The sequence below is a fragment of the Streptomyces sp. CG4 genome (genome assembly GCF_041080655.1).
GTDB lineage: Bacteria > Actinomycetota > Actinomycetes > Streptomycetales > Streptomycetaceae > Streptomyces.
Genome location: NZ_CP163525.1, coordinates 9,380,679 through 9,496,021, shown reverse-complemented (window position 1 = coordinate 9,496,021; position 115,343 = coordinate 9,380,679). Strand labels below are relative to the sequence as shown.

Annotated in this window: 88 protein-coding genes and 6 pseudogenes (2 of these 94 cut by a window edge); 55 read left to right on the top strand and 39 right to left on the bottom strand. The window is 69.5% G+C overall.

Going from position 1 to position 115,343, the window contains the following annotated elements:
* The 5 genes and pseudogenes from AB5L52_RS43795 to AB5L52_RS43775 all read left to right on the top strand — a co-directional run.
* Window positions 1-227, top strand: a pseudogene (locus AB5L52_RS43795) (SDR family NAD(P)-dependent oxidoreductase) (its annotated part extends 539 nt beyond the left edge of the window); the annotation flags it as partial.
* 193 nt (window positions 228-420) lie between these two features.
* Window positions 421-549 (top strand): annotated as a pseudogene (locus tag AB5L52_RS43790) (leucine zipper domain-containing protein); the annotation flags it as partial.
* Window positions 550-839: 290 nt separating this feature from the next.
* Window positions 840-1,880, top strand: a complete 1,041-nt coding sequence (locus AB5L52_RS43785; RefSeq protein WP_351575124.1) for a vWA domain-containing protein — start codon at window positions 840-842, stop codon at window positions 1,878-1,880.
* Window positions 1,881-2,347: 467 nt separating this feature from the next.
* Window positions 2,348-2,578: pseudogene (locus AB5L52_RS43780) on the top strand (transposase); the annotation flags it as partial.
* A gap of 298 nt (window positions 2,579-2,876) precedes the next feature.
* Window positions 2,877-3,209, top strand: coding sequence for a helix-turn-helix transcriptional regulator (locus AB5L52_RS43775; protein ID WP_351575121.1), 333 nt, complete (start codon window positions 2,877-2,879; stop codon window positions 3,207-3,209).
* A 64-nt stretch (window positions 3,210-3,273) separates the two neighbouring features.
* On the opposite strand, the gene AB5L52_RS43770 is transcribed toward AB5L52_RS43775, so the two are convergent.
* Together AB5L52_RS43770 and AB5L52_RS43765 are read right to left on the bottom strand one after the other, a co-directional pair.
* A complete protein-coding gene (locus AB5L52_RS43770; RefSeq protein WP_351575118.1) occupies window positions 3,274-4,038 on the bottom strand; it encodes a hypothetical protein in 765 nt (254 codons plus the stop codon).
* 1,209 nt (window positions 4,039-5,247) lie between these two features.
* On the bottom strand, window positions 5,248-5,688 hold the full coding sequence (locus AB5L52_RS43765; protein WP_351575115.1) for a VOC family protein: 441 nt from the start codon (window positions 5,686-5,688) through the stop codon (window positions 5,248-5,250).
* A 50-nt stretch (window positions 5,689-5,738) separates the two neighbouring features.
* On the opposite strand from AB5L52_RS43765, the pseudogene AB5L52_RS43760 reads away from it, so the two are divergent.
* A pseudogene (locus AB5L52_RS43760) lies at window positions 5,739-6,035 on the top strand (hypothetical protein); the annotation flags it as partial.
* 447 nt (window positions 6,036-6,482) lie between these two features.
* Here the strand turns inward: AB5L52_RS43760 and AB5L52_RS43755 are convergent.
* From AB5L52_RS43755 to AB5L52_RS43740, 4 genes and pseudogenes are all read right to left on the bottom strand, one after another.
* Window positions 6,483-6,809 carry a GNAT family N-acetyltransferase gene (locus AB5L52_RS43755; protein WP_351575133.1) on the bottom strand — a complete coding sequence of 109 codons (327 nt, stop codon included), beginning with the start codon at window positions 6,807-6,809 and terminating at the stop codon, window positions 6,483-6,485.
* A 722-nt stretch (window positions 6,810-7,531) separates the two neighbouring features.
* Entirely contained in the window at window positions 7,532-9,205 is a 1,674-nt protein-coding gene (locus AB5L52_RS43750) for a hypothetical protein (protein WP_369368601.1), read from the bottom strand.
* A 597-nt stretch (window positions 9,206-9,802) separates the two neighbouring features.
* Window positions 9,803-10,189, bottom strand: a complete 387-nt coding sequence (locus tag AB5L52_RS43745) for a VOC family protein (protein ID WP_369369073.1) — start codon at window positions 10,187-10,189, stop codon at window positions 9,803-9,805.
* 601 nt (window positions 10,190-10,790) lie between these two features.
* Window positions 10,791-11,275: pseudogene (locus AB5L52_RS43740) on the bottom strand (hypothetical protein).
* A 450-nt stretch (window positions 11,276-11,725) separates the two neighbouring features.
* Here AB5L52_RS43740 and AB5L52_RS43735 point away from each other — a divergent pair.
* The 3 genes from AB5L52_RS43735 (at window position 11,726) to AB5L52_RS43725 (ending at window position 13,845) form a co-directional block, all read left to right on the top strand.
* On the top strand, window positions 11,726-12,673 hold the full coding sequence (locus AB5L52_RS43735) for a phosphotransferase family protein (protein WP_369368600.1): 948 nt from the start codon (window positions 11,726-11,728) through the stop codon (window positions 12,671-12,673).
* A 316-nt stretch (window positions 12,674-12,989) separates the two neighbouring features.
* Complete coding sequence (locus AB5L52_RS43730; RefSeq protein ID WP_351033821.1) at window positions 12,990-13,232, top strand: DUF3761 domain-containing protein; 243 nt, start codon at window positions 12,990-12,992, stop codon at window positions 13,230-13,232.
* 304 nt (window positions 13,233-13,536) lie between these two features.
* Window positions 13,537-13,845 (top strand): alpha/beta hydrolase, encoded by a 309-nt coding sequence (locus AB5L52_RS43725; protein ID WP_369369072.1) that lies wholly within the window; start codon window positions 13,537-13,539, stop codon window positions 13,843-13,845.
* Between the two features lie 81 nt (window positions 13,846-13,926).
* On the opposite strand, the gene AB5L52_RS43720 is transcribed toward AB5L52_RS43725, so the two are convergent.
* The 3 genes from AB5L52_RS43720 to AB5L52_RS43710 form a co-directional block, all read right to left on the bottom strand.
* Window positions 13,927-14,580 (bottom strand): response regulator transcription factor, encoded by a 654-nt coding sequence (locus tag AB5L52_RS43720; protein WP_351033825.1) that lies wholly within the window; start codon window positions 14,578-14,580, stop codon window positions 13,927-13,929.
* A gap of 430 nt (window positions 14,581-15,010) precedes the next feature.
* On the bottom strand, window positions 15,011-16,564 hold the full coding sequence (locus AB5L52_RS43715; RefSeq protein ID WP_369368599.1) for a sensor histidine kinase: 1,554 nt from the start codon (window positions 16,562-16,564) through the stop codon (window positions 15,011-15,013).
* Window positions 16,565-17,108: 544 nt separating this feature from the next.
* Entirely contained in the window at window positions 17,109-18,395 is a 1,287-nt protein-coding gene (locus AB5L52_RS43710) for an erythromycin esterase family protein (protein WP_369368598.1), read from the bottom strand.
* 989 nt (window positions 18,396-19,384) lie between these two features.
* Between AB5L52_RS43710 and AB5L52_RS43705 the strand changes: the two genes are divergently transcribed.
* Entirely contained in the window at window positions 19,385-20,323 is a 939-nt protein-coding gene (locus tag AB5L52_RS43705) for an Ig-like domain-containing protein (RefSeq protein ID WP_369369071.1), read from the top strand.
* 672 nt (window positions 20,324-20,995) lie between these two features.
* Here the strand turns inward: AB5L52_RS43705 and AB5L52_RS43700 are convergent.
* Complete coding sequence (locus AB5L52_RS43700; RefSeq protein WP_351029595.1) at window positions 20,996-21,790, bottom strand: SAM-dependent methyltransferase; 795 nt, start codon at window positions 21,788-21,790, stop codon at window positions 20,996-20,998.
* A 517-nt stretch (window positions 21,791-22,307) separates the two neighbouring features.
* Between AB5L52_RS43700 and AB5L52_RS43695 the strand changes: the two genes are divergently transcribed.
* Window positions 22,308-23,015: an AAA family ATPase gene (locus tag AB5L52_RS43695; RefSeq protein WP_369368597.1), complete on the top strand. Its 708-nt coding sequence runs from the start codon at window positions 22,308-22,310 to the stop codon at window positions 23,013-23,015.
* Between the two features lie 276 nt (window positions 23,016-23,291).
* Here AB5L52_RS43695 and AB5L52_RS43690 read toward each other — a convergent pair whose 3' ends face one another.
* Together AB5L52_RS43690 and AB5L52_RS43685 are read right to left on the bottom strand one after the other, a co-directional pair.
* The gene (locus AB5L52_RS43690; RefSeq protein ID WP_369368596.1) at window positions 23,292-24,056 is read right to left on the bottom strand and encodes an NAD(P)-binding domain-containing protein; all 765 of its coding nucleotides are present in this window, start codon (window positions 24,054-24,056) and stop codon (window positions 23,292-23,294) included.
* 198 nt (window positions 24,057-24,254) lie between these two features.
* Window positions 24,255-24,689 carry a VOC family protein gene (locus tag AB5L52_RS43685; RefSeq protein WP_351575086.1) on the bottom strand — a complete coding sequence of 145 codons (435 nt, stop codon included), beginning with the start codon at window positions 24,687-24,689 and terminating at the stop codon, window positions 24,255-24,257.
* A 935-nt stretch (window positions 24,690-25,624) separates the two neighbouring features.
* On the opposite strand from AB5L52_RS43685, the gene AB5L52_RS43680 reads away from it, so the two are divergent.
* Together AB5L52_RS43680 and AB5L52_RS43675 are read left to right on the top strand one after the other, a co-directional pair.
* Window positions 25,625-25,843 (top strand): hypothetical protein, encoded by a 219-nt coding sequence (locus tag AB5L52_RS43680; protein ID WP_369368595.1) that lies wholly within the window; start codon window positions 25,625-25,627, stop codon window positions 25,841-25,843.
* Between the two features lie 122 nt (window positions 25,844-25,965).
* Entirely contained in the window at window positions 25,966-26,481 is a 516-nt protein-coding gene (locus tag AB5L52_RS43675; protein WP_369368594.1) for a lamin tail domain-containing protein, read from the top strand.
* A 180-nt stretch (window positions 26,482-26,661) separates the two neighbouring features.
* On the opposite strand, the gene AB5L52_RS43670 is transcribed toward AB5L52_RS43675, so the two are convergent.
* A complete protein-coding gene (locus tag AB5L52_RS43670; protein WP_351029605.1) occupies window positions 26,662-27,252 on the bottom strand; it encodes a hypothetical protein in 591 nt (196 codons plus the stop codon).
* A gap of 639 nt (window positions 27,253-27,891) precedes the next feature.
* Here AB5L52_RS43670 and AB5L52_RS43665 point away from each other — a divergent pair.
* Window positions 27,892-28,143: pseudogene (locus AB5L52_RS43665) on the top strand (transposase family protein); the annotation flags it as partial.
* 286 nt (window positions 28,144-28,429) lie between these two features.
* Here AB5L52_RS43665 and infA read toward each other — a convergent pair.
* Together infA and AB5L52_RS43655 are read right to left on the bottom strand one after the other, a co-directional pair.
* Window positions 28,430-28,654, bottom strand: coding sequence for a translation initiation factor IF-1 (gene infA / locus AB5L52_RS43660; protein WP_225824102.1), 225 nt, complete (start codon window positions 28,652-28,654; stop codon window positions 28,430-28,432).
* Window positions 28,651-29,445: a GNAT family N-acetyltransferase gene (locus tag AB5L52_RS43655; protein ID WP_369368593.1), complete on the bottom strand. Its 795-nt coding sequence runs from the start codon at window positions 29,443-29,445 to the stop codon at window positions 28,651-28,653. Before AB5L52_RS43655 ends, infA begins: the two co-directional genes overlap by 4 nt.
* A 773-nt stretch (window positions 29,446-30,218) precedes the next feature.
* Here AB5L52_RS43655 and AB5L52_RS43650 point away from each other — a divergent pair.
* Window positions 30,219-32,504, top strand: coding sequence for a choice-of-anchor P family protein (locus tag AB5L52_RS43650; protein WP_369368592.1), 2,286 nt, complete (start codon window positions 30,219-30,221; stop codon window positions 32,502-32,504).
* 179 nt (window positions 32,505-32,683) lie between these two features.
* Here AB5L52_RS43650 and AB5L52_RS43645 read toward each other — a convergent pair whose 3' ends face one another.
* Entirely contained in the window at window positions 32,684-34,039 is a 1,356-nt protein-coding gene (locus AB5L52_RS43645) for a SufS family cysteine desulfurase (RefSeq protein WP_369368591.1), read from the bottom strand.
* A complete protein-coding gene (locus AB5L52_RS43640) occupies window positions 34,026-35,405 on the bottom strand; it encodes a family 2B encapsulin nanocompartment shell protein (RefSeq protein ID WP_351029614.1) in 1,380 nt (459 codons plus the stop codon). The genes AB5L52_RS43645 and AB5L52_RS43640 overlap by 14 nt, the downstream gene beginning before the upstream one ends.
* Before the next feature lie 437 nt (window positions 35,406-35,842).
* Here AB5L52_RS43640 and AB5L52_RS43635 point away from each other — a divergent pair, with 437 nt between their 5' ends.
* A complete protein-coding gene (locus AB5L52_RS43635; protein ID WP_351029616.1) occupies window positions 35,843-36,508 on the top strand; it encodes a pyridoxamine 5'-phosphate oxidase family protein in 666 nt (221 codons plus the stop codon).
* 58 nt (window positions 36,509-36,566) lie between these two features.
* Here AB5L52_RS43635 and AB5L52_RS43630 read toward each other — a convergent pair whose 3' ends face one another.
* The 4 genes from AB5L52_RS43630 to AB5L52_RS43615 form a co-directional block, all read right to left on the bottom strand.
* Window positions 36,567-37,418 carry a geranyl diphosphate 2-C-methyltransferase gene (locus AB5L52_RS43630; protein WP_369368590.1) on the bottom strand — a complete coding sequence of 284 codons (852 nt, stop codon included), beginning with the start codon at window positions 37,416-37,418 and terminating at the stop codon, window positions 36,567-36,569.
* A gap of 30 nt (window positions 37,419-37,448) precedes the next feature.
* On the bottom strand, window positions 37,449-38,615 hold the full coding sequence (locus AB5L52_RS43625) for a family 2 encapsulin nanocompartment cargo protein terpene cyclase (protein WP_369368588.1): 1,167 nt from the start codon (window positions 38,613-38,615) through the stop codon (window positions 37,449-37,451).
* Window positions 38,616-38,625: 10 nt separating this feature from the next.
* Window positions 38,626-40,035 carry a family 2B encapsulin nanocompartment shell protein gene (locus AB5L52_RS43620; protein WP_369368587.1) on the bottom strand — a complete coding sequence of 470 codons (1,410 nt, stop codon included), beginning with the start codon at window positions 40,033-40,035 and terminating at the stop codon, window positions 38,626-38,628.
* A 427-nt stretch (window positions 40,036-40,462) separates the two neighbouring features.
* A complete protein-coding gene (locus tag AB5L52_RS43615; RefSeq protein ID WP_351029624.1) occupies window positions 40,463-41,833 on the bottom strand; it encodes a hypothetical protein in 1,371 nt (456 codons plus the stop codon).
* Window positions 41,834-42,238: 405 nt separating this feature from the next.
* Between AB5L52_RS43615 and AB5L52_RS43610 the strand changes: the two genes are divergently transcribed.
* The 3 genes from AB5L52_RS43610 (at window position 42,239) to AB5L52_RS43600 (ending at window position 45,762) form a co-directional block, all read left to right on the top strand.
* Entirely contained in the window at window positions 42,239-42,889 is a 651-nt protein-coding gene (locus tag AB5L52_RS43610) for a winged helix-turn-helix domain-containing protein (protein WP_351029626.1), read from the top strand.
* Between the two features lie 391 nt (window positions 42,890-43,280).
* Window positions 43,281-43,763 carry an ATP-binding protein gene (locus tag AB5L52_RS43605; protein WP_351029628.1) on the top strand — a complete coding sequence of 161 codons (483 nt, stop codon included), beginning with the start codon at window positions 43,281-43,283 and terminating at the stop codon, window positions 43,761-43,763.
* Between the two features lie 94 nt (window positions 43,764-43,857).
* Window positions 43,858-45,762: a long-chain fatty acid--CoA ligase gene (locus tag AB5L52_RS43600; protein ID WP_369368586.1), complete on the top strand. Its 1,905-nt coding sequence runs from the start codon at window positions 43,858-43,860 to the stop codon at window positions 45,760-45,762.
* A 95-nt stretch (window positions 45,763-45,857) separates the two neighbouring features.
* On the opposite strand, the gene asnB is transcribed toward AB5L52_RS43600, so the two are convergent.
* From asnB to AB5L52_RS43565, 7 genes are all read right to left on the bottom strand, one after another.
* A complete protein-coding gene (gene asnB / locus AB5L52_RS43595) occupies window positions 45,858-47,705 on the bottom strand; it encodes an asparagine synthase (glutamine-hydrolyzing) (RefSeq protein WP_369368585.1) in 1,848 nt (615 codons plus the stop codon).
* Between the two features lie 44 nt (window positions 47,706-47,749).
* Window positions 47,750-48,169, bottom strand: coding sequence for an aspartate 1-decarboxylase (gene panD, locus AB5L52_RS43590; RefSeq protein WP_351575041.1), 420 nt, complete (start codon window positions 48,167-48,169; stop codon window positions 47,750-47,752).
* Between the two features lie 60 nt (window positions 48,170-48,229).
* Entirely contained in the window at window positions 48,230-49,663 is a 1,434-nt protein-coding gene (locus AB5L52_RS43585; RefSeq protein ID WP_351029633.1) for an aldehyde dehydrogenase family protein, read from the bottom strand.
* Between the two features lie 62 nt (window positions 49,664-49,725).
* The gene (locus tag AB5L52_RS43580; RefSeq protein ID WP_351029634.1) at window positions 49,726-50,679 is read right to left on the bottom strand and encodes an alpha/beta hydrolase; all 954 of its coding nucleotides are present in this window, start codon (window positions 50,677-50,679) and stop codon (window positions 49,726-49,728) included.
* A 25-nt stretch (window positions 50,680-50,704) separates the two neighbouring features.
* Complete coding sequence (locus tag AB5L52_RS43575; protein WP_369368584.1) at window positions 50,705-52,177, bottom strand: flavin-containing monooxygenase; 1,473 nt, start codon at window positions 52,175-52,177, stop codon at window positions 50,705-50,707.
* Window positions 52,174-53,574: an FAD-binding oxidoreductase gene (locus tag AB5L52_RS43570; protein WP_351029637.1), complete on the bottom strand. Its 1,401-nt coding sequence runs from the start codon at window positions 53,572-53,574 to the stop codon at window positions 52,174-52,176. Before AB5L52_RS43570 ends, AB5L52_RS43575 begins: the two co-directional genes overlap by 4 nt.
* 80 nt (window positions 53,575-53,654) lie before the next feature.
* The gene (locus tag AB5L52_RS43565; RefSeq protein WP_351029639.1) at window positions 53,655-54,119 is read right to left on the bottom strand and encodes a thioesterase family protein; all 465 of its coding nucleotides are present in this window, start codon (window positions 54,117-54,119) and stop codon (window positions 53,655-53,657) included.
* A 418-nt stretch (window positions 54,120-54,537) separates the two neighbouring features.
* Here AB5L52_RS43565 and AB5L52_RS43560 point away from each other — a divergent pair, with 418 nt between their 5' ends.
* From AB5L52_RS43560 to AB5L52_RS43505, 12 genes are all read left to right on the top strand, one after another.
* Entirely contained in the window at window positions 54,538-54,999 is a 462-nt protein-coding gene (locus tag AB5L52_RS43560) for a 4'-phosphopantetheinyl transferase superfamily protein (protein ID WP_369368583.1), read from the top strand.
* Window positions 54,996-56,024 (top strand): ACP S-malonyltransferase, encoded by a 1,029-nt coding sequence (locus AB5L52_RS43555; RefSeq protein WP_369368582.1) that lies wholly within the window; start codon window positions 54,996-54,998, stop codon window positions 56,022-56,024. Before AB5L52_RS43560 ends, AB5L52_RS43555 begins: the two co-directional genes overlap by 4 nt.
* Window positions 56,021-56,767 (top strand): 3-oxoacyl-ACP reductase FabG, encoded by a 747-nt coding sequence (locus AB5L52_RS43550; protein WP_351029644.1) that lies wholly within the window; start codon window positions 56,021-56,023, stop codon window positions 56,765-56,767. Before AB5L52_RS43555 ends, AB5L52_RS43550 begins: the two co-directional genes overlap by 4 nt.
* A gap of 79 nt (window positions 56,768-56,846) precedes the next feature.
* Window positions 56,847-57,134, top strand: a complete 288-nt coding sequence (locus tag AB5L52_RS43545) for a phosphopantetheine-binding protein (RefSeq protein WP_351029646.1) — start codon at window positions 56,847-56,849, stop codon at window positions 57,132-57,134.
* Window positions 57,131-57,625, top strand: coding sequence for a 3-hydroxyacyl-ACP dehydratase FabZ (gene fabZ, locus AB5L52_RS43540; protein ID WP_369368581.1), 495 nt, complete (start codon window positions 57,131-57,133; stop codon window positions 57,623-57,625). The genes AB5L52_RS43545 and fabZ overlap by 4 nt, the downstream gene beginning before the upstream one ends.
* 78 nt (window positions 57,626-57,703) lie before the next feature.
* The gene (locus tag AB5L52_RS43535; protein ID WP_369368580.1) at window positions 57,704-58,717 is read left to right on the top strand and encodes a glycine cleavage T C-terminal barrel domain-containing protein; all 1,014 of its coding nucleotides are present in this window, start codon (window positions 57,704-57,706) and stop codon (window positions 58,715-58,717) included.
* Between the two features lie 61 nt (window positions 58,718-58,778).
* Complete coding sequence (locus AB5L52_RS43530) at window positions 58,779-61,289, top strand: beta-ketoacyl synthase (protein WP_369368579.1); 2,511 nt, start codon at window positions 58,779-58,781, stop codon at window positions 61,287-61,289.
* Window positions 61,286-61,693, top strand: a complete 408-nt coding sequence (locus AB5L52_RS43525; RefSeq protein ID WP_369368578.1) for a hypothetical protein — start codon at window positions 61,286-61,288, stop codon at window positions 61,691-61,693. The genes AB5L52_RS43530 and AB5L52_RS43525 overlap by 4 nt, the downstream gene beginning before the upstream one ends.
* Before the next feature lie 73 nt (window positions 61,694-61,766).
* Complete coding sequence (locus AB5L52_RS43520; protein WP_351029655.1) at window positions 61,767-62,522, top strand: glucose 1-dehydrogenase; 756 nt, start codon at window positions 61,767-61,769, stop codon at window positions 62,520-62,522.
* 79 nt (window positions 62,523-62,601) lie between these two features.
* Entirely contained in the window at window positions 62,602-64,269 is a 1,668-nt protein-coding gene (locus AB5L52_RS43515) for a DHA2 family efflux MFS transporter permease subunit (protein WP_369368577.1), read from the top strand.
* Window positions 64,270-64,435: 166 nt separating this feature from the next.
* On the top strand, window positions 64,436-64,768 hold the full coding sequence (locus AB5L52_RS43510) for a hypothetical protein (protein ID WP_351029659.1): 333 nt from the start codon (window positions 64,436-64,438) through the stop codon (window positions 64,766-64,768).
* Window positions 64,769-64,991: 223 nt separating this feature from the next.
* The gene (locus AB5L52_RS43505) at window positions 64,992-65,318 is read left to right on the top strand and encodes a hypothetical protein (RefSeq protein ID WP_351029661.1); all 327 of its coding nucleotides are present in this window, start codon (window positions 64,992-64,994) and stop codon (window positions 65,316-65,318) included.
* Window positions 65,319-65,401: 83 nt separating this feature from the next.
* On the opposite strand, the gene AB5L52_RS43500 is transcribed toward AB5L52_RS43505, so the two are convergent.
* Entirely contained in the window at window positions 65,402-67,660 is a 2,259-nt protein-coding gene (locus AB5L52_RS43500) for an MMPL family transporter (protein ID WP_369368576.1), read from the bottom strand.
* Between the two features lie 128 nt (window positions 67,661-67,788).
* Between AB5L52_RS43500 and AB5L52_RS43495 the strand changes: the two genes are divergently transcribed.
* The 6 genes from AB5L52_RS43495 to AB5L52_RS43470 all read left to right on the top strand — a co-directional run bounded on the left by AB5L52_RS43495 (window position 67,789) and on the right by AB5L52_RS43470 (window position 73,765).
* Window positions 67,789-68,472 carry a TetR/AcrR family transcriptional regulator gene (locus tag AB5L52_RS43495; RefSeq protein WP_351574992.1) on the top strand — a complete coding sequence of 228 codons (684 nt, stop codon included), beginning with the start codon at window positions 67,789-67,791 and terminating at the stop codon, window positions 68,470-68,472.
* 163 nt (window positions 68,473-68,635) lie between these two features.
* Complete coding sequence (locus AB5L52_RS43490) at window positions 68,636-69,022, top strand: nuclear transport factor 2 family protein (RefSeq protein ID WP_351029666.1); 387 nt, start codon at window positions 68,636-68,638, stop codon at window positions 69,020-69,022.
* Between the two features lie 195 nt (window positions 69,023-69,217).
* Window positions 69,218-69,538, top strand: coding sequence for a hypothetical protein (locus AB5L52_RS43485; protein ID WP_351029668.1), 321 nt, complete (start codon window positions 69,218-69,220; stop codon window positions 69,536-69,538).
* Window positions 69,531-70,577 carry a polyprenyl synthetase family protein gene (locus tag AB5L52_RS43480; RefSeq protein WP_369368575.1) on the top strand — a complete coding sequence of 349 codons (1,047 nt, stop codon included), beginning with the start codon at window positions 69,531-69,533 and terminating at the stop codon, window positions 70,575-70,577. Before AB5L52_RS43485 ends, AB5L52_RS43480 begins: the two co-directional genes overlap by 8 nt.
* 21 nt (window positions 70,578-70,598) lie before the next feature.
* On the top strand, window positions 70,599-71,777 hold the full coding sequence (locus AB5L52_RS43475) for an oxygenase MpaB family protein (protein ID WP_369368574.1): 1,179 nt from the start codon (window positions 70,599-70,601) through the stop codon (window positions 71,775-71,777).
* A 584-nt stretch (window positions 71,778-72,361) separates the two neighbouring features.
* Window positions 72,362-73,765: a hypothetical protein gene (locus AB5L52_RS43470; protein ID WP_351029673.1), complete on the top strand. Its 1,404-nt coding sequence runs from the start codon at window positions 72,362-72,364 to the stop codon at window positions 73,763-73,765.
* Between the two features lie 410 nt (window positions 73,766-74,175).
* On the opposite strand, the gene AB5L52_RS43465 is transcribed toward AB5L52_RS43470, so the two are convergent.
* A complete protein-coding gene (locus AB5L52_RS43465; RefSeq protein WP_351029675.1) occupies window positions 74,176-74,973 on the bottom strand; it encodes a DeoR/GlpR family DNA-binding transcription regulator in 798 nt (265 codons plus the stop codon).
* Between the two features lie 265 nt (window positions 74,974-75,238).
* On the opposite strand from AB5L52_RS43465, the gene AB5L52_RS43460 reads away from it, so the two are divergent.
* From AB5L52_RS43460 to AB5L52_RS43440, 5 genes are all read left to right on the top strand, one after another.
* A complete protein-coding gene (locus AB5L52_RS43460) occupies window positions 75,239-75,427 on the top strand; it encodes a hypothetical protein (protein ID WP_351029677.1) in 189 nt (62 codons plus the stop codon).
* Window positions 75,428-75,710: 283 nt separating this feature from the next.
* Window positions 75,711-78,527, top strand: a complete 2,817-nt coding sequence (locus tag AB5L52_RS43455; protein ID WP_369368573.1) for a LuxR C-terminal-related transcriptional regulator — start codon at window positions 75,711-75,713, stop codon at window positions 78,525-78,527.
* Between the two features lie 504 nt (window positions 78,528-79,031).
* Window positions 79,032-80,498, top strand: a complete 1,467-nt coding sequence (locus AB5L52_RS43450; protein WP_369368572.1) for a hypothetical protein — start codon at window positions 79,032-79,034, stop codon at window positions 80,496-80,498.
* Window positions 80,499-80,764: 266 nt separating this feature from the next.
* Window positions 80,765-81,256, top strand: a complete 492-nt coding sequence (locus tag AB5L52_RS43445; RefSeq protein WP_351574965.1) for a hypothetical protein — start codon at window positions 80,765-80,767, stop codon at window positions 81,254-81,256.
* Between the two features lie 122 nt (window positions 81,257-81,378).
* The gene (locus AB5L52_RS43440) at window positions 81,379-82,212 is read left to right on the top strand and encodes a lysostaphin resistance A-like protein (protein WP_369368571.1); all 834 of its coding nucleotides are present in this window, start codon (window positions 81,379-81,381) and stop codon (window positions 82,210-82,212) included.
* 66 nt (window positions 82,213-82,278) lie between these two features.
* Here AB5L52_RS43440 and AB5L52_RS43435 read toward each other — a convergent pair whose 3' ends face one another.
* Window positions 82,279-83,799 (bottom strand): serine/threonine-protein kinase, encoded by a 1,521-nt coding sequence (locus tag AB5L52_RS43435; RefSeq protein ID WP_369368570.1) that lies wholly within the window; start codon window positions 83,797-83,799, stop codon window positions 82,279-82,281.
* A 175-nt stretch (window positions 83,800-83,974) separates the two neighbouring features.
* Window positions 83,975-84,154 carry a hypothetical protein gene (locus AB5L52_RS43430; RefSeq protein WP_369368569.1) on the bottom strand — a complete coding sequence of 60 codons (180 nt, stop codon included), beginning with the start codon at window positions 84,152-84,154 and terminating at the stop codon, window positions 83,975-83,977.
* Between the two features lie 397 nt (window positions 84,155-84,551).
* Between AB5L52_RS43430 and AB5L52_RS43425 the strand changes: the two genes are divergently transcribed.
* The 3 genes from AB5L52_RS43425 to AB5L52_RS43415 all read left to right on the top strand — a co-directional run bounded on the left by AB5L52_RS43425 (window position 84,552) and on the right by AB5L52_RS43415 (window position 89,528).
* A complete protein-coding gene (locus AB5L52_RS43425) occupies window positions 84,552-87,008 on the top strand; it encodes a SpoIIE family protein phosphatase (protein WP_369368568.1) in 2,457 nt (818 codons plus the stop codon).
* A 118-nt stretch (window positions 87,009-87,126) separates the two neighbouring features.
* Window positions 87,127-87,888, top strand: a complete 762-nt coding sequence (locus AB5L52_RS43420) for a GntR family transcriptional regulator (protein WP_369368567.1) — start codon at window positions 87,127-87,129, stop codon at window positions 87,886-87,888.
* Entirely contained in the window at window positions 87,885-89,528 is a 1,644-nt protein-coding gene (locus tag AB5L52_RS43415; protein WP_369368566.1) for a phosphonate degradation HD-domain oxygenase, read from the top strand. The genes AB5L52_RS43420 and AB5L52_RS43415 overlap by 4 nt, the downstream gene beginning before the upstream one ends.
* Window positions 89,529-89,797: 269 nt before the next feature.
* Here the strand turns inward: AB5L52_RS43415 and AB5L52_RS43410 are convergent, their stop codons facing one another.
* Window positions 89,798-90,559, bottom strand: a complete 762-nt coding sequence (locus tag AB5L52_RS43410; protein WP_369368565.1) for a G1 family glutamic endopeptidase — start codon at window positions 90,557-90,559, stop codon at window positions 89,798-89,800.
* Between the two features lie 219 nt (window positions 90,560-90,778).
* On the opposite strand from AB5L52_RS43410, the gene AB5L52_RS43405 reads away from it, so the two are divergent.
* From AB5L52_RS43405 to AB5L52_RS43390, 4 genes are all read left to right on the top strand, one after another.
* Window positions 90,779-91,777, top strand: coding sequence for a helix-turn-helix domain-containing protein (locus tag AB5L52_RS43405; protein WP_351029693.1), 999 nt, complete (start codon window positions 90,779-90,781; stop codon window positions 91,775-91,777).
* 341 nt (window positions 91,778-92,118) lie between these two features.
* Window positions 92,119-92,946, top strand: coding sequence for an FAD binding domain-containing protein (locus AB5L52_RS43400; RefSeq protein ID WP_369368564.1), 828 nt, complete (start codon window positions 92,119-92,121; stop codon window positions 92,944-92,946).
* Window positions 92,943-95,660: a molybdopterin-dependent oxidoreductase gene (locus tag AB5L52_RS43395; protein WP_369368563.1), complete on the top strand. Its 2,718-nt coding sequence runs from the start codon at window positions 92,943-92,945 to the stop codon at window positions 95,658-95,660. Before AB5L52_RS43400 ends, AB5L52_RS43395 begins: the two co-directional genes overlap by 4 nt.
* A 6-nt stretch (window positions 95,661-95,666) precedes the next feature.
* A complete protein-coding gene (locus tag AB5L52_RS43390) occupies window positions 95,667-96,641 on the top strand; it encodes an antibiotic biosynthesis monooxygenase (RefSeq protein WP_369368562.1) in 975 nt (324 codons plus the stop codon).
* Between the two features lie 191 nt (window positions 96,642-96,832).
* Here AB5L52_RS43390 and AB5L52_RS43385 read toward each other — a convergent pair whose 3' ends face one another.
* From AB5L52_RS43385 to AB5L52_RS43365, 5 genes are all read right to left on the bottom strand, one after another.
* Window positions 96,833-97,480, bottom strand: a complete 648-nt coding sequence (locus tag AB5L52_RS43385) for a GPP34 family phosphoprotein (RefSeq protein WP_369368561.1) — start codon at window positions 97,478-97,480, stop codon at window positions 96,833-96,835.
* Window positions 97,481-97,737: 257 nt separating this feature from the next.
* On the bottom strand, window positions 97,738-100,296 hold the full coding sequence (locus AB5L52_RS43380) for an alpha-N-acetylglucosaminidase TIM-barrel domain-containing protein (RefSeq protein ID WP_369368560.1): 2,559 nt from the start codon (window positions 100,294-100,296) through the stop codon (window positions 97,738-97,740).
* Window positions 100,297-100,357: 61 nt separating this feature from the next.
* A complete protein-coding gene (locus AB5L52_RS43375; RefSeq protein WP_369369070.1) occupies window positions 100,358-102,592 on the bottom strand; it encodes a glycoside hydrolase family 31 protein in 2,235 nt (744 codons plus the stop codon).
* Between the two features lie 348 nt (window positions 102,593-102,940).
* On the bottom strand, window positions 102,941-103,636 hold the full coding sequence (locus AB5L52_RS43370) for an alpha/beta fold hydrolase (protein ID WP_369368559.1): 696 nt from the start codon (window positions 103,634-103,636) through the stop codon (window positions 102,941-102,943).
* A gap of 248 nt (window positions 103,637-103,884) precedes the next feature.
* Entirely contained in the window at window positions 103,885-105,411 is a 1,527-nt protein-coding gene (locus tag AB5L52_RS43365) for a helix-turn-helix domain-containing protein (RefSeq protein WP_369368558.1), read from the bottom strand.
* A gap of 318 nt (window positions 105,412-105,729) precedes the next feature.
* Between AB5L52_RS43365 and AB5L52_RS43360 the strand changes: the two genes are divergently transcribed.
* Complete coding sequence (locus AB5L52_RS43360; protein WP_369368557.1) at window positions 105,730-106,068, top strand: hypothetical protein; 339 nt, start codon at window positions 105,730-105,732, stop codon at window positions 106,066-106,068.
* A 148-nt stretch (window positions 106,069-106,216) separates the two neighbouring features.
* Here the strand turns inward: AB5L52_RS43360 and AB5L52_RS43355 are convergent, their stop codons facing one another.
* The gene (locus AB5L52_RS43355) at window positions 106,217-107,845 is read right to left on the bottom strand and encodes a sigma-70 family RNA polymerase sigma factor (RefSeq protein ID WP_369368556.1); all 1,629 of its coding nucleotides are present in this window, start codon (window positions 107,843-107,845) and stop codon (window positions 106,217-106,219) included.
* A 567-nt stretch (window positions 107,846-108,412) separates the two neighbouring features.
* Here AB5L52_RS43355 and AB5L52_RS43350 point away from each other — a divergent pair.
* The 5 genes in view from AB5L52_RS43350 to AB5L52_RS43330 are tightly spaced (each overlapping or abutting the next) and all read left to right on the top strand, a layout consistent with a single transcriptional unit that may run on beyond the window.
* Entirely contained in the window at window positions 108,413-109,675 is a 1,263-nt protein-coding gene (locus AB5L52_RS43350; RefSeq protein ID WP_369368555.1) for a phenylacetate--CoA ligase family protein, read from the top strand.
* Window positions 109,672-110,943, top strand: a complete 1,272-nt coding sequence (locus AB5L52_RS43345; protein ID WP_369368553.1) for an MFS transporter — start codon at window positions 109,672-109,674, stop codon at window positions 110,941-110,943. Before AB5L52_RS43350 ends, AB5L52_RS43345 begins: the two co-directional genes overlap by 4 nt.
* Window positions 110,940-112,073: a GNAT family N-acetyltransferase gene (locus AB5L52_RS43340; RefSeq protein ID WP_351576484.1), complete on the top strand. Its 1,134-nt coding sequence runs from the start codon at window positions 110,940-110,942 to the stop codon at window positions 112,071-112,073. Before AB5L52_RS43345 ends, AB5L52_RS43340 begins: the two co-directional genes overlap by 4 nt.
* On the top strand, window positions 112,070-113,236 hold the full coding sequence (locus AB5L52_RS43335) for an acyl-protein synthase (RefSeq protein WP_351029721.1): 1,167 nt from the start codon (window positions 112,070-112,072) through the stop codon (window positions 113,234-113,236). The genes AB5L52_RS43340 and AB5L52_RS43335 overlap by 4 nt, the downstream gene beginning before the upstream one ends.
* Window positions 113,233-115,343, top strand: the 5' portion of a protein-coding gene (locus tag AB5L52_RS43330; RefSeq protein ID WP_369368552.1) for an acyl-CoA reductase. The gene runs 415 nt beyond the window's last position; 2,111 of the gene's 2,526 nt are visible here — the first part of the coding sequence; its start codon is at window positions 113,233-113,235; its stop codon lies off the right edge, out of view. The genes AB5L52_RS43335 and AB5L52_RS43330 overlap by 4 nt, the downstream gene beginning before the upstream one ends.

Below are 115,343 nucleotides of genomic sequence, written 5' to 3'. Positions count from 1 at the left end.
GACGCCCTTCCAGGGCGCCGCCACAGGCCTGTGGGCAGCCACCTCCCCACTCCTCGACGAGCGCGGCGGTCTCTAACCTGGAGGACTGCGACGTCGCACGTATCTCCGCTCCTGACGCGCCCATGGATGACGGCGGCGTCCGCGCGTACGCCATCAACCCCGGCGCGGCCAAACGGCGGTGGGACCTGTCCATCACCGCGACTGGCGCCACCCCGCTCACCCGCTGACCCCACGCCCTGCACGCGCCGATGCAACACTCGACACGGCACGAGAAGCCCTTGCCCTCAAGACGGCCGACCCGGGCCAGTTCACCCGCCGATCGACTGCCGCCGGAGGCAGCGGGATCTAGGCATGCCACACCGCAATGCACCTTCTTACAGTCGAAGGCCGGCGCGGGGTCTGATCCGACGTGCGCACACCCGCCCGAGCGCGCACGTCGCAGCCGAGCTGGGAATCTCGCGGGCGTGCGCCTCGCAGTGGGGCAACCGCTGGCGCCGTCACGGTGACTTCGGCCTGCTCGACCGCCCCTCGGCCCCGCACCACAGCCCACGTGCGACTCCGACGTGAGTGATGGAGATGATCGAGTCCTGACGGCGGCAGAAGAAGTAGTCCGCGCAGCGGATCACTCACGAGCTGGCCGCGCTCGGTTACACGGTTGGCCGCCGCGCCATCAGGCGACAGGTGACCAATGACTCATTGCTCCTGATGAACCCACCACAGTCCCCAGCCACGCACGGCACGAATGGACGAGGGATCCTCATCCAGAATGGCAGCCAAGATCGATTGTCAGTGGTGCGTGAGACGGTAGGAGCATCGAGTCGGAACGAGGGGGAGCGGTCATGTCCGGAAGCCAGAACTACATCAATCACGTTGCTCTTGTGCTGGACGCCAGTTCTTCCATGTCACACCTGAGCGGCAAGGTTGTCGAGGTCGCCGACCAGCAGATCGCATATCTTGCCCGCCGCTCAAGGGAACTGGACCAGGAAACCCGCGTCACGGTCTACGTCTTCGCGGACAAGGTGGAGTGCGTCATCTACGACAAGGACGTGCTGCGGATGCCGTCGCTGAAGCAATTGTATCGGGTCGGTGGAATGACGGCTCTGCTGGCGGCCGCACTGAAGTCACAGAGGGAGCTGGCGCAGACAGCTCAACTGTACGGTGACCACAGCTTCCTGACGTTCGTCCTCACCGATGGGCAGGAGAACGCAAGTCATCGCTGCCCGGATGCCCCTGCCAGGGATCCGCGTGAACTGGTTGAGGCGGTGGCCCAGATGATCGAGACACAGGACGACAACTGGACGCTGGCCGTGCTCGTGCCGGACCAGATGGGCAAGCGCGAGGCCATGCAGTGCGGTTTCCCGAAGGACAACATCGCCATATGGGACGCCACGAGCACACAGGGTCTGGAGGAGGCCGGGCAGGTCATCCGCCAAGCCACCGAGAAGTTCATGGTGGGCCGCACCCAGGGCATCCGGGGATCGCGGGCGGTGTTCTCCACGGGTGCGGAGGCGGTCAACAAGGACACCATCAAGGCGGCCGGCCTCGCGCCGGTGAATCAGTCGGAGTACGAACTGATACCGGTGACTCGCGCCGCGGCGATCCGGGACTGGGTCATTGAATGCGGGCACACCTACCGTACCGGCGGTGCGTTCTACCAGCTGAGCAAGTCGGAGAAAATCCAGGCGCAGAAGCAGATCGCTGTACTGGAGAAGAAGACGGACCGGGTGTACACGGGGCCCGAGGCCCGAGCCCTGCTCGGCCTCCCGAACACGGAAGTTCGCGTCAAGCCGGACCACAACGACGACTTCACGATCTTCGTACAGAGCACCAGCGTGAACCGGAAACTCGTACCGAACACGCGGCTCCTGCTCATGCTCTGACCCCCCGGAAACCAGGTTGGGTCCTGGAGTCCTCGTCGTCCCGGCACTCCACCAGCAACAGAGTCGGCGGCTGCGGGCGCGGCGCAGGCGTACGTGTTGCCGAGATCGCCACCGCCTTCACGCCGATCGCCCCAGCGTGGTCAACAGCGCCGACCAGACCCACACCACCATCCCCTACCGGGCCGAGCCCCGGCCCCGTACAGCCGCGACCTGCCGGTGCGCGGGTATCGCCAGCCCATCCGGCGTACTCCCGCACATACCCCCGGCGCACCGTTCTACGGGCTGTGCTCCACCAAGGGCAGGCCGCCGTAGTGACCGATCGAGCACGGCGATACGAGCGCGGCAGCACAGGGCGGCGAGCCCCGACGAGGCGGACCCGCCGCTGCTGGCGCTCGACGGCCCAGGACACACAAGGAGGCCGTCGAGTGTCCAGACCGGCCAACGGCTCGCCTGGGGCCACGAGTTCCAAGGAGCCGGTCGGGCTCAAGGACGGCTACCGCGAGTCGGGCGAGTCCTGGGCGGACCTGCTGCGCGACTGCGCCCGCCGGGGGATGTGTGCGCCGGTCCTGGCAGTCGGCGACGGGGGCTTCTGGAGAGCTCTGGCCGAGGTCTTCCCCGCCTCCCGGCATCAGAGGCGCTGGGTTCACAAAAGGGCCAACGTGCTCAGCGCTCTGCCGAAGGCGGCCCAGTCCGGCGCCCGCCACACTGCCGCAACGTTCTCGGCTCCATGCTCTCCGCTGTCAGAACCCTCGCCCGCGCTCTCACATGACCTGGGCGCCGGTCACCCGTGAGGTGCAGCCAGGCGGCCGCAGCGCCACTCGCTAACCCAAACGGGTGACTTTGCGTCCGTTTCACAGTAGACCACTGCAGGTCAGCACCTTAAACGGGGAGTGTTGGGCATAGGCTTTTCACCAACCGAGTTTTTAGTCATAGCTAAAGGTGGCATGCTGATGGAGTGGCAACGAGGGTTGTCTCTCCATGAGTTGGGGGTGAATCATGGGCATTTTTGCCCGTGACGAGAGCCGGACCACCCTAGCGGCTTCCCGCATAGCGAGGCAGGCGACAGCCTCCCTGGCCGGCCTGTTGGCAGGGCAGGGCAAGACCCGCTCTGATCTCGCGGCGGCAATGGGCGTCAGCCCGGGCCGCGTCAGCCAGATCATGTCCGGCGACGCGAACCTGACAGTCAGGACACTCGCCGCCGTGGCGGAGGCGCTGGATGCCGACGTCCAGATCACATTCTGTGTCCGAGGACAGTCGACGGACGCCAAAGCCTGCGGCAGTACGGACCCGTTGCCGCTCAGGAACAGCGGGCTCCCGGCCCATCGGTGAACCTCCAGACCGGCTGGCACCCCGTGTCACAAAGTCATCATGCTCACGGCTGACCCGGCTTGTTTCAGCGGGTGAGCCAGCGGGCGAACCATCGACGCTGCGGTGGGAGTGCCGGACTGTGGAACGCGTCGTCGAACATCGCCTTCGCACGCAGGATCTGGAGTTCTTCGTTCTCGCTGCGGCGGCCGTGCACGTATGCGAAGCGCAGCAGGTGTCCGCAGTGCGCAAGGGCCGTGCCGAACGCCTGGCGCCGAGCGATGAGTTCATCACCCGTCGGTTCACGCTCTGTCTGACGACACACCTCGTCGATCCCTGTCTGCACGTCCAGCGCCACGTCAATCGCCGTCTCCACATCCGCGTAGATTGCGTTGATCGTCTTGGCCTCGGCGGCGAGCGGATGCCGTTCCAGCAGATACAGCTTGAGATCGTGGACGAACACCCTGAGCTGGGCGGACGTTTCAATGCCGCCGAGAAAGCGGTCCGACCAGGTACAGGCATCGAGGTGCACACGCTGCACCAGCCGTTCCCTGACCAGGGCGATACCCAGTGTCATGAACTTGACGTACGGCTGCGTGGCCTCGTCCTGTTTGCGTCGGGGCAGCGCGGTGGCCCCTGTCGCGGCGCCCGCAATCACCGGTGGAATCGACGCCGCGTGCGGCAGCAGTACCACCGCGCCGGCCGCCACCGCACCCATCAGCGCCAGCACGAGCATCATCAGACCAGACGACGCCCAGCTGCCCAGCAGCCGCCCCTTACCGGAGAACTCGCGCGCCAGCCCCACCCACGCAATGGCCGCGCTCACAGCAGCGGGCAACGCGTAATCAGCCAACCAGGCGTGGTGAAGCCAACTCATCGACGGCGCCCCCAGGACATTCCACGGATAGGTCGGACAGCCGTCAGCAAGCGGATGCCAAAAGGCTTCCCTCTCGGCACATGCCACACCAGCGCACAGCCCTCTCGCCGCCTACCTGTCTCGAGAGGTGACGCGAGTGGAGTTGATGATGTCAGCCAACGTGATACCACACCGTTACTTTGAGCGACAATTGGCCAGCGTGTCCGACCAGTCCAAGGGGTCGCGCAGATAGGGGGTCGGTCGTGGTCGGTGTTTGGGTCGTGCATCCCAACGGTGGGTGGTCCGCGCTCGGCGAAATGAGGCTAGGGACAGCGATGATCGCGCCGGCGAACTCGCAGCATCAACCGTTCGCCGGGATGAATGACTGCCCGTTCACTCGTTCAGGCGAGGAGCCTTTCCGAGGTTGCTTGTCGGTAAGTCTCTCTGCGGTTCTGGCTACTGTATGAAGGGAGAGAATCGGCGAAGCGAGTGGCTACCGCGTTGGCTGTAATCGCCACAGGAATGCTGTTGCCCGCAGGTCCCGTTGACGACAAAGAGATCCTTGTCGAAGACGTGTTCGCGACCCTGGAGGAACGCATTCTGTTTTAGCTCTGCTTTTACGACTCGGTGCGCGGTAGCGCGGGGTCGGCCGTGACATGACGACGGCCGCGCAGGTTGCGTGGATTGGGACGTCCTCCTCGCACAGCGGGGCTCTCGGGTTGAGAAGGCCGGCCGTCAGGGCCGGCGCCTCGACGCCCGAGCCCGTACGACGCGACGAGCGGCACCCAGCGGCTGCGGTGCTGGCCGACGTCCTGGGCCCCGACCGTGCGCCTGCGTTGTCGGGCACCCTCGTCGAAGCCGGGGCTGGGCCCACGCTTTGGAGAGCCGGATCGGCGGAAGGACGATGTGCTACCGACCGGGCCCACGGCGGGGGAGGTCATCGGCGGCCGGCGCCGTGGTGTGCAACGCAGTCGCTTGCCACGCGAGCCGCTCGTCCAGCTCGCACGGCCGCCGCCGAACCGCGGAACGCCGACTTTCCCCTCCGCACCAGCGGCTGGCCGGCCGTGCGGGCCCGCGAAGTCCTCCCCGCGCCCGACATCGTCCGTCGGCGGAATCCCCGGGCTCGTACAGCAGCTTGCACCGCCCCTTTCGCGGATGCGTCATAGCGGTGCTGACCGTAGGCATGCTCCGCGCGGCAGGCTCGCGTCAGCCAATCTGTTCGGCTAGGGCGACGATGATGCCTGCGGGGCCGCGGAGGTAGCAGAGCCGGAAGATGTTCTCATACTGCGCTACCTCGCCGAGGAGTTCTGCGCCGTGGGCGCGGAGGCGGGCGATGGTGTCGTCGATGTCGTCGACCGCGAACATGACGCGATGCAGGCCCAGCGTGTTGGGCGAAGGGTTCCGCGGCTCGGCGTCGGATACCGCGGGGGTGTGGTATTTGGTCAGCTCCAGCTTGCTGTGGCCGTCCGGGGTCCGCATCACCGCGATGTCGCTCCGGACACCGTCGAGTCCGACGGTGCGGTCCGCATAAAGGCCTTCGATCTGCGCCTTGCCTTCCAGCTCCATGCCGAGCTCGGTGAAGAAGGCGACAGCCGCGTCCAGATCGTCGACGACGATGGCGACGTTGTCCATCCGCTGAATAGTCATGTCTTTGAGCCTAACGACTCGATACGCGGTAGCGCCGGGTCGGCCGTGACATGACGACGGCCGCGCAGGTTGCGTGGATTGTGAGGTCCTCCTCGGCCCGCGCGGCCTTGTCCCATGCCGCCTTCTGCGGCCTTGATTGTGCACATCTCGGCGACTTGATCGAGGAAGTGGCTCGCCCGTGGGCGGCACAGCGCGAGTGTGCGCTCCGGGAACGGCGCGGCCACGACCGTCAGCGTGCGGCTCGTGCCGGGCCCAATCACCAGCTGGTCTTCGTCGACCGGGTGCTGATCACCCTGGTCTACCTGCGGCTGCAGCTGCCGCACGCGGCGCTGGCCGAGCTGTACGGAGTGACCCGGCCTACCGCTACCCGTATCCACGAGATCCATCCTCTGTTGGCCCGGCGTGGCTTTGCCGTCCCGCAGCAGCCCGGCGCGCGGCTGCATACGCTGGCCGACGTCTTCGCCTATGCCGCGGCCGAGAGAGTCGACCCGCGCGTCGACGGAATCGAAGGGCAAGTCCGCCGTCCCCGGCCGGACGAGCAGGCCGCAAGGCGTTCGTGTCCGGCAAGAAGAGGCAGAATTCGCTTGTCGCGTCGGAGAACTGCACCCTACGATCGCCCAACGATGAGTTGTTCCGTAACTGTTGGTTGTCACAGGATGGCGGGGCGCAGGTCCCGGATGTACCGGTCGAAGCGTGTGCCGTCCTTGCTGTGTGTCTGCCGGCTGGGTATGAATCCTGCCCGCTGCGCCACTGCGGCAGATGCGGGATTTCCCGTCTCCACCTGGATTACGGCTTCAGTCCCGCCCTCGCCAAGACGGATAGAGGCCGTACGCGACATTCACCCGGTCGGGTGCCAACCCTTCTCCCACGAACCGCAGATCGATCGTGCCCGCGAGCGCCTCGTCGGGGCCCACCCGGATACCGAAAGCACCGAGTGGCCCGGCAGCTTCCCATTGCTCTCGGCAGTGCTGGAAGTACGCTTCGACGCCCTCGCGCGTGCCGGGACCGCCGTTGAGCCAGTCAACGAGTAGCTCGTCCTCCCCTGCGAGGTGCGCCTCCACATCGTCCAGGCGCAGGGGGGACAGAGTGATGATCCCGTCTGACAGCTTCACTTCATGCATCCCGTAATTCTTGATGCCAGAACCCTGTCGCACCATCGGATTGGATCCCAGTCCGCTGGCTGGAGCCGAAGTGGTCGACGGCCTCTCCCAAGGTCCGCAGCCGCACACCCGGGCTGACAGTGCGCCCCCACTCAGCGAGCAGCGGCCGCGGCTCGCTCATGGCGCGGGTGTTGGTGGAGCGGCCCACGCCGAACCAGCAGGCCAGCACGTCGTTCGTTGTCCCATGGCGGAAGATGCACGAGCGTGGCCAGGAGCCGGTCGCCAAACACCAGCCGATGCTTCGCGCCAGCGGCCACAGCCCGGGGCCTGCTGCCGTTCCGGCCACAACGGGCCTACCTCGGCGCACGAGCGAGGCACAGCGGGTCGGTGGCCGCGGTCGGGAGGGCGAAGCGTGAGCGCTGCTCGGCGATGCGTCAGCATCCATCCAAGGGGCGCAATCTGTCCGGCCGTACGGCGGTGACGGCGTCGACGTACGTGCGGCAGCCCAAGGCGACGAGGCCGCGGGGCGGCGAGAGCGAGGATCCGAGCTCGGCGGCCTGGCCGCACAGCTCCTCGACACTGACACGCCCTGGGGGGGCTATCCGCGCAGCAGAACTCCAGCGGGATCGCAGCATGGTTTGAGCGGCTGACACGAGTGTTGCGCGGTGGCTTGTGCGTGGATGATGAGTACGGCCCCACGCTCTGCAGCACACTGTTTACGGCCAATCAATACACAGCGGCCGTCATTTGCCGAGGCGCCTCGACAAACGCGCCATCCGTTCGTCCCAAGGAAGCTCCCAGAGCCCCTGGTGATGCTGCCGCCTGGCCAAGACAGGGGGATGCTGTGCGCTGCCCTCTTCAGGAGCGTTGCGGAGGTCCACCACATACGGGAATCCGGTGAGGGCCGGGGACTCGGGTGTGAGTTGCTCGCGTGATGGTGCCAGGTGCGGCGTCATGGCATCGGCTATTGACCGCCATGCATCATCGCCGTAGCCGCCTTCCTCAGCGATCTCGGTCGCCAGAATCGCAGCGACACCGGCTCCTTGAACGAGGTCGTGGTTCACCTCTTCGATCAGCACGACCGTGTCCTGCGTGCGTCCTTGATGCCGTACGGCAGCCATCTCCTGGGCGAGTGCCGGTGTCATGCCTTCGGCCCAGATGATGATGGTTTCCGCGAGCGTGATCAGGTGAGTGACTGTGTCGAGCCAACTGTCGTCTGTGAGGTACAGCTGAGCCTGAGAGAGCGGCTCGCCGTGGAATCGCCAGGGGTCGAGCTCGAGGTTTGCCGATTGCGAGGTAGCCACCTGCACGATGTCAACCTCGCGTCCCAGCTCTCGCACCACATGATCGCCGCGACGTGCATAGGTGTACGTCTGAGCCTGGTGGAAGCCCTGTCCGCCCCCGTGATCTGCCCTCGGCAGGCGAATCGTGGACTCCAGGAGACCGAAGTTGCGTAGAAGCAGTGCAAAGGGGGCTCCGCAGCAGCACCACGTCTTTACGTCGCCGACTGATCGCCTGTGCCGGAGCTGTGCAGCGCGGACGAGCGCTTTCGCCTGATGCCGCTCACGCCCTCTCTCCTGCCGGTTCGCGGCAGGAGATAAGAGCAACTCGGGCGTGAGGTGTGCCGCACGGCCCGGGAGCTCGACGGCGCGAAGAATGCGGCGCGCGTACTCGCCGCGGGCGAAGTATTCCGTGTCGAGCCCTTCGCCCGCGGCGACGTTGATGGCCAATCCGTTCGACTGCATGGCCGCACGGGCGAACCTGTCGTCGGCTGACGCATCTTCCCCCAACAGCAGGTGAACCAGACCAATATGGAAGTGGGCTTGCGCGAGCCGCCAGCGCAGAACTGCATCCCCGTTCCCCGACCAGCGGTCGATGATCATGCGCCACGGCTCGGCCTGCCGCCTGATGCCGCGAACTCCGTCGGCCATCGGAACCGTGCTGGTGAGGATGGCCCCATAGGCGAGCGCTCGGCACGCCGCTCGCTCAATCGCCGGCGAAACATCTGAGGCGACCTGGTCCACCGCCCGATTCAAGATCGCTACGACACGGTCCGGGTCCACATAGCGCGGCGCCAGTTCCATGGCCACGTCCGCCAGCGTCATGAGCACGGCCACGGCCACATCACCGTCGGTCTGGCCGGCGTACAACTCCGCAATCCACTCAAGGACAGTAAGGTCGTCAGCAAATCGCCCCAGTTCGGCGAATCGCCATGCGAGCATGAACAGGAACGCTGCTTCGTCCTCAGGAGAGTCAGCGTGGGGAAATACGAAGTCCACGAGATACTCGCGCACTGTCTGCTGGGCCGCCTTCTCGTCGGAGATTCGTGCCACCGCGTCGTCCCAGCGCCCGATCACCGCCTCCACGCCGGCATGGACGTTCTCCCATGAGGGACCGCTCCGGTCTTCCATGGCCACTGGACAACCTCCGGCAACTACCGCGTGCCCGCCCCTCTGCTGCCCCTCACTCTGCACGTATTACGGCACACGGGGCAGCTGAGTCCTCTGACGATAACCAGGCGCAGACGCGTCTGGAAGTGTGCATGGACTCTGTTCTTCGGCAGGAGAGTTGAGGTGGTTCGTCTGCTCGTCTCGCCGGTGTAGGGGGTGCCGTCAGTGTTCGGCCTGCTGGAGAGTCACAATGAGTAACTCGGCGAAAGTGAGGTAGCGAGGCGAGGCGCCAGCGAACTGAACCGTCCGAGGCTGGCGTGGGCTAAGGCCTCACGGTGGCCCTGCGCCGGTCGTCGATGCGGTCGCAGACCGTGTTGGCGCACGGGATCGTGTCTGTATCGGCGTCGAGCGGGGGCGTTGAGTAGTACGTGGCCGAGCACTGGACGGGCCGCGCACAATGTTCTGCGGGGTCGCTCCGGCTGCCCTCCCGCGTCATAGCGACGGGGACAGCGCCCGATGGACGACCAGTTCACGAGCGAGGCGCAGCAGTGACACGCTTGCCGTGATCACACCAGCCACGCGGAGATCATTCCGGATCTGAGCCGCCGACCAGCCATCAGCCCGTCAGCCCGTCAGCGAAAGACAGAACTCATTGCCTTCGGGATCGGTAAAGACGATGTTGTCCGTGTGGCGAGCCTGAACGGTCGCGCCGAGAGCCGTCAGGCGTCGGATCTCCGCCTCTGGGTCCGTAGCGAGCAGGTCCAGGTGCAGACGATTTTTCACGCTCTTGGCCTCTGGCACGAGTTGGAACCACAGCCGAGGTCCTCCGTGTGCCGTCTCGACGAGCACGGTGGGGTCGTCTTCGGTGCTGGTGATCCCAAGGGAGCGCAGGCGTGCGAGTTCCGCAGCGTCGTAGGGTGCGACGGCATAGCCGTCCAGAGCCGCAGCCCAGAAGCGGGCCGTGGCTGCGGGGTGAGCGCAGTCGAAGACGATGTCATGGAGTCGCGCCATCCGCTCATGATCCACGCGCGTGACGGACGGTGCCACGCGGTTTTCAGTACACAAATGACGGGGGCGCGGGGCCTCGAAGAGTTCTTATGGGACAGGGTTGAGACCTTGTTCGCCCGGCGCCCGAACACCGGTCGCAACGCCTCAAGGCGGACCGGAAAACACCAACGCCGGGAGGGGCAGTTACCGAGTTGGGAGACGTTCGGTGGCCTGGCCCGCGTTGCCGGTGACAGCGTCCGGTGATTCACATGGGTCCGACGGGCACCCGCGAGCCGGCTCTGGAATGCCTGCTCCTGATCCTTCACGGCCCCGGCGGCCGGACTACGAGCGTGGACGGCTGATGATCCCCCGCGGCCGCAAGGTGTGAGGATCGGCGTATGAAGTCATCCGACTGCGACACATCAGGCGAGGCGTACGCCGAGCACGGCGCCACCAGCCGTTCAACGCCCTCTCCGGCAGGCCCGCGATCCTGGACCTGGTCGGGGACGTGGCCGGGCTGCGGATCCTGGACTTCGGCTGTGCGACGGGGCTGCTGTCCCGACCCGGTAACTGGCCGAACGCGGCGCGACCCTTGAGGTACTACTGCCCATAGCGGCGGTACAAGTCAGTTGGCCTGTGGGTCCGCCAACAGCACCACGCGGTCGGCCTCGACATCGAACGCGAGCACCGGATGCCTTGGTCAGACTCCGGATCCATCAGCACAGGTTTGCCCAGCCGGCGACCGATCGCCCGAAGGAAGCCGCAAAAGACATCAAGCCGCTCCTGGCCCTGCAACTCCCGCAGGTCCACGTCGAAGTCGATCTCGTCTGCGGCATAGAAATGGAAGATCACCCTCACGTCAGGGATCGGCCGGACTAGCAAATACGCACATTCCGCATCCGCCGGACGGGACAACACCTCCTCGGCCCGGGGCAGCGGCATCACGACCTCACCCACGGAGTACTGGAACTGCCAGCCACTCGCGCTCACAAGGTCCAGCACCGCGGACCAGTCCTCCACAGACGCATCCGGCACACGCACGTCCGGCAACGACCCCATCACATCCGGATCGAAGAAGCTCCTGACGTCATCCCACAGCAGATCAGACACCCTGCCATGCTGCCTGCTACCACCTCGCAAAGCAGCCGAATGCTGCGACGAAACCCCTACGCGGGTCCCCGCGGGGCCGTCCGTGCGGACAGTCGCCAGTTGGATCAGGTCGTCATCGCCGGGTGGGGTTTGCCCTCCTTCGCAAGATGCCCCTGCTCGCCCGACCCGCGATGGTCGCTCTCCGCGGCACGCTCGCAGGGACTCTGGTGGCTCTGCCGACGAGTCGCATGTCCGTTGCTGTTGAGCCCTGGCTGACCGTCGTGACGGCGAAAGCGAAGTAGCGGAGTTTCAACGGCACGTGTGGGTTTGTGGTGGGAGGATGGCTGGTCTCTCCTGCCGTGGGCACCGAGTTGTGCTCCGGGCCGTGACCGGGCGCGAGGAACAGAACAGCGTTGATCGCCTCCAAGGAAAGCTTTTGCGCGGTCGCCGTCCGGATGATGGGGTGGCGCGGTGACAAACCACGATGAGGCGGCGGCTGTCAGGCCGTTGACCCTGGATTGGGTGAGCCGGCACCTGGAGGTCGGCGAACGGGTCGTCAAAACAGAGGCGCTGCACGGCGGCATCACCGCTGAAATGCGGCGGCTGACCATCACGAGGCGGGATGGAGGCACCCGTGACCTGGTACTGCGGACCTTCGTCAACGTGGAGCACGCCGAGGACTGGCTGAACAGGGAGGCCGGCGCCCTGACCCTGCTGACGGGGACCGGCGTACCGGCTCCTGGACTGGTCGCGGTGGATCCGACCGCCGCGCATTGCGAGTATCCGTCGCTCCTGATGACACATCTGGCGGGCCGCACGGTCCTCGACGATGAGGGGTTGGGGACGCGCGTCCCTCTGCTGGCCCGTCAGCTCGTGGCGATCCACGCGTTGCGACCCGCCGAGCGGCCCCGGGAGTATGTGGCGTCGACGACAGCCGACACTGTCGTGACTCCGAAGGGCGCTGACGTGGCGGTATGGGCCGCGGCGATCGACGTGATCCGACAGCCCGCGCCGCCCTATGAAGGGCGATTCCTGCACCGGGACTTCCAACCCGGCAACGTACTGTTCGACGTGCCGCCAACAAGCCCGGCAAGTCCCCGCATCACCGGCGTCGTCGACTGGGCACAGACCTCCTGGGGCCCGGCAGACCTCGACGTCGCGCACTGCTCCACCAACCTCGCTCTGCTGCACGCCCCGGCGTGGGGCCTGCGGTTCGCTGAGGCGTATGAGAAGGCCGGCGGGGCACTGGCCGCGACCGCGGGCGAGCGGCTGTATTGGCAGGTGCGGGACGCGCTGGCGATATCAGAAGAAGTGCAACAGGTGGCCCTGCCATGGCGGGAGGCAGGGAGGAGAGAGCTGACGACGCGCGCTGTGGAGGAGCGGCTGGATGCCTATGTCACCGCTCTGATGGACAGCTGAGCCAAAGCGGTCCGGCGCGCGGGCACGGCGGCGCATTGCCATTGCCCTACCTCTGTTCGAACAGCAGCATCACCCGCCGTCCCCCTACTGCCATGGCTTCAGGATGCTCCTCTGCCCAATCTCCCGGTGCCGCGCGCTTGCCAGCTGATGTTGTTCGCGCCCGTGGAGCACGCGCCGTCGCCTTCTCGCTCGGGATTGCGAGCCGACTTTCCGGCCAGAACGGGGCAACCGGTCGTTGAATCCCCTATAAACTTCCGCTGCACTTGTTCCACTCAAAGGGGGGATTCCTTTGCGCGTACGTCTTGCTGCCTCAGCCATGGCTGTCGCTCTTGCCGGCGTCCTGTTCAGTGCACCGGCCGCGGCCGCGGCGACCCTGCCGTCCACCAACAGCGCCCATCGCTGCATCAACCACACCACCGGTGTGTGCGGCTGGACGCATCACCAAAAGCCGAAGGACAAGTACGAGACTGCGAAGTGCTACGACGCTTCCCTGTCGTACTCGCGGCACTCGCAGGGCACCTGCTCCCACCACCACGGCGTCCGCTACTGGTTCAAGTAGTCCGCCACCACACAGTTCGCCTCCTCCGCGTCCGGAGGAGGCGAACTCTACGCTTCGGCACCGGCGTCTCGAGCCGGCGTCACCAGCAGGTCGGTGTGATGTCCGCCCAGGACCACGCTTCTCACTGCCCTAAAGCTGGTCCTGGCCGCAGCCGGGTGCATGCCGCTGCACCGACTTCGCGTGGCCAGACACCGCGACTGCCATCGCCGACGCCTTCCACAAAGCCGACAAGGACTCATCCTTCGCCGCGGCCCAGTACCTGCCCTGCGCCTTCTGACCAGGCAGAGGCGCGCCCCTCGGCGGGATCAAGGTCCCGCCGTCCACGCCGCAACCACTGGTCATTAACAGCACGAACGGTCCTCGGAAGGGGTTCGTGGGTGCCCGGACGGTATCCCAGCGCCTCGGCGCGAAGCTGGTGGCCTTCAAGGGACGCACCCATGTCGCGCCCCAGGGCGGAGTGGAATGCGCGCAGCGGGCGGCGGCTCGCTACCTGGTGACCGGAGGGCACGTGGCGCATCTCCGGGTGCTCGTAGATGTACTGCCGGCCGTCCGGAGCACCGTCACCACGCGTCTGCGACGGCGTCGATCGCCGCGGGACCGAGCCACGGGTTGAGGGTTGGGGATTGAGGGTTGGGGGGACGGCCGCAGGTGGCTGGGCCTGCCGGAATCGTGTTGTTCCCGCTCGTGGAGTCGGTCAGCGGTTCAGGCCCGCGTCGCGTGCCAGCAGGGCCGCCTGTACGCGGTTCTCGCAGTCCAACTTGGACAAGATCCGGCTCACGTACGTTTTGACGGTCCCCTCGCTCATGTGGAGCCGGTGGCCGGTGTCGGCGTTGGACAGGCCCTCGCCGAGCAGGGCCAGTACCTCCTTCTCGCGGGTGGTGAGTGTCTCCAGTCGTCGTCGGGCCCGCTCGGAGCGCAGGGCGGACGTGCCGGAGGCGAGGGAGTCCACGACGTGGCGGGTCGCGCCCGGTGACAGATACGCCTGCCCGGCGGCCGCGGCGCGCACCGCGCCGATGAGCTCTGCAGGCGCCGAGTCCTTCAGCAGAAAGCCCGCGCTGCCTTCGGTCAGGGCGCGCAGCACGTTCTCCTGGGTGCCGAAGGTGGTGAGGATCAGGACGCGGGTGTCGGGGGCGGTGCGCCGCAGTTCGGCCAAGGCCTCCAGCCCGTCCATGACCGGCATCTGGATATCGAGCAGGACGACGTCCACACGCCGGGCCCGGACCGCCTCGACGGCCTCGCGGCCGTCGGCCGCCTCAGCGACCAGATCGATGTCCTCAGCGGAGGTGAGGATCATCCTGATGCCTGCCCGGATGAGCGGCTCGTCGTCTGCGACGATAACCCTGATCACGACTCTCCTGCGCTGTTTCGAGCGGCCGGTCTCGAAGGCCGTCTGCGCGCCATCATGCCCGCAAGAGCCATCCACCCGCGAGTCAGGCACCCCAGTCTCCCCGCACCCCATCCCTTTTGGCCGCGGCTCGCGGTCTCGAAGACTCCGGCTGCTGCGGCGGGCGACGCGCCGTGACAGGGGGCACCTCCCGGTCATGGCGGGGTGCCCCTCTTCGAGCGGCGTCGAAAGGTCAGCAGGAGCCGAGAGCGTTACGAGGATGGAGAGCGGCGACCACACGGCCCAGGTGCGTGCCGGACACCGCCTGGCTCAAGCCGCCGAAGGTGCCCCAGCAAGCCGGGCACGAGCCTTCTCCGGGCGCCCGTTCACGCACCTGTACGTCCCTCCGGGCCGCCTTCACCGCATGGCTATACGGCTTGGTCATCGCCCTTTCCTACCTGCCGACGGACAGGAAGGCCAAAGCGGCCAGGCCGATCATCAGCGCCAGCAGGATCAGCGCCGCCAGCGCGCAGCCGGCCGCCAGGCCCTTGGTCTTGTTGTTCTCACTCATTGCTTCCGCCAGCTCCTTCGGCAGGCCGATCCCGTCCATGACCGGACCACCCTCGCCCGGCGAGACGGCCGAGAACTGCTCCCGAAAGTCGTCGGCCGGATCAACGAACGTCGTCCCCGGCTCCCCCGACAGGCCGGAGGAGCCGATCTCCGGCACCGTGTACGGCAGCATGCCCGCCAGCCGGAAGCCTCCGTCCGCCGTCGTCCCCGCATGGACCATTCCGCCGATGAGCCGGGTCCGCTCCCCCAGCCCTGTCAGCCCTTGCCCGCCGCTCACCACGATCCGGTCGGCCGCGGGTGTGGATACGGATGCGGATGCGGATGCGGGACCGTTGGCGACCTCGATGACCAGGGCGTCCGGCTCGTAGCGCAGCTCGATGGCGACCGGTACACCCGGGGCATGCTTGTGGGCGTTGGTCAGCCCCTCCTGGACCACGCGGTACGCCGCATGGTCGGCGGCCGGCGGGAGCGGGCGCGGATCACCGCAGCGGCGCAGCGCCACGCACGCGCCCGCGTTGCGCGACGCCTGGACCAGGCTCTCGATCCCGGCCACCCCGCGCGTGGGCTCCTCGGCCTCCCCCGCGTGGCCGGGCCGTCGCGTGGCATCTTTGAGCAGCCCCACCACCTCGCGCAGCTCGTGCATCGCTGCCACCGACGCCTCCCGCAGCACGCCCACCGCCTCCCGCTGCCGTCCGGTCAGCCCGCGGTCCACCTCCAGCGCGCCGACGTGCACCGAGATCAGCGTGAGGTGATGGCCGAGGCTGTCGTGCATGTCCTGCGCGATGCGCTGGCGCTCTCGCATCCGGGCCTGCCCGGCGACCATCGCCCGTTCGCGCAGCAGCTGGGCGTTGTACCGCCGAAGGGTGTCGGTCAGGGTGCGGTACTGCGACCAGTAACGACCGGCGAGGCCGGGGACGACCACAGTCGCCAGCGGCAGCAGGGCGGTGAAAGCGTCGACCACCAGGGAGCGGGGCTGCCCCCACAGGGTGACCTGGGTGAGGCCGACGTTGAGCAGATACGCGACGGCGAAGGCACCGGCCGCCCTGCCGGCACTGCCGATCCGGCGCCCGGCCGACCAGGCGGTGACCGCGAGCAGCGGGGTGAGCCCGAAGAAGCAGTACGGCACCGAGCCGGCGGCGGCCGCCAACAACACGATCGCGGGAACCACTCGGCGCAGCAGGCACAACAGCACGGCGACCAGCCCAGCACCGACGACGCGTACCGTGCCGCTCCCCTGCATGGCCTCGGCTCCCGCGGCCACCAGCCCGAACACCACCATCAGCAGCGACTCGCCCACGACGCGCCCGGCAGGCCACATCCCGGGCGCGAAGAGACCCCTGCACACAGCGCGCAGCGCACGGGGAAGCGAGCGCAGGCGGGTCACCAGCGCCCGGCAAGCCGACATCACGAGGCCGTTCCCAAGCTCCACACCACTCACGCGGCAACGGTAAGCACCCTCCGTCGCCCACCGCACCCGCCATTGGTTGCAACCAGGAACAACGAAAGTCAACCAGGACACCGCCGGACACCCCGATGGACGAACCACCCCCTGCGACCCGCGCCCTACAGATACTCGACCATGACACCCCGGATCACTCAACCGTGCCCGAAATCCCCGGGCCCGCGACCGGCGCCAGACCTCAGCCAGGGGATTACCGACCGCGCTCCCCGCTCCCCTCTCCTCGCTCCCGACACCAGCCGGAGGATGAAGCAAGCGGGTCGCTGTGGGGCCGTTGCGCGTCCCTGCCGGACGGGAAGTGGGTGCCAACGTGTGCCGGCGTGCTCGCCGGACTTCGCACCGACTTGTTGAACCACTCGCCGTCACCGGTAGCGATTGACGTCCAAGCGGACGGCCCGATCACCGAAGCAATCGTCCCGGGCGATGGTGATCGAGGGCGGGGGCGAGGGCGGGGAGATCCTTGCCCCAGGTTCAGGGTCCTGCAGCCTGCACCGCACGCGGGATGTGCAGAGGCCGGCAGCCGTCATCGGCCATCCGACGCGGGGAGGTCGAGCGGGCGGGAACAACTGGACCGCGCCACATAGGCCAGGCCGTCGTACTCCTCCGCCAGGACGGTTGGCATGAACTGGAAACGGTACGTGAAGCGAGGCACCCCGGCACCGAAGCATCGCATGTAGTGGCCGGCGGTCAGCCAGCGGTTGACCTCTGGCACCTTCTTGCCCGGGCGCAGGTCGACCAAGTGGTCCACCCGGCAGGCGGCAGCCAGCTGGCTCTCCACCAACCTCAGTCCCCCACCACTGATGCGGTGCCGGGCAGGCGGCCCCACGGCGTCGTCCCCCCGCCGGGCCCGGAAAGCACCCCTGCCGAAGAGCAGACCGAGGGCGTAATAGGCGTCCCCGTACCGCATCGCGAGATGGCTGCCTAGCGCGGGCACACCGGACGCATAACGCCCCTTCAGAACGTGGCCGTTGTGCGCCCACACCACAACGCCGCCGGGCCCCTCGCCGAGAGCCTCGGCCACGGCGTCCGCCATGTGCCGGTCACGCGCGGCGAGACCGCTGTCCTTCCTGTCCTCGCACAGCAGCGGGCGGCTCGCCATATCGGCGGCGCGAAGCAGCATCCGCGCGTCCTCGACGGCGCGAGTCGCCTCACCGGCTTCGCCGGCGCCGGTACCGGCGGCCGGACGGACCCCGTCAGCCGTGATCCACTCCACCAGTTCCCGGACCGCCCCCACGAGCCGACCGCCGGAGTCGGGGTGACTGCCAGGCTGAGCCGCGGCGAGGAGGTCGAAGACATCCCGCAATGCAACAGCCCGTTCCGGTGCGACGCGCCGCAGGAAAGCGTCGAGCCGCCCGATCGCGGGCGCAGGCGGCTGCGGGTCGATGCCGACGAACCGTACCCGGCGATCCCCGGCCACAGACGCGTTGTACCCCCGCATCCACTCCACCAGCGCAAGCACCTCCTCGGTCTTCCACGTCCAGAAGCCGAGCCGGGCAACAGCGGACCGAGCGTCCCCCGTCCCGTGCAGCACATAGGCGTTCACCGAACACGTCGCAGCCGCGGGTGCCTCCATTGCCAGCGTACGGAAGCCCAGGTCACGGACGAGGAACTCGACAAGCCGATGTTTGAGGAGAAAGAACTCCCGGGTACCGTGGGTGGCTTCCCCCAGGCCCACTATCCGCACATCCTTCAGGACCCCGGCCCACGGCTGAAGGTCGGCGGCCGGACCGCCCGCCTCCAGCGTCCGCAGGCGCAACGCCCGGGCCGATAACCACTCCTTGACGTCCTTCGTCATCATGTTCTCCGGCACGGCTTCCTCCTCATCACGGCTTACACAGGCGCCCAGCTCACCGAAGGGCGCCGCAGTGATCCGGCTACACCTGCACCGCTGAACACCGCCAACACCCCCATCCCCCATCCCGACCAACAACACATCATCGGCCGCACCTACACCAGACGGCGTGCCTCACAGCCGTCCGGTCTCGGTCGTCTCCGGGCGGGGCGTCATCGTCCACGCAAAGGATGGCGTCGGTGGCGCCCATGCGGCTGAGGGTCTCCGGGCTGGTGCCGAGGAGGGTACGGCCGAGTACTCGCCCGCGTGCGCCGGGGTCGACTCCGATCCACCACAGAACTCCGCTTCCCTGCACGGGCGTTCCGATGGTGGCGTCCGCAAGGGCGCTGCCGTCCTCGGTGACGAGCAGCCGAGAGACGCCGGGCGTGGCGGACTCGACGGCGAAGCGATCGAGCCGGGGCAGCTCCGGGGCGGGGAGAGAGAGCGGTGCAAGTAGCCCCACAGATCGGTTCCGGAAAGCCCGGCGGGGGGCAGCGCGGCGTGGGTGGCCGGGCGGTGGCCTAGAGGGAGGGCTTCCAGGCCAAGAGTCAGGGCGGTGATGAAGTGGAAGGCGTCCAGGGGGCAAGGGCCCATCTCGGTGGCGGCTTGGTCGAGCAGGGCGCGGGCTACGGCTCGGTCGGGCGATGCAGGGGTAGGGACGATGGGGCCGAGGTGTCGGTGCATGCACCGGCCGGTACCTCCGACCGTCAGCCCACAGCGGCGCGGCCGATTCCTCGTACCCTGACGCGTTCTGAAGGCGGGAGACGACAATGGCGCGCCCCTGATCGTGCCCGATCCGGCGATGCGCACCGAGTTTTTAGACATGCTTTACGCAACGCACGCAACTTCACCCCATGTCTTCGCTGTCCGACAGGGAGTCGGGCCCATCAGGGCCGAAGAGCGAGAGAACGGGGCAGGTCGTGGGACGGCGCAAGGGCGGCATAGGTATCGCACTCGTCACGACTGCAATGCTGGTGGGTACGAGTGCCTGCGGCGGGGGCAGCAGTGACAAGGCGCGTGGGGACGACGCGAAGGCGTCGGGCAAGCCGAGCGCGAGCGCCTCTCCGTCACCGACCAAGCCCGCCGGTCCGCCGATGCTGCTCGATACGATCACCCCGCAGGCGGGAACCACGGTCGGCGTGGCCATGCCGATCTCGGTGGTCTTCACGAACCCGGTGTCGGCAAAGGCTCGGGCGTCGGTGGAGAAGCACCTGAAGGTGAGCGCTTCGCAGCCGGTGGTCGGCGCCTGGCACTGGTTCGGCGACAATCGCGCCGACTGGCGGCCGAAGACGTACTGGCCCTCCGGCACGAAGGTGAAGATCGACGCTGACCTGAACGGCGTCAGCAACGGCAACGGACGCTACGGCGTGCGCAGCTACACGCACACCTTCACGCTCGGCGACGACGTGCGCGCGGATGTCTCGGTGACCGGCCACACGATGAAGGTGACCCGGAACGGCAAGCTGGAGCGCACCCTGTCGATCAATGCGGGCAGCGCCCAGTATCCGACGTGGAACGGCACGATGGCTGTCATCGACAAGGAGGAGAAGGTTCATATGACCTCCTGCAGCGTCGGCATCAGCTGCGACAAGGGCAGCCCCAACTACTACGACCTGACGCTGCCTTGGGACATCCACCTGACCCAGTCCGGCACATACGTGCACTACTCGACCGGAGACCCCACTCCGGGCAGCGGCAGCGCCCGTGGTTCGCACGGCTGCGTCCACCTGTCCCTGCCGGACGCCAAGTGGTTCTACGGCCAGGTCGAGCAGGGCGACCCCGTCACCATCACCGGCTCGCCCCGCGCCAAGGCCGAGGCCGACAACGGCTACGCCGACTTCAACCTTGGGTGGGACGAGTGGCTCGCGGGCAGCGCGGCCGGGCAGGGGACGACCGGGACGCTGTGATGCGCTGCGGTGGCCTCGCGGTCAGCTCCCCGATGACGCCGAACGCGAGGCCACCGTCGTACCCACCCTTCCGGCTGACCGGCAGCATCCGGCCTTCCGGCACGCTGCTACGTCAGCGGCGCCGGGCGATGGCGAGGCCGTGGCGCACCGGCAGCATCACCGATACCACCCGCCCATCGACTGTGCTCCGCGCCATGGCAGTCGGCTCGAAGCATCACCTTGCGCACGGCCTTGACCAACCCGCTGTGGTGATCGGCGGTGACCAGACCGACATGGACGGTCCGGAGAACGGCCGACCGCGCGGGATGGTCGCCCCGGGATTCACCGCGTGCCGGATACGTGCACTGCGGCCCGGATCCAGGAGCCGGCCCACCAGGCGGCCGACACGCCGGCGGCCGGCCCGCAACCTGCAGACCTGCGATCTGGCGCAGGGACTCGCCGCCAAGGTGTGGGCGCTGGTCTTCGCTCTGCCGCTGGGATCCCGGACGTGTGCACCGCGTTCGTCCTGGGACAGGCCGAGGTCCTGCTCAGGGACGGCGACCCGGCCGGCGCTGTCTCTGGTAGCACACCACCGGTTCTCGGCCTTCCTCGACGACACCGCCGCGCCAAGGAGGTAGCTGGGCTCGTTGGAGGTACCACTCGCCCTCGCCCCCCCTCTTCGCCAGACTGCTCCTAGCGCTTCAGCGCCACGCCGCCGAAGTTGTCGACCTCAGCGGGTTCTTCGGAGCCGTTCGCCTGCGAGCGCCATCGAGACGTCGAAACCAGGCCGGGTTCCAGCAGCTCCAGGCCGTTGAAGAAGCGGGCGAGTTGGTCGGGGCTGCGGTTGACACGGGGGTTGTCGCTCGCCTCGTTCCACTGCTCGACCATGGCTCGCTGCTGCTCGGGGTGGATGACGTCGGTGCTGTCGCAGAACACGAGGTAGCTGCCGGACGGCAGGGCATCGACCAGGCGGTCCACGATGCCGTAAACGGAGTCGTCGGTGACGTGCGCGGCGATGCCCAGCAGGATCAACGCCACCGGCTCGGTGAAGTCCAGTGTCCTGGTGGCCTGGTCGAGGATCCCCTCCGGGTTCCGCAGGTCGGCGTCGATGTAGTCCGTCGCGCCCTCGGGCGTGCTGGTGAGCAGCGCCGCGGCGTGTACCAGGACGACCGGGTCGTGGTCAACGTAGACGATCCGCGCCTCGGGCAGCAGACGCTGGGCCACCTCGTGGGTGTTGTCGGCGGTGGGCAGGCCCGTGCCCACGTCCAGGAACTGGCGGATGCCGGCCTCGCGGACGAGGTACTCGACCGCTCGGACGAGGAACCCCCGCTGTGCCCGGGCGGTTTCGAGAATCCCCGGGTTGGCCGCGGCGATCTGGTCACCGACCTGCCGGTCGATCTCGTAGCAGTCTTTGCCACCCAGCCAGTAGTTCCAGATGCGGGCGGAGTGCGGCACGCTGCTGTTGATGGACGGGCGTTCAATTGACATAGGGACTCCCCGAGTTAGCCAGAGTTAGCCACTTACCAGCCCAAACTTAGAGGCATGAGGTGTTCTCCGCGCTGCAAGGCTGGATCTTCAGTCGTGATGTGGCGCCATGCTTGCCGCTGCCACCGTGGCATGGACGCTCGCCCGATCTTCCCCGCCATCGGGGCCTGGTCCGAGGAGCGTCGAACAATGACGTCCAGGTTCCCCTCGCCCAGAAGCAATCATCCGGGTGTCGTCACTGCCGGATTTTGAACCTCGTCGAGGATGCGATCGCCGTGCACCGTGCCGAAGGCGGCTGGAAGCGGGCTGGTGCCGGTACAGGGGGGGCGGGACGGCTGACCGGTTGGGTGAACCACGCGGTTCGGCTTGTGAGGGAGACATACCCGTTGGGCATGAGGGCGGGCGCGTCCTCAATCTCCTGCTTGGACGCATCCTGCCGACGGCGACAGCACCTGGCCGAGCACCAGGCCCTCGGAGCGGCGCCACGCTTCCTTGGCGCGCCTTGTGGGAGACTCGACACGTGATCATCGAACATGCGTACGCACATGTGGCCTCGTACAAACAGGATGAGTGGCCCTGGTCCGTCCCTTGTGTGCGCGCCCTGCTGGAGGACGGACTACGGTTCACAGCGCCGGTGACCTTTCTCGTCGGTGAGAACGGCTCGGGCAAGTCCACTCTGGTCGAGGCCCTCGCGGAGGGATTCGGTCTCGACCCCTGGGGCGGCTCACACGACTGGCGTTACGCCAGCCACCGCACCAAGTCGGTGCTGGGTGAGCGAATCCGGTTCGACGCAGCTCCGCGCGGACGGCGCATGCTGGGGAGCTGGTCCGCCCGCAAGGGATTCTTCCTGCGCGCGGAGACGGCGCTGGACGCTCTTGACCGGGAAGGGTTCGTGCCGAATTCGGTCAGTCATGGGGAGGGCTTCCTCGCCGCGTTCAGGGAGAAGTTCCTCCAGCCAGGGCTGTATGTGATGGACGAGCCCGAAGCCGCGCTGTCGTTCGCCTCCTGCTTGGAACTGCTCGGCCATATCGACCAGCTGGTGAAGAGCGGCGGCCAGGTCATCTGTGCCACCCACTCTCCCCTGCTGACCGCGCTGCCCGGTGCGGACATCGTCGAGGTCGGCGAGCACGGCATGCGCCGGGTCGCCTGGCGCGAACTCGCCCTGGTCGACCACTGGCGCCGCTATCTCGCCGATCCGCAGACCTACCTGCGCCACGTCCTCGACTGAGAGGACGCCTCAGGGGCCGGATGCGCGACCGCCACGGCAGGAACCGCATGCCCCGGGGTGCGGGACATGATCCGGCCGGGTTCACGGGCCCCATCAGCCATTTTCCGCGGACGTTCCGAGCGCCCGAAGACCTCCCGCTTCGGCTGCGAGTTGATCGTTGCAGTGCCGCAACAGCGTGAGCCCGCGCCACACCTTTGCTGAGCAGATGCAGCGGGAACGCGTGACAAGTAGTTCTATGCAGCGGAAGTGATCGGGTCAGCGGTTGAGCTGCTTCGGCTACTTCAGGTCGTCGAGGAGGCCGTCCAGAGCCTTCTTGAGGGCTTCGGCGTTGGCCGGGTCGAACCAGGTGGTGCGGATACGTTCGTTGTTGCCGCCCGGGGTCTCGTGGTCGGCGGCGAGTTGGTGCAGGGAGCGGGTCTCGTCACTCAGGGCGCGGCCGACCCCCTGGAAGAGACTGCGGACATAGCGGTCGGCGTCGTCGGAGGCGATGCCCTGGCCGGCGGCCCACGAGGTGAGCGTGGCGAGATATGTGTAGTGGGCGGTCAGCGTCCCCGTCAGCGCGGAGAAGACGTTGAAGGCGGCCTCGTCCGCGACGGGGAGCGCTCCGCCCAGCTCCTCGAAGAGGGAGTTCACCTCCGGGTGCGAGGGATGGGTCACCGTGACGGAGCGACGTTCGCGTATGGCGGGCAGGGGGATGGCCCGGACCACCGGGGCGCCGGTGGCGAGTGTCTGGCGCAGGTCGTCGGTGGCGACGCCGGCCATCACGTGGATCACGATTTTGTCGTCGTCCACCTTCAGCCCGGCGAGTGCTTCGTGCCGGTCTTGGCGACGTACGGCAATGACCACCAGCTCGGAGCGGTCCACCACCTCCTGGTTGTCGGCGCACACCTGGACGCCCTCGTAGCGTTCGGACAGCTCGGCGGCGGTGCGGGCTCCCCGTGGGGAGAGGAAGACCTCCGGCGACGTACCGCCTCCGTGGCGCAGGCCCATCACGATGGCCCTACCGATCTCGCCTACTCCGATGATGCCGATGCGCTTCACTGGGTCTGCCTCCCTGGTGGGTGGTGGTCGTGACCTGGTGTGGTCCGGGTCTGGGGCAAGTCTCCTCGATCAGGTGGTTCGTCGTGCTGGTCATACACGCCCCTCCCGCGCGCCGAGCGGCTCACTCGGCCGGCCTGAGCCAGGAAGTTCGGAGCCGCTCGGCGGGGAGGTTACGACGGACCGCTGTCGGCCGGTCGGTCAGGGGCGAACGTAAGGCCGCGTCATGATCTCCATATTGTGGCCGTCCGGGTCGTCGAAGTACGCGCCGCGACCGCCGAAGAGACGGTTGATCTGGCCAGGTTCGGTGTGGCTGGGATCGGCGTAGTAGGTGACCTCGACCGCCTCCAGACGGGCGATCATGGCGTCGAACTGCTCGTCCGGCACGAGGAAGGCGTAGTGCTGCGACTGGATCGGCTCGTCCCGCTTCTCGTAGTAGTCGAGCGTCACGCCGTTGCCGAGGTCGACGGGCAGGAACGGCCCGAACGGGGCGCCGACCTTCAGACCCAGGATCGCGGCGATGAACTCGGCAGACAGGTGCCGGTCGCTTGCATAGACGGCGGTGTGGTTCAGCTGGACGCCGGCACCGGCCGACGGCAGTTCGGATTCATGCGGGTACTGCTGGTCATAGGACATGAGTGATGTGTCTCCGGTCTTGAGATCCACTGGAATGGGGGGCCGCGCACGGGCGCCGGGAACAAAGACGTGGAGATGGGGGGGCGGGCCTCTTGCCCGCCTCGCGCTCACGGCGAGGCCGGGAACCTCACTCGTGCATGGCCCATGGCCGACCCGGCAGTCACGCGAGTGAGGTTAGTGATCATCACGGACTCGGGCAACGCCATTCCTCGGCTGCACTCCGACCGGCGGTCGAGACACCGTCGGAATCCCTTGTTCGGTCACGAGCGGGGTAAGGGGGTGACTTCGGCGGGTGCCGCGCGTGAGAACAAGGTCACCGCGTCATCCGAGGGCGCGCGACCCGTGCCCGCGCCGCGCGTCCACCGCGTCAGCTCCGACGTCGCTGTCGGCACCGGGTTGGCTGCGCGCCGAGGTCCTCGAGTATCCGCGGTGGAGTGCCGCTGTGGCTGTGACCGCTGCGGCGGGGGCGTTTGCCGGAGGCTGGCTGGCTGCGTCGCCCGATCTCACGCACTCACCGGCTGTCCCGGCCTCGCAGCCGGTCGTCGACACCGGGGCGCACGCCCAGGGCTGAAAGAACGATGGCTGGCCGACACTGGGTAGCCAGGCCGGCGACCGCGGCCCGGACCATGCCGCCATCGAGATATGGCTCTCCGGCGGCTACGGCTCGCACTCCAAGCTCACCGCGACCGGTCTGGGCAGCCGCAGCGCTCCGTTCTACGGCTTGGACAAGCCCTCGGGCCAGGTCATGTTCTCGGGTACGGTTCCGGGCCTGCCACGCGTCACTCTTGTCAGCAGCGGGGCCGGCTCCTGCGCTACGCCGAGGGGAGCGTGCCCGTCAAGGCCGTCTGCGGTGCGCCCGAGCCCTGGGAGGGAAGGCACCGCCCTCGCGAGCCCGCCGCCGGCAGCTCAGAAATGGTCAGGAGCACATCCGCCGGATGGCCAGGGCGCTGCTGTGCGAGGGCCCTGGCGTCGACAAGTGCAATCCCCCCTCGCCGGTCATCTGGCGGCTGCTGTGGCGCGGCACCCCGGCTCCCGGCGGGAACGAGATGGCCGTACTCGACCAGGTGGTGGCCTACCCCAGCGGACAGGGCCATGAGGCAAACACCCCCGGCAAGGCTGGCGAAACCGACACGGGTACCTGCACCTGTCCGTGACTGACCCCTGCCGGCACCCAGGCTCGGGGCATGCACACCCCGTTCCCGGGCTCTGGCCCGGCATCTGTGGCGCCCAACTCTCCGATGTCCTGGCGAGGAGAGTTGCCCTCGTCGGCTCGGTCGTGCTGCCGGCCGCAGCCGCCCAGCAGCCGGGCCGTCCGCGCCACCCGCCGGTGTCCATCAGCAAGGTGCCGGCCGACTCCCCGGGACGGGACGACCGCTCGAATCGCTCGAACCGCTCGCTCAACAACGAGTGGGGCGACGTCACCAACAGCACCCGCCAGCCGCCGCACCTGGACCGCTGGACGCTGAGGTACGACGCCGAGTACACCTACACCTTCCACCACGTGAGCCGCGCACCGCATGCCACCGTCCGCGTCCGCACCGGCATCGGCATCGGCATCGGCATCGGCATGGACACCCGCAAGGACGTGTACCAGGGCAAGCGGAACTACGTGGGGAACGACAGCGGTGACACCGCAACCCTGCGCAACGACCGCGGCCGCGCCGTCGAGGCGGTCTCCTGCAGGCGCGGCTCGTACGGCTCCGATCTCACCCGTTCGGCGGTTGGGAAACGCAGGGAAGGGAGCCGCCGGCGAGGGCGCGGGCAGGCGTCCGCGGGAAGCCCTCGGGGCTGAAACCCCCAGGTGGGTCGGCCGGTGAGTGAACAGACACCGCCCGGGCACCAGGGTGTGACGCCTGGTGTCCGGGCCTTGTGGTGCGTGCATGGCGCGTGGGTTGTCAGACAATGGTGGGGAATGGGGTCCCCGGCCCGATTGCGGCAGGCCGGGGACCCCTATCGCGCGGTCGGTTTCGGATCAGTCGTCCCAGCCGCCGTCGTCCCCGCCACCGTCGTGGTCGCGGTCACGGTCGCGCTCGTGGTCGCAGACCACGCGGAAGCTGGCCACGACGCCGTCCTTGACGTGGATTCCCTTGGTGTGGAGGTCGTCGACGCCGAAGCTGGTGCTGTGCGGGCCGACGGTCGCGATGGGGGCTCCGTTGTCGCAGACCGCCCCGCGGAAGACCTCCACGCGCTTGTGGCTGTCGTTGCGGATGTTCAGGGTCTTGGCGCCCAGGCCGCTGACCACAGTGATGCAGTCACCCGGGTGAGCGGAGTAGGACCGCTCGTTGACCAGGATCCGGCCTTCCTCTCTGCGCTCCTCGTGGCGGCCTTCGTTGCCCTTGCCTTCGTTGCCCTTGCTCTGCCCTTCGTTGTTGTTGCTGTTGCTCTTGCCCTGTCCGGAGTCGCCGCCGAGGGGTGCCGCCGGGGCGGCAGCCGGGGCGACGGCGACCGGGGCCGCCTGGGGCGCCGGGGCGGAGGCCGCCGAGGCGTAGGTGATGCCGGTCACAGCGAGTGCCGTGGCGGCTCCGACAGAGGCGGTCACCATGGTGGTACGAGTGAGCTTCATGTCGCTTCTCCCGTCTTGTATCTCGAAGATGCCGGCTCGTCAGCCGACTGCGATCAAACGTACTCACGGCTGTCATATCGGTCATATCGGAAGAGGCGAGGTAGGGAGCCGATCGGGGTATATGTGGCCTTGCCTGCCGCTCCGCCGGGATGTGAAGTGACCGAAGAAAAAAGCAGATTGAATGACTATTAGCCCTTCCGGATGATCTAATGACGGGTGCTCACCCCACACCGACCGCGTGTCGCTGCGAAACCCACGAGTGGACGCGTGTTATGTGACCCGCTGTGCCGAAGGCGACCCGGCTGGATCCCACAGTGGCGGTGAGTCAGCTGCCCCGGGGGCCGGTGTCGCCGCGGTGAATGTGTGCAGTGGCACGCTTCCTGACCTGGCTTTTCGTCGGTTGACTGGACGGGATCGCCATCGGTGTCGTTCAGTCAACCGAGAGTCGCAGCGTGCCGTTGGCGTGGGTGGCGTGCGGTTCCTCGCGACGTGCGGGCGGATGCGCGGTGATGTCCGCTGTCGCGGTTTCAGCAGGTCGAGGCTTCCCTACAGCATTCACTACCCGGCGAACCGGGAGCCTCCTGCCCTGGTTACGGGCGTCGCCGGCCTGGAGAGGGCCGGTGGGACTCTCCTCTGGTGATTCCCACCGGCCGCATCCGAGGGGACGAGCCGTACCACTCGTAGAAGCACAAGAGGCACGGCAGGAACATCCAGGTCATCACCGCGCCGGACGGAACTCCGCCATCGTTCTCACGGGCCGTGCCGGGACGCCGCACCCACGACCTGACCGCAGCTCGCACCCACGGCATCGTCCAGGCCTGCCTGACCCGGCAGATCCTGATCCTGGCCGACCGCGCCTATCAGCGCGCCGGCGCCACCGTCCGCGCCCCCTAACCTGTGGGCGCTGATCGCGCCGCTGCGGACGCCCTGGCCCGAGAAGCCTCCTGGCCCGCGGCCGGTGCCGGACCGGCTGTGCCTGCAGGGCATCCTGTGCGTGCTGCACATCGGACAACGCCTGGCAACTGCTGCCTCTGGAGCGGGAGTTGGGCTTGGGCCAGACCTGCTGGCGGTGGCTGAAGCGGTGGCCGCCGCCGTGCGAGCCATCCTCGGGCCCCGGTCACGAAGACGCCGTGACCGGGGCCCGAGGATCAGCTACCGCGGAAGGCGCCGACGGCCGCTAGTTCCGGTACCGGAACACGATCCGGCCGCGCGTCAGGTCGTACGGCGGGAGCTCCACCAGCACCCGGTCCTCCAGCATGATCTTGATGTAGTTCTTGCGGATCTTCCCGCTGATGTGCGCGAGCACCTGGTGGCCGTTGTCGAGCTCCACGGTGAACATGGCGCTGCGCAGGCACTCGACGACCTTGCCCTCGACTTCGATGACGTTCTTGTTCTTGGTCATCGCACCAGCTCCAGGTTGCTGCTCATCGGCCGGGCGCCGATGCCCTCGAACAGTGCCGAGGCTGCTTGGTTGGACTCGTGGACTTCGGTCCAGGCCGCGGCGAACCCGGAGCGGTGCAACGTCCCCAGCGTGTGGGCCAGCAGCGCCCGCGCGATGCCGCGGCGCTGCTCGCCGGCCCGGACCGCGACCAGCCCGATGCGCGGCCGGTTCACCGTCACCACCCGGATCAGACCCAGGTAGCGGTCCGGCGCCGCGGCCACCGCGTACTTCGACGGGTCGACGATGGTGTCGCCTTCGAGGCGGGGAATTACCTCCGCGGGCATCGACTGCCACCACCCGTCGGTCGCCTCGACCTCGTCACGGATCGCGCGGTCCACCACCCGCAGCAGACTCTCGTCCGCCTGACCGGCGGGCACGATCGTCACCCCCGAAGGCGGCAGGACTTCGTCGAGCCCTGTGACCCGCGGGTCGGTCGGCACGGCGTACTCCCACTCGCGGCGCCGGATCGTGAAACCGGCTCGCCGCCAGCCGGCCGCCAGCTCTACGTCGGCTTCGTCGACCACCGTGTACAAAGGCGCCGGCAGTTCCGCCAGCATCGCCTCGGCGAGCCGGTCGAAGGTGGCGTCGTGCCAGGCGTCGATGCTGACGAACAAGCGTCCGTCGGGCCGGTGCTCCGCATCTCCGCGGCCGACCACCAGGTCGTCATCCAGCGCATGCCATTGCCTGTCCGCGACGCGCGTGATCATCACCGCGTTCTCGCTCAGGCCAGTTGTGAAAGGCTTCGTGTTCATCGGAGTCTCCTTCCAGGAGTGCCTCGGTCTCAGGCGCTCCTGGCGACACCGAACGTCAGCCGCCGGACCGTGACGGGTTGGGGGAGCACCCATGGGTAACTGTGTTCACGGGGCTCACCTCCATACGACGACTTCACGGTCCACCACGAAAGTAGCAGCGGGGCGCCGCCTCGCTCCAGTCCTTTTCCATGAGCTCGTGACGCGATCATGATCCGGTCTTCTTGAGGGGTCTCCAGCAGACGAGGGTGCGAGCCAACGAGAGGAAGGAGTCGTGGAGTTCGAAACGTCGTTCCGAGCGGACCGCGAGGCGTTCGGACTGGTGGAGGCACTCCGGCTGCCATCGGGGCCGGCCGGGTCGTCCGGCGGCGGACCGGTCGCGGCTCCCCCCTTTCGCGCGCACGTGGGAGCAGTCCCCGCACCACTGGCCTCTGCCCCGGCGACCGCTTCGGCCACGGCGGCAGCACCGGTTCGACCAGTGCTCACAAGCCGTCGTCCACGCTCCACGGCCGAGTCGTCACGCCCGCCGAACGATCGGGATGAAAGAGGCTCACTGGGTTCTTCTTCGCTGTCGGACTCTTCAGGTGACATGCGCGGACTTCATACCTCGTTCATATCCCTGCCCACCGCGGCTTGCGCCTTCCCGGAGCTTCACGAACCGCGCAGAACATTCAAACCGAAGTTCCGTGCCTTTGCGCCCGTGTTGTCGACGCCCTTCGGCAGCGGTGGTTCCGTGAGCCGGGTCCATGAAACAACCGAAGCCAAAGGAGCTGGAATTGCGCACGGGGGAGAAACGATTAAGAGCGCTCACTGTGCTCGCGGTACTGGCGCTGATCCTCGGACTCGGCATCGGGCAGCCGGGCAGCCGGGCCTTCGCCGCCTCGGGCGGCGCCGTCGCAGCGGCCGGCGCGGCCGATGACCAACTGGCCGCGACGATCTCCGACGACGACTACCACCACTGCCTCACCAGCGATTACGACGGCCATGTCTTCCTGAGTGAGTGCGGCGCCCGCAATTACTACCAGCAATGGCAGGGAGTAGGCGCCACGCTCGTCAATATGCAGACGGGCCTGTGTCTCGACGGAAACGAGCGGGGCGACATCTACACCACGCCCTGCGACCCGGCGCAGAAGAATGCCTACCAGACCTGGGGGAAGGCGGACCGCGCCATCGGCAGTCGCAAGACCGACCTGGTTCTCACTGCCACCGACGCTGACCATGTGATCGGGGCGGGCTACCTCGGGCTGGGACGGCAGCACTGGACCACCACTGCGGTGGCCGGCGCGTGTGACATCGAGCCCTTGTCCATGGTGATCGAGAAGGAGTTGCCGGACACCTGGACCCACGTCACGGAGACGGAGCAGAGCCCCGAGGGGCTGGGCGGACCGTGGCAAGTGACGATGCAGCACACCACTCAGGACTCGGTGTCGGCGCAGACGAGCTTCCACCTGGGGGTGGAGTTCCCCATCAAGATGCTGAAGGTGGCCGCGTCCTACGACTACACCCACACGGTGACCTCGTCCGAGTCGGTCACCATCACCGCGCCGTTCGGGCCGTTCAACATCCCGCGGGGCGAAGTCGTGTACGCCACCTACGGGGTGCACATGCACCATGTGCTCTTCCACTGGCACCGCGGCGCCAAGGACTGCATGGACCTCAACAGCGGCCAGAACACGCTGGACGTGCCGTTCGCGAAGGGCTTCGACTGGAGTTGTGAGAAGCGCGTCGACCCCGACTGCGAGCGGAAGATCGAGGACGCCAATCCCGGAACCACGGGAACGCCGCCGCACGGCGGCAACGGAGTGCGATCGGCCACCGCGGGCCCGGCCCCGGCAGCCGACCACCCGTTCTACTGGTACGACCCGACGGTCCGGCCCGGCCCGGTGAATCCGCCTCCGCCACCGCAGCGCAAGCCGACCAGCGTGAGCTATACCGGACCTCGGTCCTCGCGCTATCACGCGGCGTTCGTCGCCTCCGCACGCGTCACCAGCGGGGGCAGCCCGGTCAGCAGCGGTACGGTCACCTTCACGCTCGGCAGCGCCTCGTGCACCACGAGCCCGGGCCCCTCCGGCAACGCGGCGTGCCAGCTCACCCCGAAGGATCCGCCCGGACAACTGCCACTGCGGGTCCGCTACTCCGGGACCGGCGAGTACCAGGCCAGCTCCATGGACGCGGACTTCACCATCCTCAAGGCGATATCCAACCTGAGGTACACGGGGACGAAGAGGGTCGCCAACGGTCAGCCCGCGCAGTTGTCCGGCCTCCTCACCGAGGGTGAGAGCGGAAACCAGCCGATCGCGGGCCGGCCGGTCGCTCTGGCCCTGGGCACCGGTAACGACCGGCAGGTGTGCACCGCCACCACCGACGTCCATGGCGCCGCGGTGTGCACGATCGCGTCCGTCGACCAGCCGCTGACCGAGGACGCGACCGTACCGGTGACCGCGGAGTTCACCGGTGACCGGTTCTATCTGCCGTCCGGCGACTCGGCGCGAGTTCGGCTGGAGTACTATACCGGCCGGGCCACCGGACTCACCGCGGCGGTGAACCTGCCGCTCGCCTCGCTCTCGGTCGGTCCGACGCCGGACACCGGCCAGGTCCGCAGCGCGAGGGCGAGTGCCACCGACACACCGTGCACGGCGTCGGCCGGGGTGGTGCTGGTCCACGCGGACGCGCTGTGCCCGCAGGTGACCACCCATCTGAACCCCGGTACGGCGCAGTCCACCGTACGGGTCGCGGACCTGCGGGTCGGACTGCCCGGCCTGCCGGTGATCGGCATCTCCGGACTGACCGCGACATCGACCAGCACCTGCACCAAGGCCGACGGGTCGGCGACACTGGCCCTCACCGTCGCGGGCCGGCCGGTCACCGTACCGACCACGCCGAACAGCACCGTGACGCTGCCCGGCGGCGGACGCATCGTCATCGACGAGCAGTCCCCCGCGCCGGACGCGGACAGCGGTCTGACGGTCACCGCCGCACACATCGTGGTCCCGGGGGCCTCGGGCAACCTTGTCGACATCAGCGTGGGTACCGCCACGAGCGCCGCGCACAACTGCCATTAGGAGGTCAGCGAAGAAGCCGTCGGAGCCGCCGGGCCGGCAGCCTGGCGGCTCCGTCGCGTCCCGGTGTCACGGGTTCAACCACGGGTGGTGAACCGCATGCGGACGGGCCTGCCCGTATGCCCCTCGCCGGGATCATACGGTCAGGCCCAGCCTCCTGCAGGGCCACCGCGCGCCTGGTCTCAGGCGGCCTGCAGCTCCAGCAGCGACGTCACGAGCCGGTCCACCTCCTCCCGCGTGTTGTACAGCGCCAGCGACGCGCGAGCCGCCGAGTCGAGCCCGTAGTGGGCCAGGGCCGGCTGGGCGCAGTGGTGGCCGGCCCGGATTGCTATGCCGTCGCCGTCCAGCCAGTCGGCGATCTCGGTCGGAGTGTGGCCGGGCAGGGTGAAGGTCAGTACGCCGATCCGCTCGGCCACCGGGCCCAGCAGTTCGAGGCCCGGGACCTTGGCCAGGGCCTCCTGCGCGTAGGCCATCAGCTGCGTCTCGTAGTCCGCCACCGCCTTGCGGTCGAAGGCCGTCAGCCAGTTGAGGGCGAGCAGCAGGCCGGCCACGCCGGAGATATGGCCGGTACCGGCTTCGAAGCGGTGCGGGACCGGGGCGTATGTCGTACGGTCGAAGCTCACCGACTCGATCATGTTGCCGCCCGACTGCCACGGCGCCATGGTCTGAAGGATCTCCGGCTTGGCGTACAGGGCGCCGATGCCCGTGGGGGCGTAGATCTTGTGGCCGGAGAAGGTGTAGAAGTCGGCGTCCAGGTCCGTCACGTCGACGGGAAAGTGCGCCACCGCCTGTGCCCCGTCCACCAGCACCTTCGCCTGGTAGCGGTGTGCCAGGGCCGTCATCTCCCGCACCGGTGGCACGGTGCCGAGGACGTTCGAGGCGTGGCTGATGACCACGAGCCGGGTCCGCACGGAGAGCAGATCGGCGTACGCGTCCTGGTCGATGCTGCCGTCCGGCCGCAGGGGTACGGGCACGACGCGCGCTCGTGTCTCCTGGGCGACCCGCTGCCAGGGCACGATGTTCGCGTGGTGCTCGAGCACCGGCACCAGGATGTCGTCTCCGGGTCCGAGGCCCGCGCGCCCCCAGCTCTGTGCGACCAGGTTGATCGCTTCGGTCGTTCCCCGGACGAAGACGATGCTCTCGGGCGAGGGCGCGCCCAGGAACTGCGCGACCGTGGCCCGGCCCGCTTCGTACATCTCCGTCGCCTCGCGCGCCATGGTGTGCGCGCCACGGTGGATGTTGGAGTTGGCGGAGCCGTAGAACGCCGCCAACGCCTCGATCACCTGCCGGGGCTTCTGTGTGGTGGCGCCGTTGTCCAGCCAGACCAGCGGGTGGCCGTTGACCGTCCGGTGCAGGATGGGCACGTCCCGGCGGGCCGCTTCGGGCGAGAAGCCCTGGGAGGCGCCGGACGGCTGGGGAACAGGGGGAGCCATGGCCTGGCCGGTGAGCCCGGAAGACCCGGGAGACCCGGGAAGCCCGGGAAGCCAGGACAGGCCGGTCGGCGCGGGGCCCGCGGTGTCAACGTCAGGAGTAGTCATGGTACTTGGACACCTCGACGTTCTGGAGCACCGCGAGCGCGTCCTCCACCAGCACGGCCGCGTTGAAGTACGCCGTCATCAGGTACGACGTGATGCCCTTCTGGTCCACGCCCATGTTCTTCATCGCCAGGCCCGGCTCGACCTCGTCGGCGACCTTCGAGGGCCGCAGACCCACCACGCCCTGCTCGGCCTCGCCCAACCGCATCAGCAGGATCTCGGTCGTACCCACGCCCGCGCCCCCGGAGAACCGCACCTTGTCCGACGGCAGCAGCGGCACCCCGCGCCAGGTCAGCAGCGGGCTGCCGAAGCGGTTCTCGATCACCGGGGGCACGCCCCGGCGCGTACATTCGCGGCCGAACGCCGCGATCGCCTTCGGGTGGGCGAGGAAGTACGCGGGCTGCTTCCACACCCGCGTCAGCAGCTCGTCCATGTCGTCGGGGGTCGGCGCGCCGGTGCGCGTCTGTACGCGCTGACCGGGGGCGACGTTGTTGAAGAGCCCGAACTCCGGGTGGTACAGCATCGAGGCCTCCTGCCGCTCGCGCAGTGCGTGAACGGTGAGGTTGGCCTGGGCCCGCGTCTGGTCGATCGGCCCGTTGTAGAGGTCGGAGACGCGGGTGTGCACGCGCAGCACGGTCTGGGCGAGCGTCATGTGGTACTCGCGGGGAGCGTCCTCGTAGTCGACGAAGGTCGCCGGCAGATCCGGCTCGCCGACGTGCCCGGCGGTGAGGTCGACGGGGACCTCGGCGCCGGCCATGACATGGGCGCCGGCGACATACGCGTCCACGGCACCCCGTAAGGTCTCGTCCCGCTCGCCGAGCCGGGCGAGTGTGGCGCGGTCCAGGCAGAGGGCGACGCCGGCGGTCAGCGCCTGCACCCGGTACGGCGTGGCCTCGGCGCGGGTCCACGCGCCGAGGTCGAAGAACTGGCCGTCGCCGATGACGTCGAGGAGCGCGTCCGCGCCGTACTGCCCGGTCGCGCGCTTCTCGGCGCGCCCGTGCACGATCACCCACAGCCGGTCGGCCGGGGCGCCCTCCTGCGCCAGCACTTCGCCCGGCTCGAAGGTGACCTGTGTGAACGCGCAGGCCAGTTCCTCCAGCAGCGCATCGTCCGCCTCGCGCAGGTACGGCAGTTCGCGGAGGTCGCCTGCGATGACGCGCGGCGTGGCGTCGTCGGTGGTGCTGATGCGGTCGTCGCCGAGGACGTACGTACGGCGCCGGTTGACGCGGTAGACGCCGGACTCGACGTCCACCCAGGGCAGCGCCCGCAGCAGGTAGCGCGGGGTGATGCCGCGCATCTGCGGTGTGGTCTTGGTGGTGTTGGCGAGTTGCCGTGCGGCATCCGGGCCGAGGCTCAACCGCTCACTCATGAAGAACTCCTCGCAGAGAGGGGATGGGAACGAGAAGCGATCGTCTTCCTGCCGCCGGTTGACCACAAGAGAGCATTTATAATGGGATGGCAGGAATCATCCGCTTTGCGTAGCTTGCGGGATTCGCACGCAAGCCCGAACAGCATTTGCCTCCGCAGGTCGCGGTATGCGCGGGTGACAGGGATTCTCTATCCGGGCGGAGGCCGTCTTACCTCTAAATCGCCCATAGAGGGCCGAATTTCGTCTCATATGATTGCTTTGTGAATCCCAAAGAGGCGATTATCAATGCCGTCCGACGGAGCCCGTGAATCAATCCCGCCCCGGCGCCTGACAGGCGACCTGCATCCATTGTGTGCGGGTTCGGACCATGGCACAGTTTCGTCGCGTGTCTCTCCGGCCCTCCCACAGTGATCCACAGCAGTCCTTCAGGAGAATCGTTGAACCACGATGAGCGGGCAGAACGGCCCGGAAGCCACGGCGAGCACCTGGTCCAGCGGGAGTTGGGAACCGTCGCCCGGGCCGACCGGTTCTACGAGGAACAGGTGCTCGACAGGCTCAACCTTCGGATGCGGGAGTTCGTCGCCCGCCAGGAGATGTTCTTCCTCGCCACGGCAGACGGCCGCGGCGAGTGCGACAGCACCTTCCGGGCCGGGCCGCCGGGCTTTCTCCGGGTATTGGACGACATGACCCTGGCTTATCCGGAGTACCGCGGCAATGGCGTCATGGCATCGCTCGGCAACATCCGGGAGAACCCGCACGTCGGCATCCTGATGATCGACTTCGCCCGGGATCGCATCGGCCTGCATGTCAACGGCCGGGCCCGGTTGGTAGCCGATGAACGGATGCGTCAGACACATCCGCATCTACCGGTCGACCCGGTGCCCGGCCGTCTCCCCCAGGTGTGGGTGGAGGTGGCGGTCGAGGAGGCGTACATCCACTGCTCGAAACACATACCGAGGCTGGTCAAGGCGCCTCTGCGGCAGAACACCACCGGGGAGGGCGGTGCGGCCGCCGACAGCGAGCAGGCGTGGGGCACCGACGACGTCAGGCGCAAGGGCGGCGACTACTTCGGCGCAGCCATGGCCCGGGCCCGGTCGGTCTGACCCAGAGGCCGGTCCCGGACTCTCCTGCCGGCGGCCTGTAAGGGCGCGCCGAGATCTCTCAGACCCGGTCCGCCGCGATCAGCAGGTAGTGGAAGCTGCCCTCCTTGTACGCCGTCAGGAACGGCTCCTCAACACCCGTGACCAGCGAGGACTTGGCGCGCAGCTCCCAGTAGGGGATGGTCGCGTCCGTGAGGTCGACGACGTTCATCGGGACGAGGCCGTTGGCAGCCATGGCCTTGAAGTAGGCGCTGCGCGGGTGGATGTTGCAGGTGTAGTGCTCGTCGATGCGGCTGACGGCCTTGGAGCGGCCGCCCGTCACGTCGTTGTAGCAGCCCGTGATGACGACATAGCGGCCACCGAAGGCCAGTTGGCGGGCGTGCTCGGCGAAGAGGTCGAACAGGTCGACGTACATGGTGGATTCGTTGTTCCAGATGCCCTGGAACGCGCCGGTCGGCAGGCCGGTGTCCAGCATGTTGCGGAAGTGGTACCTCACCTTGTCGTCCACGCCCCGCTTGCGGGCCTGGCCGCTCGCGAACTCGACCTGGGCCTCGGAGATGGAGACGCCGTCGACCTGGCAGCCGAAGCGGGCGTTGGCCATGATGCTGGTGCCGCCACGGCCGCAGCCGGCGTCCAGCAGGCGGTGACCGGGGGCGATGGGGCCGAGGTGGTCCAGCAGGACATCGGCCTGGGCCGACTCCAGCCGGTGGAGTTCGGCGATGATGCGCTCGTCACGGGTGTCCTCGGGGCCGTCCAGGACGGAGGGGTCGTACTCGCCGATCCCGTAGTGGTGGTGGTAGAGACCGTCTACGTCGCCCAGGCGCAGGTTGACCGGGTTCTTCTCGGCGTTCCAGTAGTCCGCCACGGATCGCTGGTACGCGGTGCGCAGGACGGGGGCAGGGGTGGTGGACATGCGAGTGGTGCTCCTTGTGGTGTGCCGAAGTCAGGAAGGGGTGGGGGTGGCTGAGGTGTAGCGCCGGCTGCCGCTGTGCCATGCGCGGTTGCCGCCGAGCCAGGCCCACACCCCGGCGAGGAAGCGGCGCAACTGGGGTGAGCCGGTCAGGGCCAGGGCCGCCGCCTCCGTCTCGAAGGTGCGGACCAGTTCGTCGTGGATCGCCGCACTCCGCTCGATCGCCTCGCGTGACGTGCAGTGCTCCTCGGCTGCGATCACGGTCGGCAGGTTGAACTCCACACTGTCCGAGTGGTGTTCCTTCGCCATCGAGTACAGGTCGTTGACGAGTGTGGCGGCCGTGGATGCCATGGTCACGGCGCGGCGGACGCGCGGATCGGCGTACTCGGCGGCGGGCAGCACGTAACCGCCCACCGCGTCGGTCATCGCGACGCACGGGACGAAGCTGTTGATCTGACGGTGCGCCAGGTACTCCCAGACGGCGGGCATGCGTCCCTGGGAGCGCCAGGACCCCTCCTGTCCGTAGCCCACGAACAGCACGGCGACCTCATGGCGCAGCCGGGCCAGTTGGGACCAGTCGGCGTACTGGGCCATGTGCGCCAAGCCGGAGCGCAGGGCGGTGCGCACCGGGTCGTCCCGCATGGCTCGTTCGACGGCGGGCACGTAGCGGAGCGGAGGGTGGGCGGGGTCGATGGCCGCGTAGGCGAGGCCGAGTTGCGCGCCGAGCAGCGCCGGTGCGGATCCCATCGTCTCGTCGTCGCAGTAGTAGTCGTCCGTGGCCCACTCCGCCAGGGCGCACTTGCCGGCGGCCAGCAGCCGGTCCGGGGCGTCGGTGTCGGGGTGCGCGAGCATCATCAGGCGCCCGAAGTCCGCCGCGCGGACGCGGTCGAGGCGGCCGGCGTAGAGGCCGATCTCCGCGGCCCACGCCAGCAGGCGGGCGTTGACCTCTTCGGCGAGCGCCGGGTCGTCGCGGAGTGCGGGCGGGCAGTACAGCTCGGGGACCGCGGTGCCCTCGGCCTCCTTGCGCCTGGGGGTGATCCGGGCGGCCGACGTGCCCAGCCCCGTCGGTCCGGTCGGCAGGGCGAACCCCTTCGCCGGTCCCTCCGGGCGGACGCCCGGGTGCTCGGCGAGCAGCGCGGCCACGAGCCGCGCCACGTCGTGACGGGCCGTGGGGGCCGCGATCCGGGACAGCAGTGACACGGACTTCTCCTTACGACAGGGTGCCGAAGACCTCGACGTTCTCCAGAACGCCGAGCGCGTCGGGCACGAGAACGGCCGCCGAGTAGTAGGTGCTGACCAGGTAGGAGATGATCGCCTGTTCGTTGATGCCCATGAACCGGACGTTCAGGCCCGGCTCGTACTCGTCCGGGATCCCGGTCTGCCGCAGGCCGACGACGCCCTGCTCGCCCTCGCCCAGCCGCATCGCGAGGATCGCGGAGGTGCCCTGCTCCGAGACCGGGATCTTGCCGCAGGGAAGGAGGGGGACGCCGCGCCAGGCCGGTACCGGGTGTCCGCCGACCTCGGCGGTGTCGAACGCGAGACCGCGCTTGTTGCACTCACGGCCGAAGGCGGAGATGGCCCGGGGGTGGGCGAAGAACACCTTGGTCCCGCGCCGCATGCTGAGCAGCTCGTCCATGTCGTCCGGGGTGGGCGGGCCGGAGTGCGTCGAGATGCGCTGGCTGTAGTCGGCGTTATGGAGCAGCCCGAACTCGGGGTTGTTGACCAGCTCGGACTCCTGGCGCTCGCGCAGGGCCTCGATGGTCAGCCGCAGCTGCTGCTCGACCTGGTCCATCGGGTCGTTGTAGAGGTCCGCGACCCGGCTGTGCACCCGGAGGACCGTCTGCGCGACGCTCAACTCGTATTCGCGGGGCCGGAGTTCGTAGTCGACGAACGTGCCCGGCAGCACCGGCTCGCCGGTGTGACCGGAGGCCAGGTCGATGGCCGCCTCGCCCTTCTTGTTCTGCGGCCTTAGCTTTTCCGCCTGGCGCCGCCGGACGTGGGCCCGCAGCCCCTCGTTCCGGCCCGCCACCTCCTCGTACGCCGCACGGGGAAGCTCCAGCACCGTGCACGCCGTCAGCGCGCGAGCCGTGAACTCCCAGGTGCCCGGCTCCTCCGCGACCATCTGCCCGCCGAGGAACCCGCCGTCGGACACCACGCCGCGCCGGGACTCCTCACCGAACTGGCCGGGGACGAGCTTCTCGACCTTGCCGTGCGCGATCAGGTGGACATGGCCGACGGCCAGGCCCTGCCGGGCTATGACCTGGCCGGGTTCGTACTCCCGCTGCTCGCACCGCTCGGCCAGGGCCCGCAGCACGGCCTCGTCGCCGAAGCCGCGCAGCAGCGGCAGTTCGCCCAGCTCGGCGGGGACGACCTTGACCGCGGTCCCCTCCTGGACGAACGTCACCCGGCCGTCCCCGATCTCGTACACCAGCCGCCGGTTGACCCGGTACGTGCCGCCCTTCACCTCCACCCAGGGCAGCATGCGCAGCAGCCACCGTGAGCTGATGCCCTGCATCTGCGGCACGGTCTTGGTGGTGGTCGCCAGGTTCCGCGCGGCGGCGATCCCGAGACTGAGCTGTGCCCGGGCCGCTGAGTGGTCGGGCTGCTCCGGCTGCGACATCCTGGTCCCTTCCGTAGGGGTGCCTGCATCAAGAAGGAGCCCCTGACGGACCGGCCGGCCCGCGAGGCTCCTGTGACGCAAGTGAATCAACGTCAGTTGATGTTGGTCGAGACACCCGGAAGTGAACCGGCGTATTCGCGCCATTGGACGGACCGGGGTCGCACCCCGCCGACCCGGCTGCTCCGACCGGCCGGAGGATCGTTATGCCCGCTGTGTCGTGTTGATCGCGTTCGGAACGGGCTGATACGGCGTGGAGCACGAGCCCTGATACCTGGGAACCCTGCAAGCGAGGTGGCCGATAACCCTCCCCGTCCAGGCTCGGACATGTAAAGGGCCACATGGCGCTGCGCGAGGCGGCCGGATCGGAGACGCCGCCTCCACGCCGGGGCACCGCGCTTTGCGTTCGTGCGGGTACCGGCGGTCCCGGTCAGGCCGCGCGGTGGGGGAGAAAGGCGCAGAGCTCCTGCCATGCGGCGGCCTGGGGGTCAGGGAATTCCGTGCGCAGGAGCTGCCACTGCTTCTCGACACCGAACGAGGGGGATTCGGCCAGGAAGGTGACGGTCCGGCGGGCGTGTTCGAGGGCCACGTCGGTGTCGCCGGAGGCGAGGTGTGCCCGTGCGGCATAGCCGTTCCACACGGCAGCGTTGCGGGCTTCGAGGCGGGTGGCCGCGGGGGCCGGGTCCAGCAGGGGCAGCAGATGGTCGAGGGCGTGGTCCATCTTCCCCAGGTAGAAGTGGGCAGCGCCGAAGAAGACTTGCATGACGTCGGAGGTGAGCCAGTTCATGAACGGGGGGTCGCTGTCATGCGGGGAGGGAGAGTAGAGAGTACGGGCAAGGTGCAATTGGCCGACGGCGGCGGTCCGTTCTCCCTGCATCGCGTACGCGATGGCGCGGACGACGCCGAGCAGGGCGGCCAACCGGGGGCTGTGGCCGGAGCGTTCGCAGGCCCGGTGAGCGGCGTCGAGGAGGGGATGGGCGTTGGCCGGCTCTCCGCAGTACACATGCTGCATGGCGAGCAGCATCATCGCCCATCCGGCGAGCAGGCCGTCCTCCGCGGCGGCAGCGGTGCGCATGGCGGCCAGGTAGGCGGACTGAGCGCGCGCCTGGTCGCCGAGGTCGAAGGCGAGCCAGCCGCTGTAGCAGGCCGCGGTGGCCGTGAGGGCCAGGAGGGCGGCTCCCGTCGGCCGGTCATACGAGGCGCTGCAGGCCAGGTCGCACAGCAGGAGGAGCTCGGCGTCGACGAGCGTCCGGGCACCGAGAGGGCCCAGCTCGTGGTAGAGCTTCCGCGTCTTCAGGTGGCGTCGCTCCAGGGCGGTGACGTTGTCGGCGCTGATGCGCAGGCCGCGGCCGGGCGGCTCGAACGGAGCGGCGGTGTCCAGCCAGGCCGTGGTGAGGCTGGCGATGCTCTGCTCACAGGAGACGAGCCCGTGGGCGCCCTGGCCGTCCGTGCGCGGCGGGGTACGGGCGATGGTCTCCAGGGCGTGCAGCGCCTCGCCGCAGCTCCACGGCGTCTGGAGCAGGGATGCCTGTCCGGTGGCCGTGTACAACCACTCCGGCCAGCCCAGCCGGAGCACCTCGGAGCGGGGTACGCCGTGGACGTGAGCGAGGGCGAACTGGGTGTTGAGTTCGGGAGTGACCTTGCCGGACTCCCAGCGGGCGATCTTCTCACGGCGGGCCGCCATGGTCCCGAAGCCGAGTTCGGCGTGGGCGTCGGCGATGCGGCCGGCGTAGGCGGCGTGTGACAGGCCCTCCCGTTTGCGAAGCAACGCGAGGGGGTGGCGCACGGGGCGATAGGACATGTACGGAGAGTGTTTCGGTGGGGGACGGGTCCGAGTGAGCTACTCACCAGTACTCAGGAAAACATAAAGCGCGAATCGCATCAATAGCCGTAACTCCGTTGAAATTGCAATTTCTCGGTTTAATCCGCAATCAATGTACTTCCGTGGGGATGGCGGGCGGACACCCGTCCGCGCGGCCGAGACCCCCGAGGCACGGCCGGAGCACACCTCAAGGCACGGCCGGGACTCAGGCGAAAGCACACCGAAGGCACACCCGAACCTCTTGGAATATGCCGGGCCTCAGGGATTCCCTCTTCTTGCGCCGCACTTCTGACCACCGCCGGATTCTCCGCAACCGGGCTCGGCATGGCACCCGGCGCCCCTGCCCGTACGGACCGGCTGGTCCCCTCCCCCACGGAGATGCCTGTGTCCTCGTATCCCGCACTGTCACCGCAGCCCGCGCCCTCGCCGTCCCCGGCACCCGGCCGGCTCCCGATCCCCGCCGCGGCTCTTCGGGGCTCCCCGTCCGTCGCGGCGCGGCAGCCCCGCAGGTCCGGCGCCGAGCACGCGGTGCCCGTACTGCGCTGGCCCGAGCAGACCCCGGAAGTCGAGCGGTGTCGTGTGCACGGGATTCCGCGGCTGCTGCTCGTCGAGCCGGCGGCACCGCCGCCGGTCTGCGTCGACCCGCTGGAGGACTGGGTCCGGGCGCCGGCGGGCGAGCGGGATCTGCAGGCGCGCCGGGCCGCTCTGCGGGCCCGTGCGGAGCGCCGCAAGCCGGTGATCGACGAGCACCACGTCCTTCATTACGCCGGGCGGGCCCTTCCGCTCGCGGCCGGCGAGGCGGATCTCGTACGCCTGCTGCTCGACGACTACCGGTCGGTGGTCGGCCGGGCCGAACTCACCGCCCGGATGTGGCCGGGGGGCACCGAACGCCGCAACGCCCTGGACGTGCGGGTGCTCCGGACCCGCCGCCGACTCGCCCCTCTGGGTCTGGTGATCAAGACCGTATGGCGCACCGGCTACATGCTCGACACCCGCAGAGACGGCGATCGTGATGACGTCAAGTCGAAGGTGTGACGCCTCGTGACCGGGTGGTGCCGTCGAGGAAGCGGCGACGGCTGCTGAGGTCCTGTGGTCGCGTATGAGGGCCCAGAGCATGTTGAGGCGACGCCGGGCGGATGGCCTGCTGCCCCGCCCACGCCCGCCCACGCCCACTCCCGCCCGCAGTCCGGGCACGGGGGCCTCTTGCGTCGTTCCACGGTTCCGTCCCGGCAGACACCCTCGCCGCGATGTCCACAGAGCGATGCGGTCCGCCGATCCCGCTGAGCGGTCGAGGCGTGGCGGGGTGCCGGGCCGCCGGTCTCCGTCAGCCGGGAACGCCGCGACCACATGAGAGCCGCACCCGACACCCCCGGGTGCCCCGACCTCGCACACGACCCGGATCACTTCGCGAAGAAAGGTATGGGCGATGACGACCGAGCACCACGCGACCGCCGCCGAGCATGCGGAGGCCTGGTACCGCAAGCAGGCGATGACCGCGGATCCGGAGCAGATCGGATGCGTACGTCGAAGCGTCACCGCCTTCATGCGGCACTGCGGTTGGGGACAGCTGGCCGGCAGAGCCGTCCTCTGCGTCACGGAGATGCTGACCAACGTGCGCAGACACGCGGACTCCGACGAGTGCACACTCCTGGTCCACTGCTCGCCGTCCGGCGTACGCATCGTGGTGAGCGACGACAGTCGGGATCTCCCCGTCCTGCGCGAACCCGACCCGCTCTCGGAGGGCGGGCGCGGCATGTTCCTCCTCTCGCATACCGCCGACGCCTGGGGCGCCACCCCGACCGCCACCGGCAAAGACGTGTGGGTCGAGTTCCGGGCGGCTTCCGGGGAAGGCGCCGCGGGCGCCGCACGTACCGGCACCGCGCCTCCCCTACGCCCGCGGACCGGGTGACATTGCCACCGCAAGCACGACCGCAGCCGGGACCCCGGGTGTCCCGATCCACGAATGCCCCGGAGCGACCCACGAAGAGAGGTGTGGGGACCACATGACCGAGAGGAAGGGAATGAACGGCATGGAGGGAACGAAGGGTGAACACGGTGCGGCGGAGCGCGCGAATGGTCCGGACACCCTCGCCCACCTGGCGCGACGGGGCGCCGAGCGGTGGCCGACGGCTCCGGCCCTGCGCTGGCGGGGCGCCGACGGCGACTGGCGCCACATCTCGTACGCCGAGACCCGGGACGCCTCCGAGGAGATCGCCCGCGGGCTGATGGGGCTCGGTCTCCGGCCGGGCGACCGGGTGGCGATCCAGAGCACACTACGCCCGGAGTGGACGTTCGCCCTCCTCGGCGCGGCGGCCTCGGGGCTGGTGCTGGTCTCCCTGCTGCCCACGACGGTGCCGGAGGAGATCGCACACGTCCTCGGCGATTCCGGCGCGACGGCGGTCATCTGCGAAGATGCCGCTCAACTGGCCAAGATACGGGCCGCCGGGCCCCGGCTGCCCCAACTGCGGCACATCGTGCTGATCGAGGAGCCGGAGCAGTGCGGAGCCGGCAGCGCAGCGACCGGGAGCACGGGCGATCCGCTCCGGGACGACGGCACGATGACGCTGGATCAGCTCCGTCGGCTCGGGCAGACGACCGTTTCCAGTGCGGAGTTGAGGAGCCGCCAGGACGCGGTGCGCCCCGACGATGTGCTGGTCGTCCTCTACACCTCGGGAACGACCGGGCCGAAGAAGGGCTGCGCCCTGTCCCACGGCAACTACGTCAGCGTCCTGCGCGCGCATCCGGCGCCGCCGCGCAGGCCCGACGGCGCAGCGACCACGGGCCATGGCACCATCTTCGTGGTCACCGGTCCCCACACCATCGCCCTGCTGATGCAGGTGCTGACCTGGTGGTCGGGGTACACCCTGGCCTACTTCAGCGGTGGCTCCCCGGAGCACATCCCGGCCGAGCTGCGGGAGATCCGTCCCACGATCCTTCCGCTGGTGCCGCTCGCACTGGAGAAGATCCACGGTGCGGTCCTGGCACACCGCACGCAGCGGGAGCGGCAGCAGCTGGTGGAGGCGGCGCGCACCGGACTGCGGATGCGCGAGATGCGCGCCCGCGGAGCACACGTCCCGGACGGGCTCCGGCGCTGGTTCGAGGATGCCGAGGAGGGGCTGTTCGCCGAGGTGCGCGACCACTTCGGCGGCGCGGTGCGGCGGGTGACGGTGTCCGGAGCCCATGTGTCCCAGGACATCCTCGCGTTCTTCCTCGGCTGCGGCGTGCCGATCGTGGAGAGCTACGGGATGACCGAGACGGCCGCCGCGGTGACCTCCAACACCCCCGACGACTACCGGCTGGGCACGGTCGGCAAACCGCTCCCGGGAATCGAGGTCGACATCGCACCGGACGGCGAGGTGCTGGTGCGCGGCGGCAACGTCTTCCGCGGCTACTGGGGTTACGACGAGGGGGAGTTCGGCGCCGTACGCGACGGTTGGCTGCACACCGGCGACCTCGGTGAGATCGATGCGGACGGCTATCTGCGTCTCACCGGACGGAAGAAGGAGCTGATCCAGCTCTCCAACGGCATGGCGGTCACCCCCCATCCGCTGGAACGTGAGCTGCGTGCCAGCCCCCTGATCTCCAACGCGGTGCTCTACGGCGAGGGGAGGCCCCACCTCGTAGCGCTGCTCACTCTCGACGAGCGGCAGGCCCGGGTGTGGGCCGCGGAGCGCGGGCTGCCGGCCGCTCTGCCGGACCTGGTCCGCGAGCCGGAACTGCTGCGTGCGCTCAACGAGGTGGTCACCCGCGCCAACTCCGCGCTCCAGGAGTACTTCCGGGCCAAGGCGTTCACCGTCCTGGAGCGCGATCTGTCCGTGAGCGAGGGAGAGCTGACGATTTCCCTGAAGGTGGCCCGTCCGGTCGTGCACGAACGCTTCCGCGAGCGGTACGAGGCCCTCTACGACTGACGGCGAAGGCCAGGACGATCGCTGCGGCTCGGCCCGGATACCGCTGCACGAAGTGCCCGGCAGGGTTTCTGCCGGGCACTTCGCCGTACCCGAACTCAGCCGGTGAGGAGCTTCGGCCGGTACAGCTCCAGCCAGACGTGCAGATCGAGCAGCTTCTCCAGCACCAGGCGGTGGCGCCCGCGGTGCGGGGCACTCTCCGGGGCCGTCTCGACTGCGCGGCGGGCGGCACTCGCGTCGACCAGGGTGAACACGTCGTGGCCCGGAGCGGCGAGAATGTCGCGCGCCTGGTCCTGGAGTGCGCGCAGGTATCGCGGGTCGTGGGTCATCGGATACGGGCTCTTGGTGCGCGCGCGGATGGCCTCCGGTACGACCGGCCGCGCCGCTTCCCGCAGCACGCTCTTCTCGCGGCCGTCGAAGACATGGGTGGCCCAGGGGATGTTGAAGGCGTACTCGGCGATCCGGTGGTCGCAGAAGGGGACGCGGACCTCCAGACCCACGGCCATGCTCAGCCGGTCCTTGCGGTCGAGCATCCCGCCGAGGCTGCGGGTCAGGTGGAGGTGGAGCAGTTCGCGGGCGCGCCGCTGTCCGGGGCTCTCACCGTCGAGGACGGGCGTCTCGGCGACCGCATCGCGGTAGCGCTGGGCCGCGAACTCCGGTATGTCCAGGGCGGCCCGGAGGTCGTCGGGCAGATACGGCCGGTCCTGCCGCACCGTACCGAGCGCCGCTGTGAGCCAGGGGAAGCCGGCGGCCTCGCTGACCCCGCGGTCGTGGAACCACCAGTAGCCGCCGAACATCTCGTCGGCGCCCTCACCGGACAGCGCGACCGTGGAGTGCCCCTTGATCGCCTGGAAGAGCAGATAGAGGGAGTGGTCCAGGTCGCCGCGCCCGACGGGCAGGTCGCGTGCGGTCACGCAGGCGCGGCGCACGTCCGGGTCGGCCGCCGCCGCCGGATCCAGTACCAGGTCGGTGTGGTCGGTGCGGAGGTGGCCGGCGAGCGCGCGGACGTAGGGGGCGTCGGGATTGATGTTGTACGCGTCCGGTACGAAGTGTTCGCTGTGCCCGACGAAGTCCACGGAGAACGAGCGCAGCCGCGCTCCCCGTTCCGTGGGTTCACCGGACGCGAATCCGGCGATGGCGCTGGAGTCCAGGCCGCCGGAGACCAGTACGCAGCGGGGCACGTCCGCGACCAGCTGTTCCCGCACCGCGTCCCGGAGCAGCTCGCGTACCCTCGCGCAGGTGGTGGCCCGGTCGTCGGTGTGCGGCTGGGCCCGCAGTCGCCAGTAGGTGTGGTCCCGCACGCCCGCGCGGCCGACGGTGAGCAGGTGGCCGGGCAGTAGCTCGCGCATGCCCTGCCACACCGCGGCGCCCGGTGTCTTCACACCGAGCACGATCTCCCGTATGCCGTCGAGGTCCACGGTCCGGGACACGGCGGGATGGGCCAGCAGGGCCTTGGGCTCGGAGCCGAACAGGATCCCGTCGTCGGTAGGGTGGTAGTACAGCGGTTTGATGCCGAGGCGGTCGCGCACCAGCAGCAGCTGGTCGGTGCGGCCGTCCCAGACGGCGAACGCGTACATGCCGGTCAGCCGGTCGACGAAGGATGCGCCCCACTCCAGATAGGCGGACAGGACCACTTCGGTGTCGCTGGAGGTACGGAAGCGATGGCCGCGTCGGCGCAACTCGCCGCGCAGCTCCACGAAGTTGTAGACCTCTCCGCTGTACGACAGGGCCACGGTGCCCTCGGGTGTCGTGGCGGTCATCGGCTGGGCGCCGCCCGCGAGGTCGATGATCGCCAGCCGTCGGTGGCCCAGGGCCGCGTGGCGGTCGCACCAGATGCCGGCGCCGTCGGGGCCGCGCGCCGCCATGGCCTGGGTCATGGATTCCAGTACGTCGGTTTCCTTGGTGAGGTCCCGCTCGAACGACACCCAGCCCGTGATTCCGCACATTGCGCCTCTCCTTCCGGATCACTTTCCGCCGGTCGTGGGGACTGTCAGTCGACGTAGAGGTGATCACCGCGGAAGGTCTCCCCGTCGTCGAGCGGCTCGGCGGGGTCCGAGCCCAGGGAGGTGATCTTGTTGTCGGCGTCCACGAAGACGACCCTGGGCCTGACCTTGGCCGCCTCGATGTCCGCGACGATGCCGTACCCGATGATGATGACCAGGTCGCCGGGGTTGATCAGGCGCGCGGCGGCACCGTTGATGCCGACCACACCGGTGCCCCGCGGGCCCTCGATGATGTACGTCGACAGGCGGTTGCCGTTGTTGATGTCGACGATGTCGACCTTCTCGCCGGGCAGCAGGCCGGCGGCGTCCATCAGGTCCGCGCACAGGGTGAGCGAGCCGACGTAGTGCAGGTCGGCCTGGGTGACGGTGGCGCGGTGGATCTTGGCGGTGAGCATGGTGCGGAGCATGGCTGTGCCTTCTTTCGACGGTGGTGGCGGACGGTGGTGGCGGGTCGTCCGGGGCTGCGGTCAGAGCTGCCAGGGTTTGGTCTGCAGGGACTTGACTTCCAGGAATTCCTCCAGGCCGAAGACGCCGTGCTCGCGGCCGTTCCCGGACTGCTTGTAGCCGCCGAACGGGGCGGTGGGGTTCAGGCCGGCGCCGTTGATCTCGATCTGTCCGGCGCGGATCTGCCGGGCCACGGTGAGCGCCCGGTCGCGGTGTTCGGACCACACCGCGGCGGCCAGCCCGTAGTCGGTGTCGTTGGCCAGTTGCACGGCTTCGGCCACGGTGTCGTACGACTCGATGGCCAGCACCGGCCCGAACACCTCCTGGTGGTGCACCGCCATCCACGGGGTGACGTCCGAGAGGATGGTGGGCCGCACGAAGTAGCCCCGTGACAGGCCGTCCGGCGGCTCGGTGCCGCCGGTGACGAACCTGGCGCCTTCCTTCTGGGCCTGGACCAGATGCCTGCGGACCCGATCGCGCTGGGCCCGGGACGCCAGGGGACCGAGCCCGGTGTCGAAGGACATCGGATCGCCGACGGTCACGGCGGCGGCCGCCTGTTCCGCCACCCGTTCCACCTCCGCCAGACGGGAGCGGGGCACGACGAGCCGGGTGAGCGCACAGCAGGTCTGGCCGTTGTTGAGGAAGGCGCTGGTGACCGCGTGCGGTACCGCCTGGTCCGGGTCGGCGTCGGGGAGCAGCACCGAGGGGCTCTTGCCGCCCAGTTCCAGGGCGACCCGTTTGACGGTGGCCGCGGCGAGCCGGCCGATCCGCTTGCCCACCTCGGTGGAGCCGGTGAAGGAGAGCACATCGACGCCGGGGTGCGCGGCGAGAGCCTCGCCGACCACCGGCCCGGTTCCGCTGACCATGTTGAACACACCGGGGGGCAGGCCGATGTCGTCGAATATCGCGGCCAGCTCCCAGGCACCGAGCGGTGCCACCTCACTGGGCTTGAGGACGACGGTGTTGCCCGCGGCCAGGGCGTAGGCGACCTTTGCGGCGATCTGGTGCAGCGGGTAGTTCCACGGTGTGATCGCGGCGACGACGCCGAACGGCTCCCGGACGATCAGCGACGAGCCTGCTCTGCGCTCGTAGGGAAACTCCACCGCGATCCGGGCCGCTTGATGGAACGTCAGAATGGGCAGCGGGATCTGTGCCGCGTGGGAGAACGCCAGCGGAGTGCCGACGTCGCGGGTGATCAGCTCGGCCAGTTCCAGACTGTCCTCCCGCAGCCGTTCGCCGACCCGGTTGAGGTATGCGGCCCGGCGGGCGGGTGAGGTGCCGGCCCAGCCCGGGAAGGCCCGGCGGGCCGCGCCGACCGCGGCGTCGACGTCCTCGGCTGTGCCTTGGGGGACGGAGCCGATCACCTCCTCCGTCGTCGGGTTGACGACGTCGATGGTCTCCCCGCCGTACGAGCGCGTCCATGAGCCGTCGACATAGATCTTTTGGTGGTGGAGCATGGTTTCTCCCTTGTCGGGGTGGAGATTTCCGGATCACCGGGGCCTGACCGGCGGGCCGGGCGCTAGGCGTTCTGCTGTGGGTCAAGCCATCGCGCCCGCAAGGCCCGTCCGATCTCGTCGACGGCTTCCTGGAAGGCGGTCAGCCGGCAGAGAAGGAAGAAGACGTGGAGCATGCCGTCGTACCGGCGGAGGGTCACCGGCACCCCGGCGGCGCGGAGCCGACGGCCGTACTCCTCCGCCTCGTCCCGCAGCGGGTCGCATTCGGCGGTGAGGATCAGCGCCGGCGGCAAGCCGGCGAGGTCCGGGGCGAGGAGGGGCGCCGCCAAGGGGTGTGCGGCGTCCGCCGGGGTGGCCAGGTAGAGGTCCCAGAAGTGCTCCATCGCGGCACGGGTGTTGAGATGCCCGTGTGCGTAGGCCTTGTAGGAGGGGAACGCGGAACCGCGGGCCGGTGCCAGTGGCGGGCAGATCAGGATCTGCAGGCCGATGCGGGGGCCGCCTCGTTCCCGGGCCAGCCGGCAGGCCGCGGCGGCCAGGTTGCCGCCCGCGCTCTCCCCCGCCACGACCAGTCGGTCCGGCTCGGACCCGAACTCGTCGGCGCGCGCCGCCAGGGCCCGGACGGCGGCGTCGGCGTCATGGACCGGTCCGGGGAACGGAGTCTCCGGCGCGCGCCGGTAGCCGACGCCCGCCACCACGGCTCCGGTGGCACGGGCGAGCCGGCGCAGCGGGCGGTCGACGAGTTCCAGGTCCCCGGCCACCCAGCCGCCGCCGTGGAAGAACACCAGCAGTGGCCGCGGGCCGGTGGCCGGTTCCGGCTGGTAGACACGGACCGGGAGGGGGCTGTCCGGGCCGGGGACCGTGGTCTCGACGATCCGCGCCAGCGGTTCCGGTGGCCCCTGGGCCGGTATGAGTCCGCGCATCAGCTCGCGGACGGTTCCGACTCCCACCTGTTCGAAGGGCGGGAAACCCTGCGCCGCCAAGGTGCGCAGGACGCGCTCGGAATCGGGGTGGAGAGACATGACGCTCCTCGGATCGTGCGGGGGCTCACGGGCTGCGGGGCGCGGGGCGGAAGTCGGACCATTTCGGCCGGGACGTTCGCCTTCGGTACTCGGCCGTCTGTCCGGGCCAGTTGTTGGTCACCCGGCCGCTGTCGTGGCGGTACCAGCTGGTGCAGGCGGACCAGACCGTCCGGCGCAGCCGGCGCTGCATCTCCCGGTCGAAGGCGTCGGCGATCTCCGGGCGCACCTCGAGGAAGTGCCGCCGTCCCTTGGCGAGTTCGGACACCGCGGCCGTGATGTAGCGGATCTGGCTCTCGATCATGTAGACGGCGGAGCCCGCACCGATGTTGGTGTTGGGGCCGTAGACCAGGAACATGTTCGGGAAGCCCGGGACGGTCATGCCCAGATGGGCGCGCGCCCCGTCGCGCCACACCTCGGACAGCTCCCGTCCGGCGCGGCCGCGGACCCGCATCGGTGTGAGGAAGTCGGTGGCGGCGAAGCCGGTCGCGTAGACGATGGTGTCGACGGGGTGCTCGGCGCCGTCCGCGGTACGGATGCCGGTCCCCGTGATCTCGGTGATCGGCTCGGTGACGAGCGCGACGTCGGGATGGTTGAAGGCCGGGTAGTACGCGCTGGAGATGGCCACCCGCTTGCAGCCCACCTCGCCGCGGGGGGTCAGCTTCTCGCGCAGTTCGGGATCGTGGAGCTGGGTGCGCAGCAGCACCTCGCTGCCGCGCAGGGTGAGACGGGACGTCGGCCAGCGCCGGGTCAGCCCGGAGACCAGGGACTCGTTGAAGAGCCACCAGCCGAGCCGGGCCGCCTTCTGTGTCAGCGGCGTCAGCCGGCGTGCGCGGCGGGACGGCAGCGGGTAGACCCGGTCCCAGCGGGGCACGACGTACGGTGCCGAGCGCTGGAATACCGTCAGGTGTGCGGTCAGCGGTGCGATCGCGGGGACGATCTGGATCGCGCTGGCGCCGGTGCCGATCACCGCGACCCGACGGCCTGTCAGGTCGTGGCGGTGATCCCAGCGCGCGGAGTGGAAGGCGCGGCCGGTGAACCGGTCGGCGCCGTGGATCGGCGGCACCCGGGGGGTGCTCAACTGGCCGCAGGCCGGCACCAGGACGTCGGCCTCGACGATCTCCCCGCTACCCGTCCGCAGCCGCCATCGCACATCGGTCTCGTCGAACGCGGCGGACTCGACCTCGGTGGCCAGCCGCAGGTGCGCGCGCAGTCCGTACTTCTCCACGCATCCGCGCAGGTATCGCAGGATCTCGGCCTGGGAGGCGTAGCGGCGGGACCAGTCGCGGTGCGGTGCGAAGGAGTAGGAGTACAGGTGCGAGGGGATGTCGCAGGCCGCTCCGGGGTAGGTGTTGTCCCGCCACACCCCGCCGATGTCCGCCGCCCGCTCCAGGATCACGAAGTCGTGGTGGCCGGCGCGTTTGAGCGCGATGGCCAGGCCGATCCCGCCGAGGCCGGCGCCGATGATCGCGACCCGTGGAGCCGGGTGCCGCACGGTCATTGTCCGGCCTCCGGCGGCGCGGGCGGAATGTTGTGGTTGAAGCGCAGCAGGTTCTCGGGGTCGTACTGCGCCTTGACCCGCGCCAGTCGCCGCAGCCTCTTCTCGTCCCAGAACGCGGTGACCCGGTCGGTGTCGTCCTCCTCGCTGAGCAGGTTGAGATAGGCCGCGCCCGTCCCGAAGGAGCGCAGCTCGGCCCCCGCCTGCCGCACCCAGGTCCGGCAGCGCTCGTTCTCCGCCGGGTCGTACCATTGGCCGACGATGTGGATCAGCCAGCTCTCCTCGCGATGCGAGAAGGCGGTGGCGTCCGGTGCGATGCGGGTGGGCTGGGCGTCGAACGGGATCACCTGGAGCACCGTTTCGGGCGAGGGGAGGTCACTGCCGATCCGGGCGACCGTCTCGATCTCCGCGCGTCCGAAGCGGGGCAGGAACTCGCTTGTCCAGTACTGCTGATGGCCCCGCGGATTGGCGGGATCGAGCATCGACTGCACCTGGACCAGCGGTATCGGCTCGACGAAGTCGATCAGCGGGTCGCCGAACTCCCGGATCGGCCGGATGACCTCCCAGCCGTCCTCGATCGGCCCCGCATAGCGCAGGAAGAAGCCGACGACGGGGCGTCCGCGGTGTTCCGGGGGGAAGAACTCCAGGCTGGGCACGCGGATGAAGACCACGTCCATGCTCAGCTCGTCGGGAGTGGTGCCGACGTGGTCCCGGAGGAATTCCAGCACCTCGACCGCCCGCTCCACGGGGTGGGCGACCATGCCGGCCAGCATCATCGGTCCCACGGGGTGCGCCCGGTACTCGAAGGAGGTGACCACCCCGAAGTTCCCGCCGCCGCCCCGCAGTGCCCAGAACAGCTCGGGGTTCTGCTCGGCGCTCGCGACGACCAGTTCCCCGTCCAGGGTGACCATCTCGGCGGACAACAGGTTGTCGCACGTCAGGCCGTACTTGCGCTGCAGCATCCCCATGCCGCCGTTGAGGGTGAGGCCGGCGATTCCGGTCTCGGACACCTGCCCGGACGGGACGGCGAGACCGTGCAGCTGGGTTTCCCGGTCGACATCGGCCAGCGTGGCACCGGCCTGCACCCGGGCCGTGCGCCGCTCCGGGTCGACGTGCACACCCCGCATCGACGACAGGTCGATGACCAGGCCCTCGTCACAGGTGCCGTGTCCGGCGATGCTGTGGCCACCACCGCGTACGGCGATGGGGAGGCGGTGCCGGCGGGCGAACGCGATGGCGGTGACGACGTCGCAGGCGCCGCGGCAGCGTGCGATGAGCGCGGGCCGCCGGTCGATCATGGCGTTGAAGACGCGCCGCGCCGTGTCGTACTCGGGATCGGCGGGCGCTATCACCTCGCCGAGCAGTGCGCCGCGGAGCTCTTCGATGTCCGCAGAGTGCATGGATGTCCTCCAAAGAGAGCGGGCCAGGGCCTTTGAATCCGACCGGGCCGGAAGGGAACGAGCGGAAAAGGGGACGCGGTTCAGCGCCGGAGCGCGGTCGCTTCGGCTCGTCGGCGCGCCATGAACTCCTCGAATTTGTCGTGCAGTTCATCGGTGGCACGCATCAGCCGGCCGGTCTCCGGGTCGACCAGGGAGTGCACGGAGTGCGCCTCGGCGATGAGCCGGTTGCCGTTCCTCCGGTAGATCTCGTAGTGGCACTCAAGGTGTCTGCGCGGGGTGGCGGCCCATGTCCGGACGGTGAGGTCGTCCAGATACAGGGCCGGTTCGTGGAAGCGGGCACGGAAGTTCGTGGTGGTGATCCGGTAGTTCCAGAAGTCGACGCCGACCGCCAGCGCGAAAGCCTCCCGGCCCAGGTCGAACCAGGGGATGTAGCTCGCGTAGTACGCGTGTCCCTGCAGGTCGCATTCGCCCCAGCGGACCCGCACCGCGGTCTCGATGTGGTTCCAGCCCTCGATGTTGCGTGCGGATTCAACCCAACGCGGCATGGCGCCTCGTTTCTCTCGTGACCGATCCGAAGAGTTCTGCCCGGAGGAATTGATCCGGCTCGACGGGCAGTGCGGAACGCGAATTTTCATCGCGTGACGCCGGCAGGCTATGCACGACCCCAAGGACCCGTCAAGGCAGTACAGAAGGACCTGACACACCGTATTGACCAGGCATTTTTCGTGCCAGTTTCTGACTCGAAGCTGTCATTTCTTTCACGGCCACGGAGAATCTTTCCCGGGACTTACGGACGGACCGCAGAAATCACCGCAGAAAGTTGACACGGTTTCTTCGCCGCACTTACCGTCCCTCCTGAACGAGGAAATGGCGGCAGTTCACCCGCACCTCGCTTTCCTCGATTCATTCACTGTTCAGTCGCCGCGCATTTCGCGGACCTCAGGACTTCGGCGGTGTTTCTCGATGGAAGATGCGGATTTTCTCCGGTTCCCGGTGCCGGCCGCGGTGCACTCGGCGGGTGTCGATCTGGTCGACCTGTGCCGCTGGGATCTGGCCGTCGCCCGAACCCAGGGGGAGCTGCTGCGGCGGATCTTCGACCCCTCGGAGCGGGAGGCCGCCGAACGGGCGGCGGACGGCACACGGACGCCGGAACGGATCCTGGGCCAGGCGTTCGGGGTCAAGGAGGGCGTGGTGAAGGCCCTCGGCGGTCTGCCGCCCGGCGCCCGCTTCACCGACATCCGGGTGGGCATCACGGCGGACGAGCCGGAGCCCGCCGGATGGCCGGTGCGGCTGCACGGCACACCGGCCGACTGGGCCGAATGCCACCAGGTCGAACTGACCGCAGGCACCCGGGAGCTGGGCGATGACATGGCCCTGGCCTGGGTCGTGGCCCATCCCACCACGCAAGAGGGGTTCCCGCGATGAGCCATCCCCCCGCTGCGACCCAGCCCCCGTGCGGCCCCACTGCCTGCGTCTTCCCCGGCCAGGGCAGCCAGTTCCCGGGCATGGGGCGGGAGTTGAACGGCTTCGGACCCTCGGCCCGCACCCTGGTCACCCGCGCCGAGCACATCACCGGCCTCCCCGTGGCCGACCTCATGACCACGGCCGACGCCGGGACCCTCGCGGACCCTGAGATCGCCCAGGTCCTGGTGTTCGTCTGGTCCGCGGCGGCACTGCAACGGCTGCGCGAACAAGGGCTGCGGCCCGCCGCCGTCGCCGGGCACAGCCTCGGCGAATACACCGCGCTCTTCGCCTGCGGCAGTCTCGATCTGGACACCGCGCTGTCCCTGGTCTCCTGTCGCGGCCGGGCGATGCGTACCGCCGCCCGGCAGACCCCGGGCACCATGGCCGCGATCGTGGGCCTGCCGCCGGACACGGTACGCGCGCTCTGCGAGGACGCCTGCGACGACGCCGGTGTCGTGGTCGTCGCCAACCTCAACTCCCCCCGGCAGACCGTGGTGTCGGGCACCGTCGCCGCGGTGCGCCGGGTGATCGACGCGGCCCGGACCGCCGGCGCGCTGCGGGCCCGGCAGCTGCCCGTGGGAGGGGCCTACCACTCCCCGCTGATGGCCGGCGCGCCTGTGGGGCTGGCCATGCACCTTCGCGACGTCCGCCTGACGCCACCGGGCATTCCGCTGGTCTCCAGCGCCACCGGACGACTGGTCACCGATATCGAGGAGTACCGCGACGAGCTGCTCCGGCAGATGCTCGCCCCGGTGCGCTGGCAGGAAACGGTGCGCACGCTGCTTGCCCTCGGCGTCCGCACCTTCGTCGAGGCCGGGCCGGGGCGGGTGCTGAGCGGTCTGGGCCGGGAGATGGCCCGCGACGCCCGGCACCTGACCGTGCAGGACGCGCTGCGAGCCGGGCCCCGGCCGCTCTCCCATCCGGCCGGAGCCGCCGCTCATGCCGCCCCGGAACATTCCACCGCGCAGGCAGGGGAACACCTATGACCGACTTCGACGGACGGGTCGCACTGGTCACCGGGGCCACCAAGGGAATCGGGCTGGCCGTGGCCACCGACCTCGCCCGGGCCGGCGCCACGGTGCTGCTCAACCACCGCAGAAACCCCGACCGGGCCGAGGAGGCACTGCACGCCGTACGGGAACTGCAGCCGGACGCCGAACTGCTCCAGGGAGACATCGCCGAACCCGCGGACGTGGACCGCATGTTCCGGCACATCCGTGCCCGGTACGGCGGCCTCGACGCCCTGGTGCACAACGCCGGCATCACCCAGGACGGCTACGCGGTGATGATGGGCGACGCGAAGTGGCGGAAGGTGATCGACACCAACCTCACCGGGGCGTTCCTGTGCACCCGTGCGGCCGGGCGGATGATGGCCGCTAGGCGCCGGGGCGCCATCGTCACGATCGGCTCCACCAGCGCCTTCAACCCGCCTGCGGGCCAGGCCAACTACGCGGCGTCCAAGGCGGGGGTACTGGCCATGGTGAAGGCCCTGGCCAAGGAACTCGGCGGCTACGGCGTACGCGTCAACGCCGTCGTCCCCGGCTTCGTCGACACCGCGATGACCCGGCAGATGCCGCCCGCTCAGCTGGAGGAGAACCTCCGGCGGGTTCCGCTGGGCCGTATCGGGCGGCCCGCGGAGGTCAGTTCGGTGGTGCGCTTCCTGCTCAGCGACGAGGCGGCGTACGTCACCGGGACCTCCGTCGTCGTCGACGGCGGGCTCATCAGCTGACCCCGCACACCGAAGAGCCCCCGTTCGCCCCACCGCGAAAACCCCACGCACACCCCTCACACCACAAAAGGAGACCGTCATGACGATGACACTCGACGAGGCCACTCGGCGAGCCGGTGCACGACAGCAACTCGCCAGGGAAGTCAAGGAGTTGCTGGTGGAACGGCTGTCGCTGGACGTCGACCCGGCGGCCATCGGGGACGACCAGCCGCTGTTCGGCCGCGGCCTGGAACTGGACTCCATCGACACCCTGGAGTTGGCGATGGCCGTCGAGGACGTCTTCGGTGTCACCATCACCGACGACGACACCCACAGCCTGCTCTCGCTGAACCGCCTGGTCGACCACATCGAGGCGGCCCGGTCATGACACCGGAGCGCCCCCACCCCGCGGCACGGACGCTGAGCGCCGACGACATCGCCCGGCTGCTGCCGCACCGCCACCCCTTCTTCCTGCTCGACCGGGTCACCGCGCTGAATCCCGGAGTGAGCGCCGAAGCGGTCAAGAACGTCACCGCGTCCGATCCCGTGCTGGCCGGCCACTTCCCCGGCCGGATGCTCTACCCCGGGGTGCTGCTCGTCGAGTGCGTCGCCCAGCTCGCGGCCGTGATCTACGGCAGCGCGGGAGCACTGCGCGCGACCGGCGAGCTCGTCGGCGACGTGGCGGACCGGGTGGGGTATCTGGCGGAGATCCGCCAGGCGAAGTTCCTCCGGCCGGTCCACCCGGGTGACCAGGTGGTGCTGCGGGCGGAGAGCGGGCCGCGGCTCGGCGGGCTCATCTCCGTGAACGGACAGGCGTCGGTCGGCCGGGAACGGGTGATGACCGTACGGCTCGCCGTCACCGAGCGCGAGGACGCCTGACGGCCCGGCCCGCAGCGCCCCGGTCCCCTCAACCCCACTCCCCCATCCCACCCCTGCTCATCCAGCGAGGAGTTACTGATGAAGGCCAGCTACACGGATGTCACCGAGGAGTACACGGCACTGCGCGAGACGTGCGGGCTCATCGATTACGAGGGCATGGGCCTGGTGCGGGTCTCCGGGCCCGGCGCGGCCGACTACCTCGGCCGGGTCGCCACGCGCGGCGTCGACTTCCTGCTGGAGGGCCAGGCCATGGCCGCCCTCCTGCTGCGCGAGAACGGCACAGTCATCGCCGAAGTACTGATCCACTGCCATGCAGCGCACTACCTGGTCGAGATCTGGCCGACCCAGGCGAAGGAGGCGACCGGCCACCTGATCGCCGAGGCCACGGCGTACGAGGACGTGACCGCCCAGGACGTCAGCGCCGAGTACGCCGTGCTCGCGCTCGAAGGGCCGGAGTCGTTCAAACTCGCCCGGAAGTACCTGCCGTTCCCGGTGGCCTCCATGGCTTACCGCAGCTTCGCCACGGCCGACTGGGGAGGCGGCCGTGACCTGGTCGTCTCCCGTACCGGAATCACCGGCGAGTACGGCTACAAGTTCTTCGTGCCCGCCGCGGACGGCGCGGAGCTGCGGGCCGAGCTCCTCGCCCTCGGCGCGCGGGAGTGCGGCAAGGACGCGCTCGACGTGTGCCGGATGGAGGTCCGGTTCGCCAGCCTGGAGCAGGAGAGCGCCGGAGGCCAGGTGACACCGTTCGAGGTGGGCCTGCAGTGGATGATCGACCCGGGGCACGAGTCCGCCGGACGCCTGGCGGAAGACGGCGGAAGGGGCCGTACCCCGGTGTGCTGGATCGCCTGGGAGGCATCGGCCGGCCGGCCGGAGCCGGGCACGGCCATCGCGGTCCGCGACGCCGAGGTCGGCATCGTCACCCACACGGTGTGGTCCCCCAGGCTGGGCCGGGTCATCGGCACCGGCCGGGTCGACGCCGAAGTCGCCGCCTCCGGCCAGGAGTTCATGCTCGCCGGATCGGGCGACGCGATCCGTACGGTCTCCGCCCCGTTCCTGACCGCCACCAGCCTCGACGTGCCCCTTGACTGACGGCCGACGGCGCACGCCAGGTGCGTGCGCCCGGCCGCCGGAAGGGACGGAAGGAGAAGAGATGAACCCCAGCAAGAGCGGCCAAGAACGCGTCGCGGTCACCGGGATCGGGCTGAGCTGCGCCCTTGGCAACGGAGTACAGCAGGTGTGGCGGGGAATCCGCGAGGGGCTCACCGGCATCGGCAAGACCGGACGGATCGACGTGTCGACGCTCAGCTGCCGGTACTCCGGCGAGGTTCCCTCGGTGCCCGCGTCCCGGCACCGCCTGCGCGGACGGCTCGACCGCGCCACGACCCTGGCGCTGAACGCGGCCGAAGAAGCGCTCAAGGGCGCGGGCCTCGACCTCGCGGGCGGCGGCGACCACAACCCTGCGGGACTCGACCCCTACCGCATGGGGGTCGCCGTCGGCACCTCGGTCGGTGGACTGGAACGCGGCGAGGAGTTCCACTGGGAGCTGCTGCGCAACGGCCCGGAGGCACCACGCCGCGATCTGCTGTTCCACTACCCGCTCTACACCTCCGCCGACGCGCTGAGCATCGCCTTCCAGTTCCGGGGACCGAAGGTGGTGATCTCCAACGCCTGTGCGGCCGGAGCCAACTCCATCGGGTTCGCGACGGACGCCATCCGGGAGGGACGCGCCGATGTGATGCTCGCCGGCGGGGTGGACGTCCTGGACATCCTCTCCCTGGCCGGCTTCGACAGCCTCAACGCGCTCGACCCCGAGCCGTGTGCGCCCTACTCCCGCAGTACCGGGCTCAACATCGGCGAGGGCGCGGCGATCCTGGTGATGGAGTCGGAGTCGTCCGCCCGGCGGCGCGGCGCCGAGATCCTGGGCTACGTCCTGGGCTACGCGCTCACCAGCGACGCGTACCATGCCACCGCCCCGGACCCGGCCGGCAGCGGCGCCCTCCGTGCCATGCGGAAGGGACTGGCGCAGGCCGGCCTGACGGCGGCTCAGGTGGATTACGTCAACGGGCACGGTACCGGCACGCCCACCAACGACAGCGCCGAGACCAAAGCCGTCGCCGCCCTGTTCGCGGATGTGCCGCCGGCCCCGATGAGCAGTACGAAGTCCCAGGTCGGGCACATGCTCGGCGCGGCCGGTGCCCTGGAGGCCGCGACCTGTGTGCTCGCGCTGCGGGACGGCGTGCTGCCCCCGACGGTCAATGCGGACGAGAACCGCGAACAGGTCCGCGACATCGTGCCGAACCGGGCACGCGAACAGGAGCTGGATGTCGTCGTGTCCAACTCCTTCGCCTTCGGCGGCAACAACTGCTCGCTCGTCCTGGGGCGGCGGCCCGTACCGGCCGCCCCACCCCGGCCCGACCACCGCGTCGTGATCACCGGGGCGGGTCCCGTCTCGGCCGTGGGCAGCGGGCGGGAGGCCTTCCTCGCCGCACTCCGGGACGGGAGGACGGGCGTCGGCCCGGCCCGTCTGGCCGACCTGGGTCTCTCCCGGACCGGGCAGGCCGCCGAGATCGACACCGCCGAGTGCCGACGCCACGTCGACCGCGGCTACGCCCGACGGCTCGACCAGATCGGGCTGCTGACCCTCGCCGCGAGCCGGCTCGCCCTCGACGACGCCGCGCTGCGCGTCGGCACGTCCGACGCGGACCGGGTCGGCATGGTCTTCGGCACCTTCAACGGGCCGGTACAGACGGTGGAGCAGCTCAGCGAGACCATCGGTACCGACGGCCCGCACCGGGTGAATCCCCGCCTGTTCCCCAACTCCGTGATGAACGCGGCCGCCGGGCACGCCTGCCTGGCCCTGCGGATCCGGGGCCCGCTGTCGACCCTGGCCACCGGCTGCGTGTCCGGACTCAGCGCGCTGGGCTACGCCACGGATCTGGTCCGGCGCGGAGAGGCCGAGGTGATGCTCGCGGTGAGCGCCGATGAGCTGACCCCCCTGGTGCACTACGGATTCGACCGACTCGGCCTGCTCTCGCCGGACACCGTCCGTCCCTACAGCGGCACCCCCAGCGGAATGGTGCTCGGCGCGGGCAGTACGGCGCTGGTCGTGGAGTCGCTGGAGCACGCGCTGGCCCGCGGTGCCACGATCCTGGCCGAGGTCCGGGGCCATGCGATCACCTCCGACGGCTATCGCATCGCCGGCAACGACCCGTCCGGGCGGGCCTGGGCGGAGAGCTTCCGGCGCGCGTTGGACGACGCCGGGATGGACCCGGAGGGCATCGGGACGGTGTACGGCGACGCGCGCGGCACCGCCGCGATCGACCGGGCCGAGGCCCGCGCGGTCGCCCGGGTGTGGCGGCCGGACACGGTGCGGCTCAGCAACCTCACCGGCTACGTCGGCCATGTGCCCAGCACCACCTCGCTGATGTCGGCGGTATGCGCCACGGAGACGCTGCGCACCGGATGGAGTCCGGACATCCCCGGGCTGTCGGACCCGCTCGACGGGCTGGACGGCTACCTCGCACCGACGGCCCAGGCGGGGCGGGCCTGCCTGCTCACCGCGGCCAACTGGGGCGGTACTTACGCCTCTCTCGTCCTGAGCCCGTGGCACCCCGACGCACCGGGCGCGTGGGAGACGGCGACACGGGGGAGGCCGTCATGAGCCACCGTGCCCGACCGCGCCTGGCCCTGCGTCTGGCGACGCCGCAGCAGACGCCGCCGGCCGGCGATCCTCGGTGGGCCCGCTGGCTCACCGAGGCCGAACTGGCCTACGCACACGGCCTGTTGCGGACCGAGGAACACCTCTCCGTGCGCAAGCTGGCCAAGGAGGCGGGCTTGGACCTGCTGGCATGGCCGTACCCACCGCCGTGGCAGGACATGGAGATACGGCGGCGACCCGGCGCGGCGCCCGTGCTGCACCTCGGCGGTGAGCTGGCCCCCCGGACGCGCGGACACGGAGCGGCCCGGCCGGGGGTGTCGCTGGCGCACGCCCGCGGATACGCCGCGGCGCTCGCCTGGCTGCCCTCCGCCGGGGCCGGGCGTCACTCCCCCGGAGCCGCGACATGAGCGAGGGGAGCGAGCCGATCATCCAAGGGTGCCTGCCTCGTGCACGCGGGGCCGAGCTAAGCGAGGTGCCGGCATGAACGGCCGCCTCGACGGCCGGGTGGCCGTGGTGACCGGGGCGCTCGGCGGGATCGGGCACGCCGTGGCCCGCCTGCTCGTGGAGCAGGGCGCCGGGGTCGTGGTCACCGATCTGGACGGCGAGGCGTGCCGGGCCGCCGCCGACGCGCTGGGCCGCGGCCGGCCTTCCGGCCGGGCCGTCGGCCACCCGCTCGACGTCACCGATCCCGCGGCCTGGGAACAGGTGACCCGGTTCGCCCGCCGCCGCTTCGGCCGCCTCCACGTACTCGTCAACAACGCGGGAACACTGGGGATCAGCGGGCTGGAACACCTCGACGCACCGGAGTGGGAACGGGTGGTGGACACCTGCCAGCGCGGCACCTGGCTCGGCATGCGGGCGGCCGTGCCCTGCCTCCGCTCGGCCGGCGGCGGAGCGATCGTCAACATCGCCTCGGTCTACGGCATGGTCGGCTCCGGCGCCTCCTTCGCCTACCACGCGGCCAAGGGGGCGATACGCGCCATGACCACGGCCGCCGCGGTCGAGCTGGCTCCCTTCGATATCCGGGTCAACGCGGTCTACCCCGGCATGGTCGACACCCCGATGACCGGAACGGCACCCCAGGGCTTCATCGCGGACGTCGTCGCGGCGACGCCGCTGGCGCGCCTGGCACGGCCGTCCGAGGTAGCCGCCGCCGTGGGGTTCCTGGCCTCCGACGCGGCCTCCTACATCACCGGCGCCGAACTCGTCGTGGACGGCGGCTACACGGCGCGGTGACCACCGCACGCGTGCTGTGGCCGCGTCCCGCGCCGTACGGACGATCCGGGCCGTAGGGCCTCGCACGAAGGGAGAAGCGATGGCGTCCCACGCCCGCCCCCGGCCCCCCTGGGGCGTCCTCGGCGTCATCTGCCCCGCCCTCTTCATGATGGTGCTGGACACCTCGATCGTGCACATGGCGATCCCGGTCATGATGAAGGACCTGGCCACCGGGCTCGACCAGGTGCTGTGGATCGTCAACGCGTATGTCCTCAGCTACGCGATCCTCATGATCACCGCGGGGCGGCTGGGTGACCGCTTCGGTCCCAAACGGGTCTACTTGGCCGGACTGCTGCTGTTCACCCTCGCCTCCGCGCTGTGCGGACTGTCCGACGGCGCGGTGGAACTCATCGCGCTGCGTGCCCTGCAGGGCGTGGGCGCGGCCCTGCTCACCCCTCAGACCGGCGCCCTCGTCGCCGCGCTGTTCCCACCGCAGCGGCGTGGTGCCGCATTCGGCGTGCTCACCAGCGTCATCGGCGTGTCCATCGTCGCCGGGCCGCTCCTGGGCGGGCTCCTGGTGAGCCGCGCCGGATGGCAGTGGATCTTCTTCGTCAACGTACCGGTGGGCATCGTCGCGCTGGTCTCGGCGGCCGTATTCGTCCCGGAACCGGGACCGAGGGGCAACCGCGGCTGGGATCCGACGGGCCTCGCCCTGGTGACGGGTGGTCTGACGGCGCTCACCTTCGGCCTGCTGGAGGGCGGACGCTACGGGTCCGGTGCGATCGCCGGCCCCGTCACCGTCCCCTGGGTCCTCGGCACGGGCATCGTGCTCCTGGTGCTCTTCGCGGTCCAGCAGTGGCGCCGCGGGACGGCGACGGGACGGCCGGCACCGGGTCCGCACCGGCAGGCCCTGCTGCCCCGGTCCCTGTTCGCGCACCGCGACTTCGGGCTGGCCAATGTCATCGGCGCCGGCGTCCACTTCGCGGTGATCGGCAGCGTGCTGCCGATCACCCTGTTCCTGCAGCAGGTCCTCGGCTGCTCCGCCCTGCGGGCGGGGCTGGTCACCGCGCCGACCCCGCTGGCCGCGGCCGCCGTCGCCCAGGTGGCCGGGCGCCTCGCCGACCGGGTGGGCGGCAAGTCCCTTCTCCTGGCCGGACTGTTGACCTACGCCCTCGGCCTCGCGCTCATCGCCTTGTCGGCCCGTCCGGGCATGAACCCCTGGCACCTCCTGCCCGCCATGCTGGTCGCGGACATCGGCATCGGCTGCGTACTGGCACCGGTGACGAAGATCGGCATGGACGCCGTGGACGGCGCACTCGCCGGGCCCGCCTCCGGCGTGCTGAACACCACGCGGCAGGTCGGCGGGGTCCTCGGCAGCGCGGCCGGCGGGGCACTGCTGCAGAGCAGGACCGCGGTCGCGGTGCACCAACAGGCCCTGGACACAGCCGGGTTGCTGCCGGAGGCGGTACGGCGCCCATTCGTGGCCGGGGTCGACCGAGGAGTGACCCGAGGCCTGACAGCCGGCGCCGGGACCGACGTCCCGGTGCCCGGATCCCTCGACCCGCACTCCGCAGAGCTGTTCCACACGCTGGCCGTGGCCGCGTACCGGCACGGCTTCGTCGCGGCCATGCGGGACACCGCGCTGCTGCCGATCGGCGTACTCCTGTTCGGCGCCGTGTGCTGCCTGGCCGTGACCGGCGCGCGCGGCACCCGGCGGGAACCGGTGCGCGGGGGCGGGCGGCGTCATACACGCGCCAGGACGCCGTGATCCCGTGCAAGAACTGAGCAAGATTATTCGACGCCCAGTAAAGGCAATGTTAGCTTTTGACGCGCCGGAGCAATTCCGCAGGAATTCACGCCCCAGGCACAGGCTTCGTACCGAATCCCGTCGGCCGGCAGCTCAAGACTTGCAGCTCGAAGCGAGGAGAGAAAACATGCCCAAGAACGCCATCAAGCGGGCGACCATCACCGCCGGACTGGTCGGCGCCGTGGCTTTCACCGCGATCGCACCGGCTCAGGCGGCGCCGGCGCTGCGTGCTGACAGCGCACCATCGGCCGTTACAGCGGAAAACTCCCCGTCCTTCCTGGGTACGATCAAGTCCTTCACCGACAACTTCCTCGAACTCGAAGTGGACGGGAAGATCGAGAAGTTCGACCTCACCAAGGGTGCGTACTGGTACGGCCGCATGGGGCTGGGCGCCCAGGCCTATGTCGAGGCCGACAACGTCGACGGGACTTACGTGGCCAAGTCCGTATTCGCCGCGTAGCCACCGCACCCCCCTTCGTCCCGCCGGGCAGCAGCTCGGCGGGACGATGCGCGTAGTACACCGGATCCAGGAAATTCCGGAACCCGAAAGAGATGCGTAAGAAGATTTCGTCGCCCACGGGAATCACTGCTATTTTTTCGGCGTCCCCAAAAGGCTGGAATTCAAGTCCGGCCGCATTCGGTTCCGGACCGATTCTCGAGCCGGCGAAACGAGGAGAGAAACCATGTACAAGCGAAAGCACCTCATCAAGCGGACGGCCATGGCCGCCGCACTCGTGGGCGCCGCGGGATTCGCCGCGGTGGCGCCGGCACAGGCGGCCCCGACGTCCCAGAACCTCCAGGCCCCGCACTCCTGGTGGCACGCCGCCCACTTCGAGGGCGCGGTGAAGGCCGTGCACGCGGGCTCCATCGATGTCGACGTGCACGGATCGGTCCAGACCATTGACACCACGAACGCGATGGTGATCGGCAAGCTGGAGGCCGGAGTCACGGTCGACGTCACGAACTGGGGCTCCGGCACGGTCATCGTCGCTCTGAACAATTGGGGCTGAGGTCCACCGGACCGCCAAAGGACTTCGTCCCGCCGGGTATCCACCCGGCGGGACGAAGTCCTTTGCGAACGTGGCGAGTTCCACTAACGCGCCGCCACCTCCGCGGTACGGCGCTCCTCCGCCACGTCGACCCCCTCGGTCAGGCCGATCCGCCGGTGCACCCGGCGCAGCGGGCCCGGCGCGTACCAGCCGTACCTGCCCATCAGCCGCAGACAGGCCGGTACGAGGACACCGCGGATGAGCGTGGCGTCCACCAGGACGGCCAAGCCGCTGCCGAGGCCGAACATCTGCATAAAGCTCACATGGCTCGTGGTGAACGCGAACAGGCTCACCGCGAGCAGCGCGGCCGCGGCCGACACCAGGGCTCCGCTGCGGGCCAGTCCCCGCGGTACCGCCTCGGCCGGGGACAGCCCCCGGTCGTGGAGCTCCTTGATACGGCTCAGCACGAACACCTCGTAATCCATGGACAGTCCGAAGACGATGCAGAACATCAGCAGCGTCATCGCCGTGTCCATCGGCATCGGTGTGAACCCGAGCACCGAGGAGAAGTTCCCCGCCTGGAAGATCCACACCATCGTTCCGAGAACCGCGCCGAGCCCGAGCGCATTGAGCAACAGCGCCCGCACCGGCTGCAGCACGCTCCCGGTGAACAGGAACAGCAGGACGAAGGTGCTCCCCACGATCATCGCCAGCGCGACGGGCAGTCGCTCCTGGATCGCCCGCCGGGTGTCCACCGCCTGCGCCGCGGGCCCGCCGACCAGTGCCTTGCCGGGGCCGGGGAGAGCCACAGCGCGGATCTGCCCGACCAGCCGCCGCGCCGCCTCGGAGGAGGCGTCGTAGCCGGTGCGCACGGTCAGATGGCGCAGGCCGGACGCGGCGCGGCGGGGGTCGCCGGGGCTGGTGGGCGATGCGGCGCCCGCCGTGAACGTGCCCGCGTCGGTCTGGACCGCGTCGACTCCCGGGAGGGCGGCGAGAGTGCGCGCATAGCCGTCGATCCGGGCGTCTTGCGTGCCCGCCCCGGACACCACGATCTCGATCGGGCCGCCGCCCCCGCCGGGGAAGTCCCTGTGCAGGGCAGTGGCCACGGACCGGCTCGCCGCGTCCTCGGGCAGGACCCTCTCGTCCGGAACGCCGAACCGGGCCCCGAGCAGCGGCGTGGCGGCGAGCACCAACACGGCGACGGCCGGCAGGCCGGTACGCAGCGGGTGGCGGAACACGGTACGCGCGATTGCGCCCCAGACTGCGCTGCCGCGACCCGGCGCGGCCGGGCGCGACCGTGACGCCTTGCCCGGGCGGGCCACGCGGTGACCGAGCACGGTCAGCAGGGCCGGTGTGACGACGAGCGCGCACAGCGCCGCGGTGACGACGACACCGATCCCGGCGTAGGCGAAGGACCGCAGGAAATAGAGGGGGAAGATCAGCGGTGCGGTGAGCGCGGCCGCGACGGTGGCCGCGGAGAACAGGATCGTGCGGCCCGCCGTCGCCACCGTCCGTCCCACCGCCTCGGGTACGCCCTGGCCCGCCGCCGTCTGCTCGCGGAACCGGCTGACCATCAGCAGCCCGTAGTCGATGGCGAGCCCGAGCCCGAGCGCGGTGGTGAGGTTGACGGCGAAGACCGAGACATCGGTGAGGCCGGCGAGGAGCCGGAGTTCCGCGAAGGTCCCGAGGACGGCCGCCGCGCCGATGGCCAGCGGGATCAGTGCGGGGACCAAGCCGCGGAAGACGAGGACGAGCAGGGCAAGGGTGACCGGGACAGCGATGCCCTCGGCCAGTCCCAGGTCCTTGGCCACCTGGGTGGTGATGTCGCGGTTGGTGCCGGAGGGCCCCCCGGCCAGGACGGTGAGCTCCCGACCGATCGGATCGACGGTCCCGGCGGCCGTGGGGGTAGCGCCGTCCCGCCCGCTCGCGTAGTCGGCGATCAGTGCATCGGCCCGCTGGGTGACCTGCTCCCGGTCCCCGTCGAGCCGTACGAGCACGAGGGCGGCGCGGCCGTCCTCGGCCTTGAGCTCGCGGACCGGTGTCCGCCAGTACGAGTCGACCCCTTCGACGCCGTCTCGCGCGGCCAACCGGTCGGTGAGGGCACGGCCGGCGGCCAGTGCGCCGGGTGAGTCGACGGTGCCGTGCCGTGGCCGTACCAGCAGGGCGAGCTCGGCGGTGCCGCCGGTCTGGTGCAGCAGCCTCGCCGCGGCGGTGGAGGTCGCGGCAGGGTCCTCGAACCCGCCGCCCTTGAGCTGACCGAAGACGCCGAACCCGGCGGCGCCCGCGGCAAGTGTCAGCAACCCCGCCAGCACGAGGACCGTACGGGCCTTACGGGAGAGGAAGGCTCCCAGTCGTTGCAGCATCGCATGCTCCCGGGGGTCAAGGGTCTCTCGGGGAACCGGACGGGGCAGCGCCGGAAAGGGGGAGGAGACCCGACAATGTTTACGTTGTTAACTTTGCATCTGATGTGCACGCTGTCAACATGGGGAGGGTGACTGCACCCAGTACGCCGCGCAGCGGCTATCACCACGGCGATCTACGCAACGCGCTGGTCAAGGCGGGAGTCGCCCTGGCCGCGCAGGGCGGGCCACAAGCGGTGGTGCTACGGGCCGCCGCCCGGGAGGTCGGCGTCTCCGCCACGGCCGCGTACCGGCACTTCGAAGACCGTGACGACCTGCTGCACGCGGTCAAACTGGCGGCCCTGGGGCGGCTCGCCGGGGCGATGGAACAAGAAGTGCTCGCCGGGAAGCAGCGGCGCGACCCGGTGGAGGAAGCGGTCCGCCGGTTTCGGGCCCTGGGTACCGGCTATCTCCGCTTCGCACTGGCCGAGCCCGGTCTGTTCCGGATGGCCTGCCGCGAAACCTCCGGCCAGACAGGGGACTTCGCCCTGATGGCGGGCTCTCGCGCGTTCGCCATGCTCACCGAGGTCGTCGACACCCTCGCCGGCCACGGACTGATCGAGGCCGGGCGTCGGCCGTTCAGCGAGATGGCCGCCTGGGCTCCCGTGCACGGCCTGGCGAACCTGCTGCTCGACGGCGTACTGGACGGTCTTCCCACTCAGCAGCGGCAGGCCGCGGTGGATCGCGTCATCGAGGTCACGGTCGAAGGGCTGTGCGGCACGGGCGCGGCACCGGACGCCGGACGGCGATGGACGCGCCGGCTGTGGTCCCGGTAGTCGTGGAGGCCGACGCCCCCGGGAAACCGACGCCAGACACCGGCGATCGCGCAGGTCCGCACACAGCTTCCGCCACTCGGCCGGGCACGTACTGGCCCTGTTCACCGACAACCGAGGAAACTGAAAGGCACCCCGGCCTGGGGAACCAAGAGAAGGAGCAGCCGTGCCGGACTCATCGCAGATCGACGTCGTCCGCCGCTACTACAGCGCCAAGGGCGATCCGCAGGTCATCCGGTCGGTCGTCGCACCGGACGCGGAGTGGGATGTGGTCGAAGGCTTCCCCAACGGCGGCGTGTACCGCGGCCTCGACAGCGTCCTGGGCGACTTCTTCGGCTTCCTCACCCACTTCACCGAGTTCCAGGTCGTCAGCGAGGAGTTCTTCGAGGACGGCGACCACGTCGTCGTGCTGGGCCGATACGAAGGCATCACCACCGCCGGCACCGCGGTGACCTCACGGTTCGCACACGTCTTCACCCTGCGGGACAGCAGGATCGTCCGCCTGCGGCAGACCTGCGACACCCTGCCGATCGCCCGCGCCCTGGAACACTGAGCAATCCCCCCGGCCGGGCAAACGGGCCTGATCGCCTGGTGAACACCGCCACAACACCGAGCATCACCGCACCACACCCCATCACTCCTTCCCGGTGTGAAAGTGATCGCCCGTCATCCGTACCTTCCCGCCGCGAAGATCGTTACGACCGATGAAACCCTTATCGGCTCACAGCACGCGGCAGGAGACCCGCCCATGCCCGACCCCGCCCAGAACCCCGGCACCGCGCCCCCCGCCTCGGGCTCACCCGCCAACCCGCTCACGGCGCTGAGCCAGGTGGGCCTGCTCGCCCTCGGCCTCGCCGACCTGGCCTTCGACCAGTTGCGCCAGCTCTCGGATCGCAGTCGGCAGACAACGCACCAGTCGGATGTGCCCCACCTCCTCACGGACGGCATGAAGGAGTTGCACGCCCGCGGGGAGCTGGCGGCGCGCCGCGTGACGCAGGACTCGGACAACTACCTGGAGCTGCTGGCGCGCAAGGTCGTAGCGCAGCGGAGCGCGGCCGGCGATGGGTGAGTCCGAGCAGTTGAAGCGACGCGTGGACGAGCAACTCCTGCGTCTGGTGGAGCAGGAGTCGGCCGAGCTCCTCAAGGTCTCCACCGAACTCGCCCCGCTGTGCGAGCAGTTGCGCGGCTCCCTGGAGCAGGGCAAGCGGCTGCGCGCCGCGTTCCTCTACTGGGGGTGGCGGGCCGCGGGACAGCCGGACTGCGACGGCATCGTCCGCGCCGCGGCCGCCATGGAGCTGGTGCACGCGGCGGCGTGCACACACGATGACATCATCGACGACAGCCGCGTACGCCACGGCATGCCCACGGCTCACGTCGCCTTCGCCGACCGGGCCGTGGACTCGGAGCAGGGGCGAGCCAGGCCGGTGGCCCTGGCCATGATGCTGGGCGACCTCCTCATGGGCTACGCGGGCCAGGTCTTCGCCACGTGCGGACTGCCCGGAGCGTTCATCGCGCGCACGGTGCCCTTGTGGTCGGCTCTCCTGCGGGAGACCGTGGCGGGCCAGTTCCTGGAGGTGCTGCGCACGGGCGACGCGGTACCGCAGGTCGCGGAATCACTTGAGGTGGCCCGGTACAAGACGGCCAAGTACACCGTCGAACGCCCTCTGCACCTGGGCGCGACGCTGGGCGGCGGCTCGGAGCGGCTGCTCACGGCCTTCACCGCGTTCGGACTCCCGTTGGGCGAGGCGTTCCAGCTCAGGGACGACATGCTGGGCACCTTCGGCGACCCGGCCCTGACCGGCAAACCCAACCTCGACGACCTGCGAGACGGCAAACCCACCGCGCTCATGGCCCTCACCGTCTCCCTCGTCTCCGAGGACGACCGGCAGACCCTGACCAAGACGGTGGGGCGCCCCGAGTTCGACGAGGGCGACGCGGCGCACGTACGGATGCTCATGGAGTCCAGCGGCGCCCGCCGGAAGGTCGAAGACATGATCACCGAACGGGTGGCGCTGGCGCACCGGGCGCTGGACACCGTCCCCCTGCCCCGTGCCACGTACACGGCGCTGCGCGACCTGGCGACCTCATCGGCCAACCGCCCCCTCTGACCACGAAGCGAGCATCCCACCATGACCACCTCCACCACCCCGCGCTACACCGAAGCGACGCTCGACACCCTCCGCCACCAGGGCGACCCGCTGGCGGACGACACCGTGGCGGCCATGTTCGAGAAGGGAGAAGTAAAGGACTTCAACACCCTGATGCGCTTCTTCAGCACCGCGGGAACCCGCCTTCCCGAGGGGCTTCCGGCCTCCGCCGAGTCCTTCCTCGAGACCACCGGTATGCCTCCGACCTGGGTGGACTGGGACGTGATGGAGCGCGCCCGGCTGTTCTTCATGGACAACTCCGCGCACATCAACACCGGTCTGTCCTTCGCCGCGATGCCGGCCACGTACGCCATCCCGCGCGTGGCGCGGCTGCTGGCCTCGACCCACTCGATGGACTATCCCTCGCGCCGCATGGCGAACACGGGCCAGTTCGTCACCTACCTCATGCAGACCAACGCCTTCGAGGAGGGCAGCAAGTTCATCCCGGCCGCCCAGAAGGTCCGGCTGCTGCACGCCGCGATCCGCTACCACCTGACCCGCTCCGACCACTGGGACGTGGCGCAGGACGGCGTGCCCCTGTGCCAGGAAGACATGATCGGCGGCCAGATCTGCTTCTCCATCCTCGTCCTGGACGCGATGCACCGTCTGGGCATCCACATGAGCGAGGAGGGCGCGGAGGCGTACTACTACGCCTGGAGGGTCGTCGGCACGATCCTGGGCTGCGACATGGAGGCGGCTCCCAGCAACCTCACGGAGGCACGCGAATACGCCGACCTCTACCTGCTGCGCAATCTCGGCCCGTCCGAGGACGGTGTACGCCTCAACCAGCAACTGGTGAAGATGTACGAGGATGTGGTCCCCGGCACCCTTTTCGACCCGATCGTCGCCGCCACCATCCGCTTCCTGGTCGGCGACACCATCGGTGACTGGCTCCAGCTCCCCCGTTCCCCGTGGGACATGGCCGCCAAGGCGATCCCGCACGTCCTGAACGTCCTGGAGACGATCGAGGACAGCAGCCCGCTGGGCGAATGGGCGCTCGACAAGGCGGGCAGCCTCCTGACCACCTTCGAGCTGGCCTCCCTCACCCGCGGCCGGGTCATGCAGTACGCGATCCCGGAAGAGCTGAAGTCGGAGTACGGCGTCCGCTCCCAGCGCTCCCGTACCCACCGCTGGACACCCCCGGCGTCGACCATGGTCTGACGGTCCACACACATCGGACGAGGCCGGCCGCGCCGTGGCCCTTGGCGGGGTTCCGGCCGGCCGGCGCCAGGCCCGCTCCCTGGTGCTGACACCGGTGCCTGGGGGCGGGCGTGCCGGGTTGTGGTCACAGCAGGAGCCGGGGGCGGTAGAGGTCCAGCCAGGTGGGCGGATCGAGGAACCGATCACCGAGGGGGCGATGCTCCGGTGCTCGCCGACCACGGGGAGACACGGGCCACGGCCCGAACCGGAGCCATCATCGGTCTGGCCGGCACCCGGAGCGAACCAGCCAGTGCCGCGCCGTCCCCGTGTTGGGCGCACGTCCGCCGGAGACTGACGAAACCGGTCCACTTGGTGAGAAGATCTGCCACACCCCTACACCGAAATAAAAAGGTATGTTTCATTTCTTTGTAGGTCTTCGCGGGACATCACATATCCCTGGTCCAGACGGACTGCCTCTTCACCCCCGACCCCCAAGGGAGTCGCGCGACTGACCGGCAGCATCCCGACACCCACCGGCGCACCGCAGTGGGACTGGGAATGACAGAGCACACAGCGTGCCCGTTGATGCAAGCGAGACACCCATCATGGACACCTATAAGGCCGCCCGCCATCCCCTTGCCCTGCTGCGTGAACAGACCGGACTGTCGCACGGCGCCTACGCACAGCTCATCGCCAGAACCCATGCCGATCTCGGCTTCGGAACCATGGCCGCCCGCCGCGAGAAGATCGCACGCTGGGAATCCGGCAAGGTCACTCCCGAGACCTCCGCGCAGCTGGCCATCGCCCACGTCCACCAGATCCCGCCCGCGGAGGCTCTCCGGCTCGGCTGGCCCGACTGGCTGTACACCGCCACCGGCCACGCGGACCTGCTGACGGCTCCATGGACCTGTGCCAATGCCCTGCGGTCCCTGGAAAGCACCTCCAGGACCACGCAGCGAGCGGTCGATCATCGCTACGAGGTGCTCTCCGACAGACAAGGCATCGCTAGTCTGACCTCGTCCTGGCTCGACGCGGCCGCCGCACCCGAATGGCTGCCCGCACAGAGCGGTCAGCGCATCACCGGCTCGACCGTGGCCGTGCTGGAAGAACGCCAGAGACAATTGCACCAGCTCTACGCGGCCATCGGCGGCCGGCCCGTGCGTCCGCTCGCGGACGCCGAACTGCAGACGATCTCGGACCTGGCGCGCAACGCCTCCTGTGACCAGAAGATCGGCGCGCGGCTGCTGGCTCTCGCGTCGGACGCCGCGACATTCTCCGGCTGGCTCGCGTTCGAGTCGGGCGACCATCTGCGTGCCCAGTCGGCCTTTCTCTCCAGCATGCGTTGCGCCGCAGCCGCAGGCGACACCCGCCGCGGAGCGTACGCCATGTGCGTGGCCGCCAAACAGAAGATCGACCTGTGGGATCTCGCGGGAACACGCGATCTGCTGGACGCCGCCTGGCGGCTGTGCATGTCCTCTCGCCCGAGCCCACGCATGCTGGCGACCCTCGCCAGCACCCACGCCCTGGCCGCCGGCATGGCGGGCGACGCAGACGCCACGGCATGTCTCATCGACGCGACGTTCGCACGTCACGCCGCCGAGCGGCACGACGACGATCTTGACTGCACGGACTGGATGACTACGGAAGCCGTCCTGATCCAGGCCGGCTATTCCCATGCCTATCTCGGTGACACGCACAAGGCGCTGGGCTACCTGTTGCCCTTGTTCGACGCCGACGACACCGGTGACATACCGCATCGGGACACCGCCCTCGCCGACGTCCACATCGCCCTGGTCCACGCCGTCGCGGGAGACAACGACGTGGCCGTGCAATGGGCGCGCAAGGCGTCGGATTCGTTGGAGCAGTCCCCTTCGTTCTGCGTGGAGGCCCACTTCCGGCGCCTGCTGAGCAAGCTCGACAGCAACGGTCGCACACCGGTCGTCCGCGAGTTCCTCCAGGACCAGCGCGCCCGCACGAGGCGTCTCCAGGGGCATCCGTGCCCGACGTAGGTGAGGTCGGCTCGGCGGAAAGCGGAGTGGACTGGACAGGTGTGATCAGGGGGGCCGGGCGGCTTTGCGGAGGATCGCTGTCCTGGAAAGATCCCTGCCTCCCAGATCTTCCGGCTCGGGGTGTGCTCTGACGTGCACAGGGCCGGATCCGGCCGGGACCAGGTGCAGTGTCACGGTGGCGGGCTGGTGGGTGTCGGTGGCGCCCTCGAAGGCCGACCGCAGGCGGGCGGTGCCCGGCCGGCCCGGAGACCGGCTCGGCGCTGCCCAACACGCGGGACCAGATCCGGAGTGCGTCCACGGAAGGCGAGCTGCAACAGTCGTGGGGCAGCATCACCCCTCCGAACCGTCTGCGAGTCCGCGCTCGTGGCCTGCCTTCCAGTGAACCAACCACCCACGGAGCTGATCACCTTTCAGACGGCGACGACCTCCACGGGGACACCAAGTGCCTCGATCGCCTGAATTTCGGCCTCCGGGGCGGCGGCGTCGGTGACGATCAGGTCGTAGCCGGTGGCGTCGCCGTAGCCGTGGGTGGCGGTGCGGCCGAACTTGCTGTGGTCGACGGGCAGGACGCGGCGCTCGGCCGCGCCCTGCAGGGCTTCCTTGAGGTCCGCCCACTCCTGGTCGGGGTGGAAGAGTCGACCGCCCTGGACAGCGGTGGCCGAGGAGAACATCACGTCGGCGCGGATCCGGGACAGGTGGCGCAATGTGTCCGTACCGGCACATGCCTCGAAGTCGGCGCGGAAGGCGCCGCCCAGCAGGATCACGCATGTGCCGGGCGCGGCGTCGGCGCCGCCGACGAGACTTGCGATGCGCAGTGAGTTCGTGACCACGGTCAGGCCCTCGATCCGGGTCAGCCTGCGGGCGAGCGGGAAGAGCGTACTGCCGCAGTCCATGAGGACCGTCTGCCCCGACTGGACCTCCCGGACAAGCCGTTCGGCGAACGCCTCCTTCGCCTCGATGTCGCGATACTCGCGGAACCGTGTCGCGGTCTCGAGCGTGACGTTCGCCAGGGCGACCGCCATGCCGCGGCGCTTGTGCAGCAACTGCCGGGATTCCAGGTTGGCCAGGTCGCGGTGCACGGTCATGGTGCTGACCTGCAGGTTCTCGGCCAGAGTGGCGATGCGCACGGCGCCCTGGGCGATCACCTGCTGCAGCAGCTTCAGCCGGCGCTGCTCGACCTCGGCCTCGGTCCCCCGGCTGGGTCTCATCTCCTGCCGCCTCCTCAACGACGGTGCGCTGGGCTCGGCGCGTTCCAAGCCGTCCAAACATCACACACTTTCCGTGAGATTTTGGCAATCCATTGACAGGAATTGTTCCGGGTCGCTTTCATCAAGGGCACGTCGCCGCGGCACACGCACCAGGGGCCGCACCAGCACGGAGGTGTCCCCGTGGTCCAGAACCTCGCTCCGCCCCGGCCCCCGCGCGCGGAGGACGGCTCGCTGCTCGGCGCCTCGCTCATTCCGGCGGGCGAGCGTGGCATTCGGGCCGCTGATCGGCACCCTGTTCATCCAACCGCTCGGCGTCCAGGGCGTACTGTGGATCTACGCCGGACCGCACCTGAGCAGCACGGTTCTGGCGCTGCTGCTCCCGGCACCGCGCCGGCAGCCAACAGGCAACGCCACCTACGACACACACCCCGCCTTCTGTGACACCCACGGCTGACGGGAAGCGCGGACGTCGCAGCCACCACGCCCCGGTCCCCGGTCGCGGGCCGGAAACAGCAGCCGTGGGCATCGGCGCGGCATACGGCCGGTCGACCCACGTACGGCTGTCCGACCGACGCCCCACGACAGCGATCTGCGTAGCGCTCCCCCGAACGCCGTGGTCGCGGATTTCGCCCAGGCGGCCTGCCCCGGCCCGAAGCTTCCGCGCGCGGGTGTCGTGTGCGCCCAGGGTGGCTGGGTGACCTCCAGGACAGGACAGGTGACGGTGCAAGGAGTTCATGGTGACCTTGCTGGAACGCTCCGCGGAGCTCGGCGTATTGGGCTCGCTGATCGAGCAGGCGTCCGGCGGCGAGTGTGCGGTGGCTCTGATCGAGGGCCCGGCAGGCGTCGGCAAGAGCGCCCTTCTGGCGGCCGCAGCGCGCCAGGGGCACGATCGAGGGCTCATGGTTCTCCAGGCCCACGGCTGCGATCTGGAACGGGGCATGGCGTTCGGTGTCGTACGACAGCTCCTTGAACCGGCCACAGTCGCGGCCGAATCCCAGGGATCTTCCTCGCTGTTGGCCGGCGCGGCCGAGGCCGCCCGGGCCGTCTTCGAGTCGTCGGCCGATCAGGTCTGGTCCTGTACCGGCTCATCGGACGTACCCTTCGCGCAGTTGCACGGCCTGTACCTGCTGGCACTGCGGCTGGCTGCACGCCGTCCCCTGCTGGTGCTGGTCGACGACGCCCACCACGCCGACCCGTGTTCGCGCCACTGGCTGACCTACCTGGCCCGCCGGTTGAGAGGCAGCCGGATATCGCTCCTCATCGCGGTACGCGCCGAAGACAGCGACACCGAGGACAGCGTGGTCGCCGAGCTGTCCGCACACCCGGCCTGCCGGCGTCTGCGGCCCGCGCCACTGTCACCGGCCGCTGTCGCGCAGTACCTCACCGATGGGTTGGGGACTGAACTCGACACAGAGGTGGCGGCCCTGTGCCACCTGATCACGGGCGGCAACCCGTACTTGCTGCGGGCGCTCACCGAGAACGTTTCCCGCAGCGGGATCTCCCCGGTGCGCTCCGAGCTGCCGCGGCTGACCGCGCTGGCACAGCGGCTGCTCCCTCTCCACCTGCCCATCCTGCTACGCCGGCACTCGGCCTCGGTCGCACCCGCGGCCGCCGCACTGGCCACTCTCGGACGCACCACCAGCCAGCCGCTGCTGTGCGAGGTCACCGGGCTCGACGCCGTCGCCGTGGCCGGTGCGCTCACCGTGCTCGAACAGGCCGGCCTCGCGGAGCCGGGTCCGCCGTGGCAGCTTCGCCACCCCTTGATGCGGGAGACATTGCAGCTCCGGACCAGTACGGCAGCGCGCAACGAACTGCGGGCCCGAGCGGCCGATGCCTTGCTGGCTCTCGGAGGCGACGACAGGGAGGTGGCCGATCTCCTGCTCGCCACCGAGCCGGAAGGGCACCCGTGGCGAGTACGGGTACTGCGTGCGGCGGCCCAACAGGCCCTGCACCGGCACGAGTTTCACGCCTGCCGCGCGTACCTGCACAGGGCTCTGAGCGAACCGCCCGCCCAGGCAGACCGGCTGGAGATCCTGGCCCAGTTGGGCATCACCGAAGTGCAGACCGACCCGGCCGCGGCCGTCGAGCATCTGCGCGCGGCCGTGGAGCACCTGGAACCCGCAGGCAGAGTGCACCTGGTCCCGCACCTGGCCGAGGCCCTGACCCGCACCGGCCGCAGTGCGGAGGCGGTCGCCCTGCTGGACGCGCTGGCGGCCGAGATCCCCGACGCGGACCGTGAGTCGCTGTACCGGCTGTGGGCGCAGGGCATCCTTCTCTTCCTGGAGGACACCCCCCGACTGGCGGACGACTGGATCGGCCGGGGCGGCATCGGCACCGACCTGCCCGGTGACACCCCAGGTCAGCGCCTCCTGCTCGCGGCGCTCGCGGTGAAGACCTTCCTCACCGGCCAGTGCTCGGAGACCGCCGCCACCCTGGCCGAACGCGCCCTGGCGCAGTTCAGCCCGCCCGCGGACCCCGTGCTCACGGGCACCTTCGCGGTCAGTGCGCTGCTGAACGCCGACCGGCTGACCGAGGCCGAGCACTGGTACCGGCACGTGGCCATCGCGGCACGGGACGAGCAACCGCCGTCGCCACGGTCGCTGTTGGTGTCCGTCCACGCGAAGCTGGCCTACCGGATGGGAGACCCCCGAGCAGCCCTGGCCCACATCGGACAAATCCTCGATCCGGCACCCGCCGACCGACGCTACTGGCCGTACGCAACGGCTCTGGCCGTCCACGCCTTGCTGGACCTCGGTGACGTCCCAGAGGCCGCCCGCGTGTGCCGGGCCCCCTTCGAAGGTCCGGTCGGCAAGCACTGGAGCTGGACGGCGCTGCTGGCGGCCCGGGCCCGGCTGCGGCTCGAACAGGGCCGGCCCGAGGCCGCGTTGGCCGACCTGGAGGAGTGCGGGCACCGCCAGACCGAAGGCGGCTACGACAATCCCGCGCTCGTCCCCTGGCGCTCCGAAGCCGCCTTGATCCACGACCGGCTCGGTCATCGGGCCACCGCGGCCCACCTTGCCCAGCAGGAGCTGCAGCTCGCCCGCGCCTGGGGCAGCCCCAGGACCGTCGCCACGAGCCTGCGCGCCCTCGGCCTGCTCAGTACCGGCCCGGCGGCCCTCGCCGCACTGACCGAGGCGGTCGCCCTGCTGGAATCGACGCCGGCACGCATCGACCTGGCCCGCGCCCTCGCCGACCTGGGCGAACTCCTCGCCGCACACGGGCACATCAACGAATCCCGCACCCGGCTCCGACAAGCCCTGGACCTGGCCGAAACAGCACATGCCCGGCCGCTGTCCGAACGCGCGCACCGCGCCCTGCTCGACACCGGCGCCCGCCCACGCCGCAAACGGCAGTCAGGCGTGTCCGCCCTGACCAGCAGAGAGTGCCGTATCGCCACCTTGGCCGCCGAGGGAATGAGCAACCAGCAGATCGCCACAGAGCTGTTCGTCACCCGCCGCACCGTGGAGTTCCACCTCACCCGGGCCTTCCGCAAACTCGGCATCACCACGCGAAATGACCTCCCCCGAGCACTCTCCGACATCGTTCAGCCGTAGCGGCACACCTCCGGACTCGCCGGTGCCGGTAGTGAATTGACCTGCGATCCGTAGATATTGGCTCCGCCCTACGTAGATGCCTCGCCGAGAAATCCCAGAGACAGCCGCAGCCGTACCGGCAAGCCGTTGCGGATCCGGCGGCGCACATCGTTCACTTCATTCGACGCCGATCCGGCGGAATTTCTCACGCTGAGGCGTTCGAGCCGGCGATCGACCGCCGGTCATCCCTGGGGCGGCCATTCGAGACCGCCCGGCCGACAGAACGGATACGCCCATGCGGCATCCTGCATTCCCCTTCCGCAAGCCACGCCCGTACACACCACCGCAACACCATACGGCTTCTCACAGGAACCCCATTCCCTCCATGAGGCAGTCCGGCCTGCCGTGCCCGAAGGGGCGAACGGACGGCGCAGGCCTTCTTGTACGCGGTTCACGCCCGTCACTATGCGCCCACCCCACCCGGGCCCGCGCACTTCCGGGACACCGGACAGGCAGGTGACGAGAATGCCCCGGCGTCACCAGTGCGGCGCGCCCGAGCCGAGAGGCAGTCAGACGGCCCTGTCCTGGGCCGATCTGCCGAATGCCGTACTCATCGAGACACTGCGCATGCCCGCCACGTCACGGCCGACCGACCAGGGGCCCAGCGATCCCAGGGCCCGTCGGAAGCAGATCGCGGCAGCTGCGGGCGAAGTGCGCAGACGCCGCCTTCCCGCCCTGCTCGACTACGCCGTTCTCTTCGCGACCGAGGCATCCGTACAGGCCCTGGCGCTGGAGGCGCTCCAGCGCGCCGTGCGCGACATTCGCACCGCGCCGGGCTCCGACCAGCCGCCGCCGCACCATCCGTTCCTCCTCGTCGAGTGGACCGCCCGGCTATGGGCCGGCACCACACGCCGAAGAGAGCTCTCCACCGATTTCCTCGCCTGGCTGGACCATACGAAGCACGTCTCACCCAGCCGACCGTCGGCCGAACCCTCCTCGGAAAGTGTCGGCGCCCTCTCCGGGGCCTTCCACCGGCTGCCCCGGCGCGCCCAGGCCGTCCTGTGGCACGCCGTCGTGCAACGGGACGACGATCTTGCGGCCGGCCGGTCTCTGGGTGTCCACCCCAACACGGTCCCCCACCTCGGACGCAGTGCCCTCGAAGACTTTCGTCAGGCCTACTTGCGTCGCTACGCAGAACGGTCCGAGAACGAGTACTGCCATCGTTTCGGCTCCCTGCTGGAAGCGGCAACCCGCCGCAGGTGCGCATACCCCAGTGACGACCTCGACCGGCACGTGGCCCTCTGCTGCAGCTGCGCCCGCGCCTACTCCGTGCTGGCCGGCCTGAACAAATGGCCGGGCGCGGTGCTGGCCACGGCTCTGCTCCCCTGGGGTGGTACCGCATTCGCGATCGCCAGACGGCGGCGCACGAGCACTCACGTCGCCTCGACCGGCCCGTCCGAGCGGATGCCGGCCACCGTCGGCCACGCCCCACCGCGTACGCCGGCGACGCCTGGCCAACCATGGCTTCGCTACGTCACCCGCAGGTGCCCGGCGGTGACCGTCACCGCGGTTGCCGGACTCCTCGCAGCCACTGCCACCGCCATCCAACTGCCCATGAACGGCCACGCCACCGGCACCGCCGGCCCCGTACCCAAGGGCGCCCCGCAGTCCCCTCCCCACCCGACCGCCCCTGCCCACACTGCGCCACCCGACAGGTCGGACAAGACCGGGCGGAGCTCTCCGCCTTCGGCCGACAAAGACGGTACTGCCCATCCGGGGCTTCCCATGCCGGCACACAGACACCGGCATAAACGCTCTTGTCCGGAGCTCGCCGGCACCCCTTCCAGTTCCGTAAATCAGCTTATTTTCACGGTTGGCTTCGAGGGTCAGCTTCCCCCATCCACTCCCGGAAAAGCGGCGCACCGAAGCGGTCGTATCAGTGCCATCGAATGGGAGATACCAGGTTTCCCACGATGGACCGTAGAAATATGAGCCGAGGTCCGTAGGCAGGGGTCAGAAGCCACTGGTTCCCACCGCAGCAGTGGACAGATCTGGTTGCGGACGAGGTTGAAGTCTCTCTTGACTGAACAGGCACCGACCGCTGACCTGGCCAGGCTGAATGCCTCCTCTCTCGTCGAGCGGGAATGGGCATCTGCAGCGGTCATCTGAAACGCCCGCTTCACTCGGAAAGGAATCACAAGAACGTGTCGAAGCATCGCAAGCCGTCACCTTCGAACATCGCAACACGGCGGATAGGCATGGGAGTTGCCGCCGCGACCCTGGGCGCCACCGGACTCGGGATCGTCGCCACGACGGCCCAAGCAGCCGAGCGCCACGGCAGCCCGACGGCTGGGGCTGCGCCGGTCGGCAACTCGGTGTCCGGGGACCCCGTCGACGGCCACCAGCTCATGGGCGGCGGCGGTAGCCGGGCGCTGGGGAAGCTCATCAGCGCGGCCGGGAAGCTCATCGGCCAGGGCGCGGACGAGTTCGCGCAGTGGGTCGGCCTTGCGCCCACCCCGGTCCAGGCCTCGAAGAGCAAGGTCGCCGTCGATGTCGCCAATATCGCGGCCAAGAAGGTGGCGAAGGCGGCCGACAAGGCCAACCAGAGCGCACCCAACTCAGCTGACGACGGCTCATCCCAGGGAACGGACGGCGCCCCTCCCCAGGAATCCGGCAGTGGGTCGCCCCAGGAGGCTGGAGAGTCCGCCCCGGCCCCGCAGCCGGCCCAGGACGCAGCGGCCCCTCAGTAGCAGGACCCGTGCGGTGATTACGTAGCGCCACAGCCGTGGATGCCCGGCCCGGCAGACACGTCGGGGCGGGCACCCACCGGACAGGACAGATCAGAGCACCCGGCATGCACCGTGGAGAACACGTGAGAAGCACATCCGACGTCTCCGAACCGCCCGGACGCAGACGGGTGTTCCCCTTCTACCTCGTCCTGTTCACCGCTGACATGCTGCTCGGCCGACTGGCGCGGACCGCCACCCAACCGATCACGAAGGGGCTCGACCATCCCTGGTGGAACCCGCGTGGTGCGGTGGCATCGGCGCTCAGCGAAGCACTTGTATTCGGGGGGCTGCTGGCGCTGGTGACCTTCCGGGTCTTCCATGTCGAGCACAGACGATTCGTCGATCTGGGCCTGGCTCTGCCGGGGTGGGGGCGTGCGCTCGCCCGGGGCCATGCATGGGGGCTGGCCTGGGCCGTCGGTGCGCTCTTCCTCGCGGTCGCCACGGGATGGACCGCCGTGAGCGTGACCGTTCCGCCCTCCGCGCTCGTCACCTTCGCCCCCTTGTGGATCGTAGTGACCATGTTCCAGGCGGGCGTGGAGGAAGTGATCTTCCGTGGCTGGATGCTCTCGCTGCTGGTCCGACGACGGGGCCCTTACAAGGCGGTGCTCATTCAGGCTGTGCTTTTTGGTTGCCTGCATCTTCTGGTGGACGCGCATACCGCTCTTGCGGTACTGCACGGCCTGATCTTCGGAGTCTTCGCCGGACTCTATTCCCTCTACCGCCGGGGCATTTGGGAAGTCATCGGCATCCACAGCGCCTACAACTTCGCGGCCATACCGATCATTGCGGTCAGCGGCGGCGGGCAGTACGGGCTCGCAGGCTGGCACTACGCCGCCGTCGCGCTGACCGGAATCGGTGCGGTGGTGGCGTTCGTCCTGTTCAGGAGGGCGGCCGGCCAGCCGATGTATCCCCGTTGACGGCCACGGCCATGCCGCCGTACCCATCCTCCTGTCACGGGCCTGCACTCGGCGGTCACGCTGCTGTCAGGCCTTGTCGCTCAGGTGGACTCCGTTGACGGCGGTGTCGAAGACCGACCGGTACGTGTGCCATTGTGCGTCCGGCGCGGAGAGGTAGACCACGTACTGGGTGCCGTCGGCGCTGGCGAAAGCCAGTTCCGCCGCCCGGAATTTCCGTGCCCGGCCGTCGAAGGTGAACTCCCAGTACCCGGCCGGTTGTCCTCGGAAGGTTGTCGCGGCCATCCTCACTCGTTCGTAGCCGGGGTTGTCGCGGCGGGTCTGGTCTTCTTCCGTCTCACGCCAGTGCCGCAGAGGGTCGGTACCCGCGAAATGGACGACATTGACCCGCAGACCCACCAGGCCTGACGGGTCTACGTAGGCGACTTCGCCGCCCGGCATCGTCTTGCTGGTCCAGCCGTCCCGTACGGGTACGGAGAAGCCTGTGTCGTCCTTGGCGAGGTGGTATCCGCTGGGCAGCGGCGGCAGGGTGGCGCTGACCCTCGGAGCGGGGCTGGAGGCATCGGCCCTGGCAGCGTGGGAACTCGCGCCATGCGCACCGGCCTTGAGCCACCACACCGCGCCGCCTGCCCCACAAGCGGCGACGGTCACCGCCACGACCGCCCCCACCACCGCGCGGCGGCGCTTGCCGCGCCCCTTGCGTGCGGGAGGCGCGAGGTCGCCGACATCGTCCGGCCGGGCGGCGAGGAACTCGACGGGAGCGGTTCGTGTTCCGGTCACATCGCCCAGGCGGCGCTCGACCTCGTGTACGTCCATCCGCTGTTCCGGCTCTTTGACGAGCAGGCCCTCGATCACCGGGGCCAGGTCCCCGGCACTGCGGAGCGGCTCGGGCGATTCGGTGGCGATGGCGTACGCGACCTCGATCGGCGTGTCGCGCTGGAACGGGTGCCGCCCCTCGACCGCCTGGTACAGGGTTGCCCCGAGGGCCCACAGGTCACTGGCGGGACCGGGCCCGGTGCTACCACTCCTGAGGCGTTCGGGCGCCAGGTAGCGGATGGAGCCGATCAGCTCGCCGGACTTGGTCAGTGAGGACGTTCCCGACTCCATGGCGATACCGAAGTCGGTGAGGACGATCCGGCCGTCGTCGCCGAGCAGAACATTCGCGGGTTTGACGTCCCGGTGCAGGACCCCGGCGTCGTGGGCGGCGCGCAGGGCGGCAGCCATGGCACGGCCGATCCGGGCGGCTTCACCGGGTGGCAGCGCACCTTGCCGCTTCAGTACGTCACTCAGTGTGACCGAGGGTATGTACTCCATGACGATGCACGGCAGACCCTCGTCATCGACTACGTCGTGCACCACGATCACGTTGGGGTGCGCGATCCGGGCGGCGCTGCGGGCCTCACGGCGCGTGCGCTCGTGCAGCGTCTGGGCCTCGTCGTCGTGCAAGTGGGGCGGTATCCGCAGCTTCTTCACGGCTACGTAGCGGCCGAGCAGCTTGTCCTCGGCACGCCACACGGTGCCCATGCCGCCGCTACCCACCCGCTCCACCAGCAGGTACCGGCCGGCGACGAGCCGCCCAAGATCGGACACCGGGTCTCCTTGCTATTTCTTCCCATTCGCGAATGGGGAGAGTTCGACGAGGAACGATATCCCATTCGGCCGAATGACCTGGACCTTGCTCGATCAGGGACTCCCGGCGTGCACCGCGCAGACCTCCTCCTCTGCCGACTCAGGCCGCGCATGCCAGGGAAACCCTCCCTGAGTCTCACGAGAACGCCTGCGACAGTCTGTCGGAGCAGTGCGCCGCCTCCAGGACGACTGCCCCTCCGATGAAGGTGGGCACGGTGACCGCGAAGCCCGCCATGGCCATAACGGCCAGGCCCTGGGCCAACCGACGGTACGGCGGACCGGGGTGTTCGCGGCGCGGGCGCGCGGTGAGTCGCATGAGACCCTCCTTGGTCGGGGCGAGAGGCACGTGGGGGGTTCCCTCAGGGATCGCCGATGGGTCCTTGGCCGGGATCGGCGTCGCCCCGATTCGAACCGGCAGGTCATCCCGGGGCAAGGCTTCTCACGCGATGCTGCGGCATCTCCGGTGTGCCGAGATGATGGACCTGCGGAGACCGGTTGAATTACCTGCGGAGCCGCTCCGATCCCGGTGGCCGCGTGTTCTTTGCCCGTGCAGCCTTGTGATCTTCGCCCGTCACCCGAACAGTGGCCACACTGAGGGGCTTCACGACATGCGATGTCTCAGGTTCCCACGGTAAGGATGAGATGTCGGGACTGATACATGTCCTCCGAACCAGGGGGGAGCCGTGAGCGAGGCCAGGCACACAGGTCGTTCCATGTCCGGGCAGGAGCGGTCGGCCGAGTGCATCGACGCGGTTCTGTTCGACATCGGTGGGACGATCTACGACGACGCGTGCTACGTACAGGCGCTGCACCAGGCGGTCGCCGAACTGGCCGGAGGCGTCGAGGAATCCGAATTCTGGGGGCTGTACGAGGCCGAACGCGAAGGCGGCAGCAGACTGCTGCACACCGCGTTCGCCCGGCGATTCGTTCCCGGCAGGGACGCGGCCCTGCTGCACCGGCATATCGTCCAGCACTGGAAGTACCCGGTCGAGGCCCTCTACACGGATGTCAGGCCGACCCTGCACGCGCTGGCGCACCAGTACCGGCTCGGCATCGTCTCCCTGTCCCCGCCACAGGTGCGGGAGGCACTGCGCCGTGACGGCCTGGACGGGATGTTCGACGCGACTCTGCTCGGGGGCGAGCCCTTCGAGAAGCCGGATCCGCGCGCCTTCCTCGCGGCACTGAAGCAGATGGGGGTGCCCCCTACCCGCGCCGCCTATGTCGGCAACTGGCTGGACACCGACATCCGGCCCACGGCGCGGCTCGGAATGCGCACCGTGTGGATGCTGCGCGGCGAGGCTCCGCCGGCACCGACCCGTAGCCAGCTCGAGGAGCCCGACGCGGTGATCACCTCGCTCACCGGGCTGCCGACGGCGCTGGCCCGGCTCACCAACAGTCCTGCCCCGGCGGTGACACGTGTGCGGGGCATGTCGACGGCCGCCGTCGACATCACCGGGCAGTACCGGAGCAGACAACGGTTGTCCATCGTGAACGCGGCCAGCGTCCGCATCGGCAGCACACTCGACGTGACACGGACCGCTCAGGAGCTGGCGGACCTGGCCACCGAGAACTTCGCCGACTTCGTCAGCGTCGACCTGTTCGAGTCCGTCTTCCAGGGCGTGGAGCCGGAGTTCGATCCGGCCACCCGACCCGTCGTTCTGTGCCGGGCCGCGCAGCAGTCCGTCCTGGACGGCTGCCCGGAATCCGTGGTCACCCCCGGCGATACGGACCGCTACCCCGACGACTCCCCCATGGGCCGCGCCCTGGCCACTGGAAAGCCGGCATGGCACTGGGTCGAGGAACCGGACATCCAGCAGTGGCTGGCGCACGATGCCTCTCGCTCCCGCACCGTCCGCGCCCACGGGATCCACTCCCTCGTCGTGGTGCCGCTTCGCGCCCGCGGCACCACCCTGGGACTCGCCGTATTCCTCCGGCACCGTACGCCTGAGGCCTTCGACGTGAACGATCTCCTCCTCGCCGAGGAGATCACCACCAGAGCCTCCCTGGCCATCGACAACGCCCGCCGCTACACCCGCGAGCGCAATACCGCCGTCGCCCTGCAACGCAGCATGCTCCCCCGGCAGCCTCCCCGGCAGAGTGCCGTGGAGGTGGCCTCCCGCTATGTACCGGCCGACTCCAAGGCAGGCATCGGTGGCGACTGGTTCGACGTCATCCCCCTGTCCGGTGCCAGGGTCGCCCTCGTCGTGGGCGATGTCGTCGGCCACGGCATCCAGGCCTCGGCCACCATGGGACGCCTGCGCACGGCCGTCCTCACACTCGCCGAGATCGACATTCCACCCGACGAACTGCTCACGCAGCTCGACGACCTCGTGCTGCGCCTCGACCGCGAGGCGGGCCCGTCCGCCCGGGAGGCTGCGGAGCCCGAGGACGAGGTCGCCGGCGCCACCTGCCTGTACGCCGTCTACGACCCGGTCTCCCGGCACTGCACCGTTGCCCGTGCCGGGCACCCGGCCCCCGCCATCGTGCACCCGGACGGCACGGTCGACTTCCCCGACCTGCCCATCGGCCCGCCACTGGGCCTGGGCGGCCTGCCCTTCGAGTCCGCCGAACTCGTACTGCCCGAGGGCAGCCTGATCGCTCTGTTCACCAACGGCCTGATCGAGACCGCCGACCGGGACGTGGACATCGGGCTCACGCGGTTGCGCGACGTTCTGCACAACGCCCCGTCGTCCCTGAAAGACGCCTGCGACAGGGTGTTGCAGGCGCTGCTCTCCGGCACCCCCTCCGATGACGCCGCCCTGCTCCTCGCCCGGCCCCAGACCCTCGACGCCTCTCAGGTCGCCACCTGGAACCTGCCGCCGGACCCCGCCGTGGTGGCCCGTGCACGCCAACTCGCGGCCGACCAACTCACTTCCTGGGGACTGGACGAGACCGCATTCATCACGGAACTCGTGGTGAGCGAACTCGTCACCAACGCCATCCGCTACGGCCAACCGCCCATTCAGCTACGCCTGATCAAGGACATCAGTCTCATCTGCGAGGTCTCCGACGCCAGCAGCACCTCACCCCACATGCGGCGGGCCCGCGCCGACGACGAGGGCGGCCGTGGTCTGCTCCTGATCGCCCAACTGACGCAACGCTGGGGCACCCGTCACACCACAACCGGAAAGACGATCTGGACCGAACAGTCCCTCCCGGCAGGACATTGACCGACTTCATGTCCAGCGCCTCCAGGTCGCCGAGGCCACAGCTCTTGTCCGCCACACCCACACCGGCTAACTTGTAGGTACAGGTTTCAGCTTGTACCTACAAGTCACCGGAGCTGTGATGGCAGACCAGGCCGATTCCCTCTACCTGGACTTGGTTGTCCGGCTGCGCAAGGCGATCGCCGACGGGGTGTTCCCGCCGGGGTCGAGACTGCCGTCGGAGCATGTCCTTGCTCAGGAGTACGGCGTGTCCCGCAACACGGTGCGTCGGGCTCTGGAGGTCCTGCGCGAGGACGGCCTGATGGCCTCGCAGCAGGGCGCGCGCCGCACGGTGCTCGCTCTGCCCAGGCTGCAGAGTTTCGGGGAACTGAGGTCGTTCTCGCGCTGGGCCCATTCGATCGGCGAGGTGCCGTCCGGACGTGTCGATGTCCTGGAGCGCCGGCCCGCCGATCCGGCGCAGGCGCACGCACTCGGACTGGAGCCCGGCGATCCGGTGGTCTATCTGGTGCGCGTCAGACTGCTGACCGATGTCCCGGTGATGATCGAGCGTACGGCGTATCCGGAACCGGTCGGCGCGCTGTTCGCCTTCGTAGACCTGGAGCGTGAGTCGATCTGCGAACGGCTGGAGGAGCACGGGATCGTCTTCGCACACGCGGAACACACCATCGACGCGGTCAGCGCCGACGCCGAGGACGCCCGGCTGCTGGAGATCCCGGCCGGCACCGCGCTCCTGCGCGAACGGCGACGGTCCACCGACCACCAGGGCCGGCCCCTGGAATGGTCGCAGGACTGCTACGTCGGCGACGCCGTCGCCTTCACCGTCCGCAACTCCGTCGCGGCTTCCCCTCTCGTCCGCGACCGCGCCCCCGCGACAGGAAAGTGACGACCACCGTGCAGACCGAACTGATCCGCCAGGACGGGACGCGTTTTCCCGCCCTGTGGCTTCGCGACAACTGCCCGTGCAGCAGGTGCCAGGTCCCGGGCAGCGGCCAGAAACTCTTCGACATCACCGACCTGGCGCACGACGTCGTGATCGCGCAGGCCGAGGAGGACGCCGACGGCGTGCAGGTCGTCTTCGCCCCGGACGGGCACCGCTCGCGCTTCACCCACACATGGCTGGACACCTACCAGCCCGGCACGACGCCCCCCTACGACGACCGGACCGAGGACGCCAAGGCTCTCTGGACTGCCGCGGACCTTGAAGACATCGTGCCCACAGGTGTCTGGCGGTCCTTCGCGGATGATCCCGCCGAACGCGCGCGCTGTCTGGAGGCGCTGCTGACGCAGGGCTTCGTCATCCTCCGCGGTGTGCCCGTCGCGGATCGTGCCGTGCTGGACGTCGCGAGATCGTTCGGCTACGTACGCGAGACCAATTACGGTGAACTGTTCGAGGTGCGCGTCGAGCAGAACCCGGCAAACCTGGCGTTCAGCTCGCGCCCGATCCTGCCCCACACCGACAACCCCTACCGGGACCCGCTCCCGACCATCCAACTGCTGCACTGCCTCACCAATGCGGCAGCCGGCGGTGACTCCGGCCTCGTGGACGGCTTCCACGCCGCGGTCACGCTGCGCCGCGAGCAGCCAGAGGCCTTCGGCCTGCTCACCCGCACGCCGGTGACCTTCCGCTATGCCGATTCCGGCGCGGACCTGAGCACGAGCGCCCCACTCATCGGACTCGATCCCCTCGGCCGGATCAAGCAGATCCGATTCAACAACCGCTCCATGCGGCCGATCGCGCTGGAGCCGGACCGAATCGCCGCGTTCTACCAGGCCTATCGCGCCTTCGCCGAACTGCTCTACCGCCCCACCGCACAGCTGAGCTTCCGACTCGAACCCGGCGACTGCGTGATCTTCGACAACACCCGGATCCTGCACGCCCGCTCCGGCTTCACCGCCGACGGCGCCCGGCACCTGCAAGGCTGTTACGCCGACCTCGACGCCGCCGCCAGCGAACTGGCCGTCCTGCGCCGCACCCTCGGCATCGTCGCCCGACTCGAACAGCTCTTCAACGACGAGGGCAGCAGCGAGTACCTCGGCGAGCCGGTCACCCAAGCCGCGCACATGCTGCAGACCGCCGCCCACGCCGAGGCCGCAGGCGCCCCCGACGTTCTCATCGCGGCAGCGCTCCTGCACGACATCGGCCACTTCACCGGTCACATCAGCGGCGCCCGGCTCATGACCGGCACCGACAACCGGCACAGCCACACCGGCGCCGACTGGCTCGCCGCCTGGTTCCCGCCGGACGTAACCGAACCCGTCCGCCTGCACGTCGCAGCCAAACGCTACCTGTGCGCCGTCGAACCCGACTACCTCCAGCGCCTCTCGCCAGCCTCCCTCTACACCCTCGACGTGCAAGGCGGCCCCATGTCCGCCGCCGAAGCCGACCAGTTCGCGGCCCTCCCGCACGCTCGACAAGCCACAGCCCTCAGACGCTGGGACGAGGCAGCAAAGGACCCGAAAGCCACCGTGCCCCCCTTCGCGCACTACCGCCCGCTCCTGGCCCGCCTCCTGCGCACCCGGTGACAGGCGGCAGTTGCGCCGGGGGCCCAGTGAACGATGCGGCCGACGGTCAGGACCAGGACGCGACGCGGCGACGTGTTTCCGCGGCTTGCTGGTGCTGTTGACGCTCTCACTCAATCCGCGGTGGCGGATGCAGGACCATGTCCGCGGGCAGGAAGGTGGGCTTCGGTGAGTTCACCTGCCGGGTGTCTTCCGCCGTCTGACCGGCCGGGGTGCCCGGACCGGTGCGGTCCGGGCACCCCTGGTGGTTCCAAGCTTGCGCGGAGCGGCCGTCAGTAGCGGATGACACCCGGCCGTTCGGCGGGCGTGTGTGGCGTACGGGCAGCGCCGCTCGGCGTCATGGAGAAGGAGCCCCCGGACAGCGGTCCCGGCGCGTAGCCGCCGCTGGTGAACGCCTGCGGATTCGTCGCTTCGAACGACTGGCCGTCCACCGTCACACCGGAGAAGTCCAGTTGGCTGAAGGACGGATAGCTCTGGGTGGGGGACTCGATGACCGCTTCGGCACTGGCGTTGTTCGCGCCGAGGTTCTGGTCGATGTGTTCGGTCCAGCCCTGGGTGTTGTCGGTGAGCGTCAGCGTGTAGCTGCCTCCGCCGTTGGAGACCGCTGAGGCCGTGATGCTGTCGCCTTCGGAGACCGGGTCGTTCCAGTACACCGGCGCGGCAGGGTACATCTCGTACCAGGCAGAGAGGACCGGCGACCCGCTGGAGCAGTCGGTCTGCACACCGGTCTGTTCCACCGTCTGCGAACCGTAGCCGTCCAGGCCGACCCAGGGGGCGAACAGGTCGTTACTGCTGTTGCAGGTCACATGCGGTTCGGTCCACGAGCCGCTGATGGTGCTGAAGCTTCCGGTGGCAACGTATCCGCCCCAGTTGCTGTCCTGGAATCGCTGCGTGTGCGGGCCGAATCCCGTACTGGCGGCGCCCGCCGACGTTCCGGCACATGCCGGGACGAGAGCGACGGCGGCGAGCAGCAGCCCCGCGGTTGTCGCCCGGCCGGCGAAGCGATTGCGTCTGGTTCCTGTATTCGTGCCCATGTATCGGTCTCCTGTGGGGGTGGAGTCGATGTTCGGGGGGCCTGTCAGACCGGGGTTCATCGTGGGTGGGGCCTGTGTGAACTCTCAAGAGTCAGGCGGCAACAGGAACCCGCCATGGCGAGAACATGACACAATGGCCTCCCGGCGGGTACCGCTCGTCCAGCTCCGCCCGCCCGGAGCCGAAGGACGGTCAGGGTGTTCCCAGCCGGTTTTCACACTGTGTCAGGCGCAGCCCAGCCGCAGGCGCCCCTGCGCGCGGCCTCGGGTGGTCTGCTCGAAGGCCTTGGTATTCCTGAAGCGGAACAGAACGCCTATCTACGTGTGCTCGCCTCCGCGCGCTGTACGGCAGCCGGTCTCGCCATGGAGTTGGGCATTACGGCCGACCGCGCCGAGCGGCTGCTGACCGCGCTCGCCCAACAAGGTCTGGTCACCCGGCACGATGCCGTTCCGGTCCACTGGTCAGCCGCGGCGCCCGACGTCGCCGTCGAGGCACTGCTGCTACGCCGGGAGCGGGAACTGCTGCGCACCCGCGGCCGGGTGGGCGAGTTGATGCGGGCCTACCGGCGGGCCCAGCAACCGCAGATGGCTGACCTCGTGGAGGTCGTCACCGGACAGGCCGCCATCGCCGAGCGCTGGCGGCAGATGCAAGACGGCGCACAGCGGCATCTCATGCTGTTCGACAAGCCCCCGCACATCTCACCCACCGACACCGAACTGGAACGCTCCCTGCTGGCCCGTAGAGTGCGCATCCGCGCGGTGTACGAGGCAGGTTCGCTCAGCGCCCCCGGCCGACTGACCGAGATCCGCGAGGTGGTCGCGGCCGGAGAGGAAGCGAGGCTACTCCCCCAACTCCCCTGCAAGCTGGCCATGGTGGACGACCGCTGGGCCATGCTGCCGGTGGCCACTGGCTCCGAGTTGCAAGCCGCGGTACTGGTCCGCGCCTCTTCCCTGCTGGACGCGCTGACCGGGATGTTCGAGGCATACTGGCATCGGGCGGTACGGGTGCCGGACGCAGGCGGCCCGACGCTCGGCGCGGGGAACCGCCGGGGCGAACTGCTGACGCTGCTGTCGGCCGGGTTCACCGATGACAGCATCGCTCGCCAGTTGGGCGTTTCACCGCGCACCGTCCAGCGGTGGGTGCACGAGGTGATGGACGAGCTGGGCGCGCGGACCCGCTTCCAGGCGGGCATCCAGGCGGCCCGGGCCGGTCTGCTCTAGTACGGGGATGTGACTCAGTGCGGTTCGCCGACTGCACTGAGTCGGCGCCGGCACACGGTAGCGGGGTTGCGGTTGCCCTGAGACATGATCGCCCGATGAAACACCGGCACTACTGTCCGGGGCGCATCGGATACGTTCAGTGGTCCTGTCCTCTCGGACCGTATTCACATGCTGCGATACGCTGTGAAAAAGGCGTCTGTGCCCGCCGGTCACTCCTGACGCAGTGACCCCGAACGGTGCGGCCTCATGGCCGGAACTCCGTCGGTCAGCGGGAAACCAACTCCAGGAATGCCACGGGACAGTTGTCTTCCGTAGGTCCCCTCTCCCGTAGGTCGGTTCTCATGGACCTCAACACCATCACCGAAGTAGTCCGGCGACCGTCCGAGCGGCCAGGCAGGGACTGGCACGAGGGCGACGCCTGGCTCGCAGGCGGCACATGGCTCTACTCCACGGAGCAGCCGGACCTGCGCAGGCTGATCGACCTGACCGCGTTGCGTTGGGAGCCCCTTGTCCTGACGGACGAGGGCCTGGAGATCAGCGCCACCTGCACCATTCGCGACCTGTACACCTTTCCGTGGCCGGAGGGCTGGACCGCCGGAATTCTCTTCAGGAAAAGCTGTGAGGCATTCCTGTCCTCGTTCAAGGTCTGGAACGCGGCGACCGTCGGCGGAAACATCTGCATGTCCTTGCCTGCAGGCCCGATGATCACATTGGCGGTTGCGCTCGAGGCGCAGTACGAGCTGTGGGCGCCCGATGGTTCCGTGCGCTTCGTCGACGCCCTCGATTTCGTCACGGGCGACCACCGCAACGTTCTCGCCCCCGGGGAGATCCTTCGGCGCATCACCATTCCGGAGTACGCGCTGCGCAAGCGCACCGCTCACCGTCGCTTCACACTGACCCGGCTCGGCCGTTCGACGGTGTTCCTCGTCGGCACGCAACGGCTGGGAGCGAACGACCTGCTGCTGACCGTCACCGCCGGCACCACACGGCCGGTCCGCGTCGCCTTCGACTCCCTGCCCGATGCCCGAACCCTGCGGCAGAGCATCGACGCCGTCCCTGCCGACGTCTGGTTCGCCGATCCCAACGGCACCCCTGACCACCGTCGGCACCTGACCCGGCACTTCGCCGAGGAGATTCGCCGCGAACTCACGGCTGGGGACCTGGCATGAACTACATCGTGAACGGCAAGGCATTCGACCGCGACCCATCCCCCGGTCAGTGCCTGCGCACCTTCCTGCGTGAACTCGGCCACTTCGGCGTCAAGAAGGGGTGCGACGCGGGCGACTGCGGCGCCTGCACGGTGTGGCTAGACAGCACACCGGTACACAGCTGCATCACCCCCGCGTTCCGCGCGGACGGCCGCGAGGTGACCACCATCGAGGGCCTTGGACGGCCCGGCGCCCCGCATCCCATGCAGCGGCAGTTCGAGGACGCCCCGGGCTTCCAGTGCGGCTTCTGCACCGCAGGGATGATCATGACGTCGGCGACCTTCACCGAGGACCAGAAGGCGGATCTGCCAAGGGCGTTGAAGGGCAACCTCTGCCGCTGCACCGGATACCGGGCGATCGAGGACGCCGTGAAGGGCGTCAGCGCCGTGGAGACGGCAGCACCGGGCAAGGCAGTCGGGGCGAGTGTCGGCGCGCCCGCGGGACACGACGTGGTGACGGGTCACGCCGAGTTCACCATGGACACGCACATCGACGGCATGCTGCACCTCAAAGTGCTGCACTCACCCCACGCGCACGCCCGGATCCGCTCGGTCGACAAGAGCGCCGCCCTCGCGGTGCCCGGCGTGCACCGGGTCTACACCTGGGAAGACGTGCCCCGTAAACGCTTCAACACGGCGATCCACACCGACCACCTGGTCGACCCGGACGACACCTTCGTCCTCGACGACACGGTCCGTTTCGCCGGCCAGCGCGTCGCCGCGGTCCTCGCCGACACGGTCGGGGCCGCGGAGGAGGGCTGCCGGCGGCTCGTCGTCGCGTACGACGTGCTGCCGGCGGTGTTCGACCCCGAGGAGGCCATGGCCGAGGGCGCACCCCAGCTGCACGGCTCCGACGATCCGTTCATCCGTGACCCCGTCCACAACATCCTCGTCGAACTCCACTCGCACATCGGCGACGTCGACGCGGGATTCGCCGCGGCCGACGTGATCCACGAAGGCACGTACTTCTCACCGCGAGTGCAGCACGCGCATCTGGAGACCCACGGTGCGATCGCCTGGCTGGAGGACGGCCGACTGAACGTCCGCACCAGTTCGCAGTCACCGTCGATCGCCAAGGACAAACTTGCGTACCTGTTCGCGCTGCGCCCGGGCCAGCTGAGGGTGTTCTGCAAGCGCGTCGGCGGCGGATTCGGCGGCAAACAGGAGGTGATCGCCGAGGACCTGGTCGCGCTCGCCACCCTGGACACCGGCCGGCCCGCCTGTCTCGAGTACACCCGTGAGGAGGAGTTCACCACGGCCTCGCCACGGCATCCGATGTCCCTGACGGTCAAGCTCGGCGCGAAGGCCGACGGAACGCTCACCGCGTTCCAGGTACGCAATGTGTCCAACACCGGCGCCTACGGCAACCACGGCGGCGAAACGGTGTACGCGGGCGGTGCCGCCGTCATGATCTACCGCTGCCCCAACAAGAAGTACGACGCGTACTCCGTCTACACGAATACCGTGCCGAGCGGGGCACTGCGCGGTTACGGGATGACGCAGCCGGCGTTCGCCGTGGAGTCGGCGATGGACGAACTGGCCCGCGCCCTGCACATCGACCCGCTCGAACTGCGCCGGCGCAACATCGTGCGGCCGGGTGAGCCCCTGGTCGCCATGCACGACGGCCCCGACGACGTGATCTTCACCGAGGACGGACTCGCCAAGTGCATCGACCTGGTGGGCGACGCCCTGGCCCGTACGGCCGGCCAGCCCCCTCCCGGCCCTGAGTGGCTCGTCGGAGCCGGTGTGGCGAGTTCCCTGCACGAGACCGCGCCCCCGACGGAACACCTCTCGGAGGCCTGGGTGACGCTGGGTGACGATCTCATCTACGAACTGGCCGTCGGGACGGTCGAGTTCGGGGAGGGAACCTCCACGGCCCATGTCCAGATCGCGGCCAACCAGCTGGGCACGACACCGTCGCGGATCCGTCTCGTGCAGTCCGACACCGACCGCACGGGATTCGACACCGGAGCCTTCGCGAGTGCGGGCCTCTTCGTGGCGGGCAATGCGGTCCTGCGGGCGGCCAATGCCGTACGCGACCGCATCCTGGAGTTCGCCGCGGCGCACACGGGCGTCCACGTCGTGATGTGCAGCATGGATGACGACGGTGTCGTCTGCGGGGACCGGCGGGTGTCACTGGCCGAACTCGTCGCGCTGGCCCGGGCACGTGGCATCCGGTTCACCGCAGCGCGCAAGGCATACGGCTCGCCCCGGAGCGTCACCTCCAACACGCAGGGGTTCCGGGTCGCCGTGCACCGCGTGACGGGTGAGATACGGATCCTGTACAGCGTGCAGGCGGCGGACGCCGGCGTCATCATCAACCCGGCACAGGTCCGGGGACAGATAGAGGGCGGTGTCGCCCAGGGCATCGGCTTCGCGCTGACCGAGAACCATCACGTCGACGACAACGGCGTCATGGTCAATCCGAACCTCCGGAACTACCACATCCCCACCTACGCCGACATCCCCCGTACCGAGGTTCTCCTGGTGGGCTCGGCGGATTCGGTCGGGCCCCTGCGGGCGAAGGGGATGGCGGAGTGCTGTATCAACCCGGTGGCCCCCGCGCTCGCGAACGCGGTCCACGACGCCACGGGCGTCCGCTACCGGGCGCTACCGCTGACTCCGGAACGCATTTACGGCCGACTCCCCGCGGAGCAGCCGGTGTCGACAGGTTGAGCCGCCATGAACACCCAGAAGAACGTAGCCGCCGCGGCGACCGCGATCATCGGCCAGAAGGTCCTGCCCGGGAGGGAGCAGAAGTTCCAGAAGTGGCAGGAGGACCTCAACGCCGCGGCCGCCTACTACCCCGGTTTCCTCGGTGCGGAGGTCTCCCCGCCGACACCGCTGCAACCCGACTGGGTCGTCGTGTACCGGTTCGACTCGGTGGCACATCTGCAGGCGTGGATCAACAGCGCGACCAGGCAGACATATCTCGACGCCGGCGCCAAGTACTTCGACGGTCCGGCGACCCAGCAGGTGGTCAGCAGTGGGACCCAATCGCTGGATCCGCTGGTCACCGTGGTGGTCACCCATCGTGTCCAACCGGACCAGGTAGACGACTTCCTCGCCTGGCAGCACCACATGACCGAGGAGGAGAGCAAGTTCGACGGGTTTCGCGGTACCGAGCTCTTCCGCCCCATCGAGGGGCTCCAGGAGGAGTGGACCACGCTGTACCGCTACGACAGCGCCGAGCACCTCGACGCCTGGCTGACGTCGCGGCAACGGCAGGAGGTTCTGGCCGAGGGCGAGAAGTTCAGCGATTTCAGACTGCACACGATCGACAACTCGTTCGGCAGCTGGTTCGCCTTCGAGGGCAACGGCAAGGAGGCACCACCGCCACCCTCCGAGACCAGGACCTCCCTCGCCGTCTGGGTCGGCCTCTACCCGACCGTCGTACTGCTGACGCTCGCTCTGTTCCCGCTGCACATGCCGCTCTGGATCGGCCTGCTCGTGGGCAATCTGCTGTCGAGTTTCGTCATGAGCTTCTTCACCATGCCCTACTACGTGAACCCGCTGCTCGGGCGGTGGCTGCGGCCGCCACCGGGCGCACCCGCGGCAAGGACGTACTTCCGCGGCCTCGGCATCGTCGTCGTGGCGATGGCCTTCTGGGCCGCCCTCTTCTACCTCGTCACGGTCCGGCTCTGGACCCTGCCCTGACCGGCAGGCATGATGGTCCACCTCATTGACCCCGGCCCCCTCTTTTTGCGGGCGCCGTTGACCTGCCCTCATCGGGTGTGGACCGAGGACCGTACGGCCTGCCCGTCGTCGGCCATGGACCGGATCGGCCGACAGGAACGGCTCGATCCGGCTGCCCCACACCTCGTGTGCGGCGGGGGCTTGGCGTGCGGCTACGTGCCGGCGACAGCGGCAGCCGCGATGGCCGTCTGCATGTTGCGGATCGCGGCGCGAACGCTCTCGGCCGCCCACTGGCCGTCCGCGACCTCTGCCATCCGGTCGGCCACCTCCTTGCGCGGGACGCCGGGAAATGCCAGGCGGTGCAGCTTGGCGGAGTGGATCAGGGCGATGAGGCCCGCCGCGCGCTCGTCCGGGGCTGCGCCGTCCAGGACGACGGCCCGGAGCCGTTGCCGCAGCTCCCTCTCGGGCCCGCCGTCGGCCTCAGGGTAGCGACGTGTGGGGAACAGCCCGAGGGCCCTGTGCTGCTGTTCGACGACCACGCCGCGCGCGCACAGGCTTTCCATAGCCGCCTTGGCGGCCTTGGTGTGGTCCCTTTTCAGCCAGTGCGTCACGCGCCGCTTGTCGCGGCCGCCCAGCCAGGAGTCAATCAGCACCAGTCGGTCATCGAGCAATTGCTCACCGGTCGGTGTTCTGTCCGCCACTTCGAGGTACTTGCCCTCGACGGACAACCTCCCGGCGAGAACCAGGTCCAGCAGGATCCCGCCAGCGACGGCCCAGCCCGCCGCGTGCCGCTGCTCCGGCACCCCGGACTCATCGTCCAGGGACAACAGCATGATCTCCTCGGCCAGCGTGACGGCCATCCTCAGTCCACCAGTACCTTTCGTGATCGTTGTACCAGCCCGTCAGACGCACGGAGCCACCAGGAGGTTCCCACGGTGCCGCCAGCGCGCCCTGCGGCGCCCGCCCCGCCGCGATCTCGTACATCGCGGCGGCCAGTGCGTCCCTGGAGTGGTGACAGAGGGCGCGGTCGTCCGCGGTCGGTTGAACGTTCTCAACGGCGATGCGTGTGGGACCGAACGCGATTTGGTGCGCTCTCGTGCGGTGAGCGGGACCGGAGTCAAGATGTGACCGTGCGCTGCGGCTCGCCGGCTTCGGTGGCCGTCGTCAGCCGTAGTGGAGCGACCGTCCTGCCGCCGTCCCGCTGGGTCGCCACCGCGACCAGCCGGCCGCCCCGGGTGTCCGGGGCCCCGGAGAGACGGATCTCGAAGCGGGCGGTGAGTGTTTCGCCGGGGGACAGCGTTGCCGCCTCCACCGGGTCGAGGGGGTGCGCGGTGAGGCCGGCGGGGAGCTTGAAGGCGAGGGCCAACTCGTGTGCCGGCGCGAACCCGTTGCGGTGGGTGAGGGCGAGCGTCACGACGGCCGGGCTGTTGCGCGCCACCGCGCCCCGGTCTGCCACCGCTGTCAGTGTGGACTGGTAGGGGGCGCTCGCGAGGACGTCCCGCACCCGGCGGGCCAGGGCGTACGGCGACCCGTGGGGCTCGGTCGGATGCGCCTCGTGGCCGTGTGCCCAGGCGTCCTCAAGGGCGAACCAGTCGATCGTGGCCGGGTCCTTTCCGCACGACAGGGTGTCGAAGTACGTCTGCCAGCGCGTGCGGTACAGCCCCCCGACCAGGCCTGCCCACTCGCGGTTGGCGTAGTCGTGCAGGCCCTCGTCACTGTTGGCCCGGCCGCCCCAGGTGGTGAGGATCGACCGGGCGTCGTACTCCAGGCGGTCCCGCTCGGCGCGGTCCGCGCCCCAGGCCCGCGCCTGGGCCAGCCAGCTGCCCAGCAGGTGGGGGCGGGACGTCGACAGCAGCTCGTCCAGCAGGTCCATCCAGGACAGCCAGGTGCGGGTCAGCGTGCCGAACAGGGTCTCGTCGCCCGCGTCGTGGGCCGCCCTGATCTGCGGGAGCAGGAGACGGCTGCGGTTGGACAGGACCTGGCGGGCGACGTCCACGATGTCGTACCGGTATGCGGGACTGTCTCTCAACTCCTCCCGGATCTCCAGGAGTTCACTCAGTGCCGGGTCGAAGGCCACGGTGTCGTAGCGGGCGGCCTCCGGGCTCCAGGAGGCGGCTTTGGTCGCGGTCAGGCTCGGGCGGGCGCCGAACACGCCGTCCGGGGCCTCGCTCCAGGAGTCCGTGCGCCGCATGCCGTAGGCCGTGGCGCGGAGTGCGCGCCAGGCGGCGGCCGCATGCGGGTCCGCGCCGCCGTAGCGGGAGACGGCGTGGGCGGCGAACCAGTCGTCCAGGTCGATCGTGCCGGGCGTCCATGCCAGGTCGGTGAGCAGGGCGAGGGCGGGCGCGTTGTTGTCGGAGGCCTCGGGCATCGCCGCGATCCCGGACAGTCGGCTGCCGTTCTTGTCACGCCACTTGGGGTACCACTCCACCCAGTCGGGGGTGTTGGCGCCGATCGCGGTGTGGCCGCCGAAGTTCCAGATGCTGCCGTAGGCGTAGGGAGTGCCGCCCCAGTCGCTCTCCCGGTCGGTGACCGTCGGGAAGCGGTCGGAGAGCCCGTCGACGATCAGCATGCGGGTCTTGTCGACGGCGTCCAGCAGGGCTCGGGGCGGGTTGGTCTGCCAGCCGAGGATGGCCCAGACCGCGCCGGGGTGTGCCCTCTGCAGAGCCGCCTCGACGGCCCTGGCGGCCTCGCCCACCGGTACGTCGCCGGCGTTGCCGCCCTCGTGCAGCAGGTCCATCTTGTACATCGTGCTGTCGCCGAAGCGGTCCGACTGGGCGCGGTAGAAGGCGGCCGCCACGTCCCGGAAGGCCGTGGTGCGCGGGTCGAGCCAGTCGGGCCGTCTGAAGGCGCCCCAGGTTCCCTGTGCCACGACCGCCGCGTCCCCGCCGTACCGGGCGGGGAAGTCGTCGGGGACCGTGCCGAAGTAGCCGGGCAGCACCGGCGTCATGCCCAGTTCCCGCACCCGGTCGACGATCCGCCCCGCCAGCTCCGCCCGCCGCTCGATGAGCCGGCGCGAGACCGGGCCGCCGAAGCCCGACATGTTCTGCAGCAGCCACCACGGCTGGTGGGCCGGGGCCGGGATCCACGACCGCAACTCGGCGTCCGTGTACGGGAAGCGCCGGAACGTGTCGTAGTACACGGCGTCCGCGCCCACGTAGACGAGGATGCGGTTGACGCCGTGGGCGGCGAGGACGTCCAGTTCGCGTTGCCAGGTGTCCCAGTCGCGGTAGGGGCCGGTGTAGCCCTCGTCGGTGTCGTTGAGGACGAATCGGTGGGGCACGTTCGCCGTCCCGGTGAGCTCATCGGCGGGAGCGGGAAGCCGGCGGGGCAGCGCGAGCTGGTCGCCGGTCCAGGAGACCGAGGCGTGTACGGTGCGCCGCAGGTAGGTGTGGACGCCGGTGAGGAGGACGGCGGGGCTGGTGCCCTCGACGGTGATCCGGCCGGTGCGACCGGTGACCCGGAACCGGTCCGTGCCGTCCGCGGCGAGCGGCCGCAGCGTGAACTGGTCGTGGTGTTCGGGCAGCAGCCTCCGCAGCGCGGCCACCGCGGGTTCCGGGTCGTCTGCCGCGTACGCCGGCCATGGGCCCCCGGGCAGGGCGAGGCCGCCGAGGACGAGCGCGCCCGCGAGAACGCCTCTGCGGGTGACGTCGGCGGCCCCGTGACTGTCGCTGTCCATGAACGTCCCTGCGGAGTACGGCACGTGGTCGTCATCGCGGTCGTTCGCTGGGCCGGGCGGTCTACGGCTGACGGACACGTGGGAGCCTCTCGGTCGTGGGAAGGTCGGGGAGCGGGACAGGGCGATGCGGGCGGGGGTGCCCGTCGACGGGCACGACGGTCGGCCGGACCTGGTTGTCGGAAGGGATCTTCTGGGCGAGCGGCATGGGCATGGGCAAGGCGGGGGCGTCGGCGGCTCGCAACGCCCGCAGGGCCTGGGTGGCGCCCCGCGCGCCGAGGTTCACGAACGCGGGGGTGACGCCGAGCGGGGTGGCATAGCCGGGGAGGGTCCTGGGGCCGTGGATCACCGTGCCGTGGTGGACGTCGTACCAGACGCCGGGCGGGAGATGGACGGTGCGCGTGGCGCGGTCGGTGAGCTGTGGGGCGGCGAGGACGGCCGGGCCGAGCATCCACTCGTCGGTGACCGTGTAGGCCGCCGGGTCCCGCGGGAAGTCGAAGAACAGCGGACGCATGATCGGGTCGCCGGTCTTCAGGGTCTGCCGGACCTGGTCCCAGATGTAGGGCGCGAGCCGTTCGTGCCGCGCGATCGCCTGGCGGTAGAGGTCGATGGTCTGCCGGTCGTAGGTGACCTTCTTGCCGGTCGTCACGTCGATGGTGTCCACGGGCGAGGTGGAGGAGTACATGAGCGGCTGCAGCGCGGCGGACTGGGCCCAGCGCACCAGGACCTGCTTGCTCGGCGGGGGCTCGCTGCTGGAGCCGCCGATCATGTCGGTGGTGACGAAGGGGTAGCCGATCGTGGAGATCGCGAGGTTCTGGGTGACGGAGGCGCGCAGGGAGTTCCAGCCGGTCCCCTTGTCCACCTGCCGGGTGACGAATCCGGCGTGGTGGGCGGTGGTGTCCCAGTGGACGCGGATACCGACGCCCTGGAGGTCGAAACCGTCGGCGAGTTCGGCGCCGAGCCGCTGGTAGTCGGTGGGCTGGTAGCCGTCGTGCGGGGCACACTTGTCGTCGAAGAAGCGGGTGTCGAACTTCAGCCCGTCGACGCCATAGGTGCTCATCAGCTTCCGGAGCCGTCCGACGTACCAGGCCTTGGCTTCGGGGTTGGCGAGGTCGACGATGCCCGCGGTGCCGTTCCACCAGGTGACCGTGCACGGCTTCGTCGTGTCTCCCGCGTCCTTGAGCAGATAGCCGTGGTCGGCGGCGTACCGGTACTGGTCGGAGTCCAGGTTGATCCAGAGGGTGACCCAGAGGCCGAAGTCGAAGCCGAGCCGGTGGATCTTGTCGGACATGGCCTTGGGGTCCGGGTAGGCCTTCGCGTCGAAGGTCATGTTCCCGTAGTCGGACTCCCACTTGTCGTCGAGCTGGAGCGTGTGACCGCCCAGGCCGTTGTCGTGCAGGTCCTGTGCGTAGTCCAGGAGCCGGGTCTGGTCGACGTGGGTGTAGAACTGCGCCCAGGAGTTCCACACCGGCTCGGCGTACTGCTCGTACGTCGCGTCGCTCTTGGCGGGCTTGCCGACGATGCCGACGTAGTCGCGGTAGACCTCCAGCGGGGTGGACTCCACGAAGACGGTCGCCTTGTAGGGATCGGGGGATTCGATGTCGAAGCGGGCGAGCCCGTCCTTGCCGCCGTTGATCGACACGTCCATGACGTGCCCGGTGTCCACCCGCAGTCCGGTCGCGCCGGAGGTGTACCAGAAGGGATCGATCATGTCGTACGAGGACGGGCTGAAGGCGGGGTGGACGACCTCGCCGCTGTCGAGCGGCCACGGCTGGTCGGTGCCGGGCCCGCCCTGTGGGGTCTCGGCCTCACCCTGGCCGTACCAGTGACCTGCGGACTTCAGGTCGTAGGCGAGGCCCAGCCGGTCGGGGGCGGCGCCCTTGACGTTCCAGTCGAGTGCGTAGCGGTCGGCGGACGGTGTGATCCGGGCCTGCACGGTGGCGCCTTGGGCGGTCGTGTCCGCGGTGAGGGTCAGGGTGCCGCCGCGCCAGGTCCAGCCGGTGACCCTGGTGGCGTGCTGCCAGCTGCCGTCGAGGCGGAAGCGCAGGGCTCCGGCGTCGCCGGCCGCGGTGACCAGTACGGATGCGCCGGAGCGTCTGGTGGACAGTTCCAGTTGAGCGGTCGTCACATCGAGAACGTAGCCGGGGGCGTTGCCGCTCGGTGGGACGGTGAGCGCGAGTCCGCCGACGGTGGCGTCCAGCTTGGGCGGGGCGGCCGCCGGGTTCTCTCCGGCTGCCCGGGCCTGCGGGGGCAGGGCCACGGGGAGCGCGAGAGCCAGGCAGGAAACGGCGAGGAGCATTCTGAGTCTGCGGAGTCGTCCGAGCACGGCGCATCTCCTTCGACGAAGGGTGCCTGAGAGCTGCGATACAGGGTCCGAACCAGATCGATGCAAGAACATGCTTGATTCGGCAGATAATTGAGCAGGAAAAGTCACTTGTCAATGACGCTTCCACTTCAGGGACGTGGTGTGCGGGTTTGTGTCGCGGTGATCGACCGCTGCTCTCTCGCCACGTCGGCCCCACCCGTGGGCGCGCGTGCGACGGCGGTACCCCCGTCTCATGGTGGCCGCGACACGGCATTTCTGTACGGAAACTCCTCGTGCAGCGAAGCCTGGGAGCTGGTCGGGGTAGCGCCACCTGGGACGCGCTCACCGGCGTCCAGACGTAAGGTCGATGACGCCGCGCAGGTTCTGCACGACGGCCCGCACGGCGTCGTCCATCGCGTAGAAGGTGCGCACAGCGTCGTTCTCACCGCTGATGTACAGCGACGGCGGGGTGATCGGGGCGTCCTGCCATGCGGCGGTCAGCTCCCCGTTGCGGTCGAGGTTGCGGTACACGAAGGTGGCCAGGTCTTCCTCGGTGAGCCAGGACGGCAGCGTCTCGGGTTCGGCGAACCGGCCGAGGAAGCCGAGCGAGGGCTCGGGACTGCGGACGGCGCCGTAGGTCAGGCGCAGGGTGGCCGCGACGTCCCTGCCCAGGTCGGCATCCGCAACTCCCGGGTCCTGGAAGTAGTTCTGGTAGAAGCCCGCGCCGAAACACTGCTCGACGACGGCCTGTTCCTCGCCGAACTCGCGGATGAGCGCGACGACGTCGCCGACGAGGTGGAAGATCGAGTGCTGGTCGATGCCGTCGGGCCGGTCGGTGGTGCCGTAGCCGCGCTGGTCCGGCGCGACCACGCGGTAGCCGGCGGCCGCGATGGCGTCGATCGGGTGCCGCCAGGAGTACCACGCCTCCGGGAAGCCGTGCAGCAGCAGGACGAGTGGTCCTTCGCCCTGCTCGGCGATGTGGACGTCGATGCTGTTGAGACGGACGTGACGGTGGAGTGGCAGGACGTGTCTCCTCACTCGTCAGTCTTCACGAGTCTTCAGCCCTCACGTCTACCGATGGAGTCGAGCCGCCGCTCGCGCTTGGCCGCCATCGCGGCTACTGCCGCGTCAGCGGTGGCACGCTCCGCGATCTCCGCGATGGTCAGTCCCCTGACTCCGCGTTTGAGCACCGGTTGCCGCGCCGCGGCCAGAATGCGCGCCGCGCTGCCGGAGTCCTGTTCGGCCAGTACCGGGGTGGCGGGGGCGGCGCTGAACTCGTCGGCGAGCTAAGCCGGCGCCGGTTTCCGCGCGGTCAGGTCGAGGGACCGTTGCGCGAGCCACAGATCGTGGGCGGCGCTGGGGGACCGTAGCAGCGAACGCTGGAGCAGTGATTCGCTGCGTGCCAGGCGTTTGCGGACGGCGGATGTCGAGAGGGACAGCGCCAACGCGGTCGGTGCGATACGTGCGTCGAGGCGTAACCAGGTGGCGAGTGTGTCGGGGATACAGGTCGGGATCACGGGAGCGCGCAAAGGCCGGAATTGGCGGTCCGCCCAGGCCGTGACGTGGGGCAGCTGGAGGAGTTCGTCCAGGGAGGGCACCAGTCCGGCGCTGTGTTGCGGATGGGCGGAGCTGCCTGGCGCGATCGCGCGAAGTGCGAGGGCCAGGGCGGCTTGATCGGCGAGTCGATCCAGGTCCAGGTCCAGGAGTTTCTGGATGGCGGCCAGGCGTGCGGACAAAGTGTTGCGGTGGATCTTCAGGTGGGCGGTCGCACGCGAGGAGAAGCTGAGCCATGACGCGAGCGTGGCCAGCAACTCGGGGCCGTCAGGGTCCTGCGGTCGTCTGGCACGGTGGGCGTGGACCGGCGCGAGAAAGCCCCGGGCCCAAGTGGCGAGCTCCGGGCCGATGGTGAGTGCCAGGTCGGGGTTGCTGGTGAACGAGGACTGCCGTTCGGTGCGGTGGCGTGCGGCCGCCAGGGCATGAAAGGCCTGGGCATAGCCGGTGGCGGTATCGTGTAGCGACACCACGTCACTCACGCCGATACAGCAGCCGGCTTTCAGCGACGCCGACCTGGTCCATTTCGGGGCGTGGCCGGGGTCTGCGTCGGAGGCGGCGGGCGCGAGTACGAATATGTGGTGGGCGTAGACGGGACAGGGCACGACCCATGCGCGCTCAGCCGCCTCGCTCAGCTCTTCCACCACCTGGTTCCGTACGCCGGGCGGCCCTTCGATGACGTACACCCGAATCGTCGCGGGCAGCGCGGGTCGCAGTGTCCCCGCGATCTGGCGTGCGGCGGTGGCCTGACCGTTCATCAGAAGGTGCATGACCGCTTCCCGCATGCGGGCGTCGGCGAGCTTCAGCCGACACTGCTGCTGCCGGGTGTGTTCCGTCATCCAGCTCAGACTCAGGGCGGATGAGGCGTCCGCAAGCAGGAGCGGCACTTCAGATGTCGTCGGCTGGGAGAACACGGCGGCGAGCACAGGCATGCACACGCCTCGCGGGCCGTCGAGGGGCAGGGCGATGCAGGTGAGCCCGTCGTGGTCGATGGTCACGGACTTCAGCCCCCGGACGGTGAGTTCTCGCACCGCGCGCCGGGCGAGGTCCCCTTCGGCGTCGCCAAGGGGCGCTTGCAGCGGGGAGGCCATGGCACCCGCGGAGTCCATGAGGAGCACGTCGGCTCCGGCGCGGGCGGCCAGCCGGCGCAGCAGCACCGGGATGCCGCCTCTGCGAGCGAGGCGTTGCATTTCCAGCACGTCATCGGCCCGTCGAACCCGGACGGCCGCCGCCGTCCGCGCGTGCACATCGCTACGGTGCATGCCTCTCCCCCCGAGAGACAGCCGGAACCAGGTCTCCCGGAGAGTATCCAGACCTTGGCAGGTACACAACGGTTTCACTGGACGGTTCGACACCGGAACGACCGCTTCACCGTGCAATGAGGTCCTTCATGCTGTTTGCCCGCGACATACGTTTGGCGGCGCACGCTCAAGCCACCCTCTACCTGGGCGGACATCCGCCGTGAAGCGACCAGCAACACATGGTCCAGCTGGGGTGCGTGGCGGCACCGGCAGTGCCGGCGGTCCCGATGGTGGAACCACCGGCGACCGCGAGGGCCGCGGCCCGACGGCTGTTACCACGTGCGGGCCCACTGGGTGTGGGACTCGTACTACCGCACCCACGCCCACAACCACACCACCGGGGCCTGGGTCGACGTCGCCATCTTCGACGGCTTCGCCGGTCAGGAGTATCACAGCGGGGTCTCAGGCTCCAGCGGCCCCGCGGAAGTCGCCGTCGACGGCGGCAACGGCATCTACTACCACGGTGCCGGCCGTTGGACAGCCGCCGTCACCATCCACACCACGTGGAGCACCGCCCCGGCCGACGGGTGGACCTACGCGGGGACAGCAACCCACAACTACCGCACGGGCGGCAACGACGGCTCCCCCTGGGAGAGCGGAACCACCAGCCACTCCTGACCCGAGCCCGCGCCCGACCAGCCCACCCGCTGCCGCCGTGCGGAACGCCACGGTCAGGCAGCCTGAGCCGGCCTGTAGCCGTGGCCGGCGGTGCGGCGAGGGCGGGGGCGAGGTCTGCGTACGCGCCACAGGATGCACGGCGGATGCGTCACATCTTGGCGCCGAAGTCCTGCGTCCACCAGGGACCGCCCTGTCCCTTGTGGACGCCGACGCCGATGTCCTTGAAGGAGCAGTTGAGGATGTTCGCCCGGTGGCCGGGGCTGTTCATCCAGGAGTCCATGACGGCTGCGGCGGTCTGCTGGCCCTGGGCGATGTTCTCGCCATAGGTGGACCACTGGTAACCGGCGGCGGTGATGCGCTGCCCGGGATCCGCGCCGTCCGGGTTGGTGTGGTCGAAGAAGTGGCGTGCGGCCATGTCGTCGGATTGGCCCTGGGCCGCCTTCTGCAGTTGCGGGTTCTCGGTGAGCGGACCGCAGCCGGCGGCTGACCGTTGTTTGTTGACCAGCGCGACGACCTGGCCGGCGACGTCGCTGGTATCCGGCTGCGACTGCGGTGTGCTGGGCGCGGCAGGAGCCGGGCGGGGGGACTCCGGGGCGCTGGGTGTGCTCTTCGCGGCAGGACTCGCCGGCTTGGCGGTGCTTGCCTTCTTCCGCTTGGTCGCGGACCGGGACGGAGAGGGAGAAGTCGACGGCGAGGCGCTGGGCGTGGAGACATCCAGGACCGGGACGGCTGCACTTCGCTCGGCGTTCGCGCGATCGGCGTCGGTGCCGGAATCGGTACCGAAGTACCACAGGCCGCCGCCCGCCACGCACGCGGCGACGACGGCGCCACCGACGGCCCGGCGACGCATGCGCCGACGCCGACGGGACTGGCTGCGCGATCCGGTACGGCCCCGTATGCGACGCCGTCCGGTGCCCGGGCCCGAGCCCGCGCCACCACCGGGGTCGCCGAACGGTGTGACAGCGCCGGCCGCGGCGAGCTTGGGCGCACCGGAAGCAAATATGGCGAGCAGTGCGGGTGACGCCGCGATCAGTGCCAGACCGGCCAGCAGCCCTTCCGCGGGCATCAGTCCGCTCCACAACCCGCTGCAGAGCGTGCAGCCGCGCGCGTGCCGGGCTATTCGTTTGCGCCACAGGGCCGAGGGCCTGCCGTCCCAGGAGGCCACCACGATGCGAAGTTCCTCGCACCGCGGGCGCGCGTCGAGGGCTCGTACCACCACGCGGGCCGCCTCCAACTGCGCCTTCATCCGCTGGACCCGGACCGCCGCGTGCTGGGGCGAGAGGTCCAGAGCCGCCGTGACCTCGGCCCGCGTGAGCTCGCCGGCGCACTCCAGCCACCACAGGGAGAGCAGTTCCCGGTCGTCGGGCTCCAGCCAGCGTGTCGCCCGCGCCGTCTCCAGGCGCTGCCCCGTGAGCTGGAGCTGGACGACGGTCAGATCGACGAAGTCGGCACCCGGATCGGCCAGGTCCTCGGCCTCCTCCACCCCGCCCGGGGCGGAGAGACGATTCTGCCTGTACTCCCGGACCTGGTTCATCGCGATGGCCACCAGCCAGGAGCGGAAACGCTCGGGAGCACGCAGTCCGCCCAGCCCGTCCAGGGCCCGCAACATGGTCTCCTGCACCACGTCGTCGACATCCACCGAGCCGTTCAGCGCCCGGCCCACGATGTTGTAGACCAGGGTGAGGTACGCGTTGACCAAGGCGTCCTGTGCCTGCGTGTCGCCCGCTCGGGCGGCCGTGACCAGTGCCGCCGTCTCCGTCGCGTCCTGCGTGCTCATACCCATGCTTCCTGTCCTCGAGACCGCACGATTGTGCCCGACACCTGGGAGACCTCTCGACGCGCCCCGGATAACACTTCTTCGACGGGGAATCCCTGTCGACCCGGGGACCACCACTCGGGCGACCCACGACGCCGTCGTGACCCAGCGGCCGGGCGCGACGACAGGTCCCTGATTTTTCGCATTCTTTGAATCAGGTCTTCGGGGCGGACTGAGTCACAATCCAGCCATAGCACGGATCGCCGGGAATCGGCTTTCCATAAGGCTTCCTTGAGCCATCCTCAAAGAGCGGTGATAGGTGACAGGCTGGATGTGATCACCGTCTCCGGTTCCCCGGGAACCAAAGTTCCCCATAACCCGTCCGCGAGGCATCAATCGCCTTTCCACGGTTGGCCAGTTGATGCAAGCCCGTTCCGAATGGTGAGATAGACTCACCTCCGGGCACCCGCTCTTCACGAGCATCCGCCCCTTCACACACTCAGCGCACGAAGTCCACGTCAGTGGGCTCATCCCGTCGCACTCTGCCGGCGTTCCGTGCCGGCGGTCCACGCCTTCGAGCAGGAATTGATGCCCGTTCAATCAATTGCGGAACTCATACGTTTCGCCCGGCACAACTCACCTTTCTACCGCGAGCTCTACGCCCACGTTGACGATCACGTGACTGATCTCACGGATCTCCCGGTGGTACCCCAGGCCGATTTCTGGCGAGCCAACGCGCCCCGCGACAACCGGCTGCTGACCGCCCCTCTGAACGAAGCGGTCGTATTCCGCAGCGGCGGAACCACGGGCTCGCCCAAGTTCTCCTACTACACCCGTACCGAATGGCGTGAATTCACCGCCGCGTTCGGCGCCGGACTCGTCCACGCCGGGCTGCGGCCCGGTCACCGGGTGGCGGATCTCTTCTACGCGGGCGACCTGTACGCCAGCTTCAGCTTCGTCCTCGACTCCCTGCACCGCTCCCCCGTGGCCAACGTCCGCCTGCCCATCGGCGGCGCGACGCCCTGGGAATCCACCGCGGCGACCCTGGAGGAGTTCCGGGTCCAGGTCGTCGCAGGCACCCCGACCACTCTGTGCGCGCTCGCCGAACGCCTGGCCGGCGCGAACCGGACCCTGCCGGACGTGGAGCTGCTCTTCTTCGGCGGGGAATGCCTCTTCGGAGACCAACTCCCGCTGCTCCGGGCCGCGTTCCCGAATGCCGAGCCGCGCTCCCTGGGCTATGCGAGCGTGGACGCGGGGCTCCTCGGCGCGCCCGTGCCCGGCGGGGATCCGCGCATGCACCGCGCGTTCACACCGCACACGGTGGTCGAGATCCTTTATGACGAGACCGACGAACCCGTCGACGGCAACGGCGTGCCGGGACGGCTCGTCGTCACCGATCTCCGCAGGCGGCTCATGCCCGTGCTCCGCTATCCGGCGGGCGACCGGGCCGAGTGGGTGGACCGGGACGCAGGTGTCTTCCGTATCCTCGGGCGCGCCGAGGAGGGCGTGCGGGTCGGCCCCGTGTCTCTCTACACCGAGGACGTCCACGAGGTCGTCACGGCCGCTGACACCCGCGGCGAGGTGACCGGTGTGCAGCTCGTGGTGCGGCGCCGGGACGGCCGGGACGGCTTGGTGCTGCGGCTCGCGGTCGCCGATCCCGGGAACATTCCTGCCACGCTCGGGGAGTCCGTCGTAGCGGCGGTCCTCGCCCAGCGGCCCTTCTACGCGAGCGCGACCGCCTCCGGGCACGTGAACCCGCTCGGCGTCGAATGGGTACGACACCAGGATCTCGCGGTCAACTCCCGCTCGGGCAAGCTCATCCGGGTCGTCGACGAACGGCCGCACACGTGAGCGCGGCGCCTGCGCACGAACGGCGTCTGCCGCTCGTCCTGCGCAATCCGTCCTTCGGCAGGGTCTGGGCCGGTCAGCTCCTCACCCAGGCGGCAAGCCGCATGTTCCAGGTCGGCGCGGTCTGGTGGCTCGTCGGGTTCGCGGGCGGCGAGCACCGCGGGCTCGACTCGGGCCTGTTCCTCATGGTGAGCACCCTGCCCGCGGTGGCGCTGGCCCCGGTGATCGCCCGCATCGTCGCACGGCACGCCCACCGCACGGTGCTGACGAGCGCGGCGACCGTGGCGGGTGCGGTGGCCCTGACGGCTGCCGTCCTGGCCTACGCCGGCGCCCTGCCCATGGCCGCCGCCTACGCGGTGGGGCTGGTGCTGGCCGGCTGCCAGGCGGTCTTCGATCCCTGTCTGACCACTTCGGTCCCGGAACTCGTCGAGGACGCCGACATCGAGTCCGCCACCGGCTTCGAACTGTCCACGCAGTCCGTCGCCGGACTGTGCGGCGGACTGCTCGGCCCCCTCGTGGTCGACGCGGGCGCGCTGGCCGGTGTCACAGCCGTCTGCGGCGCCGCGTACCTGCTCGCCGCCCTGCTGATCGGCTCCACGCGCTTTCCGCACCGTGGGTCCGCGGACGGCCCGGCCCCCGAGCGGCGCACGCTGCGCCGGGTGCTCGCCGGGCTGCCGTTCATCCGTCGTGTGCTGGTCTGCTTCGCCGCCGCCAACGTCTTCACCACCGCCGTCTATGTCGTGATGCCGCTGTACACCCAACAGGTGCTGCACGCGACCGGCTCGACCGTCGCCTCGCTGGAGACGGCCCTCGGTGCGGGCACCCTGCTGGGTTCGTTCACAGGCGGACGCCTGCCCGGCCGTCCCATCACGGTCGGCAGCCTGTGCCTGACCCTGATGGCCGTGGCCCTCGGTCTGCCGGGCATGTTCGCCGGGCATGCGGCGGCCCTCGCATCGATGGCCGTGGCCGGCTGGTGCGTCGGCGTGATCGGCGTACGGTTCGTCGCGCTGTTCCAGCGACTGGTGCCCGCTGACGACAAACCGGCCTTCTTCGCCGTCATGCAGGGAGTGCTCGGCGCCACGTTCCCCGTGGCCTCGCTGGTGTTCGGCGCACTGGGCGACCGTCTGACGGCCACAACGCTGTGCCTGGCGCAGGGCGCGGGGCTCGTGCCGGTCGCGCTGGCGCTGTGGTGGCTCGGCAGCCGCGCCGACGCCGCCGAGCAGCACACGACGGACGCACCGGCGCCGGTACCCGCGGGAGAGGCCTCGTGAACGCGGTCCTCTCCCCCGCGTCCGTCGAAGACATCGCCGCGCTGCGGCAGTTGTACTTCGAGGTGTACGGGCACGGCTACCCGGTGCCGCTCGGCAGCGACCCGGTGGTCATGCGCCGGCTGATCACCGATGGCACCGCGCACTGGCTCACCGCTCGCGCCCACACGGGCGAACCGGTCGGTTCCGCGGTCGTCCTGACCGAACCGGGCAGCCGCATCGGCAAACTGGTCGGCCTCGCGGTGCACCCCGCCCATCGCGGCGGCGGTCTGGCCTCCCGGCTGACCGGGGCGGTCTGCGACGAAGCCTTTGCCACGGGCCTGCTGGACTCGGTGTACGCCACCGTCCGTCTGGTCACCGAAGGTCCGCAGCAGGTCGTCCTACGCAATGGATTCCGGCCACTCGGTCTGCTGCCGAACGCCGTCGAGGTCGAGGGCTGCGAGACGCTCGCGCTGTTCGCCCGTTATGCCGACGGCGTGCTGGAGCGCCGCGAACCCGTGGTGAGCGTGCCCGAGCGGCTGTCGGCGCTGCTGACCGCCGCTTCCCACGGCGTCGGCATCGACTACACCCGCACCCGGCCCGTCCCCTGCCGCGGTGCGGCGGCCGCCGCCGGCACCGAGCCCATCGAGCTGATCACGGCCCCGGCCTTCGTACGGCGTCGCTTCCTGGAGCTGTTCCCCGCGGCCGACGACCGCTTCTTCCCGCTGCACACGCCCAACGCGGTCCTGGTGGCTGCCGACGGCCGCTTCGAGGCGTATGCCGACCTCGATGTCGTAGCGGGCAGTTGCGCGCTGGTCGCGGTCCATCCGCGTCCGGCCGCGGTGGCGGGAAGCCTGGAGGCGATGATCGGGTCGGTCACGCGGGCCGGCGCCGACTATGTCGAGGCGCTGCTGCCGCTGGCCGACACCGAGGCGCTGGAGGTGTTCCTCGCCTCGGGATTCGTACCGAGCGCGGTCTACCCCGCAATGCGCCGCATCGGCGACCGGCTCCACGACTACGTGGTGCTCTCGCGCACCAGCCGCCAGATCGACTTTCGCGCGACCACGGTCAGCCCGCTGCTCCAGCCGTACCTCGGTGCCTACCTGAGTGCCTGGACCACCACCTACCTGCCCCTTCATGAGGTGTCCCGATGAAACCCCATCTCGCTCCCGTCGCGGTACCCGACCCGGCGGCCCTCGGCCAGGTGCAGCGCCTGTGCGACCTGGCGGAGCCGTACGCCGACGGCCCCGACGCCGACGCGCTGTTCGCCGCCGCGATGGCGGAGGCCAACGCCTGGCACGCCGGCCGCTCCTCCTTCTTCGCCGCCCTGTTCGAGGACCCGGCCGAAGCGCCCGCTCCCACAGTCGGCGAGGGCGTGCGCACCCCGCTGGTGCCCGCGGCCTTCTTCAAGCGCCATGAGGTGCTCTCGATCCCGCGCGACGAGGTGTTCCTGCATCTGACCTCCTCGGGCACCACGGGCCAGAAGTCACAGATGTTCTTCGACGAGTGGACGATCCGCTCGGCCCAGCGCATGGTGGCCCGGATCTTCGACCACTACGGCTGGATCACTCCCGAGCAGCCGGTCAACTACCTGCTCTACAGCTACGAGCCGGCTCCGGCGCTGAAACTGGGCACGTCGTTCACCGACAACTATCTGTGCGACTTCGCCCCGGCCCGGCACACCACGCACGCCCTGCGGCACACCGGCTCCGGCCACGAGTTCGACGTGCACGGCTGCATCGCGGCGCTCCAGCGCTACGCCGAGGAGGATGTGCCGGTCCGCATCCTGGGCTTCCCCGCGTTCTTGTACTTCACCCTGGAACGGATGCGGGCGATGGGGCTGCCGCCGCTGCGGCTGCCCGAGGGATCGCTGGTGGTGCTCGGCGGCGGCTGGAAGGGGCACGCCGACCGGCAGATCGGCAAGGACGTCTTCTACGCCGAGGTCACCGACCGCCTCGGGATTCCCGCGGAGCGGGTCCGCGACACGTTCGGCTCCGTCGAGCACTGCGTGCCGTACATCGAGTGTTCCCAGCACCGGCTGCATGTGCCGGTGTGGTCCCGAGCGGCCGTCCGCGACACCGGGACTCTGCGTCCACTGCCGTACGGCGACCGTGGCTTCCTGCACCTGGTCAGCCCCTACATCACCTCGGTTCCCGCGCACAGCGTGGTGATGGGCGACCTCGCGTCGCTGCATCCCGGCGAGGAGTGTCCCTGCCCGCTGTCCACCGACTGGTTCACCGTGCACGGCCGGGCCGGGGTGAGCCGTAACCGCAGCTGCGCGGTCGCCGCCGCCGAACTGATGAAGGGAATGTCGTGACCACCTCCGTAGACCACCCCGTACTCCACCTCTGGCAGGGCGAGTTCGTCGACGACACAGAGGCCGGCCGGCGGCTCGCCGCTCTGCCCGAGCTGGCGGGGCAGGTCCTGACCCGTCCCCTGCCCACCGACGTGGTGCTCGGCGCGTGTGCCGCGGTCAGCCGTGACCTGGCCGATCCCGCCTCCGCCCTGTACACCCGGCTGGCCGGGCAGCTGCCCGCGGACGAGGCCCCGGCCGTGCTGGCCGAGCTGGCGACCGTACTCACCCGGGAGGCACTGGAGCGCAAGCTGCGGCGGGAGCTGGGCGGCCTGCGCCCGGAACGGCTGACCCGGCCGGACGCGCGCGAGACGGTGTACGAGGCCTGGGCGCCCGTCGGCCTGCTGGTCCACATCGCGCCGGGCAACGCCGCGGCCGTGGCACCGCTGAGTGTCGTGGAGGGACTGCTGGCCGGCAACCTGAACGTGCTGAAGTCCAGCAGCTCCGACTCGTCCCTCGCCCTCGACGTGCTCGCCGCGCTCGGTGCGGCCGACCCCTCCGGGCTGATCGCCGAGCGTGTCATCGCCCTGCGCTTCTCCTCCACGCGCCGCGAGTGGCTGCGGGCGCTCTGCGGTCCGGCCGACGCGATCGCGGTGTGGGGCGGCGAGGACGCGGTGCGTGCGGCGGGCGAACTGGCCCAGCCCGGTTGCCGGGTGGTCGAATGGGGCCACCGGATCTCCTTCGCCTACCTGACCCGGCAGGCCGCGTCCGAGGACGGCGTGCTCGACGCGCTCGCCGAGGACGTCTGCCGGTACGAACAGCAGGCGTGCTCCAGCCCGCAGGTGGTGTATCTCGACACCGAGGATGCCGACGCCACCGAGGAACTCTTCGCGCTCGCCGGGCGGTTCGCCGAACGGCTGGCGAAGGTGTCCGACGGACACCAGGCGCCTTCGCCGGGTCCCGCCGAGCAGGCGGAGATCACCACGGTGCAGCAGCTCGCCCGGCTCGAACAACACCTGGGCCTCACCCGTGTGTTCGCCGCCGAGGACGGCTCCTGGCGGGTCCTCGCCGACACGCGGCCCGCACTGGACGCCTCCCCGCTGCACCGCAGCGTCTGGGTCAAGCCACTCCCCCGGCACGCGATCACCGCGACGCTGCGGCCCATGCGCCGCTACCTGCAGACCGCGGCGATCGGCGGCGACCGTGCGGAGGTGGCCGAGCTCTCCCGCGCGATGTTCGCCGCGGGCGTCACCCGCGTCACTCCGGTCGGCTCCATGCTGGACAGCTACGAGGGCGAACCGCACGACGGCGTCTACGCGTTGCAGCGCTACAGCCGCAGGGTGAGCGTGCGCGCCGCGGACCCGGACTTCCGTACGGTGCCCTGTCTGGACGACCTGGTGGCGCCGCCGGTGCTGCCCCCCGCGCCGGACGCGCCGCTCCTCGGCAAGGAGGGCGTGCAGCGCGCGCTCACCACCCTGGACCCGCGCCACGCACACCTGTACTTCCGCAGCGGAGGCTCCACGGGCGCACCCGCGCTGTCGGTGTTCACCTGCGACGACTACGACAACCAGATGCGCGCCGCGGCGGACGGCCTGCTCGCGGCCGGCTTCGACCCGGCACGGGACCGTGCGGCCAACCTCTTCTACAGCGGCGGCATGTACGGAAGCTTCATCAGCTTCTTCTCCATCCTGGAACGGCTGAACGCCACCCAGTTCCCGATCGCCGCAGGCCCCGACCACGCCATGGTCGCGGAGGCACTGGTCGCCCACCGGGCCGACACCCTCTTCGGCATGCCGTCCTATCTGTGGCAGCTGCTGCACGCCGAGTCCGACCGGCTGCGCGCCTACGGCGGCATCCGCAAGGTGTTCTACGGCGGCGAGCACTTCACCACCGAACAACGCAGGGTGCTCACCGAGGACTTCGGGGTGGAGGTGATCCGTTCCGCGGCCTACGGCAGCACCGACCTCGGCCCTCTCGGCTACCAGTGCGCGTCCTCCGCCGGTTCGGTCCACCATGTGCTCACCGACCTGCACACGCTGGAGATCCTGGACCCGCGGGAGGACCGGCCGGTGGCTCCCGGTGAACCGGGCCGGCTGGTGTTCACCTCCCGGGCCCGCGCCGGTCAGCGCCT

Excerpts from the sequence above, each read along its gene's own strand:
- AB5L52_RS43515 (WP_369368577.1), top strand. The coding sequence starts at position 62,602 with ATGGCGTCCCACGCCCGCCCCCGGCCCCCCTGGGGCGTCCTCGGCGTC.
- AB5L52_RS43425 (WP_369368568.1), top strand. The coding sequence starts at position 84,552 with ATGTCCGGGCAGGAGCGGTCGGCCGAGTGCATCGACGCGGTTCTGTTC.
- AB5L52_RS43670 (WP_351029605.1), bottom strand. The coding sequence starts at position 27,252 with ATGAAGCTCACTCGTACCACCATGGTGACCGCCTCTGTCGGAGCCGCC.
- AB5L52_RS43585 (WP_351029633.1), bottom strand. The coding sequence starts at position 49,663 with ATGCTCCACCACCAAAAGATCTATGTCGACGGCTCATGGACGCGCTCG.
- AB5L52_RS43570 (WP_351029637.1), bottom strand. The coding sequence starts at position 53,574 with ATGCACTCTGCGGACATCGAAGAGCTCCGCGGCGCACTGCTCGGCGAG.
- AB5L52_RS43390 (WP_369368562.1), top strand. The coding sequence starts at position 95,667 with ATGAACACCCAGAAGAACGTAGCCGCCGCGGCGACCGCGATCATCGGC.
- AB5L52_RS43560 (WP_369368583.1), top strand. The coding sequence starts at position 54,538 with ATGGAAGATGCGGATTTTCTCCGGTTCCCGGTGCCGGCCGCGGTGCAC.
- AB5L52_RS43630 (WP_369368590.1), bottom strand. The coding sequence starts at position 37,418 with ATGTCCACCACCCCTGCCCCCGTCCTGCGCACCGCGTACCAGCGATCC.
- AB5L52_RS43465 (WP_351029675.1), bottom strand. The coding sequence starts at position 74,973 with ATGAGACCCAGCCGGGGGACCGAGGCCGAGGTCGAGCAGCGCCGGCTG.
- AB5L52_RS43420 (WP_369368567.1), top strand. The coding sequence starts at position 87,127 with ATGGCAGACCAGGCCGATTCCCTCTACCTGGACTTGGTTGTCCGGCTG.
- AB5L52_RS43555 (WP_369368582.1), top strand. The coding sequence starts at position 54,996 with ATGAGCCATCCCCCCGCTGCGACCCAGCCCCCGTGCGGCCCCACTGCC.
- AB5L52_RS43445 (WP_351574965.1), top strand. The coding sequence starts at position 80,765 with ATGGGAGTTGCCGCCGCGACCCTGGGCGCCACCGGACTCGGGATCGTC.
- AB5L52_RS43525 (WP_369368578.1), top strand. The coding sequence starts at position 61,286 with ATGAGCCACCGTGCCCGACCGCGCCTGGCCCTGCGTCTGGCGACGCCG.
- AB5L52_RS43350 (WP_369368555.1), top strand. The coding sequence starts at position 108,413 with ATGCCCGTTCAATCAATTGCGGAACTCATACGTTTCGCCCGGCACAAC.
- AB5L52_RS43530 (WP_369368579.1), top strand. The coding sequence starts at position 58,779 with ATGAACCCCAGCAAGAGCGGCCAAGAACGCGTCGCGGTCACCGGGATC.
- AB5L52_RS43700 (WP_351029595.1), bottom strand. The coding sequence starts at position 21,790 with ATGTCAATTGAACGCCCGTCCATCAACAGCAGCGTGCCGCACTCCGCC.
- AB5L52_RS43480 (WP_369368575.1), top strand. The coding sequence starts at position 69,531 with ATGGGTGAGTCCGAGCAGTTGAAGCGACGCGTGGACGAGCAACTCCTG.
- AB5L52_RS43385 (WP_369368561.1), bottom strand. The coding sequence starts at position 97,480 with ATGGCCGTCACGCTGGCCGAGGAGATCATGCTGTTGTCCCTGGACGAT.
- AB5L52_RS43485 (WP_351029668.1), top strand. The coding sequence starts at position 69,218 with ATGCCCGACCCCGCCCAGAACCCCGGCACCGCGCCCCCCGCCTCGGGC.
- AB5L52_RS43505 (WP_351029661.1), top strand. The coding sequence starts at position 64,992 with ATGTACAAGCGAAAGCACCTCATCAAGCGGACGGCCATGGCCGCCGCA.
- AB5L52_RS43335 (WP_351029721.1), top strand. The coding sequence starts at position 112,070 with ATGAAACCCCATCTCGCTCCCGTCGCGGTACCCGACCCGGCGGCCCTC.
- fabZ (WP_369368581.1), top strand. The coding sequence starts at position 57,131 with ATGACACCGGAGCGCCCCCACCCCGCGGCACGGACGCTGAGCGCCGAC.
- AB5L52_RS43615 (WP_351029624.1), bottom strand. The coding sequence starts at position 41,833 with ATGTCCTATCGCCCCGTGCGCCACCCCCTCGCGTTGCTTCGCAAACGG.
- AB5L52_RS43575 (WP_369368584.1), bottom strand. The coding sequence starts at position 52,177 with ATGACCGTGCGGCACCCGGCTCCACGGGTCGCGATCATCGGCGCCGGC.
- AB5L52_RS43785 (WP_351575124.1), top strand. The coding sequence starts at position 840 with ATGTCCGGAAGCCAGAACTACATCAATCACGTTGCTCTTGTGCTGGAC.
- AB5L52_RS43395 (WP_369368563.1), top strand. The coding sequence starts at position 92,943 with ATGAACTACATCGTGAACGGCAAGGCATTCGACCGCGACCCATCCCCC.
- AB5L52_RS43680 (WP_369368595.1), top strand. The coding sequence starts at position 25,625 with ATGGCCAGGGCGCTGCTGTGCGAGGGCCCTGGCGTCGACAAGTGCAAT.
- AB5L52_RS43545 (WP_351029646.1), top strand. The coding sequence starts at position 56,847 with ATGACGATGACACTCGACGAGGCCACTCGGCGAGCCGGTGCACGACAG.
- AB5L52_RS43380 (WP_369368560.1), bottom strand. The coding sequence starts at position 100,296 with ATGGACAGCGACAGTCACGGGGCCGCCGACGTCACCCGCAGAGGCGTT.
- AB5L52_RS43475 (WP_369368574.1), top strand. The coding sequence starts at position 70,599 with ATGACCACCTCCACCACCCCGCGCTACACCGAAGCGACGCTCGACACC.
- AB5L52_RS43470 (WP_351029673.1), top strand. The coding sequence starts at position 72,362 with ATGGACACCTATAAGGCCGCCCGCCATCCCCTTGCCCTGCTGCGTGAA.
- asnB (WP_369368585.1), bottom strand. The coding sequence starts at position 47,705 with ATGTGCGGAATCACGGGCTGGGTGTCGTTCGAGCGGGACCTCACCAAG.
- AB5L52_RS43655 (WP_369368593.1), bottom strand. The coding sequence starts at position 29,445 with ATGAACACGAAGCCTTTCACAACTGGCCTGAGCGAGAACGCGGTGATG.
- AB5L52_RS43645 (WP_369368591.1), bottom strand. The coding sequence starts at position 34,039 with ATGACTACTCCTGACGTTGACACCGCGGGCCCCGCGCCGACCGGCCTG.
- AB5L52_RS43535 (WP_369368580.1), top strand. The coding sequence starts at position 57,704 with ATGAAGGCCAGCTACACGGATGTCACCGAGGAGTACACGGCACTGCGC.
- AB5L52_RS43685 (WP_351575086.1), bottom strand. The coding sequence starts at position 24,689 with ATGTCCTATGACCAGCAGTACCCGCATGAATCCGAACTGCCGTCGGCC.
- AB5L52_RS43600 (WP_369368586.1), top strand. The coding sequence starts at position 43,858 with ATGACCGAGAGGAAGGGAATGAACGGCATGGAGGGAACGAAGGGTGAA.
- panD (WP_351575041.1), bottom strand. The coding sequence starts at position 48,169 with ATGCTCCGCACCATGCTCACCGCCAAGATCCACCGCGCCACCGTCACC.
- AB5L52_RS43375 (WP_369369070.1), bottom strand. The coding sequence starts at position 102,592 with ATGCTCCTCGCCGTTTCCTGCCTGGCTCTCGCGCTCCCCGTGGCCCTG.
- AB5L52_RS43705 (WP_369369071.1), top strand. The coding sequence starts at position 19,385 with ATGCTGGTGGGTACGAGTGCCTGCGGCGGGGGCAGCAGTGACAAGGCG.
- AB5L52_RS43550 (WP_351029644.1), top strand. The coding sequence starts at position 56,021 with ATGACCGACTTCGACGGACGGGTCGCACTGGTCACCGGGGCCACCAAG.
- AB5L52_RS43605 (WP_351029628.1), top strand. The coding sequence starts at position 43,281 with ATGACGACCGAGCACCACGCGACCGCCGCCGAGCATGCGGAGGCCTGG.
- AB5L52_RS43500 (WP_369368576.1), bottom strand. The coding sequence starts at position 67,660 with ATGCTGCAACGACTGGGAGCCTTCCTCTCCCGTAAGGCCCGTACGGTC.
- AB5L52_RS43730 (WP_351033821.1), top strand. The coding sequence starts at position 12,990 with ATGGCTGTCGCTCTTGCCGGCGTCCTGTTCAGTGCACCGGCCGCGGCC.
- AB5L52_RS43565 (WP_351029639.1), bottom strand. The coding sequence starts at position 54,119 with ATGCCGCGTTGGGTTGAATCCGCACGCAACATCGAGGGCTGGAACCAC.
- AB5L52_RS43430 (WP_369368569.1), bottom strand. The coding sequence starts at position 84,154 with ATGCGACTCACCGCGCGCCCGCGCCGCGAACACCCCGGTCCGCCGTAC.
- AB5L52_RS43755 (WP_351575133.1), bottom strand. The coding sequence starts at position 6,809 with ATGCATGAAGTGAAGCTGTCAGACGGGATCATCACTCTGTCCCCCCTG.
- AB5L52_RS43580 (WP_351029634.1), bottom strand. The coding sequence starts at position 50,679 with ATGTCTCTCCACCCCGATTCCGAGCGCGTCCTGCGCACCTTGGCGGCG.
- AB5L52_RS43365 (WP_369368558.1), bottom strand. The coding sequence starts at position 105,411 with ATGCACCGTAGCGATGTGCACGCGCGGACGGCGGCGGCCGTCCGGGTT.
- AB5L52_RS43775 (WP_351575121.1), top strand. The coding sequence starts at position 2,877 with ATGGGCATTTTTGCCCGTGACGAGAGCCGGACCACCCTAGCGGCTTCC.
- AB5L52_RS43450 (WP_369368572.1), top strand. The coding sequence starts at position 79,032 with ATGCCCCGGCGTCACCAGTGCGGCGCGCCCGAGCCGAGAGGCAGTCAG.
- AB5L52_RS43510 (WP_351029659.1), top strand. The coding sequence starts at position 64,436 with ATGCCCAAGAACGCCATCAAGCGGGCGACCATCACCGCCGGACTGGTC.
- AB5L52_RS43355 (WP_369368556.1), bottom strand. The coding sequence starts at position 107,845 with ATGAGCACGCAGGACGCGACGGAGACGGCGGCACTGGTCACGGCCGCC.
- AB5L52_RS43520 (WP_351029655.1), top strand. The coding sequence starts at position 61,767 with ATGAACGGCCGCCTCGACGGCCGGGTGGCCGTGGTGACCGGGGCGCTC.
- AB5L52_RS43765 (WP_351575115.1), bottom strand. The coding sequence starts at position 5,688 with ATGACTATTCAGCGGATGGACAACGTCGCCATCGTCGTCGACGATCTG.
- infA (WP_225824102.1), bottom strand. The coding sequence starts at position 28,654 with ATGACCAAGAACAAGAACGTCATCGAAGTCGAGGGCAAGGTCGTCGAG.
- AB5L52_RS43745 (WP_369369073.1), bottom strand. The coding sequence starts at position 10,189 with ATGGCGCGACTCCATGACATCGTCTTCGACTGCGCTCACCCCGCAGCC.
- AB5L52_RS43640 (WP_351029614.1), bottom strand. The coding sequence starts at position 35,405 with ATGAGTGAGCGGTTGAGCCTCGGCCCGGATGCCGCACGGCAACTCGCC.
- AB5L52_RS43410 (WP_369368565.1), bottom strand. The coding sequence starts at position 90,559 with ATGGGCACGAATACAGGAACCAGACGCAATCGCTTCGCCGGCCGGGCG.
- AB5L52_RS43620 (WP_369368587.1), bottom strand. The coding sequence starts at position 40,035 with ATGTCGCAGCCGGAGCAGCCCGACCACTCAGCGGCCCGGGCACAGCTC.
- AB5L52_RS43400 (WP_369368564.1), top strand. The coding sequence starts at position 92,119 with ATGGACCTCAACACCATCACCGAAGTAGTCCGGCGACCGTCCGAGCGG.